Annotated in this window: 109 protein-coding genes and 7 tRNA genes (2 of these 116 only partly in view); 90 read left to right on the top strand and 26 right to left on the bottom strand. The window is 45.6% G+C overall.

The window, feature by feature from the left end; translation table 11 throughout:
- Both WH95_RS07205 and WH95_RS07210 read right to left on the bottom strand, forming a co-directional pair.
- On the bottom strand, positions 1-28 hold the 5' end (the start) of the coding sequence (locus WH95_RS07205) for an MFS transporter (protein ID WP_046505002.1). The gene continues 1,166 nt to the left of window position 1, outside the view; 28 of the gene's 1,194 nt are visible here — the first part of the coding sequence; its start codon is at positions 26-28; the stop codon falls past the left edge of the window.
- Positions 29-219: 191 nt separating this feature from the next.
- Positions 220-1,698, bottom strand: coding sequence for a DEAD/DEAH box helicase (locus WH95_RS07210; protein WP_046505004.1), 1,479 nt, complete (start codon positions 1,696-1,698; stop codon positions 220-222).
- A gap of 239 nt (positions 1,699-1,937) precedes the next feature.
- Here WH95_RS07210 and WH95_RS07215 point away from each other — a divergent pair, with 239 nt between their 5' ends.
- Positions 1,938-2,489, top strand: coding sequence for a hydrolase (locus WH95_RS07215; RefSeq protein ID WP_046505006.1), 552 nt, complete (start codon positions 1,938-1,940; stop codon positions 2,487-2,489).
- A gap of 4 nt (positions 2,490-2,493) precedes the next feature.
- Positions 2,494-3,198 carry an alpha/beta fold hydrolase gene (locus WH95_RS07220; RefSeq protein ID WP_046505007.1) on the top strand — a complete coding sequence of 235 codons (705 nt, stop codon included), beginning with the start codon at positions 2,494-2,496 and terminating at the stop codon, positions 3,196-3,198.
- Between the two features lie 41 nt (positions 3,199-3,239).
- Here WH95_RS07220 and WH95_RS07225 read toward each other — a convergent pair whose 3' ends face one another.
- The 3 genes from WH95_RS07225 to parE all read right to left on the bottom strand — a co-directional run bounded on the left by WH95_RS07225 (position 3,240) and on the right by parE (position 8,365).
- The gene (locus WH95_RS07225) at positions 3,240-3,884 is read right to left on the bottom strand and encodes a class GN sortase (RefSeq protein ID WP_052741856.1); all 645 of its coding nucleotides are present in this window, start codon (positions 3,882-3,884) and stop codon (positions 3,240-3,242) included.
- Positions 3,885-3,886: 2 nt separating this feature from the next.
- The gene (locus WH95_RS07230; RefSeq protein ID WP_218044466.1) at positions 3,887-6,079 is read right to left on the bottom strand and encodes a marine proteobacterial sortase target protein; all 2,193 of its coding nucleotides are present in this window, start codon (positions 6,077-6,079) and stop codon (positions 3,887-3,889) included.
- A gap of 294 nt (positions 6,080-6,373) precedes the next feature.
- On the bottom strand, positions 6,374-8,365 hold the full coding sequence (gene parE / locus WH95_RS07235; RefSeq protein WP_046505010.1) for a DNA topoisomerase IV subunit B: 1,992 nt from the start codon (positions 8,363-8,365) through the stop codon (positions 6,374-6,376).
- Positions 8,366-8,673: 308 nt separating this feature from the next.
- Here parE and WH95_RS07240 point away from each other — a divergent pair, with 308 nt between their 5' ends.
- The 4 genes from WH95_RS07240 (at position 8,674) to WH95_RS07250 (ending at position 11,529) form a co-directional block, all read left to right on the top strand.
- The gene (locus WH95_RS07240) at positions 8,674-9,057 is read left to right on the top strand and encodes a hypothetical protein (RefSeq protein WP_046505013.1); all 384 of its coding nucleotides are present in this window, start codon (positions 8,674-8,676) and stop codon (positions 9,055-9,057) included.
- A 399-nt stretch (positions 9,058-9,456) separates the two neighbouring features.
- The gene (locus WH95_RS21265) at positions 9,457-9,621 is read left to right on the top strand and encodes a hypothetical protein (protein WP_020593633.1); all 165 of its coding nucleotides are present in this window, start codon (positions 9,457-9,459) and stop codon (positions 9,619-9,621) included.
- 802 nt (positions 9,622-10,423) lie between these two features.
- Positions 10,424-10,897, top strand: a complete 474-nt coding sequence (locus tag WH95_RS07245; RefSeq protein ID WP_052741858.1) for a FecR family protein — start codon at positions 10,424-10,426, stop codon at positions 10,895-10,897.
- A 26-nt stretch (positions 10,898-10,923) separates the two neighbouring features.
- Positions 10,924-11,529 carry an OmpA family protein gene (locus WH95_RS07250; RefSeq protein WP_046505015.1) on the top strand — a complete coding sequence of 202 codons (606 nt, stop codon included), beginning with the start codon at positions 10,924-10,926 and terminating at the stop codon, positions 11,527-11,529.
- Positions 11,530-11,559: 30 nt separating this feature from the next.
- Here the strand turns inward: WH95_RS07250 and WH95_RS07255 are convergent, their stop codons facing one another.
- On the bottom strand, positions 11,560-13,620 hold the full coding sequence (locus WH95_RS07255) for a CHASE2 domain-containing protein (RefSeq protein WP_046505018.1): 2,061 nt from the start codon (positions 13,618-13,620) through the stop codon (positions 11,560-11,562).
- Positions 13,621-13,840: 220 nt separating this feature from the next.
- Here WH95_RS07255 and WH95_RS07260 point away from each other — a divergent pair, with 220 nt between their 5' ends.
- Positions 13,841-14,467, top strand: a complete 627-nt coding sequence (locus WH95_RS07260; RefSeq protein WP_046505021.1) for a response regulator transcription factor — start codon at positions 13,841-13,843, stop codon at positions 14,465-14,467.
- A 267-nt stretch (positions 14,468-14,734) separates the two neighbouring features.
- Here WH95_RS07260 and glnA read toward each other — a convergent pair whose 3' ends face one another.
- Entirely contained in the window at positions 14,735-16,144 is a 1,410-nt protein-coding gene (gene glnA, locus WH95_RS07265) for a type I glutamate--ammonia ligase (protein ID WP_046505024.1), read from the bottom strand.
- 58 nt (positions 16,145-16,202) lie between these two features.
- On the bottom strand, positions 16,203-16,541 hold the full coding sequence (locus WH95_RS07270; protein ID WP_046505026.1) for a P-II family nitrogen regulator: 339 nt from the start codon (positions 16,539-16,541) through the stop codon (positions 16,203-16,205).
- 533 nt (positions 16,542-17,074) lie between these two features.
- Between WH95_RS07270 and WH95_RS07275 the strand changes: the two genes are divergently transcribed.
- From WH95_RS07275 to WH95_RS07335, 13 genes are all read left to right on the top strand, one after another.
- Positions 17,075-17,151 (top strand) — tRNA-His (locus tag WH95_RS07275).
- Between the two features lie 170 nt (positions 17,152-17,321).
- A complete protein-coding gene (locus tag WH95_RS07280) occupies positions 17,322-17,675 on the top strand; it encodes a PilZ domain-containing protein (RefSeq protein ID WP_046505028.1) in 354 nt (117 codons plus the stop codon).
- Positions 17,676-17,782: 107 nt separating this feature from the next.
- On the top strand, positions 17,783-18,757 hold the full coding sequence (locus tag WH95_RS20480; protein WP_052741859.1) for a tetratricopeptide repeat protein: 975 nt from the start codon (positions 17,783-17,785) through the stop codon (positions 18,755-18,757).
- A 162-nt stretch (positions 18,758-18,919) separates the two neighbouring features.
- Positions 18,920-20,425, top strand: a complete 1,506-nt coding sequence (locus WH95_RS07290; RefSeq protein WP_046505032.1) for a bifunctional ADP-dependent NAD(P)H-hydrate dehydratase/NAD(P)H-hydrate epimerase — start codon at positions 18,920-18,922, stop codon at positions 20,423-20,425.
- A 136-nt stretch (positions 20,426-20,561) separates the two neighbouring features.
- Positions 20,562-20,813 (top strand): hypothetical protein, encoded by a 252-nt coding sequence (locus tag WH95_RS07295; protein ID WP_046505035.1) that lies wholly within the window; start codon positions 20,562-20,564, stop codon positions 20,811-20,813.
- 331 nt (positions 20,814-21,144) lie between these two features.
- A complete protein-coding gene (locus tag WH95_RS07300) occupies positions 21,145-21,888 on the top strand; it encodes a DUF4197 domain-containing protein (protein ID WP_046505038.1) in 744 nt (247 codons plus the stop codon).
- A 149-nt stretch (positions 21,889-22,037) separates the two neighbouring features.
- Positions 22,038-22,122: transfer RNA gene (locus WH95_RS07305), tRNA-Leu, on the top strand.
- 105 nt (positions 22,123-22,227) lie between these two features.
- Positions 22,228-23,655, top strand: coding sequence for a trigger factor (gene tig, locus WH95_RS07310; protein ID WP_046505040.1), 1,428 nt, complete (start codon positions 22,228-22,230; stop codon positions 23,653-23,655).
- A 147-nt stretch (positions 23,656-23,802) separates the two neighbouring features.
- Positions 23,803-24,447 (top strand): ATP-dependent Clp endopeptidase proteolytic subunit ClpP, encoded by a 645-nt coding sequence (clpP, locus tag WH95_RS07315; RefSeq protein WP_046505041.1) that lies wholly within the window; start codon positions 23,803-23,805, stop codon positions 24,445-24,447.
- 187 nt (positions 24,448-24,634) lie between these two features.
- Positions 24,635-25,900, top strand: a complete 1,266-nt coding sequence (gene clpX, locus WH95_RS07320; RefSeq protein ID WP_046505043.1) for an ATP-dependent Clp protease ATP-binding subunit ClpX — start codon at positions 24,635-24,637, stop codon at positions 25,898-25,900.
- A gap of 134 nt (positions 25,901-26,034) precedes the next feature.
- Positions 26,035-28,434 carry an endopeptidase La gene (lon, locus tag WH95_RS07325; RefSeq protein ID WP_046505045.1) on the top strand — a complete coding sequence of 800 codons (2,400 nt, stop codon included), beginning with the start codon at positions 26,035-26,037 and terminating at the stop codon, positions 28,432-28,434.
- A 169-nt stretch (positions 28,435-28,603) separates the two neighbouring features.
- Entirely contained in the window at positions 28,604-28,879 is a 276-nt protein-coding gene (locus WH95_RS07330; protein WP_046505047.1) for an HU family DNA-binding protein, read from the top strand.
- Positions 28,880-29,023: 144 nt separating this feature from the next.
- Positions 29,024-29,099 (top strand) — tRNA-Val (locus WH95_RS07335).
- Between the two features lie 267 nt (positions 29,100-29,366).
- On the opposite strand, the gene WH95_RS07340 is transcribed toward WH95_RS07335, so the two are convergent.
- From WH95_RS07340 to WH95_RS07350, 3 genes are all read right to left on the bottom strand, one after another.
- Complete coding sequence (locus WH95_RS07340) at positions 29,367-29,888, bottom strand: CBS domain-containing protein (protein WP_046505050.1); 522 nt, start codon at positions 29,886-29,888, stop codon at positions 29,367-29,369.
- 459 nt (positions 29,889-30,347) lie between these two features.
- On the bottom strand, positions 30,348-30,563 hold the full coding sequence (gene nqrM / locus WH95_RS07345) for a (Na+)-NQR maturation NqrM (RefSeq protein WP_046505053.1): 216 nt from the start codon (positions 30,561-30,563) through the stop codon (positions 30,348-30,350).
- Positions 30,564-30,581: 18 nt separating this feature from the next.
- A complete protein-coding gene (locus WH95_RS07350; RefSeq protein WP_046505056.1) occupies positions 30,582-31,628 on the bottom strand; it encodes an FAD:protein FMN transferase in 1,047 nt (348 codons plus the stop codon).
- A gap of 163 nt (positions 31,629-31,791) precedes the next feature.
- Between WH95_RS07350 and WH95_RS07355 the strand changes: the two genes are divergently transcribed.
- The 49 genes from WH95_RS07355 to WH95_RS20485 all read left to right on the top strand — a co-directional run bounded on the left by WH95_RS07355 (position 31,792) and on the right by WH95_RS20485 (position 80,533).
- Entirely contained in the window at positions 31,792-33,135 is a 1,344-nt protein-coding gene (locus WH95_RS07355) for a Na(+)-translocating NADH-quinone reductase subunit A (protein ID WP_046505428.1), read from the top strand.
- 4 nt (positions 33,136-33,139) lie between these two features.
- Positions 33,140-34,339 carry an NADH:ubiquinone reductase (Na(+)-transporting) subunit B gene (locus WH95_RS07360; protein WP_046505058.1) on the top strand — a complete coding sequence of 400 codons (1,200 nt, stop codon included), beginning with the start codon at positions 33,140-33,142 and terminating at the stop codon, positions 34,337-34,339.
- Positions 34,332-35,138: a Na(+)-translocating NADH-quinone reductase subunit C gene (locus WH95_RS07365; RefSeq protein WP_046505061.1), complete on the top strand. Its 807-nt coding sequence runs from the start codon at positions 34,332-34,334 to the stop codon at positions 35,136-35,138. The genes WH95_RS07360 and WH95_RS07365 overlap by 8 nt, the downstream gene beginning before the upstream one ends.
- Positions 35,138-35,791 (top strand): NADH:ubiquinone reductase (Na(+)-transporting) subunit D, encoded by a 654-nt coding sequence (locus tag WH95_RS07370; RefSeq protein ID WP_046505063.1) that lies wholly within the window; start codon positions 35,138-35,140, stop codon positions 35,789-35,791. Before WH95_RS07365 ends, WH95_RS07370 begins: the two co-directional genes overlap by 1 nt.
- Positions 35,791-36,399 (top strand): NADH:ubiquinone reductase (Na(+)-transporting) subunit E, encoded by a 609-nt coding sequence (gene nqrE / locus WH95_RS07375; RefSeq protein WP_046505065.1) that lies wholly within the window; start codon positions 35,791-35,793, stop codon positions 36,397-36,399. The genes WH95_RS07370 and nqrE overlap by 1 nt, the downstream gene beginning before the upstream one ends.
- A gap of 13 nt (positions 36,400-36,412) precedes the next feature.
- Complete coding sequence (gene nqrF / locus WH95_RS07380; RefSeq protein ID WP_046505067.1) at positions 36,413-37,636, top strand: NADH:ubiquinone reductase (Na(+)-transporting) subunit F; 1,224 nt, start codon at positions 36,413-36,415, stop codon at positions 37,634-37,636.
- 416 nt (positions 37,637-38,052) lie between these two features.
- Positions 38,053-38,129: transfer RNA gene (locus WH95_RS07385), tRNA-Asp, on the top strand.
- Between the two features lie 30 nt (positions 38,130-38,159).
- Positions 38,160-38,236 (top strand) — tRNA-Asp (locus WH95_RS07390).
- 269 nt (positions 38,237-38,505) lie between these two features.
- On the top strand, positions 38,506-38,877 hold the full coding sequence (locus WH95_RS07395) for an NADH-quinone oxidoreductase subunit A (protein ID WP_046505069.1): 372 nt from the start codon (positions 38,506-38,508) through the stop codon (positions 38,875-38,877).
- The gene (locus tag WH95_RS07400; protein ID WP_046505071.1) at positions 38,868-39,422 is read left to right on the top strand and encodes a NuoB/complex I 20 kDa subunit family protein; all 555 of its coding nucleotides are present in this window, start codon (positions 38,868-38,870) and stop codon (positions 39,420-39,422) included. The genes WH95_RS07395 and WH95_RS07400 overlap by 10 nt, the downstream gene beginning before the upstream one ends.
- Positions 39,423-39,458: 36 nt before the next feature.
- A complete protein-coding gene (locus WH95_RS07405) occupies positions 39,459-40,079 on the top strand; it encodes an NADH-quinone oxidoreductase subunit C (RefSeq protein ID WP_046505073.1) in 621 nt (206 codons plus the stop codon).
- A complete protein-coding gene (locus tag WH95_RS07410; protein WP_046505075.1) occupies positions 40,079-41,257 on the top strand; it encodes an NADH-quinone oxidoreductase subunit D in 1,179 nt (392 codons plus the stop codon). Before WH95_RS07405 ends, WH95_RS07410 begins: the two co-directional genes overlap by 1 nt.
- The gene (gene nuoE / locus WH95_RS07415; protein ID WP_046505077.1) at positions 41,254-41,859 is read left to right on the top strand and encodes an NADH-quinone oxidoreductase subunit NuoE; all 606 of its coding nucleotides are present in this window, start codon (positions 41,254-41,256) and stop codon (positions 41,857-41,859) included. Before WH95_RS07410 ends, nuoE begins: the two co-directional genes overlap by 4 nt.
- Entirely contained in the window at positions 41,859-43,151 is a 1,293-nt protein-coding gene (gene nuoF / locus WH95_RS07420) for an NADH-quinone oxidoreductase subunit NuoF (RefSeq protein WP_046505079.1), read from the top strand. Before nuoE ends, nuoF begins: the two co-directional genes overlap by 1 nt.
- A gap of 9 nt (positions 43,152-43,160) precedes the next feature.
- Positions 43,161-45,227, top strand: a complete 2,067-nt coding sequence (gene nuoG, locus WH95_RS07425) for an NADH-quinone oxidoreductase subunit NuoG (RefSeq protein WP_046505082.1) — start codon at positions 43,161-43,163, stop codon at positions 45,225-45,227.
- Complete coding sequence (gene nuoH / locus WH95_RS07430; protein ID WP_046505085.1) at positions 45,220-46,251, top strand: NADH-quinone oxidoreductase subunit NuoH; 1,032 nt, start codon at positions 45,220-45,222, stop codon at positions 46,249-46,251. The genes nuoG and nuoH overlap by 8 nt, the downstream gene beginning before the upstream one ends.
- Before the next feature lie 57 nt (positions 46,252-46,308).
- Positions 46,309-46,797 (top strand): NADH-quinone oxidoreductase subunit NuoI, encoded by a 489-nt coding sequence (gene nuoI / locus WH95_RS07435; RefSeq protein ID WP_046505088.1) that lies wholly within the window; start codon positions 46,309-46,311, stop codon positions 46,795-46,797.
- Between the two features lie 74 nt (positions 46,798-46,871).
- On the top strand, positions 46,872-47,486 hold the full coding sequence (locus tag WH95_RS07440) for an NADH-quinone oxidoreductase subunit J (RefSeq protein ID WP_046505091.1): 615 nt from the start codon (positions 46,872-46,874) through the stop codon (positions 47,484-47,486).
- Positions 47,487-47,488: 2 nt separating this feature from the next.
- Positions 47,489-47,800 (top strand): NADH-quinone oxidoreductase subunit NuoK, encoded by a 312-nt coding sequence (nuoK, locus tag WH95_RS07445; RefSeq protein ID WP_046505092.1) that lies wholly within the window; start codon positions 47,489-47,491, stop codon positions 47,798-47,800.
- A 7-nt stretch (positions 47,801-47,807) separates the two neighbouring features.
- Positions 47,808-49,739: an NADH-quinone oxidoreductase subunit L gene (gene nuoL / locus WH95_RS07450; RefSeq protein WP_046505095.1), complete on the top strand. Its 1,932-nt coding sequence runs from the start codon at positions 47,808-47,810 to the stop codon at positions 49,737-49,739.
- A 5-nt stretch (positions 49,740-49,744) separates the two neighbouring features.
- Entirely contained in the window at positions 49,745-51,271 is a 1,527-nt protein-coding gene (locus WH95_RS07455) for an NADH-quinone oxidoreductase subunit M (RefSeq protein WP_046505097.1), read from the top strand.
- Positions 51,272-51,284: 13 nt separating this feature from the next.
- Positions 51,285-52,739, top strand: coding sequence for an NADH-quinone oxidoreductase subunit NuoN (gene nuoN / locus WH95_RS07460; RefSeq protein WP_046505098.1), 1,455 nt, complete (start codon positions 51,285-51,287; stop codon positions 52,737-52,739).
- 4 nt (positions 52,740-52,743) lie between these two features.
- On the top strand, positions 52,744-53,511 hold the full coding sequence (locus WH95_RS07465) for a biotin--[acetyl-CoA-carboxylase] ligase (protein WP_046505102.1): 768 nt from the start codon (positions 52,744-52,746) through the stop codon (positions 53,509-53,511).
- A gap of 14 nt (positions 53,512-53,525) precedes the next feature.
- Positions 53,526-54,302, top strand: coding sequence for a type III pantothenate kinase (locus WH95_RS07470; RefSeq protein WP_046505105.1), 777 nt, complete (start codon positions 53,526-53,528; stop codon positions 54,300-54,302).
- Positions 54,303-54,314: 12 nt separating this feature from the next.
- Positions 54,315-56,000, top strand: a complete 1,686-nt coding sequence (locus WH95_RS07475; protein ID WP_046505107.1) for a ribonuclease J — start codon at positions 54,315-54,317, stop codon at positions 55,998-56,000.
- 13 nt (positions 56,001-56,013) lie between these two features.
- A complete protein-coding gene (gene mce, locus WH95_RS07480) occupies positions 56,014-56,418 on the top strand; it encodes a methylmalonyl-CoA epimerase (protein WP_046505110.1) in 405 nt (134 codons plus the stop codon).
- 18 nt (positions 56,419-56,436) lie between these two features.
- Positions 56,437-56,679 carry a DUF1467 family protein gene (locus WH95_RS07485; protein ID WP_046505112.1) on the top strand — a complete coding sequence of 81 codons (243 nt, stop codon included), beginning with the start codon at positions 56,437-56,439 and terminating at the stop codon, positions 56,677-56,679.
- Between the two features lie 103 nt (positions 56,680-56,782).
- Positions 56,783-57,247, top strand: coding sequence for a hypothetical protein (locus WH95_RS07490; protein WP_046505114.1), 465 nt, complete (start codon positions 56,783-56,785; stop codon positions 57,245-57,247).
- A gap of 172 nt (positions 57,248-57,419) precedes the next feature.
- On the top strand, positions 57,420-58,739 hold the full coding sequence (gene proS, locus WH95_RS07495) for a proline--tRNA ligase (RefSeq protein ID WP_046505117.1): 1,320 nt from the start codon (positions 57,420-57,422) through the stop codon (positions 58,737-58,739).
- Positions 58,740-58,765: 26 nt separating this feature from the next.
- Positions 58,766-60,010, top strand: a complete 1,245-nt coding sequence (locus WH95_RS07500; RefSeq protein WP_046505119.1) for a lipoprotein-releasing ABC transporter permease subunit — start codon at positions 58,766-58,768, stop codon at positions 60,008-60,010.
- Positions 60,003-60,683, top strand: a complete 681-nt coding sequence (locus tag WH95_RS07505; protein WP_046505121.1) for an ABC transporter ATP-binding protein — start codon at positions 60,003-60,005, stop codon at positions 60,681-60,683. The genes WH95_RS07500 and WH95_RS07505 overlap by 8 nt, the downstream gene beginning before the upstream one ends.
- Before the next feature lie 189 nt (positions 60,684-60,872).
- The gene (gene dnaE / locus WH95_RS07510) at positions 60,873-64,358 is read left to right on the top strand and encodes a DNA polymerase III subunit alpha (protein ID WP_046505124.1); all 3,486 of its coding nucleotides are present in this window, start codon (positions 60,873-60,875) and stop codon (positions 64,356-64,358) included.
- Between the two features lie 219 nt (positions 64,359-64,577).
- Positions 64,578-65,402, top strand: coding sequence for a 30S ribosomal protein S2 (gene rpsB / locus WH95_RS07515; protein ID WP_046505127.1), 825 nt, complete (start codon positions 64,578-64,580; stop codon positions 65,400-65,402).
- A 96-nt stretch (positions 65,403-65,498) separates the two neighbouring features.
- Positions 65,499-66,425: a translation elongation factor Ts gene (gene tsf / locus WH95_RS07520; protein WP_046505130.1), complete on the top strand. Its 927-nt coding sequence runs from the start codon at positions 65,499-65,501 to the stop codon at positions 66,423-66,425.
- Positions 66,426-66,602: 177 nt separating this feature from the next.
- Positions 66,603-67,319, top strand: coding sequence for a UMP kinase (gene pyrH / locus WH95_RS07525; RefSeq protein ID WP_046505133.1), 717 nt, complete (start codon positions 66,603-66,605; stop codon positions 67,317-67,319).
- Between the two features lie 32 nt (positions 67,320-67,351).
- Complete coding sequence (gene frr, locus WH95_RS07530) at positions 67,352-67,894, top strand: ribosome recycling factor (protein WP_046505134.1); 543 nt, start codon at positions 67,352-67,354, stop codon at positions 67,892-67,894.
- A gap of 26 nt (positions 67,895-67,920) precedes the next feature.
- Positions 67,921-68,637, top strand: coding sequence for an isoprenyl transferase (locus WH95_RS07535; RefSeq protein WP_046505136.1), 717 nt, complete (start codon positions 67,921-67,923; stop codon positions 68,635-68,637).
- Positions 68,600-69,424, top strand: coding sequence for a phosphatidate cytidylyltransferase (locus WH95_RS07540; protein WP_204247737.1), 825 nt, complete (start codon positions 68,600-68,602; stop codon positions 69,422-69,424). Before WH95_RS07535 ends, WH95_RS07540 begins: the two co-directional genes overlap by 38 nt.
- Positions 69,425-69,504: 80 nt before the next feature.
- A complete protein-coding gene (locus tag WH95_RS07545) occupies positions 69,505-70,626 on the top strand; it encodes a 1-deoxy-D-xylulose-5-phosphate reductoisomerase (protein ID WP_046505431.1) in 1,122 nt (373 codons plus the stop codon).
- Positions 70,627-70,739: 113 nt separating this feature from the next.
- Positions 70,740-71,828 (top strand): RIP metalloprotease RseP, encoded by a 1,089-nt coding sequence (gene rseP, locus WH95_RS07550; protein WP_046505139.1) that lies wholly within the window; start codon positions 70,740-70,742, stop codon positions 71,826-71,828.
- A 55-nt stretch (positions 71,829-71,883) separates the two neighbouring features.
- Complete coding sequence (gene bamA, locus WH95_RS07555; RefSeq protein WP_046505141.1) at positions 71,884-74,172, top strand: outer membrane protein assembly factor BamA; 2,289 nt, start codon at positions 71,884-71,886, stop codon at positions 74,170-74,172.
- Between the two features lie 12 nt (positions 74,173-74,184).
- Entirely contained in the window at positions 74,185-74,730 is a 546-nt protein-coding gene (locus WH95_RS07560; protein ID WP_157845912.1) for an OmpH family outer membrane protein, read from the top strand.
- A 19-nt stretch (positions 74,731-74,749) separates the two neighbouring features.
- Positions 74,750-75,778, top strand: a complete 1,029-nt coding sequence (gene lpxD, locus WH95_RS07565) for a UDP-3-O-(3-hydroxymyristoyl)glucosamine N-acyltransferase (RefSeq protein WP_046505145.1) — start codon at positions 74,750-74,752, stop codon at positions 75,776-75,778.
- Entirely contained in the window at positions 75,779-76,249 is a 471-nt protein-coding gene (gene fabZ, locus WH95_RS07570; RefSeq protein ID WP_046505148.1) for a 3-hydroxyacyl-ACP dehydratase FabZ, read from the top strand.
- Positions 76,249-77,034: an acyl-ACP--UDP-N-acetylglucosamine O-acyltransferase gene (lpxA, locus tag WH95_RS07575; protein WP_113771996.1), complete on the top strand. Its 786-nt coding sequence runs from the start codon at positions 76,249-76,251 to the stop codon at positions 77,032-77,034. The genes fabZ and lpxA overlap by 1 nt, the downstream gene beginning before the upstream one ends.
- Positions 77,035-77,862 (top strand): LpxI family protein, encoded by an 828-nt coding sequence (locus WH95_RS07580; RefSeq protein WP_046505153.1) that lies wholly within the window; start codon positions 77,035-77,037, stop codon positions 77,860-77,862. It begins immediately after the preceding gene.
- Complete coding sequence (lpxB, locus tag WH95_RS07585; protein ID WP_046505155.1) at positions 77,855-79,033, top strand: lipid-A-disaccharide synthase; 1,179 nt, start codon at positions 77,855-77,857, stop codon at positions 79,031-79,033. Before WH95_RS07580 ends, lpxB begins: the two co-directional genes overlap by 8 nt.
- Before the next feature lie 39 nt (positions 79,034-79,072).
- Positions 79,073-79,477 (top strand): lactoylglutathione lyase, encoded by a 405-nt coding sequence (gloA, locus tag WH95_RS07590; RefSeq protein WP_046505157.1) that lies wholly within the window; start codon positions 79,073-79,075, stop codon positions 79,475-79,477.
- A 48-nt stretch (positions 79,478-79,525) separates the two neighbouring features.
- Entirely contained in the window at positions 79,526-80,533 is a 1,008-nt protein-coding gene (locus tag WH95_RS20485) for a type 2 periplasmic-binding domain-containing protein (RefSeq protein WP_052741860.1), read from the top strand.
- A gap of 36 nt (positions 80,534-80,569) precedes the next feature.
- Here the strand turns inward: WH95_RS20485 and WH95_RS07600 are convergent, their stop codons facing one another.
- From WH95_RS07600 to WH95_RS07635, 8 genes are all read right to left on the bottom strand, one after another.
- Positions 80,570-81,109 carry a GNAT family N-acetyltransferase gene (locus WH95_RS07600; RefSeq protein ID WP_046505160.1) on the bottom strand — a complete coding sequence of 180 codons (540 nt, stop codon included), beginning with the start codon at positions 81,107-81,109 and terminating at the stop codon, positions 80,570-80,572.
- Positions 81,110-81,171: 62 nt separating this feature from the next.
- Entirely contained in the window at positions 81,172-82,680 is a 1,509-nt protein-coding gene (locus WH95_RS07605; RefSeq protein WP_052741861.1) for an MATE family efflux transporter, read from the bottom strand.
- 144 nt (positions 82,681-82,824) lie between these two features.
- Entirely contained in the window at positions 82,825-83,673 is an 849-nt protein-coding gene (gene sseA, locus WH95_RS07610) for a 3-mercaptopyruvate sulfurtransferase (RefSeq protein WP_046505163.1), read from the bottom strand.
- A gap of 34 nt (positions 83,674-83,707) precedes the next feature.
- On the bottom strand, positions 83,708-84,418 hold the full coding sequence (locus WH95_RS07615) for an alanyl-tRNA editing protein (protein WP_046505165.1): 711 nt from the start codon (positions 84,416-84,418) through the stop codon (positions 83,708-83,710).
- 187 nt (positions 84,419-84,605) lie between these two features.
- A complete protein-coding gene (locus WH95_RS07620) occupies positions 84,606-85,286 on the bottom strand; it encodes a hypothetical protein (protein ID WP_046505167.1) in 681 nt (226 codons plus the stop codon).
- 127 nt (positions 85,287-85,413) lie between these two features.
- Positions 85,414-86,415, bottom strand: a complete 1,002-nt coding sequence (locus WH95_RS07625) for a cysteine synthase A (protein ID WP_046505170.1) — start codon at positions 86,413-86,415, stop codon at positions 85,414-85,416.
- A gap of 56 nt (positions 86,416-86,471) precedes the next feature.
- Positions 86,472-87,122: an NUDIX domain-containing protein gene (locus WH95_RS07630; RefSeq protein WP_046505173.1), complete on the bottom strand. Its 651-nt coding sequence runs from the start codon at positions 87,120-87,122 to the stop codon at positions 86,472-86,474.
- Positions 87,123-87,199: 77 nt separating this feature from the next.
- A complete protein-coding gene (locus WH95_RS07635) occupies positions 87,200-88,534 on the bottom strand; it encodes a pentapeptide repeat-containing protein (protein ID WP_046505175.1) in 1,335 nt (444 codons plus the stop codon).
- 158 nt (positions 88,535-88,692) lie between these two features.
- Between WH95_RS07635 and WH95_RS07640 the strand changes: the two genes are divergently transcribed.
- Positions 88,693-89,328, top strand: a complete 636-nt coding sequence (locus WH95_RS07640) for a hypothetical protein (protein ID WP_157845913.1) — start codon at positions 88,693-88,695, stop codon at positions 89,326-89,328.
- 68 nt (positions 89,329-89,396) lie between these two features.
- Here the strand turns inward: WH95_RS07640 and WH95_RS07645 are convergent, their stop codons facing one another.
- Positions 89,397-90,350, bottom strand: coding sequence for a tetratricopeptide repeat protein (locus WH95_RS07645; RefSeq protein WP_162199383.1), 954 nt, complete (start codon positions 90,348-90,350; stop codon positions 89,397-89,399).
- A 321-nt stretch (positions 90,351-90,671) separates the two neighbouring features.
- On the opposite strand from WH95_RS07645, the gene WH95_RS07650 reads away from it, so the two are divergent.
- Both WH95_RS07650 and WH95_RS21855 read left to right on the top strand, forming a co-directional pair.
- The gene (locus WH95_RS07650; protein WP_046505184.1) at positions 90,672-91,253 is read left to right on the top strand and encodes a hypothetical protein; all 582 of its coding nucleotides are present in this window, start codon (positions 90,672-90,674) and stop codon (positions 91,251-91,253) included.
- A gap of 136 nt (positions 91,254-91,389) precedes the next feature.
- Positions 91,390-91,476: a DUF4113 domain-containing protein gene (locus WH95_RS21855; RefSeq protein ID WP_407060148.1), complete on the top strand. Its 87-nt coding sequence runs from the start codon at positions 91,390-91,392 to the stop codon at positions 91,474-91,476.
- Positions 91,477-91,589: 113 nt separating this feature from the next.
- On the opposite strand, the gene WH95_RS07660 is transcribed toward WH95_RS21855, so the two are convergent.
- Positions 91,590-91,665 (bottom strand) — tRNA-Asn (locus WH95_RS07660).
- Positions 91,666-92,072: 407 nt separating this feature from the next.
- Positions 92,073-92,146: transfer RNA gene (locus tag WH95_RS07665), tRNA-Cys, on the bottom strand.
- 299 nt (positions 92,147-92,445) lie between these two features.
- Here WH95_RS07665 and WH95_RS07670 point away from each other — a divergent pair.
- The 5 genes from WH95_RS07670 (at position 92,446) to WH95_RS20495 (ending at position 99,216) form a co-directional block, all read left to right on the top strand.
- A complete protein-coding gene (locus WH95_RS07670) occupies positions 92,446-93,117 on the top strand; it encodes a protein-L-isoaspartate O-methyltransferase family protein (RefSeq protein ID WP_046505190.1) in 672 nt (223 codons plus the stop codon).
- 296 nt (positions 93,118-93,413) lie between these two features.
- A complete protein-coding gene (locus WH95_RS07675; protein ID WP_046505192.1) occupies positions 93,414-94,805 on the top strand; it encodes a TolC family outer membrane protein in 1,392 nt (463 codons plus the stop codon).
- A gap of 105 nt (positions 94,806-94,910) precedes the next feature.
- Positions 94,911-95,678 (top strand): DUF2497 domain-containing protein, encoded by a 768-nt coding sequence (locus WH95_RS20490; RefSeq protein WP_052741862.1) that lies wholly within the window; start codon positions 94,911-94,913, stop codon positions 95,676-95,678.
- A gap of 86 nt (positions 95,679-95,764) precedes the next feature.
- Positions 95,765-98,416 (top strand): valine--tRNA ligase, encoded by a 2,652-nt coding sequence (locus tag WH95_RS07685; protein WP_046505195.1) that lies wholly within the window; start codon positions 95,765-95,767, stop codon positions 98,414-98,416.
- A 176-nt stretch (positions 98,417-98,592) separates the two neighbouring features.
- Complete coding sequence (locus tag WH95_RS20495) at positions 98,593-99,216, top strand: TetR/AcrR family transcriptional regulator (protein ID WP_082114034.1); 624 nt, start codon at positions 98,593-98,595, stop codon at positions 99,214-99,216.
- 82 nt (positions 99,217-99,298) lie between these two features.
- On the opposite strand, the gene ilvD is transcribed toward WH95_RS20495, so the two are convergent.
- The 4 genes from ilvD to erpA all read right to left on the bottom strand — a co-directional run bounded on the left by ilvD (position 99,299) and on the right by erpA (position 103,282).
- Positions 99,299-101,149, bottom strand: a complete 1,851-nt coding sequence (gene ilvD / locus WH95_RS07695) for a dihydroxy-acid dehydratase (RefSeq protein ID WP_082114035.1) — start codon at positions 101,147-101,149, stop codon at positions 99,299-99,301.
- Between the two features lie 163 nt (positions 101,150-101,312).
- Positions 101,313-101,921: a rhomboid family intramembrane serine protease gene (locus WH95_RS07700; RefSeq protein ID WP_157845915.1), complete on the bottom strand. Its 609-nt coding sequence runs from the start codon at positions 101,919-101,921 to the stop codon at positions 101,313-101,315.
- Between the two features lie 151 nt (positions 101,922-102,072).
- Positions 102,073-102,858, bottom strand: a complete 786-nt coding sequence (xth, locus tag WH95_RS07705) for an exodeoxyribonuclease III (RefSeq protein ID WP_046505201.1) — start codon at positions 102,856-102,858, stop codon at positions 102,073-102,075.
- Positions 102,859-102,934: 76 nt separating this feature from the next.
- Positions 102,935-103,282, bottom strand: coding sequence for an iron-sulfur cluster insertion protein ErpA (gene erpA / locus WH95_RS07710; protein WP_046505204.1), 348 nt, complete (start codon positions 103,280-103,282; stop codon positions 102,935-102,937).
- 249 nt (positions 103,283-103,531) lie between these two features.
- On the opposite strand from erpA, the gene WH95_RS07715 reads away from it, so the two are divergent.
- The 13 genes from WH95_RS07715 to surE form a co-directional block, all read left to right on the top strand.
- Positions 103,532-104,719, top strand: coding sequence for a deoxyguanosinetriphosphate triphosphohydrolase (locus WH95_RS07715; protein WP_046505207.1), 1,188 nt, complete (start codon positions 103,532-103,534; stop codon positions 104,717-104,719).
- Positions 104,716-106,470 (top strand): arginine--tRNA ligase, encoded by a 1,755-nt coding sequence (gene argS / locus WH95_RS07720; protein WP_046505210.1) that lies wholly within the window; start codon positions 104,716-104,718, stop codon positions 106,468-106,470. Before WH95_RS07715 ends, argS begins: the two co-directional genes overlap by 4 nt.
- Positions 106,470-107,543, top strand: coding sequence for an SPOR domain-containing protein (locus WH95_RS07725; protein WP_046505213.1), 1,074 nt, complete (start codon positions 106,470-106,472; stop codon positions 107,541-107,543). The genes argS and WH95_RS07725 overlap by 1 nt, the downstream gene beginning before the upstream one ends.
- A gap of 17 nt (positions 107,544-107,560) precedes the next feature.
- Positions 107,561-108,577 carry a beta-N-acetylhexosaminidase gene (gene nagZ, locus WH95_RS07730; RefSeq protein ID WP_046505217.1) on the top strand — a complete coding sequence of 339 codons (1,017 nt, stop codon included), beginning with the start codon at positions 107,561-107,563 and terminating at the stop codon, positions 108,575-108,577.
- A gap of 57 nt (positions 108,578-108,634) precedes the next feature.
- Positions 108,635-109,327 carry a site-2 protease family protein gene (locus WH95_RS07735; RefSeq protein ID WP_046505219.1) on the top strand — a complete coding sequence of 231 codons (693 nt, stop codon included), beginning with the start codon at positions 108,635-108,637 and terminating at the stop codon, positions 109,325-109,327.
- Positions 109,328-109,344: 17 nt separating this feature from the next.
- Complete coding sequence (locus WH95_RS07740; protein WP_046505222.1) at positions 109,345-110,148, top strand: segregation and condensation protein A; 804 nt, start codon at positions 109,345-109,347, stop codon at positions 110,146-110,148.
- 46 nt (positions 110,149-110,194) lie between these two features.
- Positions 110,195-110,872 (top strand): SMC-Scp complex subunit ScpB, encoded by a 678-nt coding sequence (scpB, locus tag WH95_RS07745; RefSeq protein ID WP_046505226.1) that lies wholly within the window; start codon positions 110,195-110,197, stop codon positions 110,870-110,872.
- Positions 110,873-111,006: 134 nt separating this feature from the next.
- Positions 111,007-112,086, top strand: a complete 1,080-nt coding sequence (locus tag WH95_RS07750) for an ABC transporter ATP-binding protein (protein WP_046505228.1) — start codon at positions 111,007-111,009, stop codon at positions 112,084-112,086.
- Positions 112,087-112,182: 96 nt separating this feature from the next.
- On the top strand, positions 112,183-112,392 hold the full coding sequence (locus WH95_RS07755; protein WP_046505231.1) for a twin-arginine translocase TatA/TatE family subunit: 210 nt from the start codon (positions 112,183-112,185) through the stop codon (positions 112,390-112,392).
- A 73-nt stretch (positions 112,393-112,465) separates the two neighbouring features.
- The gene (gene tatB / locus WH95_RS20500; protein WP_052741864.1) at positions 112,466-112,927 is read left to right on the top strand and encodes a Sec-independent protein translocase protein TatB; all 462 of its coding nucleotides are present in this window, start codon (positions 112,466-112,468) and stop codon (positions 112,925-112,927) included.
- A gap of 3 nt (positions 112,928-112,930) precedes the next feature.
- Positions 112,931-113,740, top strand: coding sequence for a twin-arginine translocase subunit TatC (tatC, locus tag WH95_RS07765; protein ID WP_046505233.1), 810 nt, complete (start codon positions 112,931-112,933; stop codon positions 113,738-113,740).
- A gap of 144 nt (positions 113,741-113,884) precedes the next feature.
- A complete protein-coding gene (gene serS / locus WH95_RS07770; protein ID WP_046505238.1) occupies positions 113,885-115,162 on the top strand; it encodes a serine--tRNA ligase in 1,278 nt (425 codons plus the stop codon).
- Positions 115,155-115,343: the 5' end (the start) of a 5'/3'-nucleotidase SurE gene (surE, locus tag WH95_RS07775; RefSeq protein ID WP_046505240.1), read on the top strand. 600 nt of this gene lie beyond the right edge of the window; only the first 189 of its 789 coding nucleotides appear in the window; its start codon is at positions 115,155-115,157; its stop codon lies beyond the right edge, outside the window. The genes serS and surE overlap by 8 nt, the downstream gene beginning before the upstream one ends.

Consider the following 115,343-nt stretch of genomic DNA (forward strand, 5'->3'; position numbering starts at 1 on the left):
CAAAAGAAAAGGCGGAATCTTTGTTCATATACTGACTCTGAGCTTGGGATGCTTGGTTGGGAATTATTAGCTATGTCGGGCGTGCTCTACTTTTATAAATAACATTTTATCGTTTGGCATCAATATTTATGTTTAAAAGTTTTGTGCAGATGATCTGATCCAGCCATAAAAAAAGGCGCCCGTAAGAACGCCTTTCCCATGATTACGATGCAATCTTTGTTATGCGACTTTTGCTTCACGTAGAATGAAAGCCGGGGTGTGGTCCCCAAAAGAGCTTGTCGGGTTACTTGGTTCTGACGAAGGCTCTCTCTCGCCAATAACAGCCGTTGGTTTTGGTTTACGACGGGGTGTTCTGGCTGTTTTTTTCGCGTTACGTTTTTCTTCGGTGTTGTTGTCAGTATCTGTCGATGCTGCAATCTCAGAAGAAATATCTTCTGAAACGTCATCAGATTTCTTGCGACGACTGCTTGGTTTCGCATCTTTGGTATCGCCACCTTTTGACGAAGCTTTTGCTGGGCGCCGACGTCTGCGTCCTTTTAGTGACGCAGCTTCTTCATCTGTCCAGCTTTCAAAGCCTTCAAGAGAAACAACAGGAATAGCGCTATTAATTGTTGTTAACACGTTGCGTAATGCCTTGTAATCTTCAATTGTCGCGATTGTGAATGCCTTGCCTTCTCGCCCTGCACGCCCGGTTCTTCCTATGCGGTGAACATAATCTTCGGGGTTAATTGGAACGTCAAAGTTAAAGACGTGCGATACTGCGGGAATATCCAGACCACGTGCAGCAACATCTGAACAGACCAACAGCTTAACTTTGCCGTCCTTAAAGTCGTTCAGTGTTTCCATACGGGATGATTGAACCATATCACCGTGGAGTGCTGCAGCAGAAAATCCGTGTACATTCAGTGATTTATTCAGAATGTCGACGTCTTTTTTTCTATTGCAGAATAAAATCGCGGATTGGATTTCACCTTCGCCAGTCATGATCTGGCGTAGTGCTTCGCGCTTATCCTTGGGACCGCCATCAATCTTGATAACCGTCTGTTGAACCGTTTCAGCAGTTGATGCCTGCTTGGTAACAGAGATTTCTTTCGGATTGCTGAGGAACTTGTCGGACAGCTTCTTGATTTCCGGTGCCATGGTGGCAGAGAAAAAGAGTGTCTGTCTCAGTGGTGGAAGCAAAGACACGATCTTTTCTACATCGGGGATAAAGCCCATATCCAGCATCCGGTCTGCTTCATCAATCACCAAAAGTTTAGTGTCGACCAGCATGATCTTGCCTCTCTCGAAAAGATCGAGAAGACGACCAGGTGTGGCAATAAGCACATCAACGCCGCGTTCGAGGAGCTTTGTCTGCTCCGCAAAGGAAGAGCCTCCGATAAGGAGAGCTTTGCTAAGCTTGCTGTATTTTCCATAGTTTTCGAAATTTTCCGAAATCTGATGGGCAAGTTCACGTGTTGGTGTCAGGATCAAAGAACGTGGCATTCTTGCACGTGCCCGACCACTGGACAGCATTTCGATCATAGGCAGTGTAAACGAGGCAGTTTTTCCTGTCCCGGTTTGGGCACAGCCCATTACATCACGACCCATTAACACGTAGGGGATTGCTTGTTCCTGAATAGGCGTAGGTGTTGTATAGCCAACATCCTCGACAGCCTGCAGGAGCTTTGGATTTAATCCAAGATCAGAAAAGCTCATGTATTCCTTAGTTACGCTTGAGCGTTAGTCAAAAAAAAGCAGAAATGCGTAAAAACTTACGCGTGCTTTCCAGAAGCGACGTGCGCATAATACGGAAAGCTTTGAAAAAGTCAATTTGTACTGTGTTTTAGGGGCAGAAAATCGATAAATTACGCCATAAAGTAATATTATTGTTTAATTTTAAGCCGGTGATGTTTAAGTCAATAGAGGTCCGTTAACGTGATAAAGGCGCTTGAAAAATGTTGATGTCTGCAGAAGATTCGGTTGTTGTTGTCATTGATGTGCAGGACAGATTGGCACCTGCAATACCTGAACTTCAATCCATCCTGAAAGCCAATGAACTGGTTTTGAAAACGGCGTCTGAGCTATCTGTGCCTGTTCTGGTGACTGAGCAATACCCGAAAGGGCTTGGGCATACTCTTGAACAACTGCGTGATTATTACACAGATACTAATGTGTTCGAGAAAATTTCTTTCAGCTCTGCGGGCTGTGCGCCTTTTATGTCAGCCTTAAAAGAAACCGGACGGCGTCAGGTTATTGTTACGGGTATTGAAGCCCATGTCTGTGTTCAGCAGACTGTTCTGGAATTGTTGGCAGAGAGATTCGATGTTTTCGTTGTGGCAGATGCTATTGGTTCGCGCGCTGACGAGAATAGAAAGCTGGCGCTGGAGCGTATGATCAGATCCGGAGCCGAAGTTGTTTCAAGCGAAATGGTGATGTTTGAAATGTTGAAAAAGGCCGGAACACCAGAATTTAAAAAACTATCGAACCTACTCAAAGAAAACGATTAATTTCATGCAAGAAAAAGAACGCCTGTTTTTTCTGCCGGGCTTGTTGTGTAACCAACGACTGTGGTCGCCACAGTTGGATCACTTTAAAGACAAATATCTTTGTGAAGTCGCTGATCTTACCCAGGCAAGCTCTATTAGAGAGCTGGCAGTACAGGCTTTGAAACAGGTGCGTGGAAAGTTCAATCTCGTTGGATTATCAATGGGGGGATATGTCGCGCTCGAGATCCTGCGGATTGCGCCCGAGCGTGTGAAGCGTTTGGCGTTAATTGATACAAAAGCACGTGCGGATAGCCCCGAACAAAAGCGGCGTAGACGTGGTCTACTTTCCTTGGCCGGGCGTGGAAAGTTTAAGGGGGTGACACCGCACTTGATGCCTCTGCTTATTCATCCCGACCGAATGGATGATACGTCCTTGACGTCTGAAATATACAAAATGGCCGAAGAGGTTGGACAGGAAGCTTTTGTTCGACAGCAAACGGCAATACTGGATCGTGAAAGCCATCTGGATATTTTACCGAAGATAAAGTGCCCCGTACAAGTCATCTGCGGGCGGGATGACTTGATTACCCCTTTGGACTGCTCAGAAGAAATCGCCTCTTTGACACCAAGTGCCGAACTTCTGGTTTTGGAAGACTGTGGTCACCTGTCAAATATTGAGTTGCCAGCACAAGTTAATAAGGTTCTCCAAGACTGGTTGGAAAGGGATTAGGCTTCGCAGCTTGCTTGGTTTTTGTCACAAAGATTGCCTGGTCAATCAGAGAGAGATTTTTCAAGAAGGTGCCCCTCTACAATATATCGAAGCGGGCCGGGTGTTTGAGCATTGAAAGGCCAGCAAGTTACCAAGGCTATTCGCTTAGACGAATTTTGATTGGTAATGCCAGATTGATCCCATTTGGTAATCCGGATGTTATCCACTCTATAGAAATGATCTCGCCCTTGAGGATCTTTCACTTTTATGATGTCAGTTGCTTTTATCTTTTCCAAAAAAGCAAAATGAGTATCTCTATGAGCTGCATAAACGGCCGTTCCCTGCTGTCCGGGCTGGGCGGTGTTTTCTAAATGCCCTGGCGCGAAGGCCAAGGCTTCCCCACTACTGCCACGCAGGGCGATTACGGGTTCAATCGCCAGATTGGGGAGGCTTATCTCTGCAACAGGGTAGGTATCAGCCCAGGACCATGCTTTTTGTGGTGTTTGGGTTGTTAGGGTCTCTTGCCAGGCTTGTTGCAGCAGGTGTTGCGCCAGGACGGCTTTTAATTTGATGTAGAGGCCGTCTCCGATTAATGCAAATCCTATAATAAACAATGCCAGCAAGAGGAACTTTCTGGTTCCCCTTGCCAGATGCTGGACAGGCCACCCTTTTCGTGAAACGGGTTTGGTGCCACGCGATAGTGCCATGATTATGGACGGTGCCCGTTTGTAAGCATTTTACGTGACACCAGCATGAACAATACGGTGGCAAGCAACAGTAGAATGCCGAGAATCATTTTTAATTCCGCAGTTGTTGCTGTGGCAGGTAAGGGGATCGATTTAGCCTTTGCAAATGTAGGGCTTTCCAACGGGGCATCACTGGCTGCCAAGCTATAGAGCGGTGAGACACTGGCCTCTTTCTGTGGTTCAGGTTCAGAGGCATAATCTGGTCCGAAAACCTTCTCAAAGTCCCATCCTGCCGGCAGATTCAACGCGATTTTCTGGCTAGAATAATCTTTATCAGCTGGCCTTGTCGGTGTGATATCAACGGCAACGAGGCTGGTCATTTTGCTGATTAAACCATATTTCATGGCGGTATTGAGTATGTCCTGATCAAGAACATCCCAGTTATCGGCCTGAAAATACTGGCCTTCTATTTCTGTAATTTTTCTTCTACCCCAAAGTTTACCGATACCAGTGCCTTGCTGTGCACTCTTTAAAGGCAATTTAATTGTCCAGGGCTGATTGGCGAACTGGCCGGAAATATCCAGTGTTTCCTTGGTTGGTTGAGTTGCGGTTTTTGTTTTTGCCAGAATAACGACGGGCTCGCCGCTATAGAGATCAGGCAGTTGGCTTGGACTCATTTCGACGTTGTTTTCTTCGGGCTGGTTTCTTGTCGGCCAGTCTGCCTTGAGGTCTGTGAGTACGGGGGTTTCAAGCTTTGTGAATAGCTCATTCATACGGGATCTGACCTGTTGCTCAGATCCGATGTGGGTAAAGGTGCCTTTACCATAGCTCGACGCGCGGTTCATAAAGTGACTGTTGGGGGCAGAGCCAATACCAACAGTGAAAATTCTGGACCGCCCCCGCTTTTTGACAATGGTGTCAAACATCTGTTTCTCATTGCCAATGGCCCCGTCCGTGAGGAAGATGATTTGGCGCAGGGTGGATTTATCGTGGGGTGTCTGATCTCCGAGTGCAGCCTCCAGCGCGGGCAGCATTTCTGTTCCCCCATCGGCTTCGAGCGATGAGACAAACCTTTTTGCGATATCGAGATTGCCCGTGTTGGCTTCAAGGGCTGAGGGGAAAAGGACTTCGTAGGTATCATCGAACCTGATAACGTTAAAGCGGTCCTGATTTTGCAGCTTTGCAAGCGCTAAAAGCAAGCTTTCCTTTGCCTGTCTCATGGATGGGCCAGCCATAGAGCCAGAGTTATCAATAACAAAAATGACTTCCCTGTTCGGGGTTGGTATCTCGTCCTGCGCAAGTTGTGCGAGTTTTGGCGGGGTAACAAAGGCAAGGAAATAGTCATCCTGACCAATGGTTTCCTTGAAAAGAGCGACGCGTGGTGATTGCTTGGGTTCAGCTTTCCAGTTGAGCTCAAAATCGCGATCTGCTGGTACAACTTGGTCGCTGAGTGACACTTTGACCTGATCTTTGGATTTATAATCGGTCACAATGTTATGAAACGGGCTTTTGATTTCCCCAATAGGAAAGCCTGAAGCCAGATTAACGTTCAGAGATACGGGATTACTTTTAGCCTGTTTTTCGGGATTTAAAACGGGAGAGGTTATCTCTTCGCGATCAGGCACGGGGTCTTTAACTGTTCCCCACTGTTCATCGTTCTCAAAATTGACACTTTCGACGATGCGTGGTTTGGGATTGTAGCGCGGGGCTGCGACCATTGGGAAACGGAGAGAGAAAAGGCCATTTGATTGTCTAACGGTCTCTTGGTACTCAATCTGTACGACGACGATCTCTTGCGGTCCTATGTTTGCGACTGAATTGGTAAAGAGATTGGGGCGCAACTGTTCTACCAAGCTTGCTTTTTTACCTTCTCTTTTGGCGTCGTCATAGATTTTGCGGGCTTCTTCTTTGGGTTTGATCACACCTTCGATAAAGCGATCGCCAATTTGCATTTTTAGTGTATCAACAGCGGATGTTTCGGGCAGGGGAAAAACATAAGTGCCTTCGACCCAACCATTTGACGGGTTTCTAAATCGCTGGGTTACTTTCGTGCGGGCGATTGGTCCATTGATGTCAATTTCGACATTAGTCGCAAGCTGAATGGCCTCGACCATCTTTCCGTCTTCTGTTGTTTTTAATAACAACGAACCCCTTTTCATATCGTTGGGCGAGACCAGTCCGTTTGCCATCGAACTGTTCACGCTGATAGCGATCATGAAAGAGGCTAACGCCATGAGAATAAATGGGAGAATAAATGGTGTTTTTGTAAAAAAGTTGATGTGTTGGGTCGTGATTTTTTTCAGCATGCCGCTGCCCTGCCATTAAAAAATAGAGTTGTTTTGTTTCTTTCTATTTCTTATCCCGCGGCTTTATGCCGAAAGGGAGAGGCTTTGTGACAAAAAAGGGGCAATGTTGCGGTGTGGAATACTGAGATTGAACACAATTCAGATAAAAAAGCACTGCTATCCAGTTGAATAGCAGTGCTTTTTGATTAAAGAATATCTGTAGTGCTAGATATCTATATCAGAAACGAATTTGGCGTTGTCCTGAATAAAATTAAACCGGAGTTCCGGCTTTTTACCCATCAGACAATTGACCCTGTCCGCTGCGGCTCTCTGGCTTTCAGCTGGATCAAAGTCATCATTGTGATGAACGGTAACTCGCAGAAGCGTTCTTTTTGCTGGATCCATTGTTGTTTCTTTAAGTTGTTTCGGCGGCATTTCACCGAGACCTTTAAAGCGACTGACCTCAACTTTTGCCCGTCCTGTCAGCTCGGTTTTCTCCAGCTCCAATCGATGCTCGTCATCCATGGCATAGACTGTTTTGCTTCCTTGGGTCAGCCTGTAAAGCGGCGGCATCGCAAGATAGAGGTGGCCGCTTTCGATGAGACCGGGCATTTCCTGATAGAAGAAAGTCATTAACAAAGATGCGATATGGGCACCGTCAACGTCAGCATCCGTCATGATGATGATACGTTCGTAACGAAGCTTGTCTTTGTCAAACTGTCCCTTGGTACCACAACCCAATGCCAAGGTGATATCCGCAATTTCCTGGTTTGCTTTGATTTTATCAGCCGTTGCAGAGGCAACGTTCAAAATTTTCCCGCGCAGGGGAAGGATCGCCTGTGTTTTCCTGTCCCTGGCCTGCTTTGCCGACCCACCAGCTGAATCGCCCTCGACCAGAAAAATTTCAGTGTCATTTGATCTGTTGCTGCTACAGTCTGCAAGCTTTCCGGGCAGGCGTACTTTACGTGTCGCAGTCTTACGGCTGGTTTCTTTATCCTGCCTTCTTCTGAGCCGGTCTTCACTGCGCTCTATAATACGTTCCAGCAAAATTCTGGAGCTTTCAGGATTACTGGCCAACCACAGATCAAAGTGATCTTTTATTGTTGCTTCAGTGAGTTTTGCGGCAAGAGGGGTTGCAAGCTTATCCTTGGTTTGTCCCTGAAATTGCGGATCTCTGATAAAGACGGAGAGAACCGAAATGCTGCCGTTCAAAAGGTCGTCGCCTGTAATCTGCGCTGCTTTTTTGATGCCTGTAAGTTCGCCATATGCCTTGAGGCCTTTTAATAGGCCGGTGCGCATACCGCTTTCGTGACTGCCGCCATCAGGCGTCGGGATTGTATTACAATAGGAATTGACGAATCCCTGTTCATCCCGTGGCCAGCAGATCGCCCACTCCGCACGCCCCTGACCATCTGAGAATTCTGCTTCACCAGCAAAGGATTCTGAGGTTAAAGCCGGACGTTCCCCGAGCTGCGAATCAATGAAATCTTTCAGGCCGTTGGGGAAGTGGATGACTTCGCTTGATGGAATGTTGCTGCCTTCGACAAGGGAAGGGTCGCATGTCCATCGAATTTGAACGCCTTTAAACAGATAGGCCTTTGATCTTGTCATCTTATAGAGACGGGCAGGCTGGAATTTACAGCCGGGTTCAAAGATTTCCGCATCAGGGTGGAATGAAATTGTTGTCCCACGCCTGTTGTTGGTTTTGCCAATCAGTTCCAGTTTGGTCAGCGGGTGACCTTTGCTGTATTCCTGTCGATAAATCTGTCTGTCCCTTGCCACCTCAACATACATTGAATCAGATAGGGCATTTACAACGGAAACACCGACACCATGAAGACCCCCGGATGTTGCGTAGGCATCCTGTGTGAATTTCGCGCCTGAGTGCAGGGTTGTCAGGATGACTTCCAGTGCAGATTTGTCTGTATATTTAGGGTGGGCGTCGACGGGAATACCACGTCCGTTGTCTTTGATCGTTATCTGGTTATCCAGGCCAAGCTCAATATCGATTCGTGTCGCATGCCCTGCAACAGCTTCGTCCATGGCATTGTCAAGAACCTCTGCAACAAGATGATGCATGGCGCGTTCATCGTTCCCGCCGATATACATGCCGGGGCGATGTCGAACAGGTTCCAAACCTTCGAGAACTTGAATATCCTTGGCTGAATAATCAACCGTGGTTTCATTAGTGGGGGCTGACTGAAATAGATCTGACATAAGAACATTATGTGTTGATGGCAGGGCTAAGGCAAGTTCGAGATGATGCTGAATTCACCTTTTGTTTCCCTCGTCAGTATTTTTTGTTCCTGATGGATATTTTAAAGGCTTCGTTGGCCTTGTGATTTCGCTGGAATTGCTTTCTTCTGTGTTTGGGTTCTGTGCTTGGATTCTCAAATATTTTCCTTTTCCAATGCTTGGGTTCTGATTGGTGAGTACTTCACCGGGTTGTGAGGAGTATTGTTGGGGTATCTCTGTTATAGATGGCTATCTGTAATAGGTTACAAGAAGCTCTTAGAGGGGAATCCATGCGGCGATTTGTTATTATTATCCGTTGTGCTTTGTTACCGCTGTTGGTGATTTTGGCTTTGCTCAAGCCTGTTGTTGCCGGGGAGGCGGATGTCGTTAAAGTTGAAGGGCATAAAGAGGGTGATCGGGGGTGGCGCTTTAATGTGACGGTGCGTCATGATGACACAGGGTGGGATCATTATGCCAATCGATGGGAAGTCATAACCGAAGACGGGACGATACTGGCCACGCGTGTGCTTCATCATCCCCATGAAAACGAGCAACCCTTTACCAGATCTTTATCCGGTGTTGAGATTCCCCAGGGCGTAAAAAAAGTTTTTATCAGGGCCCATGATAGCGTGCATGGCCATGGAGGACAGGTAAAACCTTTCGTTGTGGAATAAAATATTACAGAAAAACGACGGAAAAATACGTTGACATCGCCAAATTTTACACGACGGTAGTTGATTTTTTTTCTCACTTACATTATTTAATACTTGTGCATTGCACAAAGTGCCTTTGTTGAGTCTCCGTTCCGTTTCTTACTGCATAAGTCTCTATGTAGTCGACTGTCGGAATCGCCACAATTTGAGACGCTTTAAAAGATGTATGGATACAGAGCCATTTTATGATTTGAGATGGCGTTGTTTCTGACGTCTTTGCCCACGAAGGGTGTCAGGTTGTGATGGCTCTTGACGAGCTTTGGAGACCTTATTCTTCTACGGAAGAACTTAAATAATTATCTATTTACCTAGGACTACGGTTCTTGAGGTTATAAGTTGCCGGATCCTACGGAGGGATTAATGAGCGATCAGTCCAATACAAAGCCGGTTTCTGACCGGGTGTATGAGAAGAAAAAACGTAATTGTCTTAAGTGTCGGGAAAAGTTCGTGAGCGAATGGCCTGGCGAGCGTATTTGCAAGACCTGTAAGTCTTCTACCGCTTGGCGTGAAGGCATTGCAGCGTAAGTTTTGCAAACGATGACATACAACAAAAGCGCGTTCGTCTGATCGCGCTTTTGTTGTATGTGGATATTAAAAATCAGGTTTGAATTTGTTATGTGATTGATGTTTAAGGTTTTAAAACGTATTCAGATCAAAACTGTTCTAAACCCAAGTATTCTCTTAAACTAGAATATCAACACGGCTGCCTCGTCCGTCAGTTGGGGGAGCGAGCAGCTTTTTTCCTGTTGTATTTTCCGAATTTATGGTTTTGATCGTCTTTATTTCATCGCTAGGCTGTGTCGCAGGTTTAAACCCTGGGCCTCGGTTAGCTTGAGGTTCAGGGGTAATGATTGTTCCCGTCCGTGTGTAGAGAGGCGGAATATACATTAAAGCCTGCGAATAAAATTTTTGGTTATTAAATTTTAATTAAAATACCATGTAAATTTTTTCGTGTCCTGATGTTTTTGTCTTTTGTATATTTATGGTTGTTATTTTTGCGCAAATTTACCTTCTTTATATTGGAATTATAAAGGGCTAACATTGATTTTAAACTATTATAAATAGACATATGTGATGTAGTAAAATTTATGCTTTAGTATAAGGTATGTTAGAAAGTTCACAAGTAATGTAATTTAATAATTATGTTTTGTTGTGTGGTTTCTTATTAAAAGAATTTATATTATTCAGAGCTAAGTTTTTTGCTGATATGGTTTTATATAAGTTATAAAGTGTTCTTTGTTTTCTGGGGTTTTTACTTCTTATCCTATTTTGTTGACCAAAAGAATAAAGGTTCTCCTTTTGGTTATTGATTGAAGGTTGTGAAACTATGTTTCTTGTTAAAAAATTACGCGTTTCTTTTGTAACGTTAGCTCTTTTTTCTTTGCTTTTTGTTGCCCCTACAGGGGCACAGGCAGATGAAAATGCCATTGCATATGTGAAAGTGCTGAATGGCGCTTGCTACGTAGAGAGTGCAGGGGCCGAGCGAATTCTTCAAATCGGCGACCCTCTTTACAAAGATGATATTGTGAAAACCCGAAATGAGTCTTCGCTAGGGGTATCATTCAGAGATAATACCCTGGTTTCTTTGGGGAGTAATTCGTCTTTGAAGCTTAATAATTTTGAATTTGATCCTGATAACAAGAAGCTTGCATTTGCAGTTCAGCTTTTTGAGGGAACACTTTTATATATATCTGGAATTATTGCCAAACTGACAAAAAACCCTGATGAAGATTTGCAAATAACAACGCCTGCTGGAACGATTTCTGTTCGCGGTACTAAAATGTTTGTGCGTGCAGAATAATGTCAGTGGATAAGAGGGATCATTTTATGCCTAAATTAATGTCAAAAATCCTATTGTCAGCTTTATTTCTGGTGTTGGCTGGTTGTTCTGCACCTCGCGGTAATTATGTTATTTTGTTGCCCGAAGAGGACGGAAGCGTTGGCGAGGTCAGTGTTCGAAATGATGCTGGCGAGCAAACGATTTCATCTGTTAATACTGTCGTTGAAATTCCAGATAAGAAAGCGCCCAAAAAGCCAAGAGAACTGTCGAGTGACCTTGTTTCTAAGTTGGTTGCAGAAACGGAAGCAGCGCAACCTCCTAAGCCATTATCATTCTTTTTCTTTTTTGGGTTTGATAGCGCTGAGTTGACAGAAGAATCCAATGTAATCTTTGAATCTGTTTTAGCGGAAATTGCGACCAGAGAAACGGTAGATATCAGCCTTATTGGGCACGCAGACTCTATTGGTGCTACTGATTACAATAAGGAACTTGGGCTTCGCAGAGCTGGTAATTTACGTGATAGATTAATTGAAAATGGAATTGATGGCGGTTCTATTGATATTAAATCTCTGGGCGAGGAAAATCCGCTTGGCGATGGTGAGGGGCAGGGGGGAAGAGCCTTTAATCGCAGGGTAGATATGGTTTTACGGTAAAGTGCCAGATCGATATCTAACAGATAATTTCTAGTGATTAAGGGGGAGAGTAAACTTAAAGGTTGCTCCCCCTTTTTTGTTGTCTTCTACCCATAAGTTACCGCCCCAAGCCTCTATAATTGAGCGACTGATTGCGAGGCCGAGCCCTGTACCCTGTTCCTTTGTCGTAAAGAAGGGCTTGAAGAGATCTTTTTTCTGATCGGGGGTTAGTCCAGGACCGGTGTCGCTAATGGCGACCTCAATCATTCCCTTGGGATTTTCGCGGGTTGAAATCAGCAGTTCATGATCATTTCTGTCGATTTCTTCGGTTGCTTGTTTTGCATTTCGTATAAGATTTAACAGCACTTGGTGTAGTTGTATTTCGTTTGCTGTGCCGTTAGGAAGCTCTAGGGAAAGGTCTGTCTTTATATAAAATTTCTCTCCTAAACTTGAATCATTAAACAATTCAATTTCTTCTAAAATTATCTTATTGATGTTGAGTGCAGAAAGGTGGGATTTACCCGTCTCTGCTGCATCTCTGATTGTTCGTAATATTTCGTTGCCACGGTCAGCTTGTTTAAGAATTTTTTCTAAAACGGGTTTGATCGTTTCTTGATCAAGATTATCCTTGTCGAGGATTTTTTTTGCTGCGTTGGTAAAGTTATAAATGGCTGCAAGGGGTTGATTTAGTTCGTGTGCAATGGATGAAGACAGTTTTTGCACCGAACTTTTACCAATTGTATGTAGTAATTCATTTTGTAGTTTTCTGATCCTTGCTTCTTTTTCTCGCTCTTTTTGCGTTGCTATTTTAGCCTCTTTTCTTCTGCGTGCTTGTTCAGTTACAAAGCCTGTAGATACGGAAATCACGAACATGATTAATGTGAATATCAAAGGCAGGGAAAGGTCAAATAGAGCTGACCTAAAGACAAACAGACTGGAAGAGATAAGTACGGATGCCCAGCACATCACTGCAAATGTTACAGTGACTTCCAATGCTCCGTGTCGTTTGTGAACTACAAGAAAAATAATACCGATTAGAAGTAAATAACTTAGTTCTATCCAGAAAAAAGAGGATGGGCGCTCAAGAAGACTGTTGGTCAGCATGTTGTCTAATGCTTGTGCATGTATTTCCAAGCCGGATAAATTTGATCCGACAGGTGTCAGTGTATAATCAGCTATACCAAGTGCCGTTACACCCAAGATGACAATTTTATCCCTGAACAAGGTGTTGTTAATGGTGCCTGTAAGGATATCGTTGGCAGATACCTTGCTGTAATCAGAATTTTTGCTGAAATAAATCCAGGGTTTACCACGGTTGCTCTTAGCCAAGTTGAATGAATTTAATTCAATATTTTTGAGTTTGTTGTTTTCTGCTGTCAGTTTTATTTCAGTGGCATCATTAATAAGGCGCAGGGTTTCAATCTCTAGTGATGGAATGATTGTGCCATTTACATTGTAAAGTAATGGGAGTTGGCGAATTATACCGTCTCGTTCTGCTGCCAGGTTGTTAACGCCTTGTGTCGTAACTTTTTCCAGTTGTTCTATATTTCTGAGAACATAATTAAAACGCGGTAAAGTGGATCTGACGTCCCCTCCATACATTGTTATACTGGTCGTGGTCTCTATTGGGGCTCGTTGATCTGTGCCGTAACCTGTAGCCATGCCCAGAATTACAGGGTGTCCCTGAAGAGAGCTTGCAAAAATATCATCGTAGGAAGGGAGATTATGTTTGTGCAGCTTGAGTTGTCTTGCGAGAGCCGGATTGTTCTCGATGATTAGACTGGGTGATGTTCTGTCAAGTTCAGGGAAAACAATATCAATTGCCAATGCGCGGGGTGATTGCCCTAGTATATTATCTGTAAGTTCTGCAAGAATATTTCTCTGCCAAGGCCATTGTCCTTTTGCCTTTAGGCTCGTTTCATCAATTTCGACTAAAACTATTTCTTCAGTTCTGGTCTGATTTGGGTTTATTTTTTGAAATACATCAAAGGTGTTGTGGCGCAGGATTCTAATTGCCCAAGGGTCTGAAACTTTAAGGGCGATCACACAAAGCAAAACCACTACCAATATCGTAGTTGTTTTTGAAACGGCTTTGGTCGCAAATGTCAGCATTTAATATTGTCGATTGTCCTAGGGGTAAGATTTTGGCCGAGTTGTTTCAGAGTTTGTCGGGGTCAAATTTATGCAGGTTGTGCTTCGGAAGGCAAACTAGAACTTGTTGTCTTTCTTATTGTTGTAAATAATGCTTAGAAGGCTTTGGAATATTTGAATACCTATATGATGGTTTGTTGTAGAGTTATACTAAGATCAAAGGGTTTTGCAGAGAAACGATATGTATATATACATTATTGATGACGATGACGCTGTACGTGAATCTACTGAATTGCTTTTAAGCACATCTTCATTTGAAGCTTCTATTCGGACCTTTGCATCGGCTGAGGAATTCTTTGCTGAAGACCTTCTTGGTCATTCCGGTTGTATTTTACTGGATATCAGGATGCCGGGAATGGATGGTGTTGAGGCGTTAAAGAAAATTACGGCATCAGATAGTAATCTTGTTGTTGTTATGATTTCAGGACATGGGGATATTCCAAAAGCTGTAGAGACAATGAAGGCTGGTGCCTTTAGCTTTGTTGAAAAGCCTTTTTCCGATACTGCAATTACCGAGATTGTGACCTCTGCGCTAGAGCAAAGTGAAGCGCAACAGGAGGAAGCAGAACTTAGAACTCATGCTGTTAGTGCTATCGATAAGCTTACGCCACGAGAAAAAGAGGTTCTTGATAAGCTTGTTCTGGGGCTTTTGAACAAGGTTATAGCTTATGAGTTGGGTATTAGTACCAGAACAGTCGAGGTTCACCGGGCCAGAATAATGGAAAAGTTGGATGTCAGAAGCTTGCCGGAAATGGTCAGGCTCTGCTTATTGGCCGAAGGAAAAGATAAAGCCTTGGCAGCTAATTAAGTACCTTTTCTTTGTGGCGCTAGATACACCCTCTGCAAAAGGGGGTATCACTTCGGGGGGATCTGAAGTGACTTTGCTATAGGGCATACCTAGCTACTCAAGAAATAAGAAGAATAGCTTTCGTTTGTAATTGATTGATTTACGTAGATAGAATTACCTATAAAGCACAAAAGCCCCCGATTATTCGGGGGCTTTTGTTTCATATATTATCCCTTCAAGTCGTAACTTTAAGTCAAAAAACTTGGGGGTAATCGTTTTATTTAAGCATTAGGCGCTGTAATACATATCGAACTCAACAGGGTGAGGCGTCATTTCAAAGCGCTGTACTTCTTCCCATTTCAGGTTGATGTATGCTTCGATTTGATCTTTCGAGAATACGTCACCTGCAAGCAGGAATTCGTTATCTGCTTCCAGCGCTTCCAGAGCTTCTCTAAGAGAGCCGCAAACTGTTGGGATATCTTTGAGCTCTTCCGCTGGCAGATCATAAAGATCTTTGTCCATCGCATCACCAGGGTGGATTTTGTTGCGAATACCGTCAAGGCCAGCCATCAGAAGGGCTGAGAATGCCAGATATGGGTTTGCAACTGGATCCGGGAAGCGAACTTCAACACGTTTTGCTTTCGGGTTTGAACCGTGTGGAATACGACAAGATGCAGAACGATTGCGTGCGGAGTATGCAAGAAGCACAGGTGCCTCAAAACCAGGAACAAGACGCTTGTAGCTGTTTGTTGATGGGTTTGTGAAAGCGTTCAGGGCCTTTGCGTGTTTGATGACGCCGCCAATGTAGTGCAGGCAAGTTTCGGACAGGCCTGCGTAGTTTTCACCAGCAAAAGTTGGTTTGCCATCTTTCCAGATTGATTGGTGACAGTGCATACCGGAACCGTTATCGCCAGCGACTGGTTTTGGCATAAAGGTGGCGGTTTTACCATAAGCATGCGCCACGTTTTGGACGACATATTTATAGATCTGCAGCTCATCAGCAGCACGTACAAGTGTGTTGAATTTAACGCCCAGTTCATGCTGTGACGGGGCAACTTCGTGGTGATGCTTTTCTGCTTCAACGCCCATAGCTTTAAGAACTGTGGTCATTTCTGCCCGAAGATCGATACCGGTATCAACGGGACCAACAGGAACGTAACCACCTTTAACGCGAGGACGATGACCAGAGTTGCCGCCGTCAATTTCTGCGCGTGTCATGTGTGGAGATTCTTCATCATCGAGCTGGAAGAATGTGCTGTGGCTGTTTGTGTCGAATTGAACATTATCAAAAACGAAGAATTCTGCTTCTGGGCCGAAGTAAACGGTATCACCAATGCCTGTGGATTGAAGGTAAGCTTCTGCACGTTCTGCTGTTGCGCGTGGGTCACGATTGTAAAGTTGGCCTGAATCCGGCTCGTAAACAGTACAAGTCAGAATCATTTGAGCTTGAGCAGAGAATGGATCCATAACTGCTGATGACAGATCTGGTTTGATGATCATGTCAGATTCGTTAATTGCTCTCCAGCCTTCGATAGAAGAGCCATCAAACAAGATGCCGTCTTCCAGTTCGTCTTCTCCAACTGCAGAAGCACACATAGTCATGTGGTGCCATTTACCGCGCGGGTCTGTGAAACGGTAATCAACGAATTCAACTTCATTTTCCTTGATCATATCAAGGACTGTCTTTACGTCAGCCATAAGCTCTTTCCTTTGTAGTAAAGTATTTCTTTATGGGATGTGTTGTTATTTGGTGTGATTAGATGGCGTCGCCGCCGCGTTCGCCAGTTCTGATGCGAATAACTTCTTCGATGTTGCTTACAAAAATTTTGCCATCACCGATGCGACCCGTTTGGGCTGCTTGTTGTATTGCTTCGGTCGCGCGTTCTGCCAACTCGTCTTCAAGAACGATTTCAACTTTTACTTTGGGTAAAAAGTCAACCACGTACTCAGCGCCACGATAAAGCTCTGTGTGGCCCTTTTGGCGGCCGAAACCTTTGGCTTCAGTCACGGTGATACCATTAATACCGACTTCATGAAGGGCTTCTTTCACTTCGTCGAGTTTAAAAGGTTTAATGATCGCTTCGATCTTTTTCATTTGTCCGAATGCTCCAGCATCAGTAGGGGGCGGCTCTTTCGTCCATATTGTTATGCCCCCTTTACTGCATGATGCATGCCAACTTTGGAATCCTTAATTTTAGGGATATATAAAATCCAACAGAGTATTGGTGGTTATTTATTAGGCAGTTTTTGCCTAATACTTAGGCAAGGTGACTTTTGTTGATTATATTCGGGTCATTCCATGCTAGGCGAGGGTTATAAGGATAACGTTATGGGGCTAGGGGCGGTGCGTTGTTTTAATGATTCTATTCAGTGCGAAGATGTGTGTCGAATCCTGCATTTATTATTTCTTTCGAAAAAAAAGAGAGACCATAAGGCAATTGATATATTGCTGATATGTTAAGTTTTTACTTTATTTCACTCTTATTCCGGCTCGGTTGTTCTCCTGAATAATAAGTGGAGAGAGAAAACAATTTTCTTTACCTGTGCAGTAGCGCTTGACGGCTTCGCTCTATGTGTATAAAAGCTCGCTCATCGGTAACGAAATTGCGTTACCTCGTTGACCTTGTGGTGGCTGTAGCTCAGTTGGTTAGAGCACCGGTTTGTGGTACCGGGGGTCGGGGGTTCAAGTCCCCTCAGCCACCCCATGTCAATGTTGATTATTATGATGCGGTAACCGATTGGGTGGCCGCTTTTTTTGTATCTTCTTTTAATCACAGTTTAGTTATCGACAGCCCTGTTTTTATTAACGACTGATTAGCTTGTTTTGATTTATCATTAATTTGACATAATTGTTTCATTAATGAAGGCATGTGTGATGGAAAATAACGCGATCGCTGGTGAAGACAGACGCCAGGCTCCCAGATTTCCGGCTTCTGAACCGATTTCCCTTAAAGTTGTTGATAGAGATGGTCAGGCAGTTATGACAACCATCGCTGATTTGTCTTTTGGTGGATTTTGTCTCAAGGGTAATCTTGGGGCCGATGTCGGTGAGGAAGTTACGTTGACCCATTCTATTGCAGGCGAATTCCTGGGCGAGGTGATGTGGCAAAGGGAGAATCAGATTGGCGTTCGTGTCATAATGTCTTCTGGTAATCGTGAAAAACTACTTCAATACACCTGTTTGGCGCTGTATCCAGACAAGGATATCCCCGAGCAAATCAGACCCTAAAGAAGTTTTAAATAATTTAATGATCATTAAGTGAAGGTCATTGTTGAGCCATATTGATCTAATATGTAGGTTCACTAACATAATTTAGATTCGTAGGTTTCAATCGTATGCGTAAGTCCCTTTGTAGTGTCTTTCTTGCAGGTGCAATGACACTCTCCTCGTTTAGTATCGTAAAAGCAGATGACTATCTGAATGGTGTTACTGCTTTCGAGCAAGGGGATCACGCGCTTGCCCTGTCATTCTGGTTGCCGCTGGCTGAGAATGGGCATGGAAAGGCTCAATACAGTCTGGGTAAGCTATACGAAACACCGGAATATGGTAGCGAACCGAAGTATGTTGAGGCAATAAAGTGGTATGAGGCTGCGGCGAATCAGGGTGTTGCTGCTGCTCAAAATAATCTTGGGCGTTTGTACGCTCAGGGGAAGGGTGTCGATGTAGATCGGGCAAAAGCTGTTGGTTATTGGCGTATGGCTTCGGAATCGAATCATCCAATGGCGCAATACAATCTTGGCCTTGCCCTCTTTCGCGGGGAAGGTGTTCCGCAAAATTTTGAGCGAGCTGTTTTCTGGTTTCATCAATCAGCAAATAACAACGTTTCTGGTGCTCAATACGCTCTTGGTGAAGTCTATCGTTTAGGATTATCTGTTCCTGTTGATCATAAGCAGGCCGAGAAATGGTATAGGGCTGCAGAGAAAAATGGTAATAAATCTGCGTCTGGCAGGCTGGTTGAACTTGCTCGTTTGGATACTGAACCAGAGATGAAGCAGGCTGTTGCCGGGAATTTGCCCCCTGAAGAGCCGGATGCATCATTTGCTCTTAAAGAAGAGAGTGATGACAGGCCGGGTGGTAGCAAAGAGAAGTCAGAGGTTAAGGTGGAAGCTGAGGTTGAAGTAATCGTTCCCAAGCCAGAACCAAAACCTGACTTAGAACCAGAACCTATTGAAACGGCCTCTGCTACATCTATTGATTTAATTGGACCGCTTAAGGATGATCGTACTTTTAGGCCCAAGAAAAATCCCCGGGGCTATGCTGGTGTTGGCAGTTTATTGGTACCAAAGCCCAAATCTAATCCGAGAAGATAAACTTTTTAAGCAATGTTTTTACAGGCTAATTTTGTCCTGTCGAAAACTCTTTGATCCTTTTGCCGCATATATCACCTAATAGGTGTCTATGTCATAGTCGCGGTGTGCACACGTGTTATGCTATGGGTTAGAAAGAATTTCTAACTGTTGTGGTTGTATAAAATGCTCGGGATTGATCATTCTCTTCTTAGTGTTCGCGATATGTATCTTGCTGATGATCTGGCAATGAAATCCGGCGTATCCGGCATTTCATTGATGGAAAAAGCAGGGCAGGCGGTTGCACGGGCCGTTTGCGATATGGTTCCTGAGGGGAGGGTGCTTGTGCTTTGTGGTCCCGGTAACAACGGCGGCGATGGTTTTGTCGCAGCAGCAGTGTTGGATGATCTGGGGTATGAAGTAAAACTCTATTCTATGGTGTCGATATCGGCGCTTAAGGGGGATGCGCTTTATTTTGCGAAGCGGTGGCAAGGAGATGTCGTGCATGAGCTTGGGGAGGCGAACTTTCAATCGGCAGATGTTATTGTTGACGCGCTTTTCGGGGCAGGCCTTGCGCGGCCTTTGGATCGAACGTGTTGTCGCTTCGCCGAGTGGTCACGAGGGCGTCGTGTGGTTTCTGTCGATATGCCAAGTGGCGTATCCGGTGATACGGGTGAGATCGTTGGGGATATTGCTTTTAGTGCAGAAAAAACAGTGACGTTTTTTATGAAAAAGACAGGGCATTGTCTTTATCCCGGTACAGATTTGTGTGGTGACATTATTGTTGCTGACATTGGTATTCCGAAAGAGGTCGAGGTAAAGCTGTCTTCACTGTCTGAAGAGAATTATTTGGCTAGAGAGAACCATCCGGACCTATGGTCAGACCAAATCCCTAGTTACTATTACAGCCGACACAAATATCATTTCGGGCATAGTCTTGTGTGGGGTGGGGAGATGTCGGGTGCCGGGCGTTTGGCAGCTATGTCAGCCCTGCGGGTTGGATCCGGTCTTGTGACTGTCTTGTGTTCAGAGGCCGACAGATTGGTTTATGCGTTAACTTCTCCGAGCCTTATTGTTGACGATCATAAAGATCACACTGAGTTAGTGGTGTTTATGAGGGATAGAAAAATCAGCGCTTTTGTTCTGGGGCCTGGGGTTTTGGGATCTAGGGCTGGTCGAGGTGATGATTTCAAATCTTTTGTTTCTGATGTTTTGAAGTCATGTCTTGTGCCTGTGGTCCTTGATGCTGATGGTATCAGTGTTTTTGAAGATAAGCCGGAACAATTGCTCTCTTTGTTAAGTGAGCAAGTAATCATTACGCCTCATGAAGGGGAGTTTAAAAGGATTTTCCCTGATGTTCGGGGAGGAAGGCTAGAGCGGGCGCGTTATGCTGCGGTCAAGGCTGGTTGTATTGTTGTTTTAAAGGGGGCAGATACCATCATTGCTGCGCCCGATGGTAGGGCGGTGATAAATACTAATGCGCCTTATTGGTTGGCCAAGGGCGGAACAGGGGATGTTCTTTCGGGTATTATTACGGGATTACTTGCGCAAGGGTTGTCTATATTTGATGCTGCTTGTGCAGGGGTGTGGTTGCATAGTGATGCTGCGTACAGGGCTGGTTCTGGGATGATTGCTGATGATTTGATCACTTGCATTGGGGCAAGTATGGCGCCCTTTAAGGACCCCAAATAGGTAGTGTAAATCTGTAACCCATTAGAGTTACAAAAAAATATATGGTTTTTGATCTATTTATTTACTTTTATTTAATAGCTATCGGCGATTATTGGTGCTGTCATGTATAGGAAGTGTTCGTATTTAGGGTTTAATTATGTCATTCGTTGATAGTCTATATAAGTTCAAACGCGACTCTGATGAAGTCAAAGTTGGTCACAAATATCGTTATGTGAATCCTCATCGTGTTGTGGAAACAGCTAGGGTTATTAATGTAAAGAAAGATACCTTTGGCATCCCACACGTACACTTTTCGATCTCTGTTGATGGAGATTCTAGCACCGGGTTTGAAGACTTTAGGACTCTTGGTCTTTCAAGCTTTTCCGAGCGTTACTGCGAAGCTGTTTAAGCTCTACTTACCTAGTTGATTACTCACCAGTAAATCCTCTTTTGGGCCTTGGACGGAATGTTCAGGGCCTTTTGCATGTGTGCCGTTTGGCGTGAGATGTGATTTATTTGGGTTTAATGTTTTACGTATATATACGCGCTTTTCGAATCTGTTATATGTGTAGATGTTTAGTTTCGCTCTTTACTCCTAGTTGTTTCATTGTTTGCGTCAGGAAATGTTTGTGTCTGGAAATCTAGACTTCTTTCTTTGCGCATTGAGTGAAACTTAAACTCAAGATCAACCATGAGCTACCTTCCGTAGGTAATTTCTTCATCAGGTTCGGAATTTTTTTATGTTCAATAAATCCATCACATTGTCTGCTGCTCTATCAATCTCTCTTTTTGCTTTGCCGGTACAGGCTGATTTGTTTAGCGAAGGGCTTAAGATCCTCAGTGGAGGGGAAACTAAGCAAGAAGGACAAAATCAAAGTAACTTGAGTGTCGGAGAGATTTCTTCCGGTCTGAAAGAAGCGTTACGTGTTGGTTCTGCTCGGGTCGTTGATCAGGTTAGTGTGAAGGATGGTTTTAATGGGGACAATAATATTCACATTCCTTTGCCGGAGAATCTAAAGAAAGTTCAGGGCGCATTGCAGACTGTTGGTTTGTCTTCTTTGGCCGATGATCTGGAACTCAAGCTTAATCGCGGTGCAGAAAAAGCATCTGTTGAAGCACGTGAACTTTTCCTGGATACGATTTCTGAAATGACACTGGAAGATGCACGGCGAATTTATGACGGGCGTAATGACGAAGCGACAAGGTATTTTCAGGAAAAGATGAGTCCTGAATTAAAGGAAAAATTTAAACCGATTATTGATCGGACGCTTTCTGAGGTCGGTGCGGTGAATAGCTACGAAGAAATGATTTCCAGCTATAAAGCGATTCCTTTTGTTCCGGATGTTAAGGCCGATTTGACGGATTATACCGTTTCAAAGGCGTTGGAAGGACTTTTTTACTATCTGGCAAAGGAGGAAGAGCAGATTCGTCAGAATCCGGTAGCTCGGACAACAGAGATTCTTGAAAATGTTTTTGGATCTTGATCATAAAATTAAGATTGGCAGTATTCTGGGGTTTTTTAACAAGTTGCCGAAAAACGTGATGAGAAAATCAAAAAAAAATTACAAAATTGAAAAGTCTTAGTTGCGTCCTCCGTAATGATGTATTAAACCCCTCCAAATCGAGACGAAATGCGGGTGTGGCGGAATTGGTAGACGCACCAGATTTAGGTTCTGGCGCCGAGAGGCGTGGAGGTTCAAGTCCTCTCACCCGCACCATTTCGAAACTAATTTGTTTGACCCTGGAAGGCCAGCGCTGCCCGGGCAGCTTGCTTTTGTCCTCCCAGGTCTTTTTTACGTGAAAATGAAAGGCGTCGCCGGCAAATGCAGGTAACTGAGACTAACGCGGAAAATCTGAAACGCGAATTTACGGTGGTCGTACCCGCCAATGACATCGACGCAAAAATCGATAGTCGTCTGGTTGAGCTGAGTTCTCAAGTCAAGCTCCCAGGCTTCCGTCCTGGCAAAATTCCAATGAAAATGATGAAGCAACGTTTCGGTAAATCCGTAATGGGCGAAGTCCTTGAAGCATTGGTGAATGAAACCTCTCAGGAAGTGATTTCAGAGCGTAGCCTTCGTCCTGCGATGCAGCCTAAAATCGAAGTTACTTCTTTTGATGATGGTAAAGATCTTGAGTATTCCATTGCTTTTGAAATCATCCCTGATATCGAGCCAATGGATTTCGCTAAACTGAAGCTAGAAAAGCTCTCTGTTGATGTTCCAGAGAAAGAAGTTGACGAATCTCTCGGTCGTATTGCTGAAAACCACAAAACAACTCAGCCGCTGAAGCGCAAGCGCAAAGCAAAAGAAGGCGATGTTGTTACTATCGACTTCAAGGGTACTGTTGGTGGTGAAGCTCTTCCTGGTATGGCCGGCGATGATTTCAAACTGGAACTTGGTTCTGGTCAATTCATTCCAGGCTTTGAAGAGCAAGTTGTTGGTGCGAACATCGATGATGATGTAACTGTAAACGTTACTTTCCCAGAAGGTTACGGTAACGAAAAGCTGTCCGGTCAGGATGCTGTCTTTGAGGTCAAAGTAAAAGACATCGAAGAAACTGTTGCTGCTGAAATCGATGACGCACTTGCAGAAAAGCTTGGTGAAGAGAACCTTGAAAAGCTTAAAGAGCGTGTTGCTGAGCAGGTTAAAGCTGAATATGACCGTATCGCACATTCTCACCTGAAGCGCGAAGTTCTTGATCAGCTTGCTGATAACCATGACTTTGATGTTCCTGAAGCAATGGTTGAAGCTGAATTTGACGGTATCTGGAAACAGATCGAAGCCGACAAAGAGCAAGGCAAGCTTGACGAAGAAGATGCTGCAAAATCTGAAGATGAGCTAAAAGCTGAGTACCAGGATATTGCTGTACGTCGTGTTCGTCTTGGCCTGCTTCTTTCAGAAGTTGGTAGCAAAAACGAAATTGATGTGACGCAAGAAGAACTAAACGCTGCTCTTCTTCAGGAAGCACGTAACTATCCAGGTCAAGAACAGGCTGTTTTCGAGTTCTATCAAAAGAATCCGCAGGCACTTGCCAACCTTCGTGCGCCTGTATTTGAAGACAAAGTTGTTGATTACATCGTTGATCTTGCAAAGGTTACAGAGAAGTCAATTTCTCCGGATGATCTGCGTAAGCAGATTGAAGCTGAAAATGAAGCTGTAACAAAAAAGAAGCCTGCTAAAAAAGCAGCAGCTAAAAAAGCGCCGGCCAAAAAGCCAGCTAAAAAAGCCGCTGCGAAAAAGGCAGATGCTTAAGGTCTAGATCGCCTTAATAAAACTAAACGTGTTGTATGGGTTGTGCGAATCTCTCGCGCAACCCATATTACTTTCTAGTGAGATATAGTTAACGAGCTTTATTTGTTAATTAATTATGCGACACGCGAATTACGTTGAGGGGAAGCTATGAGTGATCCACGCGATATATATATGAATACTCTCGTTCCTATGGTTGTTGAGCAAACAAGCCGCGGTGAACGGTCTTATGATATCTACTCAAGGCTTCTAAAAGAGCGAATTATCTTTCTAACTGGTCAAGTGAACGATCAGGTAGCAAGCCTTATATGCGCTCAATTGCTGTTCCTTGAATCTGATAATCCAAAGAAAGATATTTCTTTCTACATCAACTCTCCTGGTGGTGTAGTAACATCCGGTCTAGCAATGTATGACACCATGCAATACATAAAACCGGAAGTTTCCACTGTGTGTGTGGGGCAGGCTATGTCTGCGGGATCTTTATTGCTGATGTCCGGCGCAAAGGGTAAGCGTTTTGCTCTGCCGAATTCAAAGGTCATGATCCATCAACCTTCTGGAGGATTCCAGGGGCAGGTCACAGATATTGAGATTCATGCAAAAGATATCATCGATACCCGAGCCCGCCTGAACGCCCTCTATGCCGACCACTGTGGTCAGCCGATTGAGGTTATCGAGCAGGGAATGGAGCGTGATAACTTTATGACGCCTGAAGAAGCCAAAAATTTTGGTTTGATTGATGAGGTGATTTCTCATCGAGAAGCGGATGCAGGCGATAAGGACGATGCATCTAAATAATTAGTAATTTGATCAGCACTGGGAAGAGTTCATTAACGAAGCTTTGTTATCCTCACTATAAATGGCAGGTACTTTATTGGTAATTGTCGAGGTATTTTGCTTATTACATGGATTTTTCCCATTGTGCGGGTCGGGTCTGTCTGTCAACATGACCTATATTGGGAATTGATTTCGAGGCTCATAGGTAATGTCAAAATCGAGCGATAACGACTCGAAAAATACTCTCTACTGTTCCTTCTGTGGCAAGAGCCAGCATGAAGTTCGCAAGTTGATTGCGGGGCCCACCGTCTTTATTTGTGACGAGTGTGTCGAACTATGTATGGATATCATTCGTGAAGAACATAAATCATCATTGGTAAAATCTGGTGACGGGGTACCTTCGCCACAGGATATCTGTGATGTGTTAAACGATTATGTCATCGGGCAGGGGCACGCTAAAAAAGTCCTCTCTGTTGCTGTGCATAATCATTACAAACGTCTGGCACATGGGAACAAGTCTGGTGATGTAGAACTTGCCAAATCCAATATTATGCTCGTCGGGCCGACCGGTTGTGGTAAGACACTTCTGGCGCAAACACTGGCGAGAATTCTGGATGTTCCCTTTACCATGGCTGATGCGACGACATTGACCGAAGCAGGGTATGTTGGTGAAGATGTTGAGAATATCATTCTCAAGCTTCTGCAGTCTGCTGATTACAATGTTGAACGCGCTCAACGTGGTATCGTCTATATTGACGAGGTCGACAAGATCAGCCGGAAGTCTGATAACCCATCTATCACACGTGATGTGTCGGGTGAGGGGGTTCAGCAGGCGTTGTTGAAAATTATGGAAGGCACTGTTGCGTCTGTACCGCCACAGGGTGGGCGAAAGCATCCGCAACAGGAATTCCTTCAGGTTGATACAACGAACATCCTCTTTATCGTAGGGGGGGCTTTTGCGGGGCTGGATAAAATTATTTCTGGTCGTGGCAAAGGTTCGTCTATTGGTTTCGGGGCTGATGTTCAGGGGCCAGACGAGCGCAGAATGGGTGACATTCTTCGTGAAGTTGAGCCAGAAGATCTGTTGAAATTCGGTCTGATACCAGAATTCGTTGGTCGTCTGCCAGTTGTTGCGACGTTGGAAGATCTCGATGCGGATGCATTGGTTGAGATTCTGTCCCAGCCAAAGAATGCATTGGTTAAGCAGTATAAACGTCTGTTCGATATGGAAGATGTTTCGCTGACCTTTACTGACGGCGCTCTTTTGGGGATTGCTGAAAAGGCAATCGAACGAAAGACAGGTGCGCGTGGCCTGCGTTCTATCATGGAAGGTATTCTTCTTGATACCATGTATGAACTGCCAAGCCTTAAAGGTGTCGAGGAAATTGTTATTAATAGCGAAGTTGTAACCGGTAAGGCGCAACCTCTCTATATCTATGGTGATAGCAAGGAAGAGACCGGCACGGACGCGTAACTTTTAGAGGCCATTATTTCTTTAATGGCTTGAAGGTTAAGTACCTGTTCTTATCTATATAGTTGTTTATTTTATGGGGGGTGAGTGATCACCCCCTAGACTCTGTTTTTAAGCCAGCGAGCTTGTGAGGATATATGTTGGAAATTTCTCACGGTGATGTTTATCCCGTACTCCCTTTACGTGACATAGTTGTCTTCCCGCATATGATTGTTCCCCTATTTGTCGGACGTGATAAATCGGTTCGTGCGCTTGAAGATGTGATGAAGGAAGACAAGCAGATCCTGCTTGTGACACAAAAGAATGCATCCCAGGATGACCCAAGTCCGTCAGATATCTATACTGTCGGCACAATCGGTACGGTTCTTCAATTATTGAAGTTGCCTGATGGTACCGTGAAGGTTCTGGTCGAAGGCGCGCGTCGTGCGAAAATAACCAAATTTTCTGACAACGAAGATTTCTTCCAGGCTGAAGCTGAACCATTAGACGATGACGAGGGCGATGAAAGAGAACTGGATGCGCTTTCGAGAAGCGTTGTTTCCCAGTTCGAACAGTATATCAAGCTGAATAAAAAGATTCCGCCTGAAGTTCTGGTGTCAATTAATCAAATTGACGAATCTGGCAAGCTTGCTGATACAGTTGCATCACACCTTTCACTTAAAATTTCCGAGAAGCAGGAGCTTCTTGAGTGTGAAACGATTGCGGAGCGACTGGAAAAAATCTACGGCTTTATGGAAGGTGAGATTGGCGTCCTTCAAGTCGAAAAAAGAATCAGAAATCGCGTTAAACGCCAAATGGAGAAAACCCAACGTGAGTACTATTTGAATGAGCAGCTTAAAGCCATTCAAAAAGAACTTGGCGAAGGGGAAGATGGTCGGGATGAGCTTGCTGAACTTGAAGACAAGATCGCAAAAACCAAACTGACCAAGGAAGCCAGAGAGAAATCCACGACGGAACTGAAAAAGCTGCGCAACATGAGTCCTATGTCAGCGGAAGCAACTGTTGTGCGTAACTATCTCGACTGGATGCTTTCTATTCCATGGAAGAAACGTAGCAAAATTAAAAAAGACATTCCCAATGCTGGAAAGGTTCTGGATGAAGAACATTTTGGTTTGGAGAAAGTCAAAGAGCGTATTCTGGAATATTTGGCTGTTCAGCAGCGTATGCGTAAGGTCAAAGGACCGATTCTTTGTCTTGTTGGGCCGCCGGGTGTTGGTAAAACATCTTTAGGTAAATCGATTGCACGGGCGACCGGGCGTAACTTTGTCCGCATGAGTTTGGGTGGTGTTCGCGATGAATCAGAAGTGCGTGGCCATCGTCGTACCTATATCGGATCTATGCCGGGTAAAGTTATTCAGGGAATGAAGAAAGCGAAGTCTTCTAATCCGCTTTTCTTGTTGGATGAGATCGACAAACTGGGCAATGACTGGCGCGGTGATCCTTCTTCGGCATTGCTCGAAGTGCTTGATCCAGAGCAAAACAACACATTTAACGATCATTATCTCGAAGTTGATTATGATCTTTCAGACGTGATGTTCGTGACCACTGCAAACTCATTGCGTATGCCGCAACCTTTGCTTGATCGAATGGAAATCATTCGAATCCCCGGCTATACCGAGGATGAAAAGCTACAGATTGCAATCCGCCATCTGATTCCAAAACAGATGAAAGATCACGGTGTCAAAAAAGATGAATGGTCAATTGATGACGAAGCTCTTCGCAAGTTGATCCAGCATTATACCCGCGAAGCCGGGGTTCGTAATCTGGAGCGTGAAGTTGCGAAACTGTTGCGTAAAGCAGTCAAAGAAATCGAGATGGGAACAACCGATACCGTTCACGTGACTGTTGATAACCTGGGTGATTTTGCTGGTATTCAGCGTTATCGCTATGGCGAAGCCGAGCAAAAAGATCTTGTCGGTGTTGTTACTGGTCTTGCCTGGACAGAGGTTGGTGGTGAATTACTGACTATCGAATCTGTGACCGTTTCCGGGAAAGGTAAAGTTTCTGCGACGGGTAAACTTGGCGATGTGATGAAAGAATCCATCCAGGCTGCAGAATATTTTGTGAAGAGCCGTAGTTTGGAGTTTGGTATCAAACCATCTCTATTCGATAAAAAAGACATTCATGTGCATGTACCAGAGGGGGCGACTCCCAAAGACGGACCTTCGGCTGGTGTGGCAATGGTGACTTCTATCGTCTCAGTTTTGACGGGAACACCGATTCGACATGACGTCGCAATGACTGGTGAAGTTACATTGCGTGGCCGTGTGCTGCCTATCGGCGGTTTGAAAGAAAAAATGATGGCTGCTCTTCGCGGAAACATCAAAACGGTCATTATTCCGAAGGAAAATGAAAAAGATTTAGCTGATATTCCTGATAATGTACTTCAGGGACTCAAGGTAATACCTTGTTCTTCGGTCGATGAGGTCCTTAAAGAAGCGCTTTCAGAGAATCTGACGCCTATTGAGGATTGGAACGAAGCAAGTGATGCAGAAAAGCATCATGAAAGCGATCGTGAGGGGGTAATTACGCACTAGTTGTGCTTTTTGTGGGGCAAGATAGATAAAATGCGACCAAAACCCTTGGGATTCGGACGTTTCTTGCATTGACGTCGCTGCCATTAGCGATCTACAATTGCTCCACAATCAAGAAGTCGTTAGACACTTTTTTTCAATCTTACCCGTATAATTAGAGGGGGGGTCAACCATGAATAAAAATGATTTGGTCGCAGCTGTAGCTGATAAAACTGGTCTATCCAAGGCCGATGCAGGTAAAGCTATCGACGGTGTATTCGAAGCTGTAACAGATGCTCTAACTGGTGGTGACGAAGTTCGTCTCGTTGGTTTTGGTACTTTCAGTGTTGCAGCACGTGCTGCTTCTCAGGGTCGTAACCCACGTACAGGTGAGGTTATCCAGATTCCTGCTTCTAAGCAGCCTAAATTTAAAGCCGGTAAAGGCTTGAAAGACGCTGTAAACAAGTAATAACTGTTTGTAGTTGTTAATAAAAAACCGGTTAGCGATAAGCTAGCCGGTTTTTTTTTGTTTATTGTCAATTTTGTGTAATTTTACCCTTGCCAAGGAACGCGAATCACCTTAAAAGCACCTTCATCAGACGGGACGTCTGGTGGGCGATTAGCTCAGTTGGTAGAGCATCTCGTTTACACCGAGAGGGTCGGCAGTTCGAGCCTGTCATCGCCCACCAGACGTCTTTTAAAAACGGCGCTTCATTATTTGAGGCGCCGTTTTTGGTTTTCAATCAGTAAGTTACGATTCTTTTCGCTGATTGAGTTTGAACGTCATAAAGAGCTTGTAGAGGCTAACGCTGGCTTTGTGTCGATCATTGTTAGCAAGTTCAATGGTAGGCGATGTGGTAACTATAATTGTTACCTCCTCACTGACTGGCGATAGCCTGTCGGGATGCCCTCTAGAGGCTAATGGCAAAGTTGTACAAACGTAAGGTCAGAAAAACTTAACCAACGACAAGCTGTTTAAGTTGCAAGGCCTCGTATTCAAGTTCATTCAGGCGGTAGTTCACAACGTCCCCTATAGTAACGACACCAACGAGTTTTTTGTCTTTCATGACGGGCATATGACGAAAACGTCCATCGGTCATACGACGGAGAACTGATACCAGAGTTTCGTCCAGCGTACAGACTTCAACATTGCTGGTCATGACCTGTTCAACTTTATGGGGAAGGGTTTTTCCGGGCGTTTCTGCTAATTTACGGACAATATCACGCTCAGAGAGAATCCCTAGTAAGGTGCTGTCTGAGTCTGTGACGACTAAAGCCCCAATTCGTTTTTCGCTGAGCAGTTCAACCGCTTTTCCCAAGGTGTCTTGAGGGCTAATAGAAAAGACATCATCGCCTTTATTTGCGATAATATTCTGCACCGTTGCCGTTCCTGCGGCAAAGTTGGATTGTGTCGATTGACTGACTGTTTTCTTTGGCTGGTTATCGCTTTTTCTAGGGCCTTGGTAGGTAGTAGGCATAAGAAGCATCCTGACTTGATTGTCATAATGTACTGTGCTTAATAACTATAAGACAAATCATTTACTTAGGGAAGTCTTGCTTTTTGATCACGATAACACTGGCGCCCTGGAGCGCGACGTTGATTTTCGTAATTGCTTGCTTGGCTGGTTATAAATATCGCCGGGTTTGGAAGGCCGAAGGGCCTAGGTGGCAGCTGTGGGTTTCTGGCCTTGTCGCTGCATGCTGCCTTTTACTGTTAGGCTTCGTACCGCTTTCGACGGGATCTTGAGGTAATTGATCTTTAGAGACAAAACCAAAAGATAAGCCCAAAAGATAAGCCCAGATTACTTGAATAACGTCAGCAAGTTAATTGGTTTCTGGTTTACCACTTGGCATAAAAAAAACTCTCTGACACGACAGCCAGAGAGTTTTTCTCAATAGATAACTTGCTCTTTCCTAAGTAGGCTTAATTCTTTTTTTTAGGTTTTTTCTTGAGCGCGTGGACAATTTAATCTGTCCCGTAATGGGCTGTTTGGATCGATTTCTTTATTGCATACCAAACAGTGATCGGCATCACTGATCGCATTAAGGCCACCACAACTGCCTTTGATCGTTTTTCCTTGCATAATGACGCCAATTGCCATTCCAAGTACAAGTAAGGCCAGAATGCCGAATGCTAAAAGAAAAGTTGCCACGGGTTTATTATCCGATCTCTAAGCTTGCATTTCACTAAAACGCGTACTTGGCGTTGTGATAAACTTAGTATGGGTAGCATTGCTGTCGCGTTCAATGAACAAAACGGCCATATTGCGATTATTCGCTATTTCCAGACCACGTTCTTTACCCAGAACAAGCATAGCCGTTGCCCAAGCATCAGCCAACATGGCATTTTCTGTCAACACAGTGACAGATGCTGTTGTATGTGTGATTGGGCGACCCGTTTGGGCGTCAATGATGTGTGAATAGCGTACGCCATCTTTTTCGAAGTAGTTACGATAGTCACCTGATGTCGCCATGCCCATGTTCGAAAGGCCGACAACTTCGTGCATGGTACGATCATGTGCGTCTGGTGTTTCTATGCCGATCTGCCACGGCGCCCCGTCTGGATTAAGGCCAGCGGTATAGAGATCACCGCCAATTTCAACCATGAAGTCCTTGATGCCATAGCTTTCAAGTTTACGGGCAATGACATCAACGCCATAACCTTTACCGATTGCAGAAAGATAGATTTCTGTTCCTGGTACTCGTTTCTGCAGAGACTGATCAGAAATACTTAAAGTCCGGCTTTGACCTGATGTACGCAGAGCTGCTTCGATTGCTTCGGCAGATGGTTCATGGGCGCTGTTATCAGCTGCACCAAAACCCCAAAGATCTATCAAGGGGCCTAGGGTAACATCGAATTGACCGTCACTCGCTACATGCACAGTATCTGCTGCATTCATAACCTCTGCCAGGGCAGGTGATATCGAAGCCGAGTCGGTTGATGTTGATGCGTTGAAACGTGAAATTTCTGAAGTGGCGTCCCAGTTTGATAACTGTGCGTTTACATTTAATAACGCGTTATCAATGTCTGTCCGCAGTTTTTCTTCTGTTAAAGACTGGGTGTGATCAACCGCTACAATAGAGTAGTTCGTGCCCATGGTGTAACCGGCGACTTTTAACACCGATGCTGATGATCCCAGTTTGCAAGCGCTAAGAGCAGCTAGGCAAGCAGGCATGATCATGAAATTTCGGCGCGAAATGAGGAAATTATCCGGCACTATTAAGGCCTCCGTGCTAATATAAAAGCTAGTTTCATTGGCTTATGGGCGAGTTTTATAGCAGATTCAACAAAAAATTAAGTCTTTATGGTCAAAAAAGTGCTTTAAGAGGCAGCATAATTGTCGCATAAGGGCTAAAAATTTTTTACAGGACTGCATGAACGTGCCGAAATTCTCGTTACGAAAAGGTCTTGATGTTCCTGTGCTGGGGGCACCCGAGCCTGGAATCAAAGATCCTGCTACTGTTGGCTCCGTTGCTATATTGGGCGCGGACTATATTGGCCTGAAACCGCGTCTTGCGGTTCAGGAAGGGGACGTCGTAGGGGCAGGTACCCCTATTTTATCCCATAAAGATACACCAGAGGTCATGGTCACCTCGCCAGTTTCTGGTCGAGTTAGAGCGATCAATAGGGGTGCACGACGTGTACTGGTTAGTGTCGTTATTGATATTGACGAGGCGGCGGCTGAACCGGTTGATTTTTCTGATGTAGGTGATGTTTCTACGGCAGAAGGTTTAGCAGAACGCCTTTGCGCTTCCGGGCTCTGGACATCATTTCGCACCAGACCCTATTCCAAGGTTCCGGCACCGGGTACCAAACCAGCAGCTATTTTTGTTACGGCGATGGATTCAGAACCACTTTCGGCTGATCCAGCAGAAATTATCGCTGATGAAACAGAAGCTTTCCGTAAGGGCCTCGAAGCGATTACTCTGCTTACAGAGGGTAATACATATCTTTGCCAATCCCCTGATGTTGATATTCCGGGGGCAGACATTTCTGATGTCACTGTTGCAAGTTTTTCTGGCCCACATCCGGCTGGTTTGGCTGGTACACATGTACATTTTCTGCATCCGCCAAAGGGGGATCAGGCTGTCTGGACGATTGGTTATTCAGATGTGATTTCTATTGGTAAGCTATTATTGACGGGGCGTTATGATGCCAGTCGGGTGGTGGCTTTGTCCGGTCCACTTTGTGCTAACCCCCGTTTGGTTCGTACAATTGCAGGCGCATCCATGGCGGACCTGGTTGAAAAAGATATTCCCGGCGATGTTGCTGTTCGCATGATTTCTGGCTCTATCCTGAGTGGCCGTATGGGTGAGGGCGAGGATGGTTATCTGGGGCGTTATGCGCGTCAAATCACGTTGATTGAAGAAGATCACAAACAGATCCCCTTGGGCTGGATCCGTCCGATGGCGTCGAAATTCTCTGTGCAGCCTGTGTTGGGATCGGCGTTTTCAAAGAAACTTTATGCTTTGACGTCAAACCTTAACGGTGGGCGCAGGGCCATGGTGCCGCTGGGTACCTTTGAAGAGCTTATGCCGCAGGACTATCTGCCGACGCAGTTGTTACGCGCGCTTTTGGTTATGGATACGGACCAGGCTCAGGCCCTTGGTGCGATGGAGCTGGATGAGGAAGACCTGGGTTTGGTTGGCTTTGCCTGCCCAGCCAAATATGAATATGGCATCGCCCTGCGCGACTGCCTTAACAAGATTGAAAAGGAGGGCTGATCACGTGGGTATTCGCAACTTTTTCGATCGTATAGAACCTCATTTCACTCATGGTGGAAAATACGAAAAGTTCTTCCCAATCTATGAAATGGTTGAGAGCTTTCTTTATACACCAAAAACAGTGACGAAAGTCGCACCGCATGCCAGATCTTATGTAGATATGAAGCGGATCATGACCTATGTGGTCATTGCGACGATTCCATGTATTCTGATCGGCCTATATAATGTTGGCTTACAGACCAATACGGCAATGGAAGTTCATAGCGCATCAGGATGGCGCGTGTGGCTTCTGGATTTGCTCGGGGTCGGCTTTAATCCGGAAAATCCCATAGCTAACTTTTTGCATGGACTGCTTTATTTTCTCCCGATCTATATTGTGACACTGGTTGTCGGCGGTATTTGGGAAGTTATCTTTGCAACGGTTCGCGGGCACGAGGTTAACGAAGGCTTTCTTGTTACCTCAATGCTTTATGCGCTGATCTTGCCGCCGAGCGCTCCTTTGTGGCAGGTGGCTCTCGGTATTTCCTTTGGTGTTGTTATTGGTAAAGAAGTATTTGGCGGGACCGGGAAAAACTTCCTGAACCCTGCGTTGACTGGACGTGCCTTTCTCTATTTTGCTTATCCGGCTCAAATGTCGGGGGAAACAATCTGGACACCTGTTGATGGCTTTTCTGGCGCGACTGCGCTTTCTGTCAGTGCCTCTGAAGGCTTTACGGAACTTGCTACACGCGGGATTGACTGGACAAGTGCTTTCATTGGCACGATTCAGGGATCTATCGGTGAAACCTCTACACTTGCTTGTTTAATCGGGTTGGGCTTCTTGCTGATTACCAAGATCGCCAACTGGCGTTTGGTCGTTGGCTGCCTGGGCGGAATGATCGGCTTTTCATTGCTTCTCAACTGGATCGGTTCTGACAGCAATCCCATGTTTGCAATGCCTTGGTACTGGCACCTTGTTACGGGTGGTTTTGCCTTTGGCCTTGCTTTTATGGTGACTGAGCCTGTTTCCGCCAGCCACACCAACGTGGGACGCTATATCTATGGCGCACTGATTGGTTTTATGGTGGTGATGATCCGTGTGATTAACCCGGCCTTCCCCGAGGGCATGATGCTCGCCATTTTGTTCGGAAACGTCTTTGCACCCTTGATCGATTATTTTGTGGTGCAGGCCAATATTAAGCGGAGGGCAAAGCGTAATGCCTGACGAAAACAAAAAACCTGGATTGTTACGCCGTTTTCTTGACACCCCCCCGGATTCCGTGGGCAAGACGATATTTGTGGCTGTAACACTTTGTCTTGTGGCTTCAATGATCGTATCTGCTGTAGCGGTTTCCTTGAGACCTGTGCAGGAGGTTAACAAGCTTAAAGACAAGCAGATTAATATCCTGCAAGTGGCCGGGCTTTATAACCCAGACACTGACGTGACAGAGGCATTCAAGGTTTTCGAACCACGTGTATTGGAACTGGCAACAGGTCAGTTTACGGAACAATTTGATGCGGCCACGTTTGATGATCGTGCGGCAGCTGATGATCCTGAACTGTCTGTTGCCTTGACTGATGATCCTGCATCTATTGGGCGTCAGGCCAAATTTGTGACTGTTTATCTTCTGAGAAATGAAGATGGCAGTCTGGACAAGGTTGTCCTTCCACTTCATGGTTATGGCTTGTGGTCGACTCTTTATGGTTTTATTGCCATAGAAGAAAATGCCAATGATATATTTGGACTACAGTTTTACAGTCATGGGGAGACACCCGGGCTTGGGGCCGAAGTTGATAATCCACGCTGGAAATCACTGTGGCGCGGAAAGAAGCTCTATGATGAGAATGATGTATTGCAGATTACAGTTGCCAAAACGGCACCATCTGCCGGGCAGGAATTCCATGTCGATGCTTTGGCCGGGGCGACACTAACGTCAAATGGCGTGGACAATCTGGTACGTTTTTGGATGGGTAAGGCAGGATATGCTCCCTTCCTGACATCCCTTAAAGCGGGAGAGATCTAATGGCGCAGACTCCTAAAGAACTTATCCTTGACCCGATGGTCGATAACAACCCGATTACGTTGCAGGTTCTGGGTATCTGTTCCGCGCTTGCGGTTACATCTTCCCTTCAGGTGGCGTTTGTTATGGCCCTAGCCGTCACGGCGGTTACAGCATTCGCATCGATGTTCATTTCCATGATCCGAAATCAGATCCCCGGTTCCATTCGGATTATTGTTCAGATGGTCATCATTGCGTCACTGGTTATTGTGGTTGATCAGGTTCTCAAGGCCTATGCCTTTGAGATTTCCAAAACCTTGTCTGTTTTTGTCGGCTTGATCATCACTAACTGTATTGTGATGGGACGTGCCGAAGCCTTTGCAATGAAGAATCCACCGATTGCTTCTTTCATTGATGGAATTGGTAATGGTTTGGGCTATGGCCTTATCTTGATGCTTGTCGGTGTGATTCGTGAACTGTTCGGTTCTGGTTCTCTTTTTGGTGTGACAATACTTGAGACAGTTAATAATGGTGGTTGGTATGTACCAAACGGCCTCTTGCTGTTGCCACCATCTGCTTTCTTTGTGATTGGTTTGATTATCTGGGCTTTCCGCGCCTGGAAGCCAGAGCAGGTCGAAGAACGTGATTATAAAATTCAAGTGGTTGAGGAACACTAATGGAAGAGCTAATCTCATTAGCCGTAAAGGCGATTTTCGTTGAAAATCTGGCGCTTTCATTTTTCCTGGGCATGTGCACATTTATTGCTGTGTCGAAAAAGATTGCGACTGCTATTGGACTTGGTATTTCTGTGATGATTGTGCAGGCCATTACTGTGCCTGCAAACAATCTGATCCTGACTTATCTACTGGCTCCGGGCGCTCTCTCTTGGGCAGGGTTTGATAATGTTGATCTGACTTTCCTGGGATTGATTTCCTACATTGGGGTTATTGCTGCGTTGGTTCAGATCCTTGAAATGGTCTTGGATAAATATTTCCCACCGCTTTACAATGCTTTGGGCGTGTTCCTGCCGCTGATTACAGTGAACTGTGCCATTCTTGGCGGCTCGCTCTTTATGGTCGAACGTGACTATAACTTTGCAGAGGCGACAACCTATGGCATCTCTTCAGGTTTTGGTTGGGCTTTGGCGATTACGGCGATGGCAGGTGTACGGGAAAAGCTAAAGTATTCAGATATACCAGATGGCCTTCAGGGTCTTGGTATTACTTTTATCACTGCCGGCCTTATGGCGATGGCCTTCATGTCCTTTAGTGGCGTGAAACTGTAAAGGGGAGGCTCAATTGATCACATTTGGATTAGGCATCCTGCTTTTTACACTGATCGTTCTGGCGCTTGTTACGATCATTCTCGCTGCACGCTCAAAGCTGGTTTCTACCGGAAATGTTAACGTTACCATTAATGGTGAGAAAACGATTTCTGTCCCTGCTGGTGGAAAGCTGTTGCAAACACTGGCCGAACAAAAGCTCTTTGTTCCTTCTGCCTGTGGTGGTGGTGGTACCTGCGCTCAATGTCGGGTGAAAATTTTCTCTGGTGGTGGTTCCATTCTGCCAACCGAAGAAAGCCATATCACAAAACGCGAAGCCTCTTGCGGTGACCGTCTATCCTGTCAGGTGGCGGTTAAGCAGGATATGGAAATCGAAGTTCCCGAAGAAGTTTTCGGCGTTAAAAAGTGGGAATGTACTGTTCGTTCAAATGAGAACGTGGCGACTTTTATTAAATCGTTGATACTTGATTTGCCCGAAGGTGAAGATGTTAACTTCCGTGCGGGGGGGTATATTCAAATCGAAGCGCCTGCGCATAAGCTGACATATAAAGATTTTGATGTTGGTGAAGAGTATCGGGAAGATTGGGATAAATTTAATCTTTGGCAATACGAGTCGACAGTGAATGAGCCTGTTGAGCGCGCCTATTCAATGGCGAACTACCCCGAAGAAAAGGGCATGATTATGCTCAATGTTCGTGTGGCATCACCGCCACCGGGAACGCAGGGTATTCCTCCGGGACAGATGTCATCCTATATCTTTAATCTGAAACCGGGTGATAAGGTAACAATCTCGGGGCCGTTCGGTGAATTCTTTGCCCGCGATACTGATAAGGAAATGGTCTTTATCGGTGGTGGTGCGGGTATGGCGCCAATGCGCAGTCATATTTTTGATCAACTTAAGCGCCTTAAGAATAAAGATCGCAAAATCACATTCTGGTACGGTGCACGGTCAAAGCGGGAAATGTTCTTTGTCGAGGACTTTGATCAGTTGGCTGCCGAGTTCCCGAATTTTACCTGGCACGTTGCACTGTCTGATGCGTTGCCTGAAGATGATTGGGATGGCTATACAGGATTTATTCATAACGTTCTTTATGATGAATATCTTAAAAACCATACGGCGCCTGAAGACTGCGAGTACTATATGTGTGGTCCTCCGATAATGAACTCGTCGGTGATTAACATGCTCTTGGAGCTTGGAGTCGACCGAGAGGATATTATGTTGGATGATTTCGGTGGTTAAAATCGAAGTAAAAAATGGCCAGAGTGATACTCTGGCCATTTTTGTATGCAGTTATTTTTTCTGAAACCATTCTTATAAATATTTTTCCAGTTCTCTGGGCTTTATCCGGGATTTAATTTCTTTTTAAATCATCATTCTTCTCGTGAGAGGTAGATTCAGAACCACGTAAAAGAGCTGCTTTTAGATTCTCTTTAAAATTACTGCCTAATTTATATTTCCAACGGGTAAGTTTGATTGAGTTTTACAACTACTAACGATCTAAATTCGATTCGTTAGATCATTGATGCGAAAGGATTTTCTTCTTATTTCAGGCTTTATTAAAAAAACTGGAAAAAAACTGTCAAAAATCTATTCCGTCGCTTGACAGGGAAGGGGGACTACATTAAACAAACCCTCGTCCGCAGGGACGGTTTTGTGGGGGTGTAGCTCAGTTGGTTAGAGCGCTGGCCTGTCACGCCAGAGGTCGCGAGTTCAAGTCTCGTCATCCTCGCCATTCAACCGTTCACCGATGGCACTCTTCTGCGGGGGTGTAGCTCAGTTGGTTAGAGCGCTGGCCTGTCACGCCAGAGGTCGCGAGTTCAAGTCTCGTCATCCTCGCCATCATTTCTTATGATACTCCTCTTAATCTTTAATACATTGCAAATATTTATCCTGTAGAACGTAAAGTGATTTTTTGTTCTTCGGGTAATACTTGATTCCGCTACTGGGACATCACGATTTTTTTGAAATTGTGGCGATTCTATGTTTGCTTATGTCGCCTTTGGGCGATATTTAATACATACTTAAAAAATAGGGCCATAAAGGCCTCTTGTCATATTCGACATGAAAGGCGATTTGTACGGTAACCCTCGTACAGATTGTATGGAGAGATGGGCTTAGATGGGATGTTGGCTGAATATCTGCCAATTCTGATCTTTCTCGGAATTGCAGTGGGTCTGGCAATCGCAATGATGCTAGCTTCTGTAATCATGGCTAAACAGCACCCTGATTCAGAGAAAATCAGTACTTATGAGTGTGGCTTCGAAGCATTTGATGATGCACGAAGCCGGTTTGATGTGCGCTTCTACCTAGTGGCAATCCTCTTCATTATTTTTGATCTTGAAGTCGCCTTCCTGTTTCCTTGGGCTGTATCTCTTGGTGATATCGGCCTCTTTGGTTTCTGGTCGATGGTGATCTTTCTGGTCATTTTGACGATTGGCTTTGCATACGAATGGAAGAAAGGGGCACTGGAATGGGAGTAATCTCTAATCCGGCTCTCAAGCAAGGGGCGCCACTGCCACCGGGACCAGAACAGGATCTTGTTCTGCAAAACGTAGGCGAAGAACTTGCCGAGCGTGGATTTGTTCTGGCGCGTATGGATCAGCTTACAGGCTGGGCACAGTCGGGGTCCCTATGGCCCATGACTTTTGGTCTGGCCTGTTGTGCGGTGGAAATGATGCATGCGGCATGTAGCCGTTATGACATGGACCGTTTCGGAATGGTTTTCCGCCCGTCACCTCGTCAGTCAGATGTAATGATTGTGGCTGGGACACTTACGAACAAAATGGCACCTGCCTTGCGCAAGGTTTATGACCAGATGCCGGAACCTCGTTGGGTTATCTCGATGGGATCTTGTGCAAATGGTGGTGGCTATTATCACTATTCCTATTCTGTCGTTCGTGGCTGTGACCGAGTTGTCCCTGTAGATATATATGTTCCTGGGTGCCCGCCGACGGCTGAGGCGCTGATTTACGGTATTCTACAGCTTCAAAAGAAAATCAAACGAACTGCGAAATTCCGCAGATAGCCTATACTCAGGCATTCCTAAATACTGGTGAACCATATGAATCAGGCTTTACTGGACTTGGGCGATCATATCGCCACTACCTTGGGAGAGGCAGTAACTGAATCTGAACTTGTTAATGATGAGCTCGTCATTTGGACAAAGTCAGATAGCCTCCTTAAGGTTATAAAGTTCCTAAGAGACAACCAAAACTGTCAATTTAGGCAGCTGGTGGAATTGACTGCGGTCGACTATCCGGCAAGAGAAGATCGTTTTGAGCTTGTTTATTGTCTTCTATCTCTTACTCATAATCAGCGTATCAAGGTCAAGTTTTCAACAAGCGATGAAACGCCAGTTGAATCTGTATCAGGGCTGTTTAGTTCAGCAATTTGGTACGAACGTGAAGTGTGGGATATGTACGGCATCTTCTTTGCCAATCATCCGGATTTACGTCGCATGTTGACTGACTATGGTTTCGAGGGGCATCCTCTTCGCAAGGATTTCCCGCTTACTGGTTATGTCGAAGTCAGGTATGACGAAGCGCAAAAGCGCGTTGTCTATGAACCTGTAAAACTAACACAGGAATTTCGGAACTTCGATTTCTCTAGCCCTTGGGAAGGTATTGTGAACTTGCCTGGCGATGAGAAAGCTGAACAGGAAAATGAAGAGGGGGCTGCTTAATGGCTGAAGCAACGATTAAGCCGCTTACGCTGAACTTTGGTCCGCAACATCCGGCCGCGCACGGTGTTCTTCGTCTTGTCATGGAAATGGACGGCGAGATCATCGAACGTGCAGATCCGCATATTGGTTTGCTGCACCGTGGAACTGAAAAGCTTATTGAATATAAGACCTATTTACAGGCCATTCCCTATTTTGATCGCCTTGATTATGTAGCGCCGATGAACCAGGAGCACGTTTTTGCTCTTGCTGTTGAAAAGCTGCTTGATATCGAAGTGCCAAAACGCGGTCAGTATATTCGTGTTCTTTATTGCGAAATCGGACGTATTCTAAACCACCTGTTGAACATCACGACCTTTGCGATTGACGTTGGTGCGATGACCCCGATCCTTTGGGGCTTTGAGCAACGTGAAATCCTGATGGAATTTTACGAACGTGCTTGTGGCGCCAGATTACATGCGGCCTATTTCCGTCCCGGTGGTGTGCACCAGGATCTTCCAGCCGGATTACTGTCAGATATTTCTGATTTCTGTGATAACTTCCCGTCCTTTATTGATGATCTCGAAGGTTTGTTGACTGAAAACCGGATTTTCCGTCAAAGAACCGTTGATATCGGGATTATGAATTTTGACGAAGCAATGGATTGGGGGCTTTCTGGCCCGATGCTTCGTGGTTCGGGTGTTGCTTGGGATCTTCGTAAATCGCAACCTTACGATTGTTATGACGAACTGGATTTTGATATTCCAGTTGGCAAGAACGGTGATTGTTTCGACAGATACCTGGTTCGTGTCGAAGAAATGCGTCAATCCCTGCATATTATGAAGCAGTGTATTGAGAAAATGCCCGAAGGGCCTGTTCTTGCACCAAATCACAAAGTTACCCCTCCACGTCGTGATGACATGAAGCGTTCTATGGAAGCGTTGATCCATCACTTCAAACTTTATACAGAAGGTTTCCACGTTCCTGCCGGTGAAACTTACATCGCGGTTGAAGCTCCCAAGGGGGAGTTTGGTGTTTATCTAGTCGCTGACGGATCAAACAAACCATATCGCTGTAAAATCAAAGCACCGGGATTTGCGCACCTTGCCGCCATGGATTATATGTGCCGCGGGCACATGCTGGCGGATAGTGTTGCTATTCTGGGTTCAATGGATATTGTCTTCGGCGAGGTTGACCGATGAAAACCAGTAGTTTTCCAAAAGCCAAAACTGGCGACTTTAAGTTTACTGAAGAAAATCTTCGTGAAGCTGAAAAGATTGTTGCCAAATACCCAGATGGTCGTCAGGCCAGCGCGATTATTAGTCTTTTTTATATCGCGCAAAAACAGAACGACGGCTGGCTACCGCCAGAAGCAATTGAATACGTTGCCGAATATCTTGAAATTGCGCCAATTCGTGCACACGAAGTTGCAACCTTCTATACGATGTTCAACCTGAAACCTGTTGGTAAGTATTTTATTCAGGTTTGCCGGACAACGCCGTGTTGGTTGAACGGATCAGATAATATTCTGAAAGCGGCGATGGATAAAATTGGCGTTAGCAAAGTTGGTGACGTTAGTGAAGACGGTCTTTTTTCGGTCGTTGAGGTTGAATGTCTGGGGGCATGCTGTAATGCCCCAATGGTTCAGATCAATGACTGGTACTACGAAGATCTGTCACCGGAACGCATGATGGAAATCGTTGATGAGCTTCGTGCGGGCAAAGATGTTCCAGTAGGTTCGCAAATTGGGCGTCTTACATCTGCACCAGAGGGTGAGCGTACAACCCTAAAAGGGGGTGAATAATGCCACTTTTAGAAGATAAAGATCGTATTTTTCAAAATCTTTATGGACAGGACGATTGGGGTCTTGAAGGAGCCAAGAAACGCGGCATCTGGAAAGATACCAAAGATCTGGTTGCGCTTGGACGTGAAGAAATTGTCAATCGTATGAAGGATTCAGGCCTGCGTGGCCGTGGTGGTGCGGGTTTCCCGGCTGGCATTAAATGGTCTTTCATGCCGAAAGAAGATCCAAGTCGTCCTAGCTATCTGGTTGTGAACGCGGATGAATCCGAGCCGGGATCCTGTAAAGATCGTGAGATCATGCGTAATGATCCACATACGCTTATCGAGGGCTGCCTGGTTGCTGGTTTCGCTATGGGCGCTCATACGGCTTATATCTATATCCGTGGTGAGTATTATCTGGAATCCACGCGTCTGGAAGCTGCTGTTGAGCAGGCCCGTGCCGATGGCTTACTTGGTGACGATGCCTGCGGTTCCGGCTGGGCGTTTGATGTTCATGTCCACCGTGGTGCCGGGGCTTATATCTGTGGTGAGGAAACCGCGCTTCTGGAAAGTCTGGAAGGTAAAAAAGGCCAACCACGCCTGAAACCTCCATTCCCTGCTGCTTGTGGTTTGTATGGATGTCCAACAACTGTGACCAATGTGGAAACAGTTGCGGTATCGCCGACCATTTTGCGCAGAGGTCCGGATTGGTGGAAACAGTTTGGTCGCGAAAATAACACCGGTACAAAGATTTTCTCTATCTCTGGCCATGTGAACAAGCCCTGTAACGTTGAGGAAGCAATGAGTATTCCAATGCGTGAGCTGATCGAAAAGCATGCAGGCGGTGTTCGTGGCGGTTGGGATAATTTGCTCGCGGTCATTCCGGGTGGTTCATCGGTTCCTATGCTGCCAAAGCATGTTTGCGATACCATGACCATGGATTTTGATGCCTTGCGCGAAGCTGGGTCCGGTTTGGGAACTGCGGCGGTTATCGTGATGGATAAATCCACCGATGTTGTCGAAGCGATTTGCAGACTTTCACATTTCTATCAACACGAAAGCTGTGGCCAGTGCACACCGTGCCGCGAAGGAACGGGATGGATGTTCCGTCTTATGCAGCGCATGGTTCGTGGCGAAGCCGATGTTGAAGAAATCGATATGCTTTGGGATGTTACCAAGCAGGTAGAAGGTCACACGATTTGTGCACTTGGTGATGCTGCAGCTTGGCCGATCCAGGGTTTGATCCGGAATTTCCGTCCGGAACTAGAGCGTCGGATTAACGAATACAAGCAATCGCGCCAGGCAGCGGAGTAGGAGAGACTGATGCCAAAGTTGACGATTGACGGTAAAGAGATTGAAGTCGCAGACGGCCTGACAGTTCTTCAGGCCTGTGAACTTGCGGGCGCAGAAATTCCACGTTTCTGTTACCACGAACGTCTTTCCGTTGCCGGTAATTGCCGGATGTGTCTGGTTGAAATGGAACGTGCGCCAAAACCGATTGCATCCTGTGCGATGCCGGTGGGTGAGGGCATGGTTATCAAAACCGATACCGAGGTTGTTCAAAAAGCCCGCAAAGGGGTGATGGAATTCCTTTTGATCAACCATCCGCTTGATTGCCCGATTTGCGATCAGGGTGGTGAGTGTGATCTTCAGGATCAGGCCATGGCCTTTGGACTGGATCATGGACGTTACAAAGAAAGCAAGCGTGCTGTAACTGAAAAATACATGGGGCCGTTGATCAAGACGATCATGACCCGCTGTATCCAGTGTACGCGTTGTGTACGCTTCTCGACCGAAGTGGCCGGTATTGAAGAAGTCGGTCTTTTAAATCGTGGTGGTCATGTAGAGATCACAACGTTGGAAAAGGCTGTTAATACTGAACTGTCCGGTAATCTGGTTGATGTTTGTCCTGTTGGTGCGCTGACATCTAAACCCTACGCCTTTAATGCCCGTCCCTGGGAATTGAAAAAGGTAAATTCCATTGATGTGATGGATGCTGTCGGTTCCAACATTCGTGTTGATGTCCGTGGTCGTGAAGTTCTGCGTGTTCTTCCCCGTATTCATGAGGATGTGAACGAAGAGTGGATCACCGATAAAACCCGTTACATCACTGATGGTTTAAGCCGCCAGCGTATCGACCGCCCGTATGTGCGTGTTGATGGTAAACTCAAAGCAGCTTCTTGGGATGAAGCTTTCTCTGATATCAAAGAAAAGCTCTCCTTCTTAAAAGGCAATGAAATTGCGGCGATTGCTGGTGATCTTAGCGATGCAGAATCAATGTTAGCCCTGAAGGATTTCATGACAAACCTCGGTTCTGAAAACATTGATTGTCGTCAGGATGGCGCCAAGCTTAATGCTTCGGACCGTTCCACGTATCTTTTCAACAGCTCTATTGCTGGTATTGAAGAAGCTGATGCCGTTCTACTTGTGGGAAGCAATCCTCGTTGGGAAGCAGCCCTTATCAATGCGCGTCTGCGTAAACGCTTCCTGGAAGGCGGTTTCAAGGTTGGAATGATTGGCGAAGCAGCTGATCTGACATATGAGTACGACTACCTCGGTGCTGGCCCTGATACGCTTAAGGAAGTAACTTCGGGTAAAAATGTCTTTGCTAAGGTTCTCAAAGACGCGAAGAAGCCTATGATCATTGTTGGTATGGGCGCATTGACCCGTACTGATGGTGCAGCAGTTCTGGCAGAAGCCAAAGCAATCGCAGACAAATATGGTTTGGTTCAGGATGACTGGAACGGCTTTAACGTCTTGCACACAGCAGCAGCCCGAGTTGCTGGTCTCGATCTGGGGCTTGTACCTGGTTCAAAGGGCAAGGACGTTGCTGGTATTCTCGAAGGTGCTGAAAATGGCTCTGTTAAGGCCGTTTATCTTCTTGGCGCTGATGAAGTTGATACTTCCAAGCTGAAAAATGCTTTTGTGATCTACCAAGGTCATCACGGTGATGCGGGTGCTTCTTGCGCCGATGTTATCCTGCCAGGTGCGGCTTATACAGAGAAAAACGGAACTTATGTGAATACAGAAGGTCGCGTACAGCTCGGTCGTCTTGCTGCATTCCCGCCAGGTGAAGCAAGAGAAGACTGGACAATCCTCCGGGCTCTTTCCGAGCAGGTTGGTGATGCCCTTCCTTATGACAATCTTGGGCAGTTACGTCAGAGAATGATCGAAGTAAACCCTGTGTTTGCTGCTATCGATCAGGTTTCTACGACAGGCCTAGGTGATATTGCTGGTGATGGAACGAAACTGTCATCTGATCCTTTCAAAAGTAATATCGAAAACTTCTATATGACTGATCCTATCAGCCGTTCATCCGAAACGATGTCAGCCTGTACAGAGCAATTTGTATTGGGTAAAGAGCAGGGAGCTACTGGAACAAATGGTTGAATTCTGGGAAGGATACGCTCTGCCAACGATCATGATCGTTGCGCAAATTATGATTATCGTCGGTCCTCTGTTGATCGCGGTTGCATATCTGACACTTGCCGAGCGTAAAGTAATTGGTGCGATGCAGCTTCGTAAGGGGCCAAACGTCGTTGGTCCTTTTGGTGCGTTGCAGCCATTTGCTGATGCGGTCAAGTTGATGATGAAGGAAACCATTCTTCCTTCGGGATCGAACAAGATCATCTTCATCATGGCACCAATGCTCACCTTTATCCTTAGTCTTGTTGCCTGGGCCGTTATTCCCTTTGGCGAAGGTCTAGTGGTGAGTGATATCAACGTTGGTATTCTCTACCTCTTTGCGATCTCGTCACTCGGTGTTTACGGTGTGATCATGGCGGGATGGGCTTCTAACTCGAAGTACCCCTTTATTGGCGCACTTCGTTCTGCGGCTCAAATGGTGTCATACGAAGTTTCAATGGGCTTGGTGATCATCACAGTCTTGTTGTGTGTGGGATCATTGAACCTGTCAGATATCGTAATGGCGCAAAAGGGTGATTACGGTCTTTTGAACTGGTATGCATTCCCGTTGCTGCCAATGTTTGTGATTTTCTTCATTTCTATTCTGGCTGAAACAAACCGTTCGCCGTTTGATTTGCCCGAAGGTGAGTCTGAAATCGTGGCTGGTTTCATGGTTGAGTATTCTTCCATGAGCTTTGCGTTGTTCTTCCTTGGGGAATACGCAAACATGATCCTGATGAGTGCGATGGCTGCAATTCTTTTCCTTGGCGGTTGGTTGCCACCGTTGGATATTGCGCCGCTGAACTGGATACCTGGGCCGGTGTGGTTCTCGTTGAAGATTGCAATGGTTCTTTTCTGTTTCCTATGGGTTCGCGCTACCTTTCCGCGCTTCCGTTATGACCAACTGATGCGTCTGGGGTGGAAAGTCTTCCTGCCGTTCTCGCTGTTGTGGGTATTCCTGACGGCTGGTGTTCTGGTTGGCTTTGACCTGTTGCCAGTAGCTCAATAGGGGATCTGGTTAATGGATAAGAAAATAATAATAAGAAATATGGAGAGATAGAGGACGATGGCTTTTATGAAAAACCCAGTCCGCAGTCTTCTTTTGACCGAACTGCTTTCCGGTATGGCCTTGACGCTTAAATACTTCTTTAAGCCAAAGGTTACCCTTAACTACCCCTACGAAAAAGGGCCGATTAGCCCACGTTTTCGTGGAGAGCATGCTCTGCGCCGCTACCCGAACGGGGAAGAGCGTTGTATCGCCTGTAAGCTGTGTGAAGCTATCTGCCCGGCACAGGCGATTACAATCGAAGCTGAGCCGCGTGATGACGGCAGTCGCCGTACAACACGCTATGACATTGATATGACGAAGTGTATCTATTGCGGATTTTGCCAAGAGGCTTGCCCGGTGGACGCTATTGTCGAGGGACCAAACTTTGAGTTTGCGACCGAGACACGTGAAGAGCTTTTCTATAATAAAGACAAGCTGCTCGAAAATGGCGACCGTTGGGAAACCGAAATTGCGCAGAACATCGCGCTGGATACTCCTTACCGCTAAGAGCTTGGGATAAAAAAAGTGTTTATGAAAAAAATCATATGCCAACACCAGGCCTATAAAGAAAGGGTAGCCAAATGATTATTCAGGCGCTCGTCTTCTATCTATTTGCAGCAGTTACCATCGCTTCGGCGGTTATGGTGATTTCTTCCAAGAACCCGGTTCATTCGGTTCTTTTCCTTATTCTTTGCTTCTTTAACGCGGCTGGCCTTTTTGTCCTGATGGGGGCTGAATTCCTGGCGATGATCCTGGTGGTTGTCTATGTCGGGGCTGTGGCAGTTCTCTTCCTGTTTGTCGTTATGATGCTTGATATCAATATCGAACGTGCGCGACAGGGCTTTAAACAATATCTGCTGATCGGTGGCTCTATTGGTCTGGTTCTTTTCCTGGAACTTGTTCTGATCCTGTCTTCGACCTTTACCGCGCCTGATGCAGTTGCTACCGCGGCTGTGCCAATTCCGGATATGGACACTGTTCATAACACACGGGCTTTGGGGCAGGTGCTTTACACTAAATACGCATATCTCTTCCAAGCTTGTGGTTTGATCCTGTTGGTTGCGATGGTCGGGGCAATTGTTCTGACACTCCGTCAGCGTGACGGCGTTCGTAAACAGGTTATTTCTGATCAGATCAACCGTAGCCGTGAAGAGTCCGTTGAAATCAAAAAAGTATCCAGCGGGAGTGGAATCTAACCATGTTAGAAATTGGTCTAGCCCATTACCTGGTTGTCGCGGCTGTTCTGTTTACCCTGGGCATCTTTGGTATCTTTCTGAACAGAAAGAACGTCATTGTTATCATGATGTCTATTGAACTTATGCTTTTGGCCGTGAACATCAACTTTGTGGCTTTCTCTACCCATATGGGTGATCTGGTTGGTCAGGTCTTCGCCGTCTTTATTCTGACTGTTGCTGCTGCTGAGGCGGCGATTGGTCTGGCGATCCTGGTTATCTACTTCCGTAATCGCGGGTCAATCGCGGTTGAAGATATCAACATGATGAAGGGCTAATCCGACGATGGAAAACTTTATAGTCTTTCTCCCGCTTTTAGGTTCGTTCATTGCTGGCCTGTTTGGCAAGTGGATCGGTGATCGCGGAGCACAAGTCGTAACCACAGGGCTACTGCTTGTATCAGCTGTTTTATCATTCGTTGTTTTCTTTGATGTCGCCATTGATGGAAACGCGAGAACAACGCCGTTGTTTACATGGATTAACTCTGGGGACTTCCAGCTATCCTGGGCGTTGAAGATTGATACGCTTACTGCTGTTATGCTGATTGTTGTAACTGTTGTTTCTTCAATGGTTCACCTTTATTCAATCGGTTACATGTCTGAAGACAAGTCAATTACGCGCTTCTTCTCGTACCTGTCTCTTTTCACCTTTTTCATGCTGATGCTGGTTACTTCCGATAACCTGGTACAGATGTTTTTTGGCTGGGAAGGCGTTGGTCTGGCGTCATATCTGTTGATTGGCTTCTGGTATGAAAAGGCTTCGGCCTGTTCGGCCGCAATGAAAGCATTCCTGGTCAACCGTGTTGCCGATATTGGCTTTGCCCTTGGTATCATGGGCGTTTTTGTCCTCTTCGGTTCTGTAAACTTTGCCGAAATCTTTCCTCAGGCTGAGGGCCTCTCGACAGCTCAGTTCACGTTCCTTGGTTTTGAAGGGCATGCCCTGACCATTGTTTGTCTGTTGCTCTTTATCGGTGCGATGGGTAAATCAGCTCAGTTGGGTCTTCACACGTGGTTGCCTGATGCGATGGAAGGGCCGACACCTGTTTCTGCACTTATCCACGCGGCGACAATGGTGACTGCGGGTATCTTCATGCTCTGCCGTTTCTCACCGGTGTTCGAATATGCCCCTGTTGCGTTGGAAGTTGTGACCTATGTTGGTGCCGGAACGGCCTTCTTTGCCGCGACAATCGGTCTGACGCAGTTTGATATCAAACGTGTTATTGCCTATTCAACCTGTTCTCAGCTTGGTTATATGTTCTTTGCAATCGGTGTATCTGCATATGGTGGGGCAATCTTCCACCTGATGACACACGCCTTCTTTAAAGCCTTGTTGTTCCTTGGTGCAGGTTCTGTAATCCACGCGATGCACCACGAACAGGACATGCGCAAAATGGGCGGTATCTGGAAAATGATTCCGGCGACCTATCTTTTGATGTGGATCGGGTCAATTGCCCTTGCCGGTATTCCGCCGCTTTCAGGTTTCTATTCCAAAGACCTTATTCTTGAAGCTGCCTATGCTGACCATTCGACCCAGGGCATGTTTGCTTTCTGGGCAGGGACAGCGGCTGCCTTTATGACCGCGTTCTATTCCTGGCGTCTGCTTATCATGACTTTCCATGGGAACCCGCGTGCTGACGAACACACAATGAAAGGTGTTCATGAGTCACCAATGGTGATGATGATACCGCTTCTTGTTTTGGGTGTCGGTGCGCTTTTTGCCGGGATGTCTGGATACAACTATTTCGTCGGTGATGTGAAAGCTGAGTTCTGGGGGGATGCGATCTTCGTTCTTGCTGGGAACGATACGGTTGAGGCGGCTCACCATGTTCCGACATGGGTCAAGCTTGTGCCGCTCGCGGCTGCGGTTAGCGGAATTGTACTGGCATATGTTTTCTATATGTTTGTGCCAAGCCTGCCAGCGACTTTCGTGTCGATCATCAAGCCAATCCATACTTTTGTTTACAGAAAATGGATGTTTGACGAACTTTACGACTTCCTATTTGTCCGTCCTGCGGTCAAGATTGGGCGTTTCCTCTGGAAATCTGGGGATGGTGCCGTAATCGATGCTTATGGTCCGGATGGGGTTAGTTCTCTTACGCGCATTCTTGCGGGTAAAGCGAGCCGTCTGCAAAGCGGATATGTCTATCACTACGCATTTGCCATGTTGATTGGGGTTGTTGCCCTGGTCACCTGGTATATCGTTTCCAACGCAGGTTAAGGGCTATGCAAGATCATATTCTCTCAATTGTGACCTTTGCGCCTTTGTTGGGTGCGCTTATCATTCTTCTTATCCGGGGGGATAATGAAGAGGCCGTAGCAAGAAATTCTCGCTGGGTTGCCCTTTGGGTATCCGGAGTAACGTTTGTGGTTTCTCTTCTTCTCTGGACAGGGTTTGAACGCGGAACTGCCGAGTTCCAGTTTGTGGAAGAAGTTGAATGGATGCCATCACTTGGCCTGTCCTACCGGATGGGTGTTGATGGTATCTCTGTCCTTTTTGTTCTGCTCTCAACCCTTTTGACGCCAATTTGCATCATCTCTTCATGGGGTGCTGTGACCAAGCGTGTAAAGGAATACATGGTTTCTTTCCTTATCCTTGAAACCATGATGGTCGGTATGTTCTGTGCGCTGGATATTGTTGTCTTCTACATCTTCTTCGAAGGTGTGTTGATCCCCATGTTCCTGATCATCGGTGTCTGGGGTGGGGCGCGCCGTGTTTATGCAGCCTTTAAGCTGTTTCTTTACACACTGGCTGGTTCTGTCTTGATGCTGGTTGCCATTCTTGCAATGTATTCCTTTGCAGGTACAACCGATATTACGACCTTGATGACAACCACCTTCCCATCGGAAATGCAGAAATGGCTTTGGATTGCTTTTTTTGCGTCCTTTGCCGTGAAAGTACCAATGTGGCCTGTTCATACATGGTTGCCTGATGCCCACGTGGAAGCGCCAACGGCCGGGTCTGTGATCCTTGCCGGGGTTCTCTTGAAAATGGGGGCCTATGGCTTCCTAAGGTTCTCTCTTCCGATGATGCCTGAAGCTTCTGTATACTTCACGCCGTTGGTCTATGCGCTCTCTATTATTGCCGTGATCTATACATCACTTGTTGCTCTTGCACAGGAAGATATGAAAAAGCTGATTGCTTATTCCTCTGTTGCGCACATGGGCTATGTGACAATTGGTATCTTTGCGGCGAACCAACAGGGGATAGAAGGTGCGATCTATCAGATGTTGTCACACGGTGTTGTTTCTGCGGCACTCTTCCTTTGTGTTGGTGTCGTCTATGACCGGATGCATACACGTATGATCGAAGCCTATGGCGGTGTTGTTGACAAGATGCCTGTTTATGCCCTGATGTTCATGGTCTTTATGCTGGCGTCTGTCGGCTTGCCGGGAACGGGTGGCTTTGTGGGCGAGTTCCTGGTTCTAGTCGGGGCCTTCAAGGCAAACACCTGGGTTGCTGCTCTTGCGGCAACAGGTATGGTTCTGGGCGCTGCCTATATGCTGTACCTCTATCGCAAGGTTATCTTCGGGAAACTGGAAAAGGACGATGTGAAAGCACTTCTGGATCTGAACTGGAGAGAGAAGGCTGTCTTTGCACCTTTGATTGTTCTGACGCTTTGGATGGGTATTTACCCCCCAAGCTTCCTGGACATCATGTCTGCATCCGTAAGTAATCTTATCACTAACTATGAGACTGCAATCGCAGCCTCGAACGCCGCGCCGATGTTTGCGCAGGTCTTTGGTCAATAGAGGGGCTATCAAGATGATCACAACAGATCTATCAATGGCATTGCCCGAGATTTTCCTGGCATGTTCTGCAACGGTGCTACTGATTTACGGAGCTTACGCAGGTAACAAAACAGCGGGTTTTGTATCAGCTTTGTCCGTTGCTGTTATCGCTGTCGCTTTTGGTTTGATTTTCTTCGGGGATCAAAAACAAGGGCTGGCATTTGGCGGCCTCTTTGTTGTTGATGCCTATGCTAATTATATGAAGCTTGTTGCTTTGACGGCTTCCGGCTTTGGTATTTTGATGACCCAGCGTTTTGTTGAACGCGAGGGAATGGCAAGGTTTGAAATTCCTGTGCTGATGGTTCTGGCGACACTTGGCATGTTGATGATGATTTCATCAAATGACTTGATGTCACTCTATGTTGGTTTGGAACTACAGAGCTTGGCACTCTACGTCATTGCTGCCATTCGTCGTGAAAATCTGCGTTCTTCCGAAGCAGGTCTGAAGTACTTTGTACTTGGTGCCTTGTCTTCCGGTATGCTTCTTTACGGTTGTTCCATGGTTTATGGATTTACCGGAACCACTGACTTTGACACATTGGGAACGGTTATTTCCGGCCTTGCGGCTGGTGATCAATCTCCGCAGGTTGGCCTTGTTGTTGGTCTGGTTTTTGTTTGTGCAGCCATCGCGTTCAAGATTTCTGCCGTACCATTCCACATGTGGACACCAGATGTGTACGAAGGTGCGCCAACTCCTGTGACAGCATTTTTCGCATCTGCGCCAAAGGTTGCTGCCATTGCACTGTTTGCCAGATTGTTAAGCGATCCCTTTGGATCTTTGGTTTCTGAATGGCAACAGATTATTGTGTTTGTCGCGCTTGCGTCCATGATTCTTGGCTCGCTTGCTGCGATCAAACAAACCAATATCAAGCGTCTGATGGCCTATAGTTCCATTGGTAACATCGGTTATGCACTGGTTGGTTTGGCTGCCGGAACGCAGGCAGGTGTAGAAGGTCTTGTTATCTACATGACGATCTACATTTTTATGAATATGGGAACTTTCGCCTGTATTCTGAGTATGCGCCAGAAAGGCAACATGGTCGAAGGCATTGATGACCTCAAAGGTTTGAGTAAAACCAGCCCGGCAATGGCATTGGCCTTGACAATATTCATGTTCTCTATGGCTGGTATTCCCCCCTTGGCAGGTTTCTTTGCCAAGTATGTGGTATTTGCTGCTGCTGTGGATGCGGGCCTGACAACATTAGCTGTGATTGGTATCCTGACTTCTGTGATCGGCGCGTTTTATTACCTCCGTATTATTAAAGTCATGTACTTTGATGAGCCAAGCGCATCTTTCGACAAACCGATTGGTGCTGAAATGACAATGGTATTGACAGTTGCCACTGCCTTTATCGTTTTCTTTATTCTTTTCTCATCACCGATCATGGATGGTGCAGCGATTGCTGCGTCGGCTCTCTTTGCCGGGTAACGATATGACAGAGGGAACCTCATCCCTTGTAATTCCGTCTTCTTTTTCAGTGACCTGTAAGGAAGAGGTTGGCAGTACAAATGATGAGATTCGCCTTCTTGCTGAACAAGGGGCCCAGGACGGCACGATCGTCTGGGCCCTTCGTCAATCTGCGGGGCGTGGACGACAGGGACGAACATGGGTCAGTCCTGTCGGTAATCTTTACTTCTCAACTCTTTTACGTCCCGAGAAATCCATTGCGGAAGCTGCCAATCTAAGTTTTGTTGCGTCTTTGGCCTTGTCTGATGCCATCCGTCAACTGGACAGGCGGCTTGCCCCCGGCTTGAAGTGGCCAAACGATGTTTTGCTTTCGGGCAAAAAGGTGTCAGGTGTCTTGCTGGAAAGCAAAGCGGATCGTTCCGGCAAGCTTGATTATCTAATCATGGGCATCGGTGTGAATATTGAACACTATCCCGATGATGCCCGCTACCCTGCGACGAGTTTACGAGAACAGGGACTTTCAGGTGAAATCGGTGCTGATAAATTGTTGGAATGCTTTATCAATAGTTTTGACGCCAGATACAAACTGTGGAAGAAAGAAGGCTTCGAGAGTGTGCGTTCAGCTTGGTTGGATCAGGCGCATGGTCTAGGTGAAAAAATTTACGTCAGGCTTCCCGGCGAAACCCTTTCCGGACGTTTTGTTACCATCGATAAAGATGGTGCGCTGGATTTGGATCTGGAAAATGGTAACCAGCGTTTGGTTACCGCGGGGGATGTCTTCTTTGCTTCTTGAGATCGAGACAGACAATGCTGCTTGTTATTGATTCTGGTAATACAAATGTGGTTTTTGCCGTTTATGACGGGCATGAGCAAAAGGGCTATTGGCGCGCGACTAGTGACAGTAAAAAAACGGCTGATGAATATGCCGTCTGGTTAACGCAGCTTATGGCCTTGAAAGGTTTGGAGCCCAAAGACATAACAGGGGCCATTCTTGCCAATGTCGTGCCTGCGTCAAACTACAATCTCAAGACACTGTGCCAGAGCTATTTTTCCTGTACGCCATTGATGGTCGAATTGGGTAAAATCGATCTGGGATTAAGGGTCAATATCGATCATCCGGAACAAGCGGGAGCTGACCGTCTTGTCAATGCTGTGGCCGGTTATCAACGTTATGGTGGTAACCTGATCCTGATTGACTTTGGAACCGCGACGACCTTTGACATTGTCGGTGCTGACGGTGCCTATGAAGGGGGCGTCATTGCCCCGGGCGTCAATCTGTCTATTGAGGCACTTTATATGGCCTCGGCCAAATTACCCCGTATAGATATCAAAGCACCGTCCCAGGTTATTGGCAAAGCAACAGTCCCGGCCATGGAATCCGGTATTTTCTGGGGCTATATATCTATGGTCGAAGGTATGGTGCAACGTATCCGTGATGAATACGGTGCCCCGATGAAGGTTATTGCGACCGGGGGCTTGGCGCAGTTATTTGATACGGCGACAGATGTCATTGACCATATTGATAAAGATGTAACGCTACGTGGCTTGATCGCCATCTATGAATTAAACAGTCAAAAGACTTAAGTTAGGTAAGAAATGCGTAAAGCGGTTGTCGCTAAAAAAGACGAACTCTTTTTTCTGCCCCTTGGGGGGACAGGCGAAATTGGGATGAACTTGAACCTCTATGGCCATAACGGTAAATGGCTCATGGTGGATTTAGGGATTTCCTTTGCTGATGGAGCAAAGTATCCGGGGATTGATGTGATCATGCCGGATCCAACCTTTATTGAAGAGCAGAGGGAAAATCTTGTTGGTCTGGTTCTGACCCATGCGCACGAAGATCATATCGGTGCTGTTCCTCATCTATGGTCTGATTTGCGTTGTCCGATCTATTGTACGCCTTTCACCAAATCAATGGTCTATTCCAAACTGGTTGAAGCAGGTATCGAAGACGAAGCCGAGATCACGGTTATTCCGGTTGCAGGCAAATTTACAGTTGGTCCCTTTGAAATTGAATTGGTGTCCATGACCCATTCTATTCCGGAACCGGCTTCTTTGCTTATCAGAACCGCTTGCGGGACGGTTTTCCATTCCGGTGACTGGAAGTTTGATCCAGAGCCTCTGGTTGGGCCGCACTATGATAAAAAGCGTCTTCAGGCTTTGGCTGATGAAGATATTCTGGCGATGATCAGTGATTCCACCAATGTGATGTCTGCCAGTGAGTCCGGTTCTGAAGCATCTGTACGCAACGGACTTGTTGACGTTATTTCAAAATGTACAGGCCGTGTCGCCGTGACGTGTTTTGCCAGTAACGTCGCACGGGTTGAATCGGTTATGAAGGCAGCTGAGATTTGTGGTCGCCGGGTTGTCTTGCTTGGGCGCTCTATGCACCGAATATATGCTGCGGCGCGTGAAAACGGTTATCTGAAAACTGTCGCACCGCTTCTGTCCGAGGATGAGTTTTCCTATATGCCCAAGAGCGAGGTTCTTGTACTTTGTACGGGTAGTCAGGGGGAACCACGCTCTGCGCTGTCACGCTTGTCAAAAGACGGCTTCAAGCATGTCTATCTGGAAGAAGACGATACTATTATCTTCTCGTCCCGCATAATTCCGGGAAATGAGACATCAATTTTCAGACTGCAAAACAATCTTTCCGAATTGGGTGTGCGCGTGATCACGGATCGGGATGAACATGTTCATGTATCCGGCCACCCGGGGAAAGAAGAAGTTCGCAAGCTTTACGAGTGGGTACAACCCAAAGTTTCTGTGCCGGTTCATGGTGAAGCAAGACACCTGCGCGCCCATGCCAAGCTGGCTGCTGAATGTGGTGTTCAAAATCAGATCGTGGCGAAGAATGGGGACCTTATTCGATTGGCCCCCGGGAAAGCAGAGAAGGTCCAAGAAATAGATTCCGGGCTTCTTGCCATAGAAGGCCGTCGTCTTATTCCAATTGATAGCCCGATTATCAAAGCACGTCAGAAAATGATGTATAACGGATCGGCAGTTGTTTCGCTGGTTATTGACGAAGCAAACAGGTTAGCGGATACACCTCAACTGACTGTTCAGGGAATTCTCGATCTTGAGGAAGAGTTTGAGGATTTTGAAGATGTTGTTGACTATCTGAGAGATATTCTTGGTACACTCAAGAAATCTGAAATGAAAAATGACGCGATTGTTCGCGAAGTTGCCATTCGTGCTGTTCGGCGTCACTTTAACAAAATTTATGATAAGAAGCCTGTAACGGATGTACATATTATCCGTTTGGCTTCCTATCTGGATTAAAGGGAATGTTTCTATGATTGGTCGTTTGAATCATGTTGCGATTGCTGTACCGAATTTGAATGCAGCAGTTGCTCAGTATCGTGATGTTCTAGGGGCAGAAGTAACCGAAGCCGTAGATCAACCTGATCATGGTGTGACTGTTGTTTTTGTCAATCTTCCCAATACTAAAATAGAGTTTCTTTATCCATTGGGTGAGAGTTCTCCCATTGCCAATTTTCTGGAAAAGAACCCTGCGGGTGGTATTCATCATATCTGCTATGAAGTTGATGATATTATTGCCGCACGGGACAAGCTAAAGGCAGAAGGCGCAAGAGTACTTGGGGATGGTGAGCCTAAAATAGGGGCGCATAACAAACCAGTCCTTTTCCTGCATCCAAAAGATTTTTGTGGAACCCTTGTTGAGCTGGAACAGGCTTAGGTTGAGAGAGAATTAAAGATGAACTGGGTTACGGGTATTCTTGTTTACGTTATTATTTGGTGGTTGATATTTTTTATGGCGCTTCCTTTTGGCGTTAAAGCTGAAGAGAACCCCGAGGTCGGTCACGAACCGTCAGCACCTAAAAATCCGATGCTTTGGCGCAAGGCTCTTATTACCAGCGCCATCGCAGGTGTTCTGTGGGGCGTTGCTTATTATGTCATTACCAACAAATTGATCTCAATTGGTGAGCTTGCCTATTAGTCAGAGATGGCACGTAAGAAAGCATTATAGATTTATAAACGGCCTGTTGATATTATTGTTAGCAGGCCGTTTTTTTGACTCATTTTCTTAATATGGTGTGATAATGCCTTGTTATCATTATTTATATGCACGGGTTTTTCTTCGATTTTTGGCAATGATGTCCATGTTGTCCTTGGGCATGATCGCGGCTGCACATGCGGAAGTAAAGTCATCGGAAGATGGTGTGATCACGATTGAGGAAGAAGATTGTCGCCGTTTGATGTTGCATCATCCAAACGATGATGTTGCCTATACGCCGGGAGTTACCAAAAGAGGCAAAAAAGTTGTTCCGGCCGATTTGAATGCACAGCCTATTGTTCTGCCAGAAGTTATTCGAATTCCAATTACTGTTGATATGTTTGAGCGTTATAATATCCCTGCCAACAAAGCGAATTTTGAAGCAAACGCAGAAATCGGTGTTGTTGAGGTACACAAAAATGGGGAGGCCTTTTTCAATGGCCAGCGGCTTCAAAGCGAAGAACAGAGAGAGTTATCCCTGAAGTGTCAGGAAATATTAGACAGCAAGTAGTTTTGTCGTTCTTGCTCGATATCTTGAGAAGCTTAAATTTCATAGGAAAAGCTTGTTCTTCTGTCATGGACAAGTGCCATTTCATCCCATATATATGACCGCATACATTTCAGCCTTATAGCTGAATTGTTCCTTATTTATTATTGATCTCATAGCATTTCAGGATATCCAGATGCGCCTTTCTGCTTATTTCCTTCCAACACTGAAGGAAAACCCAACCGAGGCACAGATTGTCTCTCACCGTTATATGCTGCGTGCGGGCATGATCCGTCAGGCCACATCTGGAATTTATTCTTGGTTGCCGATGGGCTTGAAAGTCCTTCGTAAAGTTGAGCAGATAATCCGCGAAGAGCAAAACCGGGCAGGGGCACAGGAAATTCTGATGCCGACTATTCAGCCTGCTGATCTTTGGAAAAAATCTGGCCGTTATGATGATTACGGCAAAGAAATGCTGCGCATCGAAGATCGCCATGGCCGCGATATGCTCTATGGGCCAACCAACGAAGAGATGGTCACAGAAATCTTTGCCAATGCGGTGAAGAGCTACAAAGATCTGCCGAAGAACCTTTATCACATACAGTGGAAATTCCGGGATGAAGTTCGTCCGCGTTTTGGTGTGATGCGTGGTCGCGAGTTCTTTATGAAAGATGCCTATTCTTTCGACATTGATTTTGAATCGGCCAAAGCCGCATATAACCGGATGTTTGTGTCCTATCTGCGAACCTTTGAACGTCTGGGATTGCGGGCCATTCCAATGGCTGCTGATACAGGCCCAATTGGTGGTGATCTCAGCCACGAATTTATTATTCTGGCTGATACAGGTGAGTCCGAAGTCTTCTGTCATTCTGACTTCTTGGAAAAAGTATCACCTTCTGCGGATGTTGACTACAGTGGCGACCTGCAGCCGATTGTCGATGACTGGACAAGCATCTATGCGGCAACGGATGAGATGTACGTGAAAGAAGACTTCGAAGGTTCTGTTCCTGAAGACAAGAGAATGCAGTGCCGCGGTATCGAGGTTGGGCATATCTTCCATTTTGGCACAAAATACTCTGAGCCAATGGGGGCTTATGTCCTTAACAGCGAAGGTGAAAACGTTCCTGTCTTTATGGGTTCATATGGTATCGGCGTTTCCCGTCTCTTGGGCGCAATAATCGAAGCCAGCCACGATGAAAACGGTATTATCTGGCCGGAAGCTGTGGCGCCTTACAAGGTTGGCTTGATCAATCTGAAAGCCAAAGACGAAGACTGTGCCAAGGCGTGTGATGATCTCTATCAGAAGTTTAATGCCGCTGGTGTTGATTGCCTTTACGATGATCGCGATACCTCAGCTGGTGCCAAATTCAAAGACATGGATCTGATCGGTTTGCCGTGGCAAATGGTTGTTGGACCACGTGGCCTTAAAAATGGCGTAGTTGAGTTGAAAAATCGCAAGACCGGTGAGAAAGAAGAGCTAACATTGGAAGCTGCGCTTTCTAAATTGGGCCTTTAGGATTTAGACGGGAAGAGAGATAGTTGATGGTTTTTGGTGCTTTTGAGCGCATGGTGGCCTTACGCTACCTCCGTTCCCGTCGTAAAGAAGGATTTATTTCTGTTATCGCGGGCTTTTCCCTTGTTGGTATTGCCCTGGGCGTTGCGACCCTGATTATTGTTATGGCCGTGATGAACGGGTTTCGCCAGGAGCTTCTTGGACGCATACTCGGGGTTAACGGTCATCTGGCCGTTGTCGGTGTTCAAGGTGATCTGGTCGATTATGAAACCATTGCGGAACGTGTCAGTGCCTTGTCCGGCGTAACCAGTGCGACCCCTCAGGTCCAAGGGCAGGTTATGGTGACGGCAAGTGGGACAGCTACCGGCGGTTTGGTACGCGGTATGGCCCCAAAAGATCTCAAGGCACGCAAGCTGATCGCGGAAAAGATTGTTGCCGGATCACTGGATAACTTTACGGGCGATAATGTTGTTATTGGCGAACGCCTTGCCAGAAGTTTGCGCCTTGGTGTCGGGGATAAAATTACCCTGGTATCGCCGAACAGCTCTGTCACTGTATTCGGGTCTATTCCGCGTCTCAAAGCCTATACGATTGCAGCACTTTTTGATATCGGCATGTACGAATACGACAGCAGTTTTATCTACATGACACTTGATGCCGCGCAGATCTTTTTTGAATTGCCTGAAATGGTAAACACGATTGAGGTCTTTGTGGATAATCCTGATCTGACCAATGTGGTGCGCCGCGATATTCACAATGAAATTGGTACGGGGATTGTCACACGGGATTGGCAGCAAAGTAACGCCAGTTTCTTTAATGCCATTCAGGTCGAACGTAATGTTATGTTCCTGATTCTGTCGCTTATTATCCTTGTTGCGGTTTTTAATATTGTTTCCGGTCAAATTATGTTGGTGAAGGACAAGGGGCGGGATATTGCCATTCTCAGGACAATGGGTGCAACCCGGGGAATGATCCTCAGGGTTTTCTTCCTGAGCGGTGCGTCCATTGGGGTGATTGGGACGCTGGCTGGCTTTGTTCTCGGTCTGTCTTTCGCTGAGAATATCGAAACGATCCGGCAGTGGCTGGAAGGCTTGTCGGGAACTAATCTTTTTGATGCCGAGATTTACTTCCTTTCCAAGCTTCCGGCTGTTGTTGAAACGTCTGAAGTTCTTCAAGTGGTTGGTATGGCGCTGTTCTTTTCTTTTCTTGCCCCGATTTTTCCGGCATGGCGTGCCGCACGTTTAGACCCTGTGGAGGCAATTCGCTATGAGTAAGGAAATGAAAGGCCTGTCCCTTGTCGGTGTGAACAAGACCTATAAACAAGGGGCCAAAGAGCTTCATGTGCTTAATGATGTCAGCTTTGATATCAAGCCGGGGGAACTGGTTGCGCTGATTGGCCCTTCCGGGGCGGGAAAATCAACGCTGTTGCACAGTGCGGGGCTTTTGGAAAAGCCTGATAGCGGCGACATTCTGGTTAATGGAACGCCATCGGCTTCCCTGAACGATAAAGACAGAACAGCCCTGCGTCGTGATACCATTGGCTTTGTTTATCAATATCATCATTTGCTCCCTGAATTCTCGGCAGTAGAAAACGTTATCCTGCCGCAGATGATTACCGGACTGTCCCGTAAAAAAGCACAAAAACGGGCCAGCGAACTTCTGGAGACTGTCGGCCTTGGTGAACGTATGGTTCATCGCCCAGCCGAACTTTCTGGTGGTGAACAACAGCGCGTTGCAATTGCACGCGCATTGGCGAATGCGCCGTCTGTTTTATTGGCCGATGAGCCAACAGGTAATCTGGACCCGGAAACAGCAAATAGAGTTTTTGAACTGCTTCTAAAGCTTGTTCGCTCTGTCGGTCTTACAGCTTTGATTGCAACGCATAATCATGAATTGGCGGGACGCATGGATCGTGTGCTTCATTTTGAGAATGGTAAAATTCACTAAGTTTATTTTTTAAATCTTTATGTTGTGAATGCAGTTTATGCATCTGTTTTTAAAATAAAATTATTGAAACTTATAGGAACTCGATGCCGAATGGTGTCGGGTTTTTATTTTGCCTTTTTCAAGCAATCTGGAGTATGACTGATCCTGAAATTTTTGCGTTACAGTTTTATTTAGTTTGAGAGTTTCTTTATGGCGTATGCTGACTTTGTTCATCTTCGGGTTCATACAGCTTATTCCCTTTCCGAGGGTGCTATTAAGGCTAAGGAACTTGTCGAGCTATGCCAGAAACATGATATGCCCGCTGCTGCCATTACGGATAGCAGTAACATGTTTGGGGCGCTTGAATTTTCACTGACTGCCAAAGGTGCTGGCGTCCAGCCAATCTTGGGGACCCAGTTGATGATTGCCCGCCCTGATGCGGACAAACGAACCGGTGCCATTGTGCCCGAGCCGGATCAGTTGGTGCTCATTGCCCAAAATCAAAAGGGCTATATGAATTTGATGCACCTGATTTCTCATGCCTTTATGGAAACCGAAACAGGTTTGACGCCACAGGTTACGCTGGTAGATCTGGAACGGTGTAATGAGGGGTTGATTGCTCTCAGTGCAGGTCCCAAAGGGGCTGTTGGCCGTCTGTTGTTGGAAAACAGGGATACCGATGCCGAGGCTGTTTTCACGCAATTGGCGGGTATTTTTCAGGGGCGTTTTTATGCGGAGCTGATGCGCCACGGTCTGGCGGAAGAACAGGCGATTGAGGATCGTTTGATTGATCTTACTTATAAACACAACGTACCACTGGTCGCGACAAACGAAGCCTTCTTTGCCGCTGACGATATGTATCTTCCGCATGATGCCCTGATTTGCATTGCAGAGGGTGCGTATGTTTCCCAGAGTGAACGTCGTCGGCTGACGTCTGAGCATCGGTTTAAATCCGCTGATGAGATGAAGAGGCTTTTTGCTGATATACCAGAGGCTATTCAGAACACTCTGGTGATTGCGCAGCGTTGTTCATGGTTTGTCGAGCCGATTGCACCGATCCTGCCGCCGTTTGATACCGGGGACGGTCGCTCTGAAACAGAAGAGTTACGTCATCAATCCGAAGTCGGACTGGAAGATCGTCTCGAAAAGCACGTCTTTACGTCTGACATGGATGCCGCAAAACGCGAAGAGATCGCAAAACCCTATCGTGATCGTCTTGATTACGAACTGGGGATTATCGAACAGATGGGTTTCCCCGGTTACTTTCTTATTGTTGCCGACTTCATTATGTGGGCCAAAGACCACAATATCCCGGTTGGTCCCGGGCGTGGATCTGGGGCGGGGTCTGTGGTGGCCTGGGTTTTAACCATTACCGATCTCGATCCCTTGCGCTGGGGATTGCTTTTCGAGAGGTTCCTGAACCCGGAACGTGTTTCCATGCCTGACTTTGATGTGGATTTCTGTCAGGACAAACGCGATCAGGTTATCACCTACGTACAGGATAAATACGGGCGGGATAAGGTCGCGCAGATTATTACCTTTGGTAAGTTGCAAGCGCGGGCGGCTTTGCGTGATGTCGGGCGCGTTTTGCAAATGCCTTACCCGCAGGTAGATCGCCTGTGCAAGCTTGTGCCGAATAACCCTGCCAAGCCGACCTCATTGCCAGAGGCAATTGCACAGGAACCTCAGCTCAGGGAAATGGCCAGAACGGATGAGACTGTCGATAATCTTTTGAATATAGCGCAAAAGATCGAAGGCTTGTTCCGTCATGCGTCAACCCACGCTGCTGGTGTCGTGATCGGGGACCGACCGCTTGATCAGCTGGTACCGCTCTATCGCGATCCGCGTTCAGATATGCCTGTGACCCAATTCAACATGAAGTTTGTTGAGCAGGCCGGGTTGGTGAAGTTTGATTTTCTTGGTTTGAAAACCCTGACCGTTTTGGAGCGCGCTTGCGAATTTATCCGATCTGCGGGAACGCCGATTAATCTGAGTGAAGTGCCTCTGGACGACAAAGCCTCTTTCGATTTACTGGGGCGGGGTGACACCGTTGGGGTGTTTCAGTTGGAATCCACGGGGATGCGCGATGTGCTCAAGCGCATGAAACCTGATAGATTCGAAGATATTATCGCGGTGGTGGCCCTTTACCGTCCGGGTCCAATGGAAAACATTCCAAGTTACATTCTTCGTAAAAAAGGCGAAGAAACCCCGGATTACATGCATCCCTTGATCGAGGATATCCTGAAAGAAACTTACGGGATCATGATCTATCAGGAACAAGTGATGCAGATCGCGCAGAAGCTTTCCGGCTATTCATTGGGTGGTGCGGATTTGTTGCGTCGTGCGATGGGTAAGAAAATTCAGGCGGAAATGGACGCGCAGCGCAAGATCTTTGTTGAAGGTGCTGTGAAGAATGATGTGAAAGCCGAAAAGGCCGATGAGATTTTTGATCAGGTCAACAAGTTTGCCGGCTATGGTTTTAACAAAAGTCACGCCGCGGCTTATGCACTGGTTGCCTATCATACAGCTTATCTAAAAGCGAATTATCCTGTGGAGTTCATGGCGGCGACCATGACCTATGATATTTCAAATACAGATAAGTTGAATATTTTTAGACAAGAGCTGTCTCGTCTTGAAATTCCGTTACTGGTGCCGGATATCAACAAGTCCTATGCAGAGTTCATGGTTGAAACCATGGATGATGGTAACAAAGCGGTTCGCTATGCGATGGCTGCGGTTAAAAATGTTGGTGAGCAGGCCATTGAAAACATCACTAACGAGCGTAATGAAAATGGTCCCTTCAAAGACCTGACTGATTTTGTTGGCCGTGTCGATTCAAAGACGATCAATAAACGGCTTGTTGAAAACCTCTCTAAAGCGGGGGCCTTTGACAGTTTGTCACCCAACAGGCAACAGGTTTTCCTGGGGGCGGAGAATATTGTTCGCAACATTTCTGCCGCGGCACAGGAGCGAGAGAGTGATCAGGTTAACCTCTTTGGGGGCGAGGATAATACGACCATGATTGATCTGGCGTTGCCGAAGGTGCCGGACTGGCCTGATCTGGAAAAGTTAAAACATGAGTTCGATGCGATTGGCTTTTATCTCTCTGCGCATCCTATTGACACCTACACTCAAATCCTAAAGCGGTTGCGCGCCGTTAATGTTGCAGAGGCTATTGACCAAACAAAAAAATCCAAAGGGCAGGGTGGCCCCCTTAAAATCGGGGCCATTGTTGTTGGTAAACAGGAACGTATTTCCAAGAAGGGATCCAAGTTTGCCTTTGTGCAGATTTCGGATGCTCATGGCACAATTGAGGCAATGGTTTTTTCCAATGTGTTGCTGGCCAGTCGCGAAATTCTGGAAAGCAATGTCCCGATCTTGGCAACCCTGACCGGGGAGATTAAACCCGGCGATGATGAACCGCGATTTCTTCTTCAGGCCGTCACACCACTGGATGACGCAGCTTCCCTTACGGATACAGGCCTCAAGTTGTATATAAATTCGGATAAGCCATTAGAACCATTGAAAACGATACTGGATAATCACGCTGTAAAGGGACGGGGTCGCATATCTGTTGTTCTTGGTTTGAAAGATGGTCAGGAACTGGAATTGGAACTGCCAAAGGGCTATACAGTTTCGCCTTCTATTCGTCAGGCAATCAAAGCAATAGAAGGCATCGATCTGGAAGAGGTTTAATGCCAGTTATTTCGTACTTTTTATGATATAATTGTTATGAATGCATTTATGGGTGAGAAAAGACTTGCATCCTTTGCTATAGAAGAGTATCACCCGCAACATCACTAAGACAACACGCAGGTCTAACGAGAACAGTTTGTTCGTCGTTTCTGGTGTTTCCATCCTGGATGGAGATTACGGCCTGCGGAAGTTTAACCGGAAGAGAAAAGGTTTTATTCTATGGCGCTTCCTACATTTACAATGCGTCAGCTTCTAGAAGCTGGTGTTCACTTCGGTCACACAACCCGTCGTTGGAACCCGAAAATGTCTCAGTACATCTTTGGTTCACGTAACGGTATCCACATTCTTGATCTTGAGCAGAGCGTACCAATGCTCCACAAAGGTCTTGCCTTTACACGTGAAGTTGTTGCCGGTGGTGGTCGCGTTCTGTTCGTTGGAACAAAGCGTCAGGCAAGTGAGAAAATGGCTGAAGCAGCAAAACGCTGTGGTCAGTACTATGTTAACCATCGTTGGTTGGGCGGAATGCTGACTAACTGGAAAACAGTTTCTAACTCTATTCGTCGTCTGAAAGAGCTTGATGAGCGTCTTGAAAACGATCAGGCTGGCCTGACTAAAAAAGAACTTCTTAATCTTACTCGTCAGCGCGACAAGCTAGAGCGCGCTCTTGGCGGAATTAAGGAAATGGGTGGTATTCCTGATGTGATCGTTGTTATCGACACAAACAAGGAGCACCTTGCAATTGCTGAAGCGGCGAAATTGAAAATTCCTGTTGTTGGTATCCTTGATTCAAATTCTGATCCAGCTGGTATCACGTTCCCAATTCCAGGTAACGATGACGCCATCCGTGCGATCAGCCTTTACTGTGATCTCTTTGCCGACGCGGTTATCGATGGTCTTCAGGAAGAGTTGACTGCTTCTGGTGCAGATATCGGTGCTTCTGAAGAGGCTCCTGCCGAGCAGCTGCCTGAAGAAAATGCTGCTGAAGAGGCACCTGCTGCTTCTGAAGAGAAAGCTTCTGACGAAGCTGTTGCTGCCGAAGCTTAAGCTGTTCGCAAATGAACAATTGGAACGGCGGCTCCTATGCCGCCGTTCTTGTACTTGTGTCTATGTTGATATTTAATTTCTGAAAAGAGATAGAAAATGGCCCAGATTACTGCTGCTCTGGTTAAAGAACTCCGGGATCAGTCCGGTGCCGGCATGATGGATTGTAAAAAAGCCCTTGCCGAAACTGATGGTGACTTAGAAGGAGCCGTTGATTGGCTTCGTAAAAAAGGCCTTGCTGCCGCTGCTAAAAAAGCTGGCCGTGTCGCTTCTGAAGGTCTTGTTGCTGTTTCTACAGATGGTGCCAAAGGTGCTGTTGTAGAAGTTAACGCTGAAACAGACTTTGTTTCCCGTAACGAACAGTTCCAGTCTTTTGTTAAAGCTGTTGCCCAACAGGCACTGACTGCTGGTGGTGATGTTGAAGCGCTTGCAAATTCCGACTACCCTGGCGGCGAAGGTACTGTTGCTGACGTTTTGACAAAAAACATCGCAACTATTGGTGAAAACATGAGCCTGCGTCGCACAGCTTCTTTGGAAGTTAGCGAAGGTGTTGTTGCTTCTTACATCCACAACCAGACTGCTCCTGGTCTTGGTAAAATTGGTGTGTTGGTTGCGCTAGAATCATCCGGTGATGCGGCCAAGCTTGAAGCATTTGGTAAGCAAGTAGCGATGCATGTTGCTGCTGCAAACCCACAGGCGCTTGATCGTGATTCTGTGGATGTTGCTGCTCTTGAGCGCGAGAAAGAAGTTCTTTCTGATCAGGCGCGTGCTTCTGGCAAGCCTGAAGAAATTATCGAAAAAATGCTCGTTGGTCGTCTTCGTAAGTACTACGAAGAAGTCTGTCTGCTAGAGCAGGGCTATGTTATCGACGGTGAGAATTCTGTCGGTAAAGCTGTTGAGCTTTTTGCTAAAGAACTTGGTGCTCCTGTAAAGCTAACTGGTTTCGTACGTTTCCAGCTTGGTGAAGGTATCGAGAAAAAAGAAGAAGACTTTGCTGCTGAAGTTGCTGCGACACTCGGTAACTAAGTAAATCACGAATTTGGCCGCGATCTGTTCTTTCAATAGAGAGAGCGATCGGGGCCATTTTTGTATTCAAAATCACTTGCTTCCACTATGATTGTCTTTTTTCGAGCACATTTTTACGCTAGAAGAGTGTTCTGATAATTGGATGATTTGGTATCGCAGTGGACAAAGGAGATCTCTGTGACAGACGCACCCAAATATAAACGTGTTCTTTTAAAGCTTTCTGGTGAAGCACTAATGGGGAATGGCCAGTTCGGTCTTGACCCTGAAACAGTCAATCAGATTGCGCACGATATTAAAGAAGTCGTCGATATGGGCGTTGAGGTTTGTGTTGTTGTCGGAGGTGGGAATATCTTCCGCGGTCTTTCCGGTGCGGCTGCTGGTATGGAGCGTTCAACTGCGGATTATATGGGGATGCTCGCAACGGTGATGAACTCTCTGGCGATGCAGAATGCGCTGGAGCAAATCGGGGTTGAGACCCGTGTCCAGACAGCTATTCCGATGGATACTGTTGCTGAACCTTACATACGCAGACGTGCAGAGCGCCACCTGGATAAAGGCCGTGTGGTTATTTTTGGCGCTGGTACAGGTAACCCATACTTTACGACCGATACGGCTGCCGCGTTGCGCGCCTCGGAAATGGGATGTGAGGTCTTGTTGAAAGGTACCAAGGTTGATGGTGTTTATTCAGCAGATCCTGTAAAAGATCCAAGCGCAGAACGTTTTGAAACTCTTTCCTATAAACGTGTCTTTACAGATGATTTAGGTGTTATGGATCATTCTGCTATTGCGCTGACACGGGAAAATAATATACCGATTATTGTGTTTTCTATTTATGAAACTGGTTCTTTCGCCAAAGCTGTTGGTGGCGAAGGCTGTTTTACTATTATTAAATAAGAAGGGGATAGGCTGTGTCGCAAGATGCCCTCATGAAAGATTTATCACGTCGTATGGATGGTGCGCTTGAAGCACTGAATAAGGAATTCACCGGCTTGCGGACAGGGCGTGCTTCTATTGCACTTCTCGATCCTATTATGGTTGATGCCTATGGCGCTTCTATGCCTCTTAATCAGGTTGGAACTGTTACAGTGCCTGAATCCCGTATGCTTGCGGTACAGGTGTGGGATAAATCAATGGTTGGCGCCGTTGAAAAAGCCATCAGAGAATCTGGCCTTGGGTTGAACCCGTCCCCTGATGGACAGCTTGTTCGCGTTCCGATCCCACCGCTTTCTGAAGAGCGTCGTAAAGAGCTGACGAAAATTGCGGGTAAATATTCTGAACAGGGCAAGGTCGCGGTTCGAAATGTTCGACGCGATGGCATGGAAGCCCTGAAGAAGATGGAAAAAGATGGTGAAATCTCTCAGGATGAAATGCATAGCTGGGGTGATGATATCCAAAAGATAACAGATGCTCATATCAAAAAGATTGATGAAGCAACTGCGCAAAAAGAAGAGGAGATCATGCAGGTTTAAAACTGCGTGATTGTTCTGATTTAGCGATGACAAAGGGAATACCAAAACATATTGCCGTCATAATGGATGGGAATGGGCGTTGGGCTAATGCAAGGCATCTGCCCCGGGCATTTGGGCACCGTAAAGGCGCCGAAGCTTTACGTGAACTACTTAAGTCTGCAATTAAGATTGGTATTCCCTATATGACTTTTTACAGTTTCTCGTCTGAGAACTGGAATCGTTCTGAAAGTGAAATCAATGATATAATGGGATTGTTGCGCAGGTACCTGCAAAGTGAATTGGCAACATTCCACAAGGCTGGTATTCGCCTAAAGGTCATCGGGGATCGTTCCAGGCTTGCCGCAGATATTGTTCGGCTGATCGAAGATGCCGAGGTGCAAACCTGCGACAATACAAAGATGACAGTTGTCATGGCTTTGAGTTACGGCGGGCGACAAGAGATTGTTGAAGCAGCAAAAGCGATTGCTCGTAAAGTTGAAAATGGCGACCTGAATAGCGACGAAATTACAGAGACCTGTTTTGGACAAGAGTTGTATACATCAGAGATACCCGATCCAGATCTTCTTATTCGCACCAGCGGTGAAATGCGTATAAGCAATTTCCTGTTATGGCAGCTTGCCTATAGTGAAATGGTTTTTGTTGAAAAATACTGGCCTGATTTTTCTGAAAAAGATTTGATCCAGGCTATTGAGGAGTACCAGAAACGTGAACGACGTTATGGATCCGCAGCCGAAACGGCCTAAAAAAAGCGACCTTCTTGTCAGGTCGCTTTCTTCTATAATCCTTGGTCCGCCTGTTCTTGCTGCTGTTTATCTGGGGTCTCCCTATAGCGACGAGCTTATCGTCTTGTCCGGCCTTATTCTTGCCTGGGAATGGGCTTCGCTGTGTTATCGACGCAAGATTGAAGCACCGGGGTGGTTTCTTGTTGTTTCTATCACCGGGTTATTGACCCTTAGTGCTTTTGGGTACACTGACTTTTTTGTGCCGGCGCTTCTATCCTGCGCTATTATGCTTTACCTATATACGCGATTTGCCAATCGGAAGTCTGATCTAGCATTCTGGCTGACGCTAGGGCTAGGCTATCTTTCGGTCACTACATACTCGTTGCTCTGGTTGCGAAATAGCTCTGGAAACGGTTTTGAAATTGTTCTCTGGATTTTACTTGTTGTTTGGTCGACGGATATCGGCGCGTATTTTTCTGGAAAATCGATTGGCGGGCCCAAGATAGCGCCTGGTATAAGCCCCAAAAAAACATGGGCTGGATTGATTGGTGGAATGGTTTCTGCTGCCCTTATTAGTTATGTGTTTGCAGAATTTACAGGGCTTTATAATCCTCTTATCCTAGGTCTTTCCGGGGCAGGTTTGGCCGTTATTTCTCAAATGGGTGATTTTTTTGAATCCCATATCAAGCGCAGGTTTGACGCAAAAGATTCAAGTAACCTGATTCCTGGTCATGGCGGTTTGTTTGATCGGGTCGATGGGCTTCTGGCTTGCGCGCTTTTGGTTTTTCTTATTCATATTGTGTATTAAGCTAATCGTAATAATGTGCGTTGATCAAACACACGCCGTCTCAAGGTAAGGGTGCTGTAGTGAAAAAATCTATAACTGTCATGGGCTCTACAGGTTCAGTTGGCACCAGCACCGTCGACTTGCTAAAACGATCGCCAGAATTGTTTAATGTTGAAGCTTTAACTGCAAATAGAAACGTTGATTTACTTGCGCAACAAGCCGTTGAGCTCAACGCGAAAATGGCTGTTGTTGCTGATGAGGCGGCGTATAAAGACCTTAAATCCGCCTTATCCGGTACAGGTATTGAAGTTGCTGCTGGTGCAGATGCATTACTGGACGCAGCTGAACGTCCATCAGATCAAGTGATGGCGGCGATTGTTGGCTTTGCTGGTCTGGCGCCGACTTTAACGGCGATAAAACGTGGGGCGACCATACTTCTTGCAAATAAAGAAGCACTTGTTTGTGCTGGTGATTTAATGGTTGAAGAGGTCTCTAAGAACCAGGCGACGCTTCTACCTGTGGACTCAGAACATAACGCTATATTCCAAGTTTTTGATTTTGAGAATAAATCTGGTATCGACCATATTACCCTGACCGCTTCTGGCGGGCCCTTTCGCTGTTTTTCATTACAGGAAATGGAAACTGTGACCCCACAGCAGGCTTTGGCTCATCCTAATTGGGATATGGGTGCCAAAATTTCTATTGATTCTGCAACAATGATGAACAAGGGGTTGGAGCTTATTGAAGCGGCTTATTTGTTCGGTTTGTCAGAAGATAAGATAAAAGTTCTAATTCATCCGCAATCTATTATTCATTCTACGGTTAGTTATATTGATGGATCTGTACTTGCCCAGTTGGGTGATCCGGATATGAGGACGCCTATAGCCTGTGCACTGTCTTGGCCTGAAAGAATGAAAGCGCCCGTTAAACAGCTTGATTTGGCAGAAATATCTAAACTTACTTTCGAAACTCCGGATCATCAAAGGTTTCCAGCTCTTGATATTGCCAGAGAAGCATTGCGTGAGCACAAAACCATTGTGTTTAATGCGGCAAATGAAGTTGCTGTAGAGGCTTTTTTACAATCAAGAGTATCTTTCTTGGGTATTTCAGATCTTGTTGGAAAAGCGGTTCATACTTTTGCTTCAGCTAACAAAATGACACTGGAAGCTGTTCAAATGCTTGATCAGGAAGTTCGTGATTGGAGCAAAGCTCAGATTAATTAACTGATTTGCGTGATTTGTTCTGCAAAAAAGCTTTTGAATAGGGAGGCAAACGGCTAATATGCCGTGCTTCTTAGGCAACGTGATTACATAGCGAAGGTTACAAGATTTATCTAATGGGATTTATTATACCACTTCTAGCATTTTTAGTGCTTTTAACCATCCTGGTTTTCTTCCACGAGCTCGGACATTACTGGGTTGCGAGAAAGAATGGTGTAAAAGTGGATGTTTTTTCCGTCGGTTTTGGCCCTGAACTGTTCGGGTTTAATGATAAAAATCAAACACGTTGGAAATTCAGTGTTATCCCGTTGGGCGGCTATGTAAAGATGTTTGGTGATGCTGATGTCACCAGCTCAACATCTAATGGTAATTCCGATTTATCTCCGGAAGAGCTATCAACAACCTTTAAGGCTAAATCTGTTGGTCAGCGCGCTGCGATTGTCGCTGCTGGACCAATCGCTAATTTCATTTTGGCAATTGTTCTTTTAACGGGTCTTTACAGCTTTGTGGGGCAACCATATTCCGCGGCGGTCGTTGCTAAAGTCATGGAAGGTAGTGCTGCTGAAGTAGCAGGGTTTCAAGCCCAAGATTTAATTGTAGAGGCCGCAGGAACTAAAATTGATCGCTTTGAACAGCTACAGAGGCTTGTTCAGCTGGGGTCAGGTGATCCTATTGATGTTGTTGTCGAGAGAGATAGCCAACTTCTTAATTTGACAGTTCAGCCAAAAGTGGATGTTTACACTGATCATAATGGCCGGGAAGCTAAACGGTGGTTAATTGGAATTTTAAGCGATAGGTCATCCTTAAAAACGCATGGTTTTTTCTCTGCTGTTGGTGCAGCCGTTGTTGAGACCTATGATGTCTCAATCGGGACTTTTAAAGCCATCGGGCAAATGTTTACTGGACATCGTTCTGTTGAAGAACTCGGTGGACCAATTCAAATTGCCAAGATGTCTGGTATGGCAGCTGAAGCTGGATTAGAATATTACATTGGTCTGATGGCAATGTTGTCTATCAATCTGGGGCTTTTGAATTTGTTGCCCGTTCCAATGTTGGATGGCGGGCATTTACTTTTTTATATGATTGAAGCCGTTTCAGGAAAGCCATTAAATGAACGTGCTCAAGAATATTGTTTCCGAATTGGGCTGGCTCTGGTATTGAGCTTAATGTTATTTGTGACCTGGAACGATTTATGGATTATATAGGTCGTTCTAAATCTGCTTGTGAAGTCAAGATCATACGGGTTACCCGGGGGTAAATGTGTTTCGTAAGACGCTTTTTTCGCTATTAATTGGGGGATTGTTTCTGGTTCTAGAAGCTGGAAATAGCCAGAATGTTTTTGCTCAGGCTCTTATGTCTGGGGGAACCATTGACAATATTGTTGTTGAGGGAACGCAACGAATTGAACCTGAATCTGTTCGTTCTTATATGGAAGTCAATCCAGGCGATACTTTTGACCCCGTACTTTTGAACAGATCGTTGAAAAGTATTTTTGCGACAGGACTCTTTGCTGATGTTTCTTTGAAACGTCAGGGCGGGGATCTAATTGTTGTTGTTGTTGAAAATCCAATTATTAACAGAATTGCTTTTGAAGGTAACCAGCGCCTGGATGATGAAATCTTGGCAGCGGAAACATCCTTAAGGGAAAGAGTCGTTTTTACCCGCACAAAAGCACAAGCAGACGCTCAAAAGTTATTAGAACTATACCGTCGTTCCGGTCGCTTTGCTGCGACGGTTGAGCCAAAAGTCATTCAGTTGCCACAAAACAGAGTTGATTTGGTTTTCGAAGTTGTTGAAGGTGACCGTAGTTATGTTACGACTGTTAACTTTATCGGAAATAGAGAGTTTTCTGATGGTAAATTGCAGGGCGTCGTATCAACATCTGAAACTGTTTTTTGGAATTTTCTGACGGATAGTGATACCTATGATCCAGACCGTTTAACCTTTGACAGAGAGCTTTTACGTCGCTTTTACCTAAAAGAAGGCTATGCTGACTTTGAGGTTCAGTCTGTTATTGCAGAACTCACATCAAGCAGGGAATCATTTGTTGTAACCTTTACGATTAACGAAGGTGAACGTTATAAATTTGGTGTCGTTGATGTTGAAAGCGCTTTGAAAGATTTTGATCCGACAACTGTTGAAGATCAAATTCTACCTGAAGAAAATGAGTGGTATAACGCAGATCTTATCGACAAGACTGTTGATAATCTAACGGATGCTGTCGGTGATTTAGGTTATGCTTTTGTTGATGTAAGGCCGGTACCCGAAAAAGATACTGAAAGCAAAGTAATTGACCTTGTCTTTAGTATTTCCGAGGGTTCTAAAGTATATGTTGAGCGCATCGATATTGAAGGTAACAGCCGTACACTGGATAAAGTTATTCGTCGGGAGTTTCGACTTGTAGAAGGCGATGCCTTTAATAGTTCGAAACTCCGAAGATCCAGGTCCCGGATTCAACGACTTGGCTTTTTCCAGTCTGTGAATGTTAATAATGAGCCTGGAAGCACTCCTGATCGAACTGTTATTAAAGTTGATGTTGAAGAGCAATCAACTGGTGAGTTGACATTTGGTGCGGGTTTTTCATCTTCTTCTGGCCCTCTTGGATCAATTGGTATTCGTGAACGTAACCTTCTTGGTAAAGGGCAGGATTTACGATTTAATGTTGCCTTGGCAGGATCTGGATCTGAAGCCGATATCAGTTTTACCGAACCTTATTTCCTGGATAAAGAAATCGCAGCAGGTTTTGATATCTTCAGAATCACTAGGGAAGAGGATAGCCTTGCTTTCGATGAGAAAAAGACTGGTGCAGCGCTTCGGATTGGCTATGATCTGTCCGAAGAATTACGTCAAGTATTGCGATATCGGTTTGAGCATATTGAAATTGAAAATATAGATTCTGATGCTGCTGCACTTGTTAAGGAACAAGAAGGAACTTCGATTAAATCAGCGATATCTTCTACCTTAACGTATGACAAGCTGGACTCACGGATTTCACCGACCGACGGTTATTTACTAACACTTGAAAACGAACTTGCAGGACTTGGTGGTGATGTTCAGCATTTGAAAGTCACACTCGGGGGAACCAATTACTACTCATTCACTGAAGATTTAATTCTAAAAACACGAGCCGAAGTTGGAAATATCATTGGATTAGACGAAGACACGCGTATCGTTGACAGGTTCTTCCTTGGTGGCGACAAATTGCGAGGGTTTAAATCGGGCGGCGTTGGCCCTCGTGATCAAGGTAGTGATGATGCTCTTGGTGGAAAACATTTTTATAACGGAAGTGTTGAGCTAACATTCCCGCTTGGTTTACCAGAAGAGTTTGGTGTTAAAGGACGTGTTTTCTCTGACTTTGGTGCGACTTGGAATATTGATGGTAATGATTCCGGGGTCGATGACTCATCAAATCCAAGAGTGAGTTTTGGTACAGGTTTGACTTGGTCTTCACCTTTTGGGCCTTTGGCAATGGATCTTGGTTTTGCCGCATTAAAAGAAGATTATGATGAAACTGAAATATTTAGCTTTAGCTTTGGGACTAGTTTTTAACTGATGATTTATATGAAAAAAATTGCTGCTCTTTTTGTTATTATTACTGCATTCGGTGGGTTATTGGGAGCTAACTCTGATGTGAATGCTCAAAATCTGTCGCTTAAAATTGCGGTCGTTGATACAAAAAAGGTGTTTCAATCTTCTAAAGCAATGCAACAGGTTAACCAAACTGTTGTCGGCCGCAAAAATCAGTTCCAGCAGGAGTTTCGTCAAAAAGAGCAAGGTTTACTTAGTAAACATCAGGAACTGGTTCGACAAAAATCTATTCTTGCGCCAGAAGTTTTCGCGCAACAGAAAGCAGATTTGGATAAGCAGGCTGCGATGATTCGTAGTGAAGCTAAAGAACGTAACAAAAGTCTTACTCAGCTTCGAAATTCAGGGTTAAATGAAATCAAGAAGCACCTTGATGTTGTTATCAAGCAGATCGTTGATGCCAAGAAACTCGACTTGATTTTAGCAAAAACATCTCTCGTCTATTCACAAAATAGCCTTGATATTACTGATGAAGTTATCCAAAAGCTAAATGCCTCGTTACCCGCATTAACATTAAAATAGTATTTGAGTACCTCTTATCATGGCTGATTCTCGGTTTTTTCATAATGCGGGTCCTTTTTCTTTACAAGAGCTTTGCGACCATGTCGGGGGAGAGCTTTCTGAAGGATCAGATCCGAGTTTTTTGGTCACAGATGTTGGGTCATTGGAAGAGGCCAATGAGACAGAAGTAAGTTTTCTTGATAATAAAAAATATGTTTCTGCTCTAGCTGAGACTTCGGCGGGAGTTTGCATTCTGGAAAAGAAGTTTGCAAATAAAGCGCCTGTCGGAACGCGTCTTATTCTGACCGAGAAACCTTATAAATCTTACGCTTTGATTGCCCAAAAATTTTACGCAACTGGTAAAGATGCTTCTGGTTCGGTTCACTCATCTGCCGTTATTGCTGAATCGGCTTTTGTGGACGATAGTTGCGTTATTTCAGCTGGTGTGGTGATTGGGGAAAATGTAGAGATACTCGGAGGATGTTATCTGGCGCCTAACGTTGTTGTCCATGATAGTTGCAAAATTGGAGAAAATACATCAATTGGTGCCAATGCGACAGTTGAGTATTCTTTTATAGGTAATAACTGTCAGATCCATTCTGGCGTCAGAATAGGTAACCGCGGTTTCGGCTTTGCTATGGAGCCTGATGGGTATGTTGATGTTCCTCAATTAGGGCGCGTTATTATCGGTAATAATGTTGAAATTGGTGCAAATTCGACCGTTGATAGGGGAGCCGGACCTGATACCGTTATTGGCGATGGCACCAAAATCGATAACCTTGTGCAAATTGGTCATAATGTTCAGATTGGCAAGCAATGTGTAATTGTTGCGCAGTCGGGTGTTGCTGGAAGTAGCGTGCTTGAAAATTATGTTGTAATGGGCGCTCAATCTGGTGTCAGTGGACATATTAAAGTTGAGACAGGTGCCCGTATTGCCGGTAAAGCAGGGGTAATGCGATCAGTCGAGGCTGGACAATCTGTTGCAGGTGCTCCTGCGATGCCAATAAAAGACTTTTTCAGGCTTTGCACCATTTGGCAAAAGCAACTAAAGACGAAGAAAGGTAATTAAATGAGTGAAGAAGCTGTAACAACGGGTGAGGGGCGCTCAGTAGGCATCCTTGAAATCAAGGAAATGATTCCCCATCGTTACCCTTTCCTACTCATTGATCGTGTTGATAATATTATCAAAGACGAAGGTGCGGTAGGTCTTAAAAATGTGACCATTAACGAGCCTTTTTTCGAAGGTCATTTTCCTCGACAACCGGTAATGCCTGGGGTGTTGATCATTGAGGCCATGGCACAAACAGCTGCGGTACTTGTTGTTGAAACGCTAGATGGCGAAGCTGCTGGTAAACTGGTCTATTTTATGACGGTTGATGAAGCACGTTTTCGTAAACCGGTTACACCTGGGGATCAGTTGAAAATTCATGTTACCAAGACGCGTAGCCGTGGTGCCGTTTGGAAGTTTGAAGGCAAGGCGATGGTTGATGGAAAACTTGTTGCCGAAGCCAAATTTGCCGCAATGATTATGGACGACTGATTGTGACTATTCACTCCACCGCTATTATTGAAGATGGTGCAATCGTTCATGAAACAGCTGAAATCGGGCCGTATTGTATTGTTGGATCAAATGTAAAGCTTGATGAAAATGTTGTTTTACATAGCCATGTAGTTGTTGCGGGGAATACCTCTATTGGTGAAGGAACGGTTATTTTTCCCTTTGCCTCAATTGGGCATCAGCCGCAGGATCTCAAGTTCGATGGAGAGAAATCAGAGCTGATTATTGGCAAGAATAACCGCATTCGTGAGCATGTAACAATTAATCCAGGAACGACTGGTGGCGGATTGGTCACAAAAATCGGTGATAATTGTCTTCTGATGATGTCGGCCCACGTTGCACATGACTGTATCATTGGCAATAACGTGATACTGGTGAACAATGCGACATTGGGCGGCCATGTTGAGGTAGATGATTTTGCCATCATTGGTGGGCTTTCTGCTGTGCATCAATTTGTACGTATCGGACGTAATGCTATGATTGGTGGCATGTCTGGTGTCGAAAACGATGTTATTCCCTTTGGCATGGTTATGGGAGAGCGAGCGAGATTAAGCGGCCTTAATCTGGTTGGCATGAAACGCCATGGATTACCACGGGATGATATTTCCAGCTTGCAGTCTGTTTTCAAAATGCTTTTCTCAGAAGAAGGAACTCTCTCAGAGCGGCTTGAAAAAGCAAAGAAAACCTATTCTGATAACCCAACAGCGAAAGAAGTCCTGGACTTTATTGGTACGGACTCTTCGCGTGCTATTTGCCAACCAAAGTAAATGTCCGGGAAACTTGGAATTTTAGCCGGGGGAGGGGAACTTCCTCGGCGTCTTATTAAACTTTGCCAAGATACTGGACGAGATTTCTTTGTCGTTGCTTTTAAAGGGCAAACAGATAATGAAACTGTTATGGACGTTGAGCACCTCTGGTCCCGGTTGGGGGCTGCTGGTGACATTATTTCCAGGTTAAAAAAAGAGCAGGTAACAGACCTGATTATGATCGGGCCTGTTAAAAGGCCGTCAATGGCTGAACTGCGCCCTGACTGGCGTGCGCTGCAGTTTTTTGCAAAGATAGGCGCGAAGAGTCTCGGGGATGATGGCCTTTTAAAATCAGTCGTATCTGCCCTTGAGACTGAAGGTTTTAACCTTTTGGGAATTGACGATATTTTGCACGATCTTTTGGCGACCAAAGAAATCTATGGCAAATTTTCTCCTGATGCGCAGGCACAGACAGATATCAAGCGTGGTGTAGAGGTTGCACGTTTGATGGGGCTGGCCGACGTTGGGCAGTCAGTAGTTGTTCAACAGGGACTTGTTCTTGGGATTGAGGCAATTGAGGGAACTGATGCACTGATTGATCGTTGCGCAGGTCTGAGGCGGGATGCAGCAGGTGGCGTGTTGGTGAAACTAAAAAAACCGCAACAGGAAAGGCGTGCCGATTTACCGACGATCGGTATTGAAACGGTGAAAAGAGCTGTTAAGTCTGGATTAAGAGGCATCGCAATTGAAGCTGGCGGTGCATTGGTTGTTGACCGGGATGCTGTTGTTCAACTCGCCAATGAATCCGGGCTTTTCCTAATTGGTATTGAACCTGCTGATTATGACTGAGCCCAAAAGCGACGTTCCCCTAATCTACCTTATAGCCGGAGAACCATCGGGTGATCAGTTAGGTGCGCGTCTTATGGCGGCGCTGAAACAAGAAACCGGGGGGAAGATCAGGTTTGCGGGTATTGGCGGAGAGCGTATGTCCGCTGAGGGATTGGAAAGCCTGTTTCCGATTTCAGAAATATCCGTTATGGGCTTGGCCGAGGTTTTGCCACACATCCCCAATATTCTTCGACGTATTAAGCAGACAAAAGAACATATTCTGAAAATAAAGCCATCTGCACTTGTAACAATCGATGCGCCGGGCTTTAGTCTAAAGGTCAGCAAAGGCCTCAAGGGGCAGTCTATTCCTCTTATTCACTATGTTGCGCCGTCTGTGTGGGCATGGAAACCAAAGCGCGCGGAGAAGGTTTCCAGGTATCTGGATCATTTATTGACACTCCTTCCTTTTGAACCACCTTATTTTGAGAAGCATGGCCTAGAGACTACCTTTGTTGGGCATCCCGTCCTTGAAGGAGAGCAAATAACTGAAGCTGATAGAGACGCAATATGCGATGAGTTCTCGTTAGACCCCAGCGCACCTATCTTGACCGTACTGCCGGGTAGTCGGCGAGGAGAGGTTTTACGCTTAGGGCCTCTTTTTAAAGAGGCTGTCATAGAATTAAGGAAGTCATTACCTAATTTACAATGCGTTATCCCCACCGTGAGTAATGTTCGCCCCTTTATCGATGAATTGATTGAACAGTGGCCAACTCCTGTTCGCGTTATTGAGGGGGTAAAGGGTAAACACAAGGCGTTTAAATGTTCTGATGTTGCTTTGGCTGCGTCCGGCACGGTTGCTTTGGAGTTAGCTGTTGATCATGTACCGACGGTTGTTGCCTATAAAGTTTCGCCGGTAACAGCTTTTTTTGCTAAATTTCTTCTTAAAATCAAATATGTCAGCCTTGCAAATATTCTATTGAATCGTGAAGTCCAGCCAGAGTTAATACAGAAAAATTGTAATGTTCCTGATATTGTAAAACATATATCGTCTCTCTTTCGCGACAGGCAGAAAAGAGAAGATCAAATCAAGGGATACACCGAGGCTGTTGCGAAGTTAAAGGCAGAAAACCATATGCCGAGTATAAAAGCAGCGAAGACCATTTTATCTGTTATTTCTGCATCTAATAAGTAACCTATTATCAATAACATCTTTATTACTAAGGATAGCGAAATGTCTCAAAACACTTCCTTTCGTTTTTTACACACAATGATCCGTGTTCTGGATCTTGATAAGTCGATTGATTTTTACACACGTCATCTCGGGATGAAACTCTTACGGAAAAACGAATACCCCTCTGGTAAGTTCACGCTCGCCTTTCTTGGATATGGTGATGAAGAAAATAATACTGTTATTGAGTTAACGCATAATTGGGATCAAAATGATGCTTATGAGCTGGGGAATGGATTTGGTCACTTAGCGCTTGGGGTGCCAGACATATATAAAACTTGCGAATTACTGGAAAAAGAAGGTGTAAACATTCCGCGTAAGCCAGGTCCTATGGCACATGGCTCTACGGTCATTGCTTTCATTGAAGATCCTGATGGCTATAAAATCGAACTTATCGAGAAGAAATAAATTCGGAGTCTTATTCCAAGTTTTTTACAAGTTGTTCAGCGCTTATTCATGAAAAAATGCATCCAATACTTTTGCTATACCTTGCTTGCTCTTCTTGGGCCTATCGGTCTTGTCAGCTATGTTCATGCGGGGGAGGTTCGAGACAGAATTGAAGATAGAGGGTATCTTCGCTGTGGAGTCATTGATACTGCATTTTTCAACAAGGCGCCTGTCAAAGATATGGGAACAGAACTTTGTCGAGGTCTGGCCTTAGCTCTGTTCCCTAATCCAAATGCAGTGAAATTAGTAACTATTACCGAAAGTAATGCAGGTCGAATCTTGGCTGAGGGGGCGGTTGATGTTCTCGCATTGGCAGACAGTAAGCGTTTGTCGCACCAAGGAAGCCATGAAAATATAGCAACACTTTTTCACAATAGCCTTGATGTTGCTATCCTTTTCAAAGGATACCGTGTTGCAGATCTAAATGGTAAGAAAATTTGTTCACTTGAATCCGTGGATAAAACGAGTCTGGCTATATTCGGACAAAAATACCAGATCAGTTTTGGAGTTGTGAGCCAAGCATCTGAAACCGACCTTTTGAAATTGGCCAAAAGCCAACGGTGCAGAGCTGTTGCATTGCCCCGCGTAGAGCAGTCGATTTTCTTAAACAAAGTATTCAGTGTTTCTTCTGATCCGCTCATTTTTAGTACGACGTCATCAGCTAACAATTTGGGAATGGTTGTGTCGTCTTCCGACAAAGAGTGGCAGGCAATTGTGAGGCTTTATGCTCAGGCCTTGTTAGAAAGTGAACGTCGAGATATTCATTCTCAAAACGTGGATTATGTCGCATCATCAACAACTAACCCTGAAATCCAAAAGTTACTGGGTGTCAAAGGCTCATTCGGAGACGTTTTGGGGCTTGATAATAACTGGTTTTACCGGGTCTTGCAGAGGCATGGTAATTATCAAGAGATTTATCAGCGTCATTTTAACAATAAAGGTATCAATCTTGAACGTGGTCCAAACCAACTAACTGCAAAGGGTGGCAAACTTAGAGTTAATGGTTTCATTAATTAAAATACCTTCTTTTTTATACCCTGAGAAAAAGTTCTTTTAAGCTTGGTTATATTTAGGATCATCAATCGTTTTGACGTTTCTGTCATAGTTAGTAAATCCACATTTTTGGTAAACGCCCAGCGCTTTGGGGTGATCAAGGCTACAGGTATTAACAGTCAGACGTTTGGGTTCGTATGACCAGGCAATGTCAATAATGGATGACAAAAGATATGGGCCTAGTTTCTGTCCAATAAAATCCGGTATTAGCCCCATATAGGCGAGATCTATTTCCTTTGGTTCTCGACGGTCCAGTTCTGCATACCCGGCGGGAACACCGTCGTAATAGAGAACGTAAATTTCAACGTTATCATCCTGAATTATCTGCGCCAGAGCATCATCGGACAACATGCGTCTTTCCCACCATAACCAAGGCTCTCCAATTGTATTATAGAGATACCGATAGAAAGACACCGTCGGTTTATAAGCCCGAATAAGTGAGGTCTTTTTTCCCTGTGGAGAGTGAAGAAGTAAATTATGTGGTCTCTCCAGCATTTCCAGATAAGAGATCGTTACCTCAATTTGTGGGGCTGTCGTCATTTACTCACTCTTTCTTTTGCCGGGGCAGGATAGATAAATTGGTTATATCCAATCTGGGAAGACTAATCATTCTTTTCTTTATTGCCATGCTCTGTATTGCCTTGATCTGCATTCCACCGTTCTTCCATAAATCTCTGCCAGCCAAACTGGGGTAAGATTGCTGGCAGCCAAGCACCGAAATAGCGTGTCCTGTCGTCCCGTTTATCTGTAATTTTCATTGGGCTGCTTACGATTTTATAGGCAACGATAATGGTGATTATGCCAAAAAGAACAGAGCCAATGGCCTGACCTGCGATAATGCCTTTTGCACCCGCCAACTCACCACCGACCCAGATGAAGGGAATGGTTCCTACTGTCGCTTTGGCCCAGTTGGCAAAGGTTGACCAGGTTGCTTTGTTCATATTGTTAAATGCAGCATTTGCAATGAATTGTGCGCCGCTGAAGACAAAGCTCCATGACGTAAAGATGCAAAAGAAAACCACCAACTCTGCGCTTAGGCCAGAGGCGTTAAAAATTTCTGCAATCGTGTCTGCAAAGATCGACATGATGAGTGATGTTGTGCAAACAACGACAAAAATAACAAGAAGCGAACTGTTAAGAGCAGATTTAACTCGTCCTGTTTGTGCAGCACCAATGTTTTGACCAACGATTGGCCCAATCGCAGCTGATAAGGCAAAGACAGCAGCAAAGGCAAAGGGAGTGATTCGCCCGATAATGGCTAGGCCTGCAACGGCATCTGCACCAAAGTCCGCAACAGATGTCGTGACATAGGAATTGGCAAAGGGAGTTGCCAGACTTGTCAGGGCTGCAGGGATAGCGATTTTTGAAATTGATGATATATCACTGTTTAGCCCACCCTGAAATTTGAACACAGAAAGGCCAAGCTGGCGAGCCAGGACCCATGCGGCGACAATCGCCATTGTTAAACGGGCGACAAGGGTGGCATAGGCCGCGCCTTCGATATGGAAGTCCAGAGTAAAAATGAACAGGGGATCAAGTACGATGTTAACACCCCCGGCCAACACGGTAGAGATCATGGATGCCTTGGCGGCCCCAACAGCGCGCAGAACTGCCCCCATAGACATACCAATGGAAATGATGGGCAAGGAGATCACTGTGATTTTCATGTACCTTACTGCAAATTCCAGTGTTTTTCCTTCGGCCCCGACAAGGGATAAAAGCTGTTCGGTATAGAGATAAACCGGAATTGCAATAATGGACATCATAACGAATGACGTCAGCAAGCCGTTAAAAATGACTCTTTTTGCCTGATCCCCTTGCCCGGCACCGATAACTCTGGCGACAACGGCGGCAAGCCCAATCGACAGTCCGATACTGATTGAGAAAATAAAAAAGGTTATCGCACCTGAAAAACCAATTGCAGCGGCCAGAGATTCTTCACCAAGCAAACTGATGAAATACATATCAACCAGTTCGACAAAAAAGATCGACATCAACCCGATAGAGGTCGTTGCTGTCATGTTGATTACATGTCGAAGAATGCTTCCTGTTACAAAGCGTGCATTAATTGTTTCTTGCTTTTCTGAACCGGTTTGCTTTTCAGATTTCATAGTGTTTATTGGGGCCAAGGCATGATTGTTTTATCTCTGTAATGCTCTTTCTTCCAAGCATCAAGGAGTCCAGACCTTACATTCTAAGGGCTGCTATATTAAAAGAGTAAGCATAGGTGATAAGTGTTTCAAAAATAAGAACAGTTATCCTGTGACAACTGGTGTATCACCTTCCTGTCCCCATTCTGACCAGGATCCGTCGTAAAGCGATGTTTTCTTATGCCCTGTCAACTCCAGGCCGAGGCTTAGAACGGCTGCGGTCACCCCTGAGCCACAAGATGTGACCACAGGCTTATCATAATCAATTCCGGCTTTTTCAAATGCGTTTCGAAGGTCTTGGGTATCTTTTAACGTGCCATCTTCTCTGAAGAGATCGGTAAAAGGAAGATTGAACGAATCAGGGATGTGGCCCGAACGAATACCAGCGCGAGGTTCTGGTGCTTCCCCCTTAAATCGGCCGCTTGCCCGTGCATCAAGAACCTGTTCTTTGCCGGTTTCTATATTGCGAAGAAGTTGTTCTTTGTCGCGAATAAGAAAGCTGTTGAAACGCGGCGTAAAGTGTCGTTCTCCGGGGTGAACTGTATTGTCATCAACCGGACGATGTTCTGATAGCCATTTGGGAAGCCCCCCATCCAGAACAGCAACATCCTTGTGTCCAAAAAGTCGGAACATCCACCAAACACGTGCGGCTGAAAAAAGCCCTCGCTGGTCGTATACAACGATCCTGTTGCCGTCCCCCAGACCAAGCTTTCTTACCTTGGAAGCAAACTTGATGTCGCTTGGGATCATATGGGGAAGGGGATTGTCGGTGTCAGAAATATCATCGATGTCAAAGAAAACTGCATTACGAATATGGGCTTCTTCATATAGCGCGCGTGCATCTTTGTTTTCATTGGGCAGATAGTAGGTGCCATCAACAACTCTGACATCAGGGGCATCAAGGTGATCGGCAAGCCATTCGGTTGAGACGACAGAGTTAAATTTTTCAGACAAGATAATATTCCCCCAAGGTAATGTTTACTCTGTTTTATGATGCAAATGTCAGGTTGATACGGCGGTTCTGTTTGCCTTTGTTTTCAACCTTGCCAATTTTGATCGGGCCAATTTCACCCGTTGATTTAACATGTGTGCCGCCACAGGGCTGCAGGTCAACATCGTTACCGATTTTCACCAAGCGTATTTTTCCTGATCCACGGGGTGGCTTGACCGACATTGTCCGAACCATTGACGGGTTGTTGTCGAGTTCTTCGTCTGAAATCCAGTCCTGCGTTATCGCGTGGTCTTCAGCAATCAACTGATTAATTTTCTCTTCCAGTTCGGCTTTGTCAATCGCTGTATCCGGCAGATTAAAATCCAAACGCCCTTTGACGTCACTGATTTGCCCGCCTGTTACATCGCCAACCACAGAGGCACATAGCAGGTGTAAACAGGAATGTATCTTCATATGGGCATAGCGACGCTCCCAATCCAGAACGGCGGTTACCTTGCTGCCCACCTGTGGGGCGCTGGCATCTTCTGCAAGATGCAGAACGACATCTTCGTGATTTTCACCTTTTCTGGCTTCAAGCACTTTGCTTTTTGTTCCATCGGAAAGTTCCAGCCAACCACTGTCACCGGGTTGTCCGCCACCTGTGGGGTAAAACAATGTTTGATCCAAACGAACTTGACCATCTTCAGAATAGGTCACTATTGCGTCGCAGGATTTCTGATAAGCATCTTTGTAAAAGAGCAAGTCCATTAGGGTACCTCTGGGGAACTGAAAAATGATTTATTATTTGATTATGAGACCAAGCTATCACGAGCATTTGGGAAGGTGTAGCTTTAAGCGGTTAATTTCAGGAAATTATTATCATGATACGTTATCAGATGCTCAAAAAGATCCTATAACTAATTATCTTGAAAAGACTAAACCCTAAGCTAGCAATTTATAATTCTTTCTGTAAGTAACTCATAAAAGTATTTGTATGCTTAACCTTAAGTTCGACATACATGGCTTTAGCATCAGTTCGGTCAATGTCGCCGTAATAATCATCTAGAGATCGCGCCAAACACTCTGCGAGGGTCTCATGATCGTCTGGATTATTAAAGAGTTCATGATAAAATCGTTTTTTTTCAACATATGGTACGGGACCTGAGTTCACCAATAAACGCTCTTTCGCTTTTTTATTAGGATTTAAACTCATAATACCATTCCAAGCTTTGGCAGAAGTTGCTTGAGACTCAAAGAAATCGACCCAAAGCACATATTCGATGGTTCTACGTTGCAGCGGACTTCCATCTTCTAAAATTAACAGCATCTGTTGCCAGCAAAATGTCTCTGCTTCAGAACTTACTCCATCCATATGTAACCGAGGCAGAAAAGTCGCAGTAGAATAGCACGGCCAAAGTTGAATAACCTCAAACAGGCGCTTGAACTTTTCTATATCGGTAAGGATTTCCCAGCGTTCTGAGAGAATACCTTCGCATAATTCGTTATTGAAATCCCAAAACGAATCTTCAAGAACGCTGCCATTATTATCTTTAATCCATTTTGTGATATCAGATGCCTTCACAGCTTGATTACTTAGATTGTCCAACATGTGTTGGATTGTAAGTTCAGGTTTCATCGAGACACGCCAGAAATTTTTATTAATATCTAATGCATATTATGCTTAAAAATCAGAGTCTTTAATATAAAAAAAGGCCGCTCAAAGAACGGCCTTTAGAAATAAAGTTGTGTAAACTCAAAAGAGTTTAGGCAACCCATTTGGGGACAGGTAGGCCGCGTTCTTTGAGGAACTCTGCGTTATAGAGCTTGCTGGTGTAACGCGTTCCTGAATCACAGAGCATTGTTACGATGGTATGGCCCGGGCCCATTTTCTTGGCGAGTTCGATTGCGCCGGCAATGTTTACGCCGCTGGAACCACCCAGGCAGAGTGCTTCTTCCTCAAAGAGGTTAAAGATCATCGGAATAGCGGTTTCGTCACTGATACGGAATGCCTCGTCAATCACGGCGCCTTTCAGGTTGGCAGTGATACGTCCCTGACCAATACCTTCTGTGATGGAAGATCCTTCGGATTTCAGTTCGCCGTGTTTGTAGTAGCTATAGAGGGTCGCACCATGAGGGTCAGCCAAAGCGATCTGAATGTTTTTGTTGTGCTCTTTCAGGCCCATTGAAACACCCGCCAGTGTTCCGCCGGTACCAACAGCACTGACATAGCCATCGACCTTGCCATCGGTCTGTTTCCATATTTCCTGGGCCGTGGTTTCAATGTGGCCCTGACGATTGGCGACATTATCGAACTGATTGGCCCAGATCACACCATTGGGTTCCTGTCCTGCAAGTTCCTGTGCCAGTCTTTGAGAATAATGAACGTAGTTGTTCGGATCTTTGTAAGGGGCCGCAGGTACCTCATAAAGCTCTGCACCGCTGAGGCGCAGCATATCTTTTTTCTCTTGTGATTGCGTTTCGGGGATAACAATTGCACAGCGATATCCACGTGCGCGCGCCACAAGAGCCAGACCAATACCGGTGTTTCCAGCTGTGCCCTCGACAATGACACCACCGGGTTTCAGGATGCCTTTTTCTTCAGCGTCTTTTACGATGGCCCACGCGGCTCTGTCCTTGATTGATCCGCCGGGGTTCAGGAACTCTGCCTTGCCTAGGATTTCACAACCTGTTTCCTCTGATGCCCGTTTCAGGCGAATGAGAGGTGTGTTACCAATGCTGTCTATAAATCCGTCGCGAATATCCATTTTTGTCGTCCGTAGGTGTAAGTTAAATTCGTTTTTACTCTTGCTTACTTCTAAGTTTAGGCATTCTGTGTCTCATTAGACCACACAGATGTAAGTGATGTCTGGTTTAATTCCAACCATTGCAGTGCAATTGCGGTGATGGCATTGGTGATTTTACCTTCGACCAAAAGCTCAAAGCCTTGTTCTGCTTTCATTGTGTGGGTGCGAATATCTTCGCCTTCATGATCCAGACCGTATGACTCTTTTTTCTCGTGGTGCAAAATTTCGCCGCAGAAGAGGGTAATGGTTTCTGAGCTACCGCCGGGTGTCATCAGAAAGGTCCCAATCTTTTTCAGGCGACCTAACGTGCAACCAGCTTCTTCCATGGCTTCCCGGTGGGTGAGGTCTTCCGGGTTTTCATTCTCTTCGATAATACCGGCAACGACCTCTAGTAGCCATGGGTCTTGAGAGGCTGCATAGGCACCGGGGCGAAATTGTTCGATTAGGATGATTTCACCGGTTTTGTGATCAAAGGGCAGTACGGCTGCGGCGTGACCGCGTTCGAAAATTTCACGCGGGATCTCCTCTGACATGCCACCCGCAAATAGGGTGTGGCGAAACCGATAGGAATCAACCTGAAAATAACCTTTGAATGAGGTCGTTTTCTTAATGACTTCTACCTGTCCGGTTTTGTTCAATTCGCCGATTATATGTGCTGTGTTATCCATGGTCAGAAATTAGGGGGGCTGATACTAAATTACAATAGAAAATGTGGTTTATTTTATAATACAAAAAATAAGTGTGTTTATTCCAAGATTAATCCTTTGCAACCGCGTAAGTCAGCTTTTTCAAGATTAGCACTGCGCAGATCAGCACCCGTAAAGTCAACGTCGACACACTTTGCATGTGAAAGGTCGGCATTGGCCAGGTTTGCAAAGCGGATACGGGCACCTGTTAAGTCAGCATAACGAAGGTTGGCACTTTCCAAATCTGTTTGATCAAGACAGCAATTTTTTAGGTTGGCGGATACAGAATTACCCTGGGTACCTAAAATCACCATGGGTGAGAGGCGACAATGCCTCAGGCTTGCCCCTGTAAGGTTTGCTTTTTCCAATTTTACACCCCGTAGGTCAGCATCACTAAAGTCTGAATTTAGGGCCATAACACCGAACATATTGGCCATATTGAGACGGCTTGCAAGGAAAGTACAGTTGGACAAGTTGGTTAAGGATAATTCTGCAGCTTGAAGATTGATCCCAGCCAGATCGTTGGCTTGCAGGTCGTACTCCGTCAAAATGGCTTGTTTTCCTTTGCGACCAAGAGAATTAATCCAGACGAGGTGATCTTCGAGAATATCTCGGATTGATCTGTCCAAGTCTTCGATACTTCTGGGGAGGCTGGCCTGATGGGTGTTGGCATAGGTCATGTCATTGTTGCTGAAATGTGCTGCGGTCAGATCGGCGCCTTCCATATTGGTGTTGTTCAACAGGGCACCACTCAAGTTTGCGCCGTGAAATACACAACCGCTAAAATCAGCGTCGGTTAAATCCGCACCAGTAAATATAGATCCGCTGACGTCTGAATTGGCCATCACAGCCCCCGATAAGTCAGCATTCTTGAAGTTGACGTTGGTAATATTGGTTCTACGGCCAATGACACGACCAAGCTTTGCATCACTCAAGTCTGCATCTTTTAGATTAATGCCATCAAAATTAGATGTTTCATCATGTTTTACCGGAACGTAAGTTCCATCCGGCTTTCTTATGAGAATAAATCCGTTCCGAATGTCTGCTCCGGAAAGCGTTGCATTTTCAAGGTCGGCGTTTTCAAGGCAAACACCCCGCAAATCACTTTTGCGAAGGGAACAGTCCTTCATATCTGCCCCGGTTAAATCTGCCCCAAACAGGTTCACCCGCTCTAACTTCGTTTTTGTAAAATTTGTGTTTACTAAATCAGCACCCACCATTTCAGCAGTATCGAGAACAAGGTCAGAAAAATTCAGTTTTCTGGCATCTTTGAAAGAAAGAAATAACCGTGCACCACCCACTCGTCCATCCAGATAATTACGATGAGAACTCACAGCCTCGTCAACCCAGATTTGGTTTACGCGATCCAGGGTGTGATTGTTATCTTCTTTCATTCAAGCTTCCATATTCGTACAACCGACCCTAAACGTCAGGAAATCAGAGAATACCTTTGACCAAGAAATACCATAGAACCATTACGAAGACTTATTGTTTTTTTGTGTTCTGATACTGCTAGGGTATAAACTGTTTTCTCGTTTACAATATCTTAGCTTTGGTTCTGATAGAATTAACAACTATGTTATATAGAATGAAATTTCGTGCCTGTAAGTATTACATAATACCCTTCGCACTTTGGTTTTCGGCGTTTGCAGGGCCTATAAATGCGTCTGAACCATCTGGCTTTCAAAGTTGGGAAAAGTCTTCGTTGTTGCAGAACTGGGACCAATGCGGTGCAGACTACACGCCGCCGGATTGGTGTTCAGAACTGCCGGACGAAATAGATATTGATAAATCTTACACGCACCATCGCGATACGATGGAAGATAATAAAAAGGCTGAAGCTGAAAGAATGCTAAAGGCGGCAAAAATACTTGAGAGTAGGATAGGGGCCGCAAGAAATATTCAGGGGGGAAAGCTCTATAAGCAAGACTTGATCACAATCAGCAAGCAGGCAACATCAGGTGATAAAGAAGCGATGGAATTATTGGCCTGGATGTATGTTCAGGGAATGATGCCTAAAACAAAAAAAGATCTCGACCCCAATGAGGCAGCTTATATTTGGTATGGGCGGGCCTATTTGGCAGGTGCGAAAGAGGCAAAAGAAAACATGGATAAGATTTGGCCGACGCTTAGTGTGACCCAGCAACGTCGCATCGCGAAACTTTTCGATCAGAATAATAGCCGCTAACGCAACTGATTAATCTGAGCAAAGCTTGTTTACACATATATCTTATTTTGAATAATTATCTGAGGGAACTATTTGACTAGGCCAAGTTCTTTAAGTTCTTTTCTGTACTTTTTTTCTTGTCTGTTAATGCTATAGGCCATTTGAAAATCGAATGAGGCATTATTGTTGTCGCCAAGACTTTTATAGAGGCGTCCCCGATTATAAAAAATTTCCGGATTATTCGGCGCGTAATGCAGGGCAAGATCAAAGGCACGAATAGCTTTGTCATAAGCGCCTTGTGAAAAGAGAATAATTGCCTTGGCTTCATAAGCATCAAAAGATTTTGGTTCTAGTTCTATAACATATTCCACATCGGCCAATGCTTGTTCCAAAAATCCGGTACTAAGATAGGCTTTTGCGCGTTTAATATAGGCATCCAGCGATGGGGGTTCTTCTGAAAGAATAGTGATGAAATGATCGATCGTTGCGTAATCTATATATGTGCCTAAATATACATTACTTTCATTGATTAGAATTTTACCTAGTTCAGGATTGATCAAAATAGCTTGAGATACGTCTTGAAGTGCAGCTTCAATTTCATTTTGCTCTCTGTAGAGTACACCTCTTTTTAACAAAAGTTCGGCATCTTCCGGTATTTCAGTCAGGGCTTTGTTTAGCCAGGATAATGCATCATCATTTCTTTCTTGTGCAAGGTAGAGAGAAGTCAAATTGAAGTATGCATCACTGTAATTTGGCAAAAGTTCAGTGGAACGAATAAAATCTTGTTCTGCCTCTAAAGGGCGGTTGAGGTCCAGAAAAAGGGTGCCTCGGTTATTTAAAACATAAGCCTGATGCTTTTTTGAAAGATCACCTTCTTGTAAAGCTTGAGTATAATATTCTATGGCGAGTTCCAGGTTACCATTGTTTTGCTCTTCCTGGGCTGTGCGCGCAAATAAAATACCGTCAGCAGATGTAACGGTAGGGGCGATTAAAAGAATTATGGAAAAGGCCAGTGCCGAAGTTTTCAAGAACTTTAACGCCATATGTCTGTCGCTGATCATAAGCCTGAAATTATAGTTAACGAATTTTTATCTTTATATAACTCTAGGGATAAATTGCAAAATTGATTTTATCGTAATCAGTGTAAAAATTATGCGACGTTCCTCTGTTTCGCTTTTGTTCAATGAATTTATCATTGTAAAGACGTTATTGCTGTCACTTATTTCTCTTTTAGGTTGTTTGCTTTGTTTGTCGTGTGTAAAGGAAAGGGAATTTTCATAAACATTTTGTTTTCAATTTTTGTTAAAAAAACGGGGGGCGTAACTGTGAGACGATTAGTTGTACTATGTTTGGTGTTATTCACTATGGGGTGTAAAGGGGCTACGACATCTGCTTTGGTCGGTTCTGGACCAATAACGTTAAGTTCAAGTGCACAAAAGTCTTATGAAAAATATTTAAGATCTAATCCGCAAGCCTTTGCCGTTACAAAAGATGGCTATACCAGCTGGGGTTGGTACTATTGCCGTGACATTCAGTGTCGCGGAACGAAGCTACAGTCGATGCCAAAAGCCATTAAGGTTTGTGAAGAGTATTCAAATGGTAAGCCCTGCAAAATCTATGACGTTGGTGGCAAGATCGTTTGGGAAAAACAGACCAGGCCTGAAAAGGAAATCAAGGTAGATTTATACGATCCAAACAACTTTGAAATTACTTCCGGGCAAAAAACTGCATTCGGCAGGTATCTGGACTTGGTTAGTATCAAGAATGATGATGTTAACCTTGCCTTTGCAATCAGCAAAGACGGTACGACAGCGCGGGCCAGATCTCAGGAAAAGGCCCCATATAATAAATTGAAGTTAACAGTCCTTGAAATTTGTAAGGCGAAGTCTTCTGACAACGAATGTGTGTTGTATGCGATTAATGATACAGTCACTGAGGTGAAGTAGAAGGTACGTTTCATATGATATTTAAGGCCCTTCGGGGCCTTTTTTCATGATCTTGTGTATCCCTAAAAGGAGAGGTTATCGTAAATAGGTTTGATAGTTATGTGGCGAGCATGACCGGAGATTCAGTCGTGATGTTATTCAGTTTTCAGATTGGAAGATGCGTCAGAGGATGGTATCACCAAAATACGCGACAAGACGGGCTGATATGCCGGATGTGTTTTGATCATAACAGGAATTTGTGCCCCGTTTTGTGCCCCGTATTTTAAGAAAAAGCACAGTAATTTCTTAACAAAAAACCCTAAGTCATTGATATTCAACAACTTAGGGTTTTTGTAATGGCTCCGCGAGCAGGACTCGAACCTGCGACAGGGTGATTAACAGTCACCTGCTCTACCAACTGAGCTATCGCGGATTAATGTGTGTGCCGCCTCGTTGGCGACGGGTTGGGTTATAACAGCGGTGTTACATGCTGGCAATAACTTTTATGCATTTTTTTTAATTTTTTTTGTTCCTTTTAAATCAAAGGCTTGTGGCCCTTATGACTCCTCTGGTTTTGTCGTGGGTGGAAAATAGATTCTTAATCTTAATTTCCTGCTTTTGCGAAAAGAGAGAGACTGGGTGAGGGAGGTATTTGTTCTTATTAATGAGAGAGCTGGGGCGAATCATACACGTATTTTTACGCGAAAAGAATCTATCCCACATAGTTACCAGGAAAATTTGTATTTCAATATTGAGGAAAGCAAACGTAAAGCTAATTCAAATTAGCGGACTGGCTTTAGGTTGTTGAAAGGCTTAAGAAATCAGAAGATTGAGAAATTTTGGAGGCCCGGGCCGGAATCGAACCGACGTACAAGGATTTGCAGTCCTCTGCATCACCACTCTGCCACCGGGCCATCCTGACGAATAATCATTCGTTGGCAGTGCCGCAGTGTATAGTAGTGGTTATCGTGAAGGTCAAGAGATCAATCTCGATTCCAGTTTCAATTTATAGCCTTTATATTGTGGTTTTGTTCTTTGGGGCTGATTTTGATCTTAAAAGATGAATAAAATGGGCCTTATTGTTCTTTTGAAGTTTGTTAGAGTCTTTATTAACCAGATAAAAATAATAAAAACCGATACTTTGTCTGGAAAGGTGGGGATCACTTGGTTATTATCCCACAAAATTTTTACTAGATAATCGGCGTTTCTAACGATGAATACCTATGAACAAGCACGCATGAACATGATTAATTGCCAACTGCGTACAAATAAAGTGACGCATGACGGTGTTTTATCGGCGTTTGAAAATGTGGCCCGGGAAGAATACGTGCCGGAATCTTCAAAAGCTATCGCCTATGTAGATGAAGATTTGGCGCTGGAACACGGTCGCTACCTGATGGAACCAATGGTCCTTGCGCGGATGCTTCAGACAATTGACCCTCAGGAAAATAATACTGCATTGGTTGTTGGCGCAGGCACTGGTTATACGGCGTCTGTATTGGCCAAACTTGTTAGTGTTGTTGTGGCAATTGAAGATACAGATGATCTGGTTGATTCAATGAACGATCGCTTTACATCTCATGGTACAGAAAATGCTGTGGCTGTTAAGGCTGATTTGATTGAAGGATATCCGAAGCAAGCTCCTTACGATTTGATCGTTTTTGGTGGTGCTGTTTCTGAAGTGCCCGAGACACTTTTGGAACAACTCGCTGAAAAGGGACGTTTGATTGCTATTGTTCAGGATGCGAATGCCAGAGACAAGCAGACATTGGGACATGCAACATTAATTGAAAAGCACGGTGGTAAATGTTCTGGTCGTGTCGTTTTTGATGCAAATACGCCTTTGCTGCCAGGTTTCGAAGCCAAAGAAGCATTTTCATTTTGATTAATTAGGAGCGGTCTGTCCCAAATAGTGACGACAGGTTGTCTTAGGATAAAACGTTAAATTTTGTGAAGACTGGCGCTGTTCGCGCCAGTTTTTATCTATACAAAAAGTTGTAAATTGCCTGTGACCCGTTTAATAACTTTTTACAGGCTCTTTATTTAATAACTTTTTACAGGCTCTTTAAAAGACACAGATATAAACCACATATACGGTTTCAATTTATTCTATAGGTAACCGCACAATGCGGAACCGTTCTTAACGTTAAATTTGGCATTGGATTAATTTTGGACAACGTAATGATTAAATCTATCGGAAACACAAAAAAAGCGCTTTTAAGTCGATGTGCCATAGTTGGGGTTGCTATTTACACGGGCTTTTCCGGTGGGGTTATGGCTCAAACCTTGAACGAGTCTCTGGTTAAGGCCTATGAAACCAACCCATCTTTGTCCAGTGCGCAAACAGGGCTTAAATCAGTTAACGAAGGTGTCCCGCAGGCGCTATCTGCATGGCGACCAGATGTCCGAATTACTTCTTCTGCCGGAGTTCGTCGAACCGATACAGATACTCCGACAGGGGATTCGACGGATACAACGCATCCTTTGAATGCGACATTGCAAGTGAGCCAGTCCTTTTATCAGGGCGGGCGTACACAGGCGGCGACAGAGCAGGCCGAAAACCTTGTGTTGGCAGAAAGAGCATCCGTTACATCTGTTGAGCAGGATGTTTTGTTGAGAGCTGTAACGGCCTATGCCGATGTATGGCGGGATCAGGCTATTCTGGAGCTTAACATTAACAACGAAAAAGTTCTGGCCAGACAATTCGAAGCAACACGCGACCGCTTTGATGTAGGTGAGTTAACCAGAACCGACGTTGCACAGGCAGAATCCAGATATTCAACTTCGACAGCCCAACGTATTGCATCTGAAGGCACATTGAACTCGTCAAAGGCTGTGTTTGAAGAAGTAATCGGTGAATATCCAGAGGGAACATTGGATCGGCCAGATCCTTTTGCTGTTTTGCCTGCAAATGAAGGTGAGTTGCTTGGCGTTGCGTTAGAAAATAACCCAGCATTGCTCGCTGCAAAATATAATGAACTGGCTTCTCAAAATGAAGTCAGGGAAATAACGGGTGAGTTGTATCCCGACCTGTCGCTGGTGGGACGTGTTAGCCGTTCTGATGAAACGTCCGGTAAGGATGTCGATAGTACGTCCGGTGAAATCCTGGCACAGTTGGTTGTTCCCATTTATCAGCAGGGGCTGGTCAGCAGCCGAGTGCGTCAGGCAAAGCAGACTGCAAATCAACGAAGAATCCAGATTGTTGAGCAAAGGCGCGCGGTTGAACAACAAGGCGTGTCTTCATGGGAAAACCTGGTTAGCTCTCAAGCTCAGATCAAATCCTTTACCTCTTCAGTTAATGCTGCAGAAATAGCCTTGGACGGTGTCCGTCAGGAAGAGGAAGTCGGCGAGAGAACCGTGTTGGACGTGCTTGATGCGGAACAGGAACTACTTGATGCACAGGTTAATCTTGTGCGGGCGCAACGAGATGAAGTTGTTGCGACCTATCAGGTATTGAGCACAATGGGTCAGATGACAGCGCAGTATATTGGCTTGCCCGTTAATGTCTTTGATCCCACAGGTGACTATAATAACGTGAGAGATAAGTGGTTTGGGTTGGGTATTGAAAATTAGACGTGCAAAAGCCCTTCTTTTTCAATAATATCTAACGTATATTACCGAAATTGTATTGGTAACAGGTAATGTTCGCAGTTAAGGAAGTGGTGGGACAGCATTTCAATGAGTGATCAAGAAGCCCAGGGTGAACCATCAATGGAAGAAATTCTGGCGTCAATTCGCCGGATTATTTCCGAAGACGATCCTGAAGGTGATGGAGCTAAAGGTGAGGGTGGCGAAGCCCAGGCGGAAGAGCCTGTTGTCGACGAACCCGAAGCAGAAGATGACGATGTTCTCGAGCTAACCGATGAGGTTGCCGAAGACGAAGAAGTTGTCCCCGAAGAATCTGATGCCCTCGAAGAATCTGATGTCGAGGAGGAAGCTGTTGAAGCCGTTTCCGAAGAGGATTCGATTGAGGATGACTTCCGTTCTTCTATGGAAGAGCCTGAAGAAGATGAACCAGAGGCGAATGAGATCGAAGTTGAAGAGGCTGCTGAAGAAGAAACAGAGCTCGAAGCCATGGATGATGACATCGGTGACATTTCATTTGATGAAGTTGAAGATGAAATAGAAGTTGCTGCTGCGGTTACTGAAGCACCCGAAGATGATGTTGATATCGGGGATGATATCGATCTCGATGCGCCTGATGCTGAAAGTATTCTTCAAGCTGAAACACAGGATTCAACATCTTCCGCGTTATCCGAAATTGCACGTGCTGCTGTTGTCCAGCGTTCTCTTGCTATTGGTACCGGAAAAACGTTGGAAGATATTGTTCGTGAAGCTCTCGTTCCAGAGCTCAAGGCATGGCTTGACGTCCGCTTAGGCCCAATGGTTGAACGGATCGTTCGTGAAGAAATTAAAAAGATGGTGCGCCGGGCCGAAGATTTATAAGGCCCGGACTTTCTTTTTTCTTCCGAAACTGCTAGCAAATGCTAGCATTATTTCACATAGAATATTTAGTTAAGAGGAACCCAGTAATGCTGGACAAAACCTATTGCCCTGAAAAAGTCGAGGCAAAGCATTACGAGCGTTGGGAAAAATCCGGAGCTTTCTCGGCAGATCCTAATTCCCCGTCTGACCCTTATACCATCATGATGCCCCCACCGAACGTCACGGGGAATCTGCATATGGGGCATGCCTTGACCTTTACCTTGCAAGACGTCCTTGTACGGTACAAGCGCATGAAAGGTCACGATGTCCTCTGGCAACCAGGAACTGACCACGCGGGTATTGCGACCCAAATGGTTGTCGAGCGACAGTTGGCTGAAAAAGGGATCTCCAGACATGATCTTGGTCGCGAAAAGTTCCTGAATTCTGTTTGGGAATGGAAAGAACAGTCTGGTGGAGCGATTGTTAAACAGCTTCGTCATTTGGGTGCATCTGCGGATTGGCCGCGTGAACGCTTCACAATGGACGAGGGACTTTCAGAGGCCGTTCGCAAGGTCTTTGTTCAGCTTCACAAAGAAGGTTTGATTTATAAAGACAAGCGTCTTGTTAACTGGGACCCTAAGCTACTGACCGCGATTTCCGACCTTGAAGTGGTCCAAAAGGAAAGCAATGGCAAACTCTGGCATTTCCGTTACCCAATTGAGGGAGAAGAGGGCAAATATATTGTTGTTGCAACAACGCGCCCGGAAACAATGTTGGGCGATACAGGTGTTGCCGTTCATCCTGATGATGATCGTTACAAGGATCTTGTTGGTAAAAACGTAAAACTGCCAATCGTCGGGCGTCTGATCCCGATTGTTGCAGATGAATATGCTGATCCTGAAACAGGGTCAGGGGCTGTTAAAATTACGCCCGCTCACGATTTCAACGACTTTGAAGTTGGACGTCGCTGTAATCTGGAAATGATAAATGTTTTTGATAAATTTGCGCATATTAATGAAAATGCGCCGGATGATTATCAGGGACTGGATCGTTTTGTCGCGCGTAAGAAGATCGTGGCCACGTTCGAAGAGCTTGGGCTTTTGGATAAGATCGAAGACCATTTGAATTCTGTTCCTTATGGTGACAGATCAAATGTTCCAATCGAACCTTGGTTGACAGATCAGTGGTATGTTGATGCCGCGACACTGGCCCAACCAGCTTTGGAAGCTGTTGAAACGGGCAAGACTCAGATTGTTCCTAAACAGTGGGAAAATACCTATTATGATTGGATGCGCAATATCCAGCCATGGTGTGTTTCTCGTCAGTTGTGGTGGGGGCACCAGATCCCGGCATGGTATGGTCCGGATGGCGAAATCTTTGTTGAAGAAACCGAAGAAGAAGCCAAAGCTGCTGCATTAGCGCACTTTGGCAAAGAGGTTGAATTGACCCGGGACCCGGATGTTCTGGATACTTGGTTCTCATCTGCTCTTTGGCCTTTCTCTACTATCGGGTGGCCAGAGACAACCAAGGAACTGGACCGCTATTATCCCGGTGATGTGCTGGTGACCGGATTTGACATCATTTTCTTCTGGGTTGCCAGAATGATGATGATGGGCATGCATTTTATGAAAGAAGTGCCATTCAAAACAGTTTACATCCACGCCCTTGTGCGTGATGAAAACGGTCAGAAAATGTCCAAGTCCAAAGGTAACGTTATCGACCCGCTGGAAGTTATTTCGGAATACAGCTGTGATGCCTTGCGTTTTACGCTGGCGGCAATGGCGGCCCCGGGACGTGATATCAAATTGGCATCTTCACGTGTTGAAGGCTATCGCAACTTTGGAACGAAGCTCTGGAATGCGTCGATCTATAGTCAGATGAACGGTGCTGTTTACGATCCGGGTTTTGATCCGCTGAACTGCAAGGAGCCGATCAACAAATGGATTGTCGGTCGTGTTGCGGCTGCGACTGCTGCGGTTGATAAGGCGTTGGATGACTATCGCTTTAACGATGCGGCCAATGCACTTTATCGTTTCTTCTGGAACGAATACTGTGACTGGTATGTGGAATTCACTAAACCTGTATTGGCTGCTGGGGACGAAGCAACGAATACTGAAACGAAGGCAACAATTGCCTGGGTTCTGGCGCAGACGCTTCATTTGCTACATCCTATCATGCCTTATATTACCGAGGAGCTATGGGAAAACCTTGGTAATGAGGGGGCAACACCACTTATTTCCTCGTCCTGGCCAAAGTTTGATGAACGTCACACTGATGCAGATGTTGAAAAAGAGATGGACTGGGTTATCAAGCTCATCTCTGATATTCGTGCGACACGTGCAGAGCTTAATACGCCGCCAAAACTAAAGGCACCGCTTTTGCTCAAAGATGGTTCAAATGCTGTTAAGGCAAAGGTCGATCAGTACAAAGATGTTGTGAAGTGGCTCGCGGGTCTTTCTTCGGTTGATTTTACAGACGAAGATTTACCACAAGGGGCTATTCAGATTGTTCTTGATGATGCGACTTTTGCTTTGCCGCTAGAGGGTATTATTGATGTCGAACAGGAAACGGCTCGCTTGAATAAAGAGATGGAAAAAACACTCGACGAGATTGCAAAAATTGACAAGCAGCTCTCGAATGAAAATTTTGTTTCCCGGGCGCCTGAACATGTGGTTGCAGAAAAGAAAACCCGTCGGGAAGAGTTTATGTCTGTAAAAACAAAGCTGGATGAAGCGTTGGCGCGGATTGCCAATCTTTAGAAATAGTCTTTGCCATCTTTGATTTATTTATAAAAGCCGCTCTTTCGAGCGGCTTTTTTTGTGTGTTGTTACTCGATAAAAGCGCTGGTTTAAGGGCTGTATACGTTTATCTACGTATATAAAACTGTCTCTGGTCTTTGTATTCTCTAAAAAAGTGATAACCAAAGATTTATGAGATGACTCCAAGCCCTACATTAGTCCGGCGGCGGTTGCCAGCCCAAGAGAGATCAAAGCAGCGTGTTGAGAGAATTCTGCTTGCTGCATCTACTTTGTTGACAACCAACAGTGTGGACAAGTTGACCACACGCCGTATTTCCGAACTTGCCGATGTAAATATAGCCACGCTTTATCAGTTCTTTCCCAACAAGGAAGCCATTATTTTTGCCCTTTATCAAAGGTGGCTGAATGAGATGGATGAAGCTTTTGATCGCATGGAAATGAAGCAGTCTCGCCAAATGGGGTGGCGGAAGCTATTTGGTAGAATATTTGATGCACTTAATCAGGTTCAAACTGATCTGATCGTCCGTGATCGACTCTTGAAAGCCATGGGAATGAATGAAGACCTGAGGCAACTGGATCTTGATCGTAGCACTCTTCTGGCCCGACGTCTGGCCCGGTTAATGGCTAATCAGGGATCGCATCTATCAGAGCAGGAGTTGAAAGATCATGGAACGTTAATTTTTCATTTTGAAAGAGCCTTGGTTACCCCTTTGGCAAACGCTAAAGGAGAAGATCAGGATGTTCTATATAAGAAGGGCAGGGATTTCCTGCTGGAAATGATTTCTCTGGCATTTAGATAAAAAATCTTACCTATGGATATAACAAAGGCCGCAAAGTTAGGGTTCACTTTGCGGCCTTTGTTTGTCGATGACAGGATTTTTATCAGTCGTATTGATCTACGTCTCGGTAGGCACCTTTATCGGCTGATGTAGCAAAGTGAGCGTATGCTCTGAGTGCAGAACTTACTTTGCGCTCGCGAGGTTTTGCAGGTTTCCAGCCATCTTTGCCTTTTGCATCCATGGCTTTGCGCCGCATGTCGAGTTCTTCGTCACTCACCAGAACATTAATTGTCCGGTTCGGGATATCGATTTCAATGGCATCGCCTGCCTCGACAAGGCCGATAGCCCCACCTTGGGCTGCTTCTGGTGAGGCATGACCAATGGACAGGCCGGATGTCCCGCCAGAGAAGCGACCGTCGGTTAACAGGGCGCAAGCCTTCCCAAGTCCCATGGACTTGAGGTAACTGGTCGGATAAAGCATCTCTTGCATGCCCGGTCCACCTTTGGGACCTTCGTAGCGGATAACAACAACATCGCCAGCGACAACTTCACCGCTAAGAACACCGGCAACGGCAGCGTCCTGGGATTCAAAGATACGCGCGCTTCCAGTGAACTTGAGGATAGAATCATCAACCCCGGCCGTTTTGACGACACAGCCATCCAAGGCGATGTTTCCAAAAAGAACGGCAAGGCCGCCTTCCTGACTAAAGGCATGTTCACCGCTGTGGATACAGCCGTTTTCGCGATCATCATCCAGGGATGAATAGTACCGGTCCTGACTGAAAGCTTCTGTTGTGCGTACACCGCCAGGGGCAGCAGAGTAGAATTTCTTCACTTCCGGGTCATCTGTTTTCATGATGTCCCATTTGTCGATTGCATCCCCGATCGTTTTTTCATGGACAGTCGGACGATCACGATGGATCAGACCACAACGGTCCAGCTCTCCCAAAAGTCCCATAATACCACCAGCACGGTGGACATCTTCCATGTGATACTTTGTGGTTGATGGTGCTACTTTGGCAAGCTGAGGTACTTTTCTGGAAAGGGCATCGATATCTGACATGGTAAAATCAACGCCGCCTTCTTTTGCCATGGCAAGGATGTGAAGGATCGTATTTGTTGACCCCCCCATGGCAATGTCGAGTACCATGGCGTTTTGATAGGTTTCAAAGTTAGCTATACCGCGTGGGGTTGCACTTTCGTCGCCTTCTTCATAATAGCGTCTGGTTAATTCAACGATACGACGTCCTGCTTCCCTGAACAGTTCACCGCGTTTTTTGTGTGTCGCAAGCAATGATCCGTTACCCGGTAATGACAGCCCCATGGCTTCACTCAGGCAGTTCATGGAATTTGCCGTAAACATTCCAGAGCAGGAACCACAGGTTGGGCAAGCGGAACGTTCGATGGCCGCAACATCTTCGTCGCTGACATTTGGATCGGCAGCATCAACCATGGCATCAACAAGATCGAGTTTACGCTCGTTACCGTCCAAGATGATTTTACCTGCTTCCATAGGGCCGCCGGAAATAAAGATCGCCGGAATATTCAGACGCATTGCAGCCATGAGCATACCGGGGGTGATTTTATCGCAGTTAGAAATACAGACAACTGCATCGGCACAGTGCGCGTTACACATGTATTCAACAGCATCAGCAATGACTTCGCGGGATGGCAGACTGTAAAGCATACCGTCGTGTCCCATGGCGATACCGTCATCGACAGCAATGGTGTTGAACTCTTTTGCTACACCGCCTGATTTTTCGATTTCGTCGGCAACAAGACCGCCAAGATCTTTCAGGTGAACATGACCGGGAACAAACTGTGTGAATGAGTTAGCAATGGCGATGATTGGTTTTCCAAAATCATCATCTTTCATACCAGTCGCGCGCCACAGTCCGCGGGCACCTGCCATGTTTCTGCCGTGGGTGGAGGTTCTTGAACGATACTCAGGCACAGTAATAATCCTAACGTTACGTCGTGTCTTTAATTAAGCTTCTTGTAAGATAATTAGGTAATCCAGCCCCTCGCGTCCATGGTTATTTCGCAAAAGAATAAAAAAGTTACCAAATCTGAGGAAAAATTGAGGGATGGGAAGGTGGTGGGGCTTTGTTTTTCGCTTATCGCCGATAATATCTTGATCTATTCCGTATCTTAATGCCCCGAGGGAGCTCGTCGGGACAAAGAAGGGGCAAAGTCTTGTGTCTGAAAAACGGAAATAAAGCCATACCGCCAAAAAAGCCAATAATATGTGCCCACCAGGCCACACCAGACTGGCCGGGAACAAGGGCTGAAAAAATTTGAAATCCGATCCAGAAAATCAGCAGAAGATAGGCGCGTACAAAGACAGGTATCATAAATATTGGAATGAGGACTTTTGCTTTGGGGTATTGCAGTAAGTAAGCCCCTAGAATACCAGAAACTGCACCACTTGCGCCGACAATAGGTGTTTGAGAATCCCCGGTAATAATTGTTTGCCCAATACCAGCGATAATTCCACAGCATATAAAAAAGGCAAAGAAGCGTCTGTGACCCATGGCGTCTTCGACATTGTCACCAAAAACCCAGAGATAAACCATGTTCCCCACAAGATGCATGAAGCCGCCGTGCAGAAAATTATAAGTCACAAGTGTGAATATGGGGGCGATCCAGTCTATGGATGGGGGGCGTTTAGCGTTTCCGAGTAATACATCAGGGATGAGGCCCAGAGCATATATCATCCGTGCCATAAAGAGTTCTGGTGATATAGCCTGAATTAGATAAACAAAACAACAGCAGATAATGGCAGCTATAGTTACCCATGGCCGATCGATAAGAAGTCTGGGAAGGTTATCGAAAAGGGGAAAGAACATCGCGTTTATCTGTGTTGTTTACCCAGCATCAGACCGATAGCTCACAAATCACAGGGGTATGGTCTGAGGGGGATTCTTTGCCGCGGGGGTCTTTATCAATATGACAACTTGATAGAATATCTGCTGCCTGTGGGGATAACATCATTAGATCAATGCGGATACCGTTGTTGTGAGCAAAAGCGCTCCGTTGATAATCCCAATAGCTATAAACATGTGCTTCTTTATTCAAAGCTCGCCATGCTTCTATGTAGCCCAGGTTTTCCATTACCCGGAAGCGATCTCTTGAACTTGGGTGGGTGTGTGCACTGCCTTCAAAGCGTTTTGGTGAAAAGACATCGTCATCTGTCGGGATCAGATTGAAGTCACCGGCAAGGACAATGGGTTGTTCCGTCTTTAACAGCTTTTGCGCGTGGGCATTCAGGCGATCCATCCATTTCAGTTTGTAGGGAAACTTGATTTCGTCTGTAAGATTGCTGTTATTGTTGCCATTGGGCAGATAGATAGAGGCAACCCTTATGCCAAAAGTTGTGCCTTCGACATATCGGGCGTGATCATCTTCCAAATCGCCGGGAAGTTCTCTGATAACATCAGTAATAGGTTCCTTGGATATCAGTGCGACACCGTTATAGCTTTTTTGCCCAACAACTTCGACATGATACCCAAGCTCTTCAAATTCCATGTAAGGGAATTTTTCTGTCACTGTTTTTAGTTCTTGCAGCAAGAGGACATCAGGGGAAGCAACTTTTATCCAATCAAGAACATTTGGAAGTCGTTTGTTAATAGAATTCACATTCCAAGTCGCGATCTTGACCATTGGATAAGGCTCACACTAGATATTTAAAGATAAGAAAGTGGGCGCAATGCTGGGGCAATTTTTATGCGCACCACTTTTAAATGGCAAAAGAAGTTCCACAACCGCAAGAGGCGGTCGCATTGGGGTTCGTGATACGAAAAGATGCGCCCATCAGATCTTCGACAAAGTCGATCTCGGAACCATTTAGAAGATCAAGGGACATTTCGTCGATCACGGCTTTGGTGCCGTCTTTTTGAAATGTTTTGTCATCCTCGTTAACAGAACTGTCAAAAGAGAAACCGTATTGGAAACCGGAACAACCGCCGCCAGAGACCGTTATTCTTAACATCAAGTCTGGCTTGCCTTCTTGTTCTGCTAACCATGCCACTCGCTTTGCAGCGCTGCTTGATAAGGAGATAAAAGGATCTTGATTGTCTGTTGTCATATTCTACTCATAACCTATAAACCTCATGTACCAAATTTTTGTACGTAAGGTTTGTTGTTAATCTGACTCTATAGATAGGTTATCCGGTCTGTGAAATCTATTCATTTTTTTAATTGAAGCGCAGAGATTTCCTTTTAAAAGACGCAGCTTTTTTTATAACCAAGCAATTTTGTATAGAATTTTTCCTTTGCCGGGATCTAAATGGTTCAAATTACTTTACTAAGTCTCTTTGCAAGTTAGTCTTTCTCTATGACGCAAAACGATTCGAAAAAATTATATGCATCTTATCCTGAAAGCAGTAGGGGCCGCTTGCTGAAAGAACCTGAGAGCAAGACGAGAACCTGTTTTCAGAGAGATCGTGATCGTATTATCCACTCTGTGGCGTTTCGGAGGCTGCAATATAAAACCCAGGTTTTTGTCTATCACGAAGGTGATCATTTTCGAACTCGTTTGACGCATTCGCTGGAAGTTGCACAGATTGCGCGGTCTTTAAGCCGAACGCTTGGTATAAATGAAGATCTGGCAGAAGGTGTTGCACTTGCCCATGATCTCGGGCACACGCCTTTTGGGCATGCGGGCGAAGATGCCATGCATGATGTCATGGAACCTTTTGGCGGGTTTGATCACAATGAACAGACTTTTCGCATTGTGACGCAGTTGGAACGGCGCTATGCGGATTTCAATGGATTAAATCTGACGTGGGAAACTCTAGAAGGTCTGGCAAAGCACAATGGTCCTGTTGAAGGACCAAACAGTCGGGAAGAATATGTACCGGAATCCATGACAAAATATTGCAAAAATGCCCGGGATCTGGAACTAACATCCTTTGCAAGTCTTGAGGCACAGGTTGCGGCGATTGCAGATGATATCGCCTATAACAATCACGATATCGACGATGGGATCCGGGCCGGACTTTTTACTGTTGATGATCTTTTGCCCATTCCGGTGGTCGGTGATATATTCCGCGAAGTTTTGAAGAAATACCCTAATCTGGAAACGGAAAGTCTTGTTCACGAAGCGGTACGGCGTCTGGTTGATTATATGATCAGCGATGTTTTACACGAAACGCGGACAAGGTTAGAGACGGCAAACCCAAAGACAGTTTTTGATATTCGTTGTCAAAACAGGGCAATGGTTGCCTTTTCAGATCAGTTTCGTGTAGCGGAAAAGCAATTACGCGCATTTCTATTTGAACGCATGTATCGCCATGAAAAGGTCAAAGAAATGCGCAAACGTGTAAAGCAGGTTGTGAGAAACCTCTTTTCGCATTATTCAGAGCACCCAGAAGAGCTTCCTGACTATTGGCGTCTTGAGGCTGGTACTAAACTAACAAAGCGTAGCGCACGATTGATTGCAGACTATATCGCTGGTATGACCGACCGATACGCTTTTGAACAACATAGACAGATTTTTAATCTGGATTTTGAGATAAAATGAACGTTTTCAAAGACCTAAGAAGTAAAGTTGTTGCGCAACTAGAAGATATGGTTGCTGCCGGGGAAATTCCTGCCGGTCTCGATTTCAGTCGTGTTGCTGCTGAACCGCCTCGAGATTCTTCGCATGGGGATGTTGCGACCAATGCTGCCATGGTTCTTTCCAAGGTGGCTGGTATGAAGCCGCGTGATCTAGCGAGTCTTTTGGCAACACGTCTCGAAAATCTGGATGTTATCACATCGGTTGAGATTGCCGGACCAGGCTTTATTAATCTGCGTCTTGATCAAAAATTCTGGTTTGATCAAGTTGGAACGATCCTTAAAGCAGGAACATCATATGGTGATTCTGATATGGGGCGGGGTGAAAAAGTCAATGTTGAATACGTTTCAGCAAATCCGACTGGCCCTTTAACCGTAGGGCATGCGCGTGGCGCTGTTGTTGGGGATGCCCTCGCAGCTTTGTTATCCAAGGTCGGCTATGATGTGTGTAAAGAATACTACATCAACGATGCTGGCAATCAGGTCAATGTTCTGGCGAACTCTGCTTATCTAAGATATCGCGAGGCGCTCGGCGAGGATATCGGGGAAATTCCCGAAGGTTTTTACCCTGGTGAGTACTTGAAAGCTGTTGGTAAAGCGCTGGCTGATCGTGATGGTGATAAGTGGCTGGGCAAGGAAGAAGCCGACTGGATTTCTGAAGTACGGACATTTGCGATTGATCAACTACTTGATCTTATTCGCAGCGATCTTGCCGCGCTGGGTGTTGTGATGGATGTCTATTCGTCCGAACGCGCTTTGGTCGAAGCTGGTGGTGTTGACGAAGTCATGAAGTTTTTGAAAGCCAACGATCTTGTTTACACTGGAGTGTTGGAACCACCTAAGGGCAAAAAGCCTGAGGACTGGGAAGCGCGTCCCCAGACACTTTTCAAATCAACCGACTTTGGCGATGACGTTGATCGACCCATCAAAAAGTCTGATGGTAGCTGGACTTATTTTGCCGGGGATATGTCTTATCATCTGGATAAATATCGCCGTGGCTTTAACAACATGATTAACGTTTGGGGCGCAGATCATGGTGGTTATATCAAACGGATGCAAGCCGCGGTTAGCGCGATGACCGAGAAGAAAGGCAGCCTTGATGTCAAGGTTTGCCAGCTGGTTAATCTTATGCGCGGCGGTGAAATGGTTCGTATGTCAAAGCGGTCCGGGAACTTTATCACCCTCAGGTCCGTTATTGATGAAGTCGGCAAGGATGTTGTTCGCTTTATCATGCTGACCCGTAAAAATGATGCCTCGCTTGATTTTGACCTTGAGAAGGTTGTTGAGCAAAGCCGCGATAATCCTGTTTTTTACGTGCAGTATGCGCATGCTCGTTCCTGTTCCGTGTTGAAACACTCGCAGAACGAATTCCCTGATATGGATCTGTCGATTGATGCACTGGAAAAAGTTGATCTGTCTCAGCTAAACAGTGAAGGCGAGTTAAGTCTGATCCGCCGCCTTTGTGAATGGCCGCGCCTTCTGGAGAGTGCTGGTGAAGCACATGAGCCTCATCGGATTGCTTTTTATCTCTATGATCTGGCTGCAGAACTTCATGGTCTTTGGACAAAAGGGAAAGACAATGCCCGGTTACGTTTCATTGTGACAGATGATCAGGATTTGACACAGGCACGCATGGCGCTGGTCAAGGCAACGTCGCTCGTGATCGCTTCCGGATTGGATGTCTTTGGTATTGAACCTGTTGAGGAGATGCGCTGATGTCGTCAAACTCTTCTGATAATGATCTGAAAGATTTTGAGAAAGTTCGCCAAAACGAGAGTATGCGCATAACAGCTGATCGTGATGCGCAGGATATTCATGACGATTTTTCAAATGAAGAATATTGGGAAGACGATCTGGACTTTGATGATGATCCTGGTGCGGGGCTGTTTAAAAAACTGGTTCCTATTGGCCTCGGCCTGATTGCGGTTGCTGTCGTCGGTGGCGGTATTCTGATCATGCTTGGTGATAACAAGCCAAGTAATAATATCCCCGATGCGATCCCTCTTATCGAAGCCGAAACCACGCCCGAGAAGACCAAACCGGAATCGCCGGGGGGAATGGTTATCCCGCATCAGGACAAACTTGTTCTTAACAACGATTCCAGTGCAAGCGGTAACATTCAGGTTGAAAAGCTGCTGCCACCACCGGAAGTCCCTCAGCCGCCCAAAGCTCACGAGCCAGAAGCTAATAGCACCGCTGAAACGCTCACTCAGTCCTCAACCAGTGAGCCTCAGGCACAGATTACTGCCACCGAAGAGGCTACAGAGTCTGTTAGAAAAGAAGTTGAAGCAGCCAAGATCGAAGAACAGCCTTTGGCGAATACGGGTGAGGAGAGTTCTATTCCAAAGGCGCCTGAGTTAAAAACACCTGAAGTCGAATCTGTTTTAGCGCCAAAGCCAGAGGCTGGGGTGGCTAAAAAAGTGGAAACACCAAAGGTACCAGAGCCTGCTGTGTCCGAGCCAGCAGCGACGACGACTGCTAAAAAAGCTGAACCGAAAGAAGCTGCGCCAGCCGCAGTTGCGCAAAAACCTGTATCAGGTCAGTACGTCTTGCAATTGGCCTCCTTGAAGTCCAAAGACGGTGCAATGACTGAATGGAACAACATGCAGCGTAAGCTGAGTGATCTTTTGGGGAGTAAGCAGCCGATTATTGAGAAGGCATCTATTTCAGGCGTTGGTGTTCGTTATCGCCTGCAAACCGGACCTTTTGATAACAAACAGGCTGCGAGCGACTTTTGTACAAAGTTGAAAGCAGCTAAACGAGATTGTTTGGTCAAGAAGGTTAAATAAAGTTCAGGAGTGAGAACGTGGGGTTGAATTCAGTTATCTTTGGCTGTGAAGGCCATAGCTTAACAGGCTGGGAAAAAGGTTTTTTTTCCGAGGTTAAGCCCTATGGCTATATTCTCTTTGCCCGAAACTGTGACAACCCCGATCAAATAAGAAACCTTGTTTCTGAGCTAAAATCGCTTTCTGGTAATGATGATCTGCCTGTTCTGATTGATCAGGAAGGCGGGCGTGTTGCCCGTTTGCGCCCACCACATTGGCGCAAGACGCCACCTGCAGCTATCTTTGGGCAGATATTTGATCAAGACCGGGAGAAAGCGCTTCGCGCGACTTATCTCAATGTCTGTTTGATTGCTTATGAACTCAATGAGCTTGGCATAACCGCTGACTGTGCACCTGTTTTGGATCTGACAATACCGGGCGCACACGAAATCGTCGGGGATCGGTCCTACGGGGCGACACCAGAAAAGGTCTCGACCATAGGCGCAAAGGTTATTGAGGGCTTCCTTCACTGCGGGATAATGCCTGTCATCAAACACTTGCCCGGACATGGTCGTGCGACGGTTGACAGCCATAAGGAGCTGCCAAGGGTTGATACGCAGCGGGACGAGCTTTCAAGTCATGATATCAAGGCTTTTAAGCTGTTGAATTCAGCGCCTTGGGGGATGACGGCTCATGTTATTTACGAAGAGATAGATCCCAATCATATTGCGACGGTTTCGCCAACAGTGATCCAGCAAGTGATTCGTGATGAAATCGGCTTTGGTGGCATTTTATTGTCTGATGATCTGTCGATGAAGGCTATGGCAGGTACTTATGAAGAGCGAGCAAAGGCTGCGCTAACTGCTGGCTGTGACCTCGCTCTGCATTGTAACGGAGATCAGCAGGAAATGATGTCTGTTGCCAAGGGGCTACAGCAAATTGACACCGCTAAGGAAGGGCGTTTGGATTTGGCTTGGAAACTGCGCCAAAATAACGATATTGAGTGGAATGATACACTTGATGAACTTACAGAAATAATCTCCCCTTACTGGTCGTAAATCATTGGCTCTGAATTTCAGGGTTATCCATTTCTAAAACACAGGTATTTTCTTTTCATGGATATTAACGAGTTTCTTTTAGGTGCATCAGTTTGGGTGTTGCCTGTTCTGTTGGCGGTTACTCTCCATGAAGCTGCACATGCCTATGCCGCACGTCTTCTTGGGGATGATACGGCATCAAAGCTCGGCAGAGTAAGCCTGAACCCGGCGAAGCATATTGATCCGTTTGGTACAATATTGCTCCCGAGTATGCTGATATTTATTGGCTCTCCTTTTATCTTGGGGTGGGCGAAGCCTGTGCCTGTTGTTTTTGGACGCTTAAACAACCCAAAAAGGGATATGATTTTTGTGGCCTTGGCTGGGCCTGCATCAAATATTTTGATTGCCTTGATTGCGGCATTTGGCTTTGCCGTTTTCGGATTGGTGCCTGATGTTGCTGCGGATTGGGTTGGGCAAAATCTTGAAAATGCAATCAAAATTAACTTAATGTTGGCTGTTTTTAATATGCTGCCGATACCGCCGCTCGATGGCGGTCGTGTCTTAACCGGGCTTTTGCCAACATCATTGGCTATTCCGTTTTCCCGCTTGGAAAAGTACGGCATGATTATTCTGATTGGCTTGATTTTTGTTCTCCCGATGATTGGCCGTCAAATTGGCATGGACCTGAATTTAATCAGCTATGTGATAATTGAATCTATTCATGCTATGCTTCCTTTTTTTCAGGCTATTGCAAATCTAAACATTATTTAGCTGCTTAAAGGAAATCAGTGTCAGAAACACTTCCCTTTGAAGAAGATGACAGGTCAGAACAGTCGGAAGGGCTAAAGGCCCTTCATCCGCTTGTTCTGGAGTTGGATGGCTTTGAGGGACCTATTGATATTCTGCTGCAGTTGGCGCGGGATCAAAAGGTTGATTTGACACAGATATCCATTCTTGAGCTTGCTAATCAGTACATAAATTTTATTCAGCAGGCTCATGAACTAAGGCTGGAGCTTGCCGCAGATTATTTGGTGATGGCGGCTTGGCTTGCCTATCTGAAATCGAGATTGCTTCTGCCAGAACCAGAAGGTGAAGAAGAACCCAGCGGGGCTGAACTGGCGGCGGCCCTCAAATTCCAATTGCAGCGATTGCAGGCAATGCAGGATGCTGGCAAAACCTTGATGTCACGACCGCAGCTTGGCATTGATTTCTTCGCGCGCGGCTTGCCGGAAAATACCGGGGTCATTCATAAAACAAGCTATGACGTCTCGCTCTTTGATCTTTTGAAGTCCTATGCAAACAGCCAGATGCGGACTGAAGAAAAAAGTCTTCTTATCGAGCACATGGAGCTTCATTCTGTGGATGAGGCGATCAAGCGATTGTCTGCTTTTCTGGGCACTATTCCCGATTGGCAGAATCTTAGTCGTTTTTTGCCAGTTAAAGTGGAGCAGGGCATTCTTGCGCGATCTGCGGTTGTTTCTTTGTTTGCGGCCAGTCTGGAAATGTGCCGAGAGGGACAAATTGATCTGAGGCAGGATGAAATCTATGGCCCGATCTATATCAAAGACGGCACGATAACAAGACGCGGTTAGTTGCCGTTAACTGAAATTAATTTTGTTTGGTAGGAAAGGGGGGTATATGGAAACGCGCTTTGATGACCTTCGGCTTTTGGAGGCGTTACTCTTTGCATCTACGGAACCGGTATCTGTTGAACAACTTTCTAGGCACTTCCAAAAAGACAGAGATCTGAAGCCCCTTTTGGAAGAATTAAAATCCTATTATGAAAATCGCGGCGTTAATCTGATTAAGGTTGAAGACAGATGGGCTTTTCGCACGGCACCTGATATGGCGCCTTTGCTTCGGGTTGAGCAGAGCCAGTCCAAACAATTGACACGGGCGGGCGTCGAAACACTGGCAATCATTGCCTATCATCAACCGGTGACAAGAGCAGAAATTGAAGAAATCCGGGGGGTCAGTTTATCCAAGGGAACATTGGATACGCTTTTGGAAATTGGATGGGTCAAACCAAAGGGGCGACGACGTACGCCCGGACGGCCGGTTACCTGGGCGACCAGTCAGGCTTTTCTGGATAACTTTGCTTTGGAAAGTCTGGATGATCTACCCGGTTTCGATGAATTGAAAGTTGCCGGGCTTCTTGATGCAAGACCTGCGATTACTGCCCTTGGTGATCATGGTGACCTTTTGTCTGTATCGGGCGATGGCGTCGATCTGGAAAAAGGTGATGATCACTTGAGCAATGAGTTTGGTGAAGATTTGGCGGATGAAGAAAGCGAACAATCTTCACTTCCTGTTTAAAAATTACCTGTAAAAGAAAGAAATCAATCAACTTGCTGCGACATTTTGGATTAAGGTGTCAGTTGATATTGATTTTTAACTGCAGTTCTGCGAGGTTGCTGCAAAGATTGTATATGAATTTAGACGGTTACTAAATGTCGGCCCTCTGTTTAGAGAATGTAAGCCATAACTTTGGCGCCCTGTCAGCTGTGAACAATGTTAATCTGTCGATTGATGCTGGTGAGTTCGTATGCCTGTTGGGGCCATCCGGATGTGGTAAAACCACTATCCTTCGTTTGGCTGCGGGGCTGGAAAGATTACAATCTGGGAAGATCACAATGGATGAAGCCATTGTTGCCAATGATAAGGCTGATTTACCGCCTGAAAAAAGAAGTGTTGGTCTGGTTTTTCAGGATTACGCTCTTTTCCCCCATTTGGATGTTTCGAAAAATATTGAATTTGGATTGAAACATCTCTCGGCCCCCGAAAGAAAAGAACGGGTGCGAGAAACCTTGGCTCAGGTTGGTATGGCCGATTATCTCCATTCTTATCCGCACACCCTGTCAGGTGGGCAGCAACAGCGGGTTGCTCTGGCCCGGGCAATCGCTCCACGTCCGAAGCTGGTTTTGTTGGATGAACCTTTTTCTGGCCTTGATGTCAGGCTTAGAAATCAGGTTCGAGAGGAAACGCTCAGGGTGCTTAAGGAAAATAACATTGCCACCTTGATGGTGACTCATGACCCGGAAGAAGCGATGTTTATGGGGGATCGTGTCGCCATAATGAACAAGGGGCAGATTGTTCAATTTGCACCGCCTAATGAACTCTACACGAACCCGGCAAATGCTTTCGTTGCACATTTTTTTGGTGAAGTGAACGAATTTAAAGGCGTTTGTAATGACGGACATGTCGTCACGCCCTTTGGTGCGCTTGAAGTGCCAAATATGAGCCACGGCACTGTCGTAGATGTATTGGTGCGACATGAAGGGATTGTTATTGGCGAAAAAGTCAATGGAACAGGGGTTGAAGCCAGTGTTCTTAAATCACGAATGCTTGGGAAGTCAAACCTTGTAGATTTTAAAATTTCCAATAGCTTATCCAATGATCTTTATGTAAAAGCTCGGCTTGATAACCACGCTGTTCCACTTGCCGGTAATGACTGTGTTCTCGAATTGGATAAACGCCTGACCTTTGTCTTTTCATCACAACAATCGAAACAAAATACAGCTGACGACTAAAACACTCTGTCTCATGGCGTATGAATCGTTGCTTGCGCCTTTTCTTTTTGCCATAGTCCCTACAGATTAAAGGTAATTGTCTCTAAGGAGAGAGTAATGGGTGCGTTCAGCATTTGGCATTGGCTGATTGTTTTAGTTGTTGTTTTGGTTCTCTTTGGTGGGGGCGGAAAGCTCAGCAAACTTATGGGCGATGCTGGTTCAGGCATTAAAGCCTTTAAAAAAGGCCTCAAAGAAGAAAATAAAGATACAGCTGCTTCTGATCAGGAAGAAAGCAAAACAATCTCTGAAGACAAAGACAAAGCATAAGTCAGTCTTCTCAGACTGTTTTGTTAGGTCCATGTGTGTTCAGGGATCCGTAATTCCTAGGGAGCAGTAACCAATGTTCGACATCGGTTGGTCGGAAATGATGGTCGTTGCAGTTCTTACCCTTTTGATAATGGGGCCAAAAGAGCTGCCGAATACCCTTCGCAACGTTTCTAAATGGGTACGTAAGGCAAAGGGGCTTGCCCGGGAATTTCAATCCGGTGTCGATGAGGTTATTCGCGAGTCTGATCTTCAGGATGCAAGAAAAGCGCTGGAAGGGGCCAATAGCGAATCAATCCGCAAAACGGTTGAGGATGTTATTGATCCAACACAGGCGCTAACCAAAACAACACAGGAAGTCAAAGACGGTGTTGAAGCAATAACGAAGGAAGACAAAGAAGATCACAATCCCTTTGCTTCTGTTCAAAAGCCACTTGCAGACACACCATCGGCGACAACTGAGTCTGTGAAAACTTCAGAAACAGTGAAACCTGAGGCAGTTCAGGTAGATAATACAACTTCTTCAAAAAGCAGCTAAGCAGTGAGTGATACAACCGAAGAACAGAAGATGCCGTTACTTGAGCATCTGATTGAACTTAGAAGGCGATTGTTGTGGAGTGTTGTCACTTTGCTGGTCGCTTTTTTGGCCTGTTTTGCTTTTGCTGAACAGCTTTTTGAATACCTTGCGGCACCTTTGGCCGAAGTTATGCGGGAAAATTCGGTTAGTGAAAGTCATCAAAGGCTGATTTTTACGGACCTTACTGAAGTCTTTTTTACTTACGTAAAAGTTGCATTCTTCTTTGGTGCTTTTATCAGTTGCCCTATTTTCCTGTCTCAAATCTGGTTGTTTGTTGCGCCGGGTCTATACAAGAATGAAAAATCAGCCTTTGCGCCGTTTCTGATTGCATCACCTATTCTATTTTTTGTTGGTGGGGCCTTGGTTTATTTTGTGATCTTCCCACTCGCGGCAGAGTTTTTTCTCGCGTTTCAGGTCGAAGGTTCCGAAAGTTCAATTGCGATTGAATTGGAAGCCAAGGTTAATGAATACTTCTCGCTAATGATGAAGTTGATTTTTGCCTTTGGTCTTTGTTTTCAGTTACCTGTTTTGATGACACTGTTGGCAAAAGTTGGTATTGCATCGTCCAAGGGAATGGCTGAAAAGCGTAAATATGCAATTGTTGGCGTCTTTATTGTTGCCGCTATCTTTACGCCGCCTGATCCTCTGAGCCAATTGGCGTTGGCTATTCCGATTGTACTTTTGTACGAAGTCTCGATCCTGATGGCAAAAATGGTGGAACGCAAACGCGCCGAGGAAGAAGATGCTGAGTCGACGGACGTTACATCTGATTAAGATAAGTTCGTAGACTGAAACCGAAACCTTTTAAAGGCCTTTAGCAGCGAGATTTTGCTTATTTCAGACTTACGTATACCCTGTTGATAAGTACATTCGTTTTAATTGAAATTTGTCTCTCTCAGTACAAGGACAGAGATACCCATGTATGACCTAAAATTGATCCGCGAAACCCCTGACGTTTTTGATGAGGGGCTTAAGCGCCGTAATATGGAACCAATGTCTGCCCAGATTCTGGACCTGGATAAACAGCATCGTGCGTTACAGGCCGAGTTGCAGGAAATGCAGGCACGCCGTAATGAAGCGTCGAAACAAATTGGTATTGCAAAGCGTAATGGCGAGGATGCGTCGGACCTTATGGCAGAGGTTGCGGGTATCAAAGAAGGTATGTCTGAAAAAGAGACGGCTGAATCTGATCTGGGTAATCAGATTAAAACGATCCTGGCTGGTATTCCTAATCGCCCAAAAGATGATGTGCCTGTTGGCGAAGACGAAGACGATAATGTTCTGGTCCGCACCGTTGGTGATAAACCTGAACTGGGCTTTGAAGCAAAGCAGCACTTTGAACTGGGTGAAGAGCTTGGTGAAATGGACTTTGAGCTTGCCGCAAAATTGTCCGGATCCAGATTTGTGGTGCTTAAGGGAAGTGTTGCCCGTCTTTACCGTGCCTTGTCACAATTCATGATTGACATGCATGTTGATGAGCATGGCTATACAGAAGTTGTTCCACCTGTTCTTGTGCGTGATCACGTCATGTATGGGACCGGGCAGTTGCCAAAGTTTGCCGAGGATTCTTTCAAGACGGAAGAAGGATTCTGGCTTATTCCAACTGCTGAGGTGCCGTTGACGAATACAGTTGCTGGCGAAATTCTAAAGGAAGATGAACTACCAAAGCGTATGACTGCCTTAACGCCGTGTTTCCGTTCCGAAGCTGGCTCAGCCGGACGTGATACCCGTGGTATGTTGCGTCAGCACCAGTTTGATAAGGTTGAAATGGTTTCTGTTGTTCATCCGGATAAATCCGATGATGAGTTGGAGCGGATGACCAGTTGCGCAGAAGATGTTCTTAAGAAACTGGGGCTGCATTATCGTGTCGTTGTCCTGTGTACTGGCGACATGGGATTTGGCGCGCGTAAGACGTATGATATCGAGGTCTGGTTACCGGGACAGGATGCGTACCGTGAAATTTCCAGCTGTTCTACCTGTGGCGATTTTCAGGCGCGTCGTATGAACGGCCGTTTCAGATCTACGGAAACCAAGAAGCCAGCCTTTGTTCATACTTTGAACGGTTCTGGTGTGGCAGTTGGACGTTGTTTGATTGCAGTGATGGAAAACTACCAGCAGGCTGATGGTTCTATCACTGTTCCTGAGGTTCTTAGACCATACATGGGGGGTAAAGAAAGTATTCGCCTGAATGACTAAGACCTTAGAAAACCTTGCGAATGCGCGGATACTTTTGTCAAACGATGACGGTATCCACGCCAAAGGTTTATCTGTTCTAGAGGATATCGCTCGACAACTATCTGATGATATCTGGATCATCGCGCCAGAATCAGAACAATCGGCCTCCAGTCATTCTTTGACCCTTCGACGTCCCTTGCGC

It is taken from the genome of Kiloniella litopenaei (genome assembly GCF_000982415.1).
Lineage (GTDB): Bacteria > Pseudomonadota > Alphaproteobacteria > Kiloniellales > Kiloniellaceae > Kiloniella > Kiloniella litopenaei.

Excerpts from the sequence above, each read along its gene's own strand:
- WH95_RS07245 (WP_052741858.1), top strand. The coding sequence starts at position 10,424 with ATGTTTCTTGTTAAAAAATTACGCGTTTCTTTTGTAACGTTAGCTCTT.
- rpsB (WP_046505127.1), top strand. The coding sequence starts at position 64,578 with ATGGCGCTTCCTACATTTACAATGCGTCAGCTTCTAGAAGCTGGTGTT.
- WH95_RS07225 (WP_052741856.1), bottom strand. The coding sequence starts at position 3,884 with ATGGCACTATCGCGTGGCACCAAACCCGTTTCACGAAAAGGGTGGCCT.
- WH95_RS07250 (WP_046505015.1), top strand. The coding sequence starts at position 10,924 with ATGCCTAAATTAATGTCAAAAATCCTATTGTCAGCTTTATTTCTGGTG.
- WH95_RS07455 (WP_046505097.1), top strand. The coding sequence starts at position 49,745 with ATGCAAGATCATATTCTCTCAATTGTGACCTTTGCGCCTTTGTTGGGT.
- gloA (WP_046505157.1), top strand. The coding sequence starts at position 79,073 with ATGTCTCAAAACACTTCCTTTCGTTTTTTACACACAATGATCCGTGTT.
- WH95_RS07685 (WP_046505195.1), top strand. The coding sequence starts at position 95,765 with ATGCTGGACAAAACCTATTGCCCTGAAAAAGTCGAGGCAAAGCATTAC.
- WH95_RS07735 (WP_046505219.1), top strand. The coding sequence starts at position 108,635 with ATGGATATTAACGAGTTTCTTTTAGGTGCATCAGTTTGGGTGTTGCCT.
- WH95_RS07650 (WP_046505184.1), top strand. The coding sequence starts at position 90,672 with ATGGGGTGTAAAGGGGCTACGACATCTGCTTTGGTCGGTTCTGGACCA.
- tsf (WP_046505130.1), top strand. The coding sequence starts at position 65,499 with ATGGCCCAGATTACTGCTGCTCTGGTTAAAGAACTCCGGGATCAGTCC.
- WH95_RS07230 (WP_218044466.1), bottom strand. The coding sequence starts at position 6,079 with ATGATCGCTATCAGCGTGAACAGTTCGATGGCAAACGGACTGGTCTCG.
- WH95_RS07365 (WP_046505061.1), top strand. The coding sequence starts at position 34,332 with ATGCCTGACGAAAACAAAAAACCTGGATTGTTACGCCGTTTTCTTGAC.
- WH95_RS07475 (WP_046505107.1), top strand. The coding sequence starts at position 54,315 with ATGCGTAAAGCGGTTGTCGCTAAAAAAGACGAACTCTTTTTTCTGCCC.
- WH95_RS07370 (WP_046505063.1), top strand. The coding sequence starts at position 35,138 with ATGGCGCAGACTCCTAAAGAACTTATCCTTGACCCGATGGTCGATAAC.
- lon (WP_046505045.1), top strand. The coding sequence starts at position 26,035 with ATGTTGGAAATTTCTCACGGTGATGTTTATCCCGTACTCCCTTTACGT.
- WH95_RS07615 (WP_046505165.1), bottom strand. The coding sequence starts at position 84,418 with ATGGACTTGCTCTTTTACAAAGATGCTTATCAGAAATCCTGCGACGCA.
- nuoN (WP_046505098.1), top strand. The coding sequence starts at position 51,285 with ATGATCACAACAGATCTATCAATGGCATTGCCCGAGATTTTCCTGGCA.
- WH95_RS07635 (WP_046505175.1), bottom strand. The coding sequence starts at position 88,534 with ATGAAAGAAGATAACAATCACACCCTGGATCGCGTAAACCAAATCTGG.
- WH95_RS21265 (WP_020593633.1), top strand. The coding sequence starts at position 9,457 with ATGAGCGATCAGTCCAATACAAAGCCGGTTTCTGACCGGGTGTATGAG.
- WH95_RS07470 (WP_046505105.1), top strand. The coding sequence starts at position 53,526 with ATGCTGCTTGTTATTGATTCTGGTAATACAAATGTGGTTTTTGCCGTT.
- WH95_RS07485 (WP_046505112.1), top strand. The coding sequence starts at position 56,437 with ATGAACTGGGTTACGGGTATTCTTGTTTACGTTATTATTTGGTGGTTG.
- WH95_RS07260 (WP_046505021.1), top strand. The coding sequence starts at position 13,841 with ATGTATATATACATTATTGATGACGATGACGCTGTACGTGAATCTACT.
- WH95_RS07220 (WP_046505007.1), top strand. The coding sequence starts at position 2,494 with ATGCAAGAAAAAGAACGCCTGTTTTTTCTGCCGGGCTTGTTGTGTAAC.
- fabZ (WP_046505148.1), top strand. The coding sequence starts at position 75,779 with ATGAGTGAAGAAGCTGTAACAACGGGTGAGGGGCGCTCAGTAGGCATC.
- WH95_RS07215 (WP_046505006.1), top strand. The coding sequence starts at position 1,938 with ATGTTGATGTCTGCAGAAGATTCGGTTGTTGTTGTCATTGATGTGCAG.
- WH95_RS07240 (WP_046505013.1), top strand. The coding sequence starts at position 8,674 with ATGCGGCGATTTGTTATTATTATCCGTTGTGCTTTGTTACCGCTGTTG.
- nuoH (WP_046505085.1), top strand. The coding sequence starts at position 45,220 with ATGGTTGAATTCTGGGAAGGATACGCTCTGCCAACGATCATGATCGTT.
- nqrE (WP_046505065.1), top strand. The coding sequence starts at position 35,791 with ATGGAAGAGCTAATCTCATTAGCCGTAAAGGCGATTTTCGTTGAAAAT.
- nuoL (WP_046505095.1), top strand. The coding sequence starts at position 47,808 with ATGGAAAACTTTATAGTCTTTCTCCCGCTTTTAGGTTCGTTCATTGCT.
- rseP (WP_046505139.1), top strand. The coding sequence starts at position 70,740 with ATGGGATTTATTATACCACTTCTAGCATTTTTAGTGCTTTTAACCATC.
- WH95_RS07290 (WP_046505032.1), top strand. The coding sequence starts at position 18,920 with ATGCTCGGGATTGATCATTCTCTTCTTAGTGTTCGCGATATGTATCTT.
- clpP (WP_046505041.1), top strand. The coding sequence starts at position 23,803 with ATGAGTGATCCACGCGATATATATATGAATACTCTCGTTCCTATGGTT.
- WH95_RS07405 (WP_046505073.1), top strand. The coding sequence starts at position 39,459 with ATGAATCAGGCTTTACTGGACTTGGGCGATCATATCGCCACTACCTTG.
- nuoE (WP_046505077.1), top strand. The coding sequence starts at position 41,254 with ATGAAAACCAGTAGTTTTCCAAAAGCCAAAACTGGCGACTTTAAGTTT.
- WH95_RS07535 (WP_046505136.1), top strand. The coding sequence starts at position 67,921 with ATGACAAAGGGAATACCAAAACATATTGCCGTCATAATGGATGGGAAT.
- WH95_RS07410 (WP_046505075.1), top strand. The coding sequence starts at position 40,079 with ATGGCTGAAGCAACGATTAAGCCGCTTACGCTGAACTTTGGTCCGCAA.
- WH95_RS20495 (WP_082114034.1), top strand. The coding sequence starts at position 98,593 with ATGACTCCAAGCCCTACATTAGTCCGGCGGCGGTTGCCAGCCCAAGAG.
- WH95_RS20480 (WP_052741859.1), top strand. The coding sequence starts at position 17,783 with ATGCGTAAGTCCCTTTGTAGTGTCTTTCTTGCAGGTGCAATGACACTC.
- WH95_RS07560 (WP_157845912.1), top strand. The coding sequence starts at position 74,185 with ATGAAAAAAATTGCTGCTCTTTTTGTTATTATTACTGCATTCGGTGGG.
- dnaE (WP_046505124.1), top strand. The coding sequence starts at position 60,873 with ATGGCGTATGCTGACTTTGTTCATCTTCGGGTTCATACAGCTTATTCC.
- scpB (WP_046505226.1), top strand. The coding sequence starts at position 110,195 with ATGGAAACGCGCTTTGATGACCTTCGGCTTTTGGAGGCGTTACTCTTT.
- WH95_RS07270 (WP_046505026.1), bottom strand. The coding sequence starts at position 16,541 with ATGAAAAAGATCGAAGCGATCATTAAACCTTTTAAACTCGACGAAGTG.
- WH95_RS07400 (WP_046505071.1), top strand. The coding sequence starts at position 38,868 with ATGGGAGTAATCTCTAATCCGGCTCTCAAGCAAGGGGCGCCACTGCCA.
- WH95_RS07330 (WP_046505047.1), top strand. The coding sequence starts at position 28,604 with ATGAATAAAAATGATTTGGTCGCAGCTGTAGCTGATAAAACTGGTCTA.
- WH95_RS07300 (WP_046505038.1), top strand. The coding sequence starts at position 21,145 with ATGTTCAATAAATCCATCACATTGTCTGCTGCTCTATCAATCTCTCTT.
- WH95_RS20485 (WP_052741860.1), top strand. The coding sequence starts at position 79,526 with ATGAAAAAATGCATCCAATACTTTTGCTATACCTTGCTTGCTCTTCTT.
- WH95_RS07620 (WP_046505167.1), bottom strand. The coding sequence starts at position 85,286 with ATGAAACCTGAACTTACAATCCAACACATGTTGGACAATCTAAGTAAT.
- WH95_RS07210 (WP_046505004.1), bottom strand. The coding sequence starts at position 1,698 with ATGAGCTTTTCTGATCTTGGATTAAATCCAAAGCTCCTGCAGGCTGTC.
- tig (WP_046505040.1), top strand. The coding sequence starts at position 22,228 with ATGCAGGTAACTGAGACTAACGCGGAAAATCTGAAACGCGAATTTACG.
- erpA (WP_046505204.1), bottom strand. The coding sequence starts at position 103,282 with ATGACAACAGACAATCAAGATCCTTTTATCTCCTTATCAAGCAGCGCT.
- WH95_RS07675 (WP_046505192.1), top strand. The coding sequence starts at position 93,414 with ATGATTAAATCTATCGGAAACACAAAAAAAGCGCTTTTAAGTCGATGT.
- WH95_RS07505 (WP_046505121.1), top strand. The coding sequence starts at position 60,003 with ATGAGTAAGGAAATGAAAGGCCTGTCCCTTGTCGGTGTGAACAAGACC.
- WH95_RS07580 (WP_046505153.1), top strand. The coding sequence starts at position 77,035 with ATGTCCGGGAAACTTGGAATTTTAGCCGGGGGAGGGGAACTTCCTCGG.
- WH95_RS07625 (WP_046505170.1), bottom strand. The coding sequence starts at position 86,415 with ATGGATATTCGCGACGGATTTATAGACAGCATTGGTAACACACCTCTC.
- WH95_RS07465 (WP_046505102.1), top strand. The coding sequence starts at position 52,744 with ATGACAGAGGGAACCTCATCCCTTGTAATTCCGTCTTCTTTTTCAGTG.
- WH95_RS07440 (WP_046505091.1), top strand. The coding sequence starts at position 46,872 with ATGATTATTCAGGCGCTCGTCTTCTATCTATTTGCAGCAGTTACCATC.
- proS (WP_046505117.1), top strand. The coding sequence starts at position 57,420 with ATGCGCCTTTCTGCTTATTTCCTTCCAACACTGAAGGAAAACCCAACC.
- lpxD (WP_046505145.1), top strand. The coding sequence starts at position 74,750 with ATGGCTGATTCTCGGTTTTTTCATAATGCGGGTCCTTTTTCTTTACAA.
- nuoF (WP_046505079.1), top strand. The coding sequence starts at position 41,859 with ATGCCACTTTTAGAAGATAAAGATCGTATTTTTCAAAATCTTTATGGA.
- WH95_RS07725 (WP_046505213.1), top strand. The coding sequence starts at position 106,470 with ATGTCGTCAAACTCTTCTGATAATGATCTGAAAGATTTTGAGAAAGTT.
- WH95_RS07500 (WP_046505119.1), top strand. The coding sequence starts at position 58,766 with ATGGTTTTTGGTGCTTTTGAGCGCATGGTGGCCTTACGCTACCTCCGT.
- mce (WP_046505110.1), top strand. The coding sequence starts at position 56,014 with ATGATTGGTCGTTTGAATCATGTTGCGATTGCTGTACCGAATTTGAAT.
- WH95_RS07545 (WP_046505431.1), top strand. The coding sequence starts at position 69,505 with ATGGGCTCTACAGGTTCAGTTGGCACCAGCACCGTCGACTTGCTAAAA.
- WH95_RS07255 (WP_046505018.1), bottom strand. The coding sequence starts at position 13,620 with ATGCTGACATTTGCGACCAAAGCCGTTTCAAAAACAACTACGATATTG.
- WH95_RS07295 (WP_046505035.1), top strand. The coding sequence starts at position 20,562 with ATGTCATTCGTTGATAGTCTATATAAGTTCAAACGCGACTCTGATGAA.
- WH95_RS07630 (WP_046505173.1), bottom strand. The coding sequence starts at position 87,122 with ATGGATAACACAGCACATATAATCGGCGAATTGAACAAAACCGGACAG.
- WH95_RS20490 (WP_052741862.1), top strand. The coding sequence starts at position 94,911 with ATGAGTGATCAAGAAGCCCAGGGTGAACCATCAATGGAAGAAATTCTG.
- WH95_RS07340 (WP_046505050.1), bottom strand. The coding sequence starts at position 29,888 with ATGCCTACTACCTACCAAGGCCCTAGAAAAAGCGATAACCAGCCAAAG.
- WH95_RS07750 (WP_046505228.1), top strand. The coding sequence starts at position 111,007 with ATGTCGGCCCTCTGTTTAGAGAATGTAAGCCATAACTTTGGCGCCCTG.
- nuoK (WP_046505092.1), top strand. The coding sequence starts at position 47,489 with ATGTTAGAAATTGGTCTAGCCCATTACCTGGTTGTCGCGGCTGTTCTG.
- WH95_RS07395 (WP_046505069.1), top strand. The coding sequence starts at position 38,506 with ATGGGCTTAGATGGGATGTTGGCTGAATATCTGCCAATTCTGATCTTT.
- WH95_RS07755 (WP_046505231.1), top strand. The coding sequence starts at position 112,183 with ATGGGTGCGTTCAGCATTTGGCATTGGCTGATTGTTTTAGTTGTTGTT.
- WH95_RS07600 (WP_046505160.1), bottom strand. The coding sequence starts at position 81,109 with ATGACGACAGCCCCACAAATTGAGGTAACGATCTCTTATCTGGAAATG.
- serS (WP_046505238.1), top strand. The coding sequence starts at position 113,885 with ATGTATGACCTAAAATTGATCCGCGAAACCCCTGACGTTTTTGATGAG.
- WH95_RS07490 (WP_046505114.1), top strand. The coding sequence starts at position 56,783 with ATGCCTTGTTATCATTATTTATATGCACGGGTTTTTCTTCGATTTTTG.
- xth (WP_046505201.1), bottom strand. The coding sequence starts at position 102,858 with ATGGTCAAGATCGCGACTTGGAATGTGAATTCTATTAACAAACGACTT.
- tatB (WP_052741864.1), top strand. The coding sequence starts at position 112,466 with ATGTTCGACATCGGTTGGTCGGAAATGATGGTCGTTGCAGTTCTTACC.
- WH95_RS07280 (WP_046505028.1), top strand. The coding sequence starts at position 17,322 with ATGGAAAATAACGCGATCGCTGGTGAAGACAGACGCCAGGCTCCCAGA.
- parE (WP_046505010.1), bottom strand. The coding sequence starts at position 8,365 with ATGTCAGATCTATTTCAGTCAGCCCCCACTAATGAAACCACGGTTGAT.
- clpX (WP_046505043.1), top strand. The coding sequence starts at position 24,635 with ATGTCAAAATCGAGCGATAACGACTCGAAAAATACTCTCTACTGTTCC.
- lpxB (WP_046505155.1), top strand. The coding sequence starts at position 77,855 with ATGACTGAGCCCAAAAGCGACGTTCCCCTAATCTACCTTATAGCCGGA.
- frr (WP_046505134.1), top strand. The coding sequence starts at position 67,352 with ATGAAAGATTTATCACGTCGTATGGATGGTGCGCTTGAAGCACTGAAT.
- argS (WP_046505210.1), top strand. The coding sequence starts at position 104,716 with ATGAACGTTTTCAAAGACCTAAGAAGTAAAGTTGTTGCGCAACTAGAA.
- nuoG (WP_046505082.1), top strand. The coding sequence starts at position 43,161 with ATGCCAAAGTTGACGATTGACGGTAAAGAGATTGAAGTCGCAGACGGC.
- WH95_RS07670 (WP_046505190.1), top strand. The coding sequence starts at position 92,446 with ATGAATACCTATGAACAAGCACGCATGAACATGATTAATTGCCAACTG.
- WH95_RS07645 (WP_162199383.1), bottom strand. The coding sequence starts at position 90,350 with ATGGCGTTAAAGTTCTTGAAAACTTCGGCACTGGCCTTTTCCATAATT.
- nuoI (WP_046505088.1), top strand. The coding sequence starts at position 46,309 with ATGGCTTTTATGAAAAACCCAGTCCGCAGTCTTCTTTTGACCGAACTG.
- WH95_RS07700 (WP_157845915.1), bottom strand. The coding sequence starts at position 101,921 with ATGGCACGGATGATATATGCTCTGGGCCTCATCCCTGATGTATTACTC.
- glnA (WP_046505024.1), bottom strand. The coding sequence starts at position 16,144 with ATGGCTGACGTAAAGACAGTCCTTGATATGATCAAGGAAAATGAAGTT.
- WH95_RS07605 (WP_052741861.1), bottom strand. The coding sequence starts at position 82,680 with ATGAAATCTGAAAAGCAAACCGGTTCAGAAAAGCAAGAAACAATTAAT.
- WH95_RS07715 (WP_046505207.1), top strand. The coding sequence starts at position 103,532 with ATGACGCAAAACGATTCGAAAAAATTATATGCATCTTATCCTGAAAGC.